The organism is Bacteroidales bacterium (genome assembly GCA_013141385.1).
GTDB lineage: Bacteria > Bacteroidota > Bacteroidia > Bacteroidales > Tenuifilaceae > UBA8529.
This window is the reverse complement of sequence record JABFRB010000034.1, coordinates 1-111,950: the sequence shown is the minus strand read 5'-3', so window position 1 is coordinate 111,950 and position 111,950 is coordinate 1. Positions and strand designations below refer to the sequence as shown.

Sequence of the window (111,950 nt, the reverse complement as noted above, 5' to 3'; positions counted from 1 at the left end):
GTACTCCAAGCACGAAAAGTCGTCTTTAAACCTGCCTGAAAATTCTATTATGTTTTCCCCTGTAAACTTCATGCGTTCTATGGTTAGAATGCAAATCTAATAATAGTATTTAAATAAACACCTCAAAATTTTTATTTAAAACTTAGCAATTATAATTCTTTTAATTGAAATATTAGAACCTTAGAAGATCTTCCATTGTAAAAAAACCCTTCTTACCTACTAAAAACTCAGCGGCCAAAACAGCACCTACGGCAAAACCTTTTCTACTCTTTGCCCTATGTGTAAGTAAAATCTCATCCTGTTCGGAGTTAAAAGTCACCGTATGAGTCCCAGGCACATCTCCCTCCCTTATAGCCTCAATTGGAATCTTTCCATTACTTTTATTGGGGAGCAGAGTCCACCCATTTAACTCGTCAATAGACTCTGCTATTAGTTGGGCAAGCGTGATTGCTGTTCCGCTGGGTGCATCTAGTTTCTGAGTATGATGAGTTTCAGTAATTGATAACGAATACCCTTTCACATTATTGATATAATCTGCTAAAACTTTGTTCAATCTAAAAAATATGTTGACCCCAATGCTATAATTTGATGCATGAAATAGAGCTGTATTACAATTATCTGCAACGAGTTTAGCATCATCAAGTTTATCCAACCAACCAGTTGTACCCACAACAACAGGAATGTTTGATTCAAGGCATTTTCTTACATTTCGATAAGCAGTAGTTGGTGTACTAAACTCAATAGCAACATCTATTTCTTTAAGGTTTTGCGGTGTTAAGTCGTTCTCATTATCTTTATCAATCTTCAAAATAACTTGATGATTTCGATTCAAGGCAACAGTTTCAACCTCATGCCCCATTTTGCCGTATCCTATAAGTGCAATCTTCATATATTGATTTGTTGTTCGATTTAGTCGAAAGTTACAAAACCTTACACTTAATTTCTAAATTTTATTTAACTGAATGATAATTAACTGTTTGAAATAAAAAAAGGGAAGCCAAACTTCCCTTTCTTTATTCTGAATGTTAAATCTATTTTACGGAATCAACAATTTTCTTGAATGCTTCAGGTTCGTTCATTGCTAAATCGGCTAGAGTCTTGCGATTAATAGCAATTCCTTTTTTATTAACTTGACCGATGAATTCTGAGTATGACATACCATAAAGTCTTACGGCAGCATTAATACGTTGAATCCAAAGAGCACGAAATTCTGATTTTTTCTTCTTACGATCGCGGTAAGCGTAGCCTAAACCTTTCTCAAGGGTATTTTTTGCTACTGTGTAAACATTCCTGCGTCCCAGGAAGTTTCCTTTTGTTTGCTCAAGAATTTTTTTTCTTCTTCTTCTTGATGCAACGGCGTTTACTGAACGTGGCATTTTACATTACATGTTTTGAATGGTTAGCGTTCCTCGTAAGGACTCTTCGTGCTAATTCATTCTGGTTAATAACTAAAAGTAACTAAATCAAAAAAAGAACGTTGTTTTACTTAAGTCCAAGCATAATTTTAACACGATTCGCATCGGTTTTGTGAACCAAACCCATATGAGTTAGGTTTCTTTTCTGTTTGGTTTCCTTTTTAGTAAGGATGTGACTTTTGTAAGCATGTTTCCTTTTGATTTTCCCAGTACCGGTTAAAGAAAATCTCTTCTTTGCTCCGGAATTTGTCTTAATTTTCGGCATTCTTACTTTCTATTTTATTTGTAACTATTTCTTCTTAGCAGATTTTGGAGTTATAAAAATTGTCATCCTTTTTCCTTCAAGTTTAGGTAACTGCTCAACCTTCCCAATCTCCTCTAAATCCTGAGCAAATCTCAGTAAAAGAATTTCCCCTTGTTCCTTAAATAAAATTGAACGACCTTTGAAAAACACGTAAGCTTTTACCTTTGATCCATCTTCCAAAAAATTCTGAGCATGTTTTAGCTTAAAATTATAATCATGCTCATCCGTATTGGGACCAAATCGAATTTCTTTAACCACAACCCGTTGGGTGTTTGCTCGAATTTCCTTTTGTTTCTTTTTCTGTTGATAAAGGAATTTCTGAAAATCGATAATCCTACAAATAGGGGGATCAGCCTTATCTGAAATAAGGACTAAATCAAGTTCAAGGTTTTCGGCCATCTTCCTGGCCTCTTCAATAGAAACAACGCCTTGGTTGTCAATATTATCACCTACAATACGGACAAGTTTATATCTGATCTGTTCGTTAATCAGGAACTTGTTGTCCTTATCTTGCCTTTTAATTAAAACAGGTGCAGCTATTGTTTTATCCTCCGTTATTAGTTAATAATTTGTTTATCTATTCTAATTGTTTTTTAATCTCATCATTAATGAAATTGACGAATTCCTCAAGTTTCATCTGCCCTTTATCACCCTCACCTTGAACTCTAACGGCGACAAGACCAGCTTCTTCCTCCTTTTCACCAACAATAATTAAGTAGGGAATTCTCTTTAACTCGTTATCCCTTATCTTTTTACCAATCTTCTCGTTTCTATCGTCAATCAGCGTGCGAATATCGGAATTATTTAGGAAATTCAAAACTTTTTTTGCGTATTCGTTATATTTTTCGCTGATTGGTAATATAACAGCCTGATCGGGGGTTAGCCAAAGAGGGAATTTTCCACCTGTATGCTCGATAAGAACTGCAACGAATCGCTCCATTGATCCGAATGGTGCACGATGGATCATAATTGGGCGATATCGTTTATCGTCTGCACCTATATATTCAAGTTGGAAGCGTTCAGGAAGGTTATAGTCAACCTGAATTGTACCCAGTTGCCATTTACGTCCAATAGCATCCTTAACCATAAAGTCCAGTTTTGGACCATAGAAAGCAGCCTCACCAAGTACGGTAACAGTTTTTAATCCCTTTTCGTTTGCAGCCTCAATAATTGCTTGCTCAGCTTTATTCCAGTTCTCATCTGTTCCAATATACTTCTCGGTGTTGTTTGGATCACGAAGTGATATCTGAGCGGTAAATTCAGTAAAGTTTAATGTTTTAAAAATGTAAAGTACAATATCAATTACCTTTAAAAATTCCTCTTTAACCTGATCTGGACGACAGAAAAGGTGAGCATCATCCTGAGTAAAACCACGAACCCTTGTCAAACCATGTAGTTCGCCACTCTGCTCGTAACGGTAAACTGTACCAAACTCTGCAAAACGAACAGGTAAATCTTTATATGAACGTGGTTTTGATTTATAAATTTCGCAATGGTGAGGGCAGTTCATTGGTTTTAACATGAACTCCTCCCCTTCCTGTGGCGTTGTAATGGGGCGGAAACTATCCTTTCCATACTTAGCCCAGTGACCAGAGGTGATATATAACTCTTTCTGCCCTATATGCGGGGTAATTACCTGCTCATATCCATGTTTCTTTTGAACTTTCTTTAGGAATTGTTCAAGTTTATCGCGCAATGCAGTCCCACGAGGTAACCATAAAGGTAGACCAGCACCAACATTTTGTGAGAAAGTGAAAAGTTCTAATTCCTTTCCTATTTTCCTGTGATCACGCTTTTTTGCCTCCTCCAGTAGTACAAGATATTCATCTAGCTGTTTCTTTTGAGGGAAAGTAATCCCATAGATACGGGTTAGCATCTTGTTTTTCTCATCACCTCTCCAGTAAGCTCCAGCTATGCTTAGTAGTTTAATTGATTTTATAAAACTTGTATCAGGAAGGTGTGGCCCTCTGCACAAATCGGTAAAACCACCTTGAGTGTAAAGTGTAATGGTTCCATCTTCCAAATCTGAAATAAGTTCTACTTTATAGTTATCGCCCTTATCGTTAAATAATTTAAGGGCTTCAGTTTTCGAAATCTCTTTACGAACAATATCCTGTTTCTCACGAACAAACTCCATCATTTTTTCTTCGATCTTAACAAGATCCGCCTCAACAAGAGTTGTTGTTCCAAAATCTACATCATAATAAAAACCATTCTCGATGCTTGGTCCAATACCAAACTTAGTACCAGGGTAAAGACTTTCGATTGCCTCGGCCATTAAATGTGCTGATGAATGCCAAAATGCATGCTTCCCTTGCTCATCGTCCCACTTGTGTAAGCGAAGGGTAGCATTTGTAGTAATTGGACGGGTAAGATCCCAAACCTCACCGCTAACAGTTACTGAAAGAACTTCTTTAGCAAGTCTTTCGGAAATGCTCTTTGCTACATCAAGCCCTGTTACCCCTTGTGGATACTCTCTAACATTTCCATCGGGGAAAGTAATTTTAATCATACCAATAAAAATTTTCGCAAAATTAAGTATTTCTTTGTGAGTACAATATTTTAAAAGCACAGAAGTCCAAGAATCATTTCAAATAAAGCAATTAAATTTGCAAAAGGCGTTTAGTTTTGATTAATATTCAGATTTTTACTAGCTTGTAAAAAATATCTACCAATTAAGCCTTTAGGCTTTAAGTTGATCAAAATAGAAATTTAATATTTTTCGGTATGAAAAAAAGTTGTTTAACAGCAATTACTTTCTGGGTTATTCTTCTTTCTACTATATCTGTATATTCACAAAAAAGAAAGATCTCATTAGATGATCTCTATAAGAAAGGTGTTTTCTACGAAAAGAGCGTGAGTGGCATAACATCAATGAATAATGGTGAAAGTTATACTTTTTTAGAGGATGACAAAAGGGTTGTAGAATATGATTATTCTTCCGGAAAGCAGCTAAGTGTTCTTTTTGATCCATCGAGTTTTCATAACAATGATTTATTGCGCTTTGAGAACTATACTTTAAGTAATAACGAGACTAAAATGTTTGTAATTACTAATGTTTCAACAATTTATCGACATTCATTTAAAGCCACATACTACATCTATGATATAAAACAAAAAACTTCAGAGCCATTAAGCGAGAGCAATCAGGTAATGTTGGCTACCTTTTCTCCTGATGCACAAAAGGTATCGTATGTTAGGGATAACAATATTTTTATCAAGAATTTAACCACAAAAGAGGAAAAGCAAATAACTTTTGATGGGTTATATAATTCCATAATTAATGGTGCCGCAGATTGGGTTTACGAGGAAGAATTTGCCCTAATAACCGGCATGCAATGGTCGCCTGATAGCAAAAAATTGGCGTTTTACCGATTCGATGAGAGCGAGGTTATGCAATTCAACATGACAAAGTTCCAGAATAATTTATACCCCGAAAACTATACTTTTAAATACTCAAAGGCAGGTGAAAAGAATTCAGTTGTATCTATTCATGTGTACAACACAGAATCGGGTAAAACATTCAAAATGGATGTTGGCGGAGAGAACAACCAATACATTGCCCGTATAAAATGGACATACAGTCCAGATCAGCTTTGCATAATTAGGATGAACCGTTTACAAAATAAGATGGATTTCCTCACAGCCGATGCAAATACTGGAGAATCCAAGACATTTTACACCGAGGAGAATAAGTACTATTTACCTGAACCCACCGACAATCTTGTAACATTCACCGAGGATGGCAAAAACTTTATAATAACCAGCGAGAGGAATGGTTATAATCATATCTACCTTTATGGAATGGATGGTAAATTGGTTAAACAACTTACTGATGGAACGAATGAGGTGATTGAAATATACGGTTATGACGATAAAGGGAAGCGGATTTTCTTCAAAGGATTTGATTTAAGCCCTTTAAGAACCACAATCTATAGCGTAAAGATAGAAGATTTAGAATTAGCTAAACTTTCACCAAATTCGGGGAGTAACAATGCTGAGTTTAGTAAAAACTTCAAATATTTTATTCTCTCACAATCAAACTCTGTAAGCCCCACTCTAGTTACCGTTAATAAAGATAAAGGAAAGCAAATCAGAGTATTGGAGGATAATCATACATTAAAGGAAACCCTTGCATACTATGATATTCCAAAAAAGGAATTTTTCTCATTTAAAACTTCGGAAGGGGTTGATCTCAATGCCTATATCATTAAGCCGCTAAATTTTAACCCATCAATCAAATACCCTGTAATGATGACCCAGTATAGTGGCCCCGGTTCAATTTCTGTTAAGGATGAGTGGGATTTGAGTTGGGATCAATATTTAGCCTCTATTGGGTATATTGTAGTTTGTGTAGATGGTAGAGGCACAGGTGGCAAAGGCGAAGCTTTTCAGAAAATGACTTATGGGCAACTTGGTTACTATGAATCAATAGACCAGATTGAAACGGCAAAATATCTTAAAACTCTTGGATACGTTGATTCTTCAAGAATTGGAATATGGGGATGGAGCTACGGTGGGTACATGTCATCACTGTGCTTATTTAAAGGGGCAGATGTATTCAAAATGGCTATTGCAGTTGCACCAGTAACTAATTGGAGATATTACGATTCGGTATATACCGAAAGGTTTATGGGTTTACCACAGGATAATGCCCTTGGGTATGATAAGAATTCGCCAATTAATTATGTTGATAAGCTGAAAGGTAAACTACTTATTGTTCATGGCACTGGTGATGATAATGTACACATGCAGAATTCTATTGAAATGATTGAAAAGCTGATCCAAGCCAATAAACAATTCGATATGATGTTCTACCCCGATAAAAATCATAATATTTATGGAGGCAATACAACCTTGCATCTTTATACGATGATGAGTAAGTATGTGAAGGAGAATCTTTAGGAGGATGTGATGCGGTTTTGCTGTATAATTGTGATGCTGTGTTCTGGCTTCGATTATTATATTTGGATACTGTATAACAATTATGCTACAACGCTGTAAGTCGGAATTCTGTCAACTGTCTTCCGACTACTAACTTCTGTCTTCCAACCTCTCTCCCATTCTTTTTTTATTTTTACTTTTGAAAAAAGGAGATTTTTATTACTTTTGCAAACGCAATTCCAAAAGCCCAGATGGCGGAACCGAGGAACGAGCTCCCGCCATCTATTTGAAAGTGGCATATTGATGATGGAATTACAAAACGTATAGCCATCATATTCAAAATGATGAAGCCCAGATGGCGGAATTGGTAGACGCGCTAGTTTCAGGGACTAGTATAAGCAATTATGTGCAGGTTCGAGTCCTGTTCTGGGCACTGCAAATGCAGAGGCCCAACGTAATGGTTCTCATTTTATTGAAAGTTTATGCCCAGGTGGTGAAATTGGTAGACACGCCAGCTTGAGGGGCTGGTGATCGCAAGGTTGTGCAAGTTCGAGTCTTGTCCTGGGCACAGTAAATCCCCGCAACGTACTATTAAGTAGTACGTTGCGGGGTTAACTATTTTAGGGCTATGACAACTTTGATACACACGCTTAAATATAAAGAGCCTCACCTAAGAGATTACAAAGGTGATGTAACTAAACGATGGGCTGTTTACTGGTACATCTTTGATACAAAAAATGAAAGGTGGATTAGGCAAGTAAAATGGATTTCCATTAATCTAAACCCTAGAGAGAGGTATACTGAAGCAGAAAGATTAATCAGTGAAATAAAAAAGGATTTAAAGCGAGGGTTTACAGGTGATGCTAAAAAAAATATACCGAGAATCGAGGAGGCTATAGACATGGCCATAGCCTTTAAATCAAACTACCTATCCAGTAGAACCTCTCAGAGCTATACCAATATTGCGGCCAAATTTAAAAAGTGGGCAAAAAAGAATTGCCCTGTAATGAAGGTTACCGATTTTACAAAGTATGATGCTAATAGGTTCCTGAATGAGCTATTTATTAAAAAGAAGTTTGCGGCTAAAACAATCAACTGCTATACTCAATATCTGCAAGCAATTTTCAATTATATAGGCGAACTTCATAAGTTGGATGAAAACCCATTCAAGAAAAAGAAACTTAAAGAGGCTGTACCTGAAATAACTGTTTGGGATGATGGGAGCAAAAAGAAATTAGCTGATTATACCAGGGTGAACGAACCAGAATTATTTATTATAATTCTTTTAGTTTACCACTGCTTTATACGGCCAAACGAAATTAGATTACTCAAGATAAAGGATATTGACCTAGATAAAGGAATAGTTAGAATAAATGCGAGTACCAGTAAAACAAACATATTTAAAAGCCCTACACTATCAAACCAGCTAATAGAATTACTACAGCCAATTGCTAGCAGCTATAACAAAAACCTTTATCTATTCTCCGATGAGTTAAGACCAGGGCCAAAACCAATTAGCAGAAATATAATAAGTATGAGATTTAAGCACATTCGGGAAAAACTAGGAATAAGTAAGGAGCTTAAACTATACTCCTTTAAGCATACTGGAAACTCTGAACTAATAGACCTAGGAATAAATATAAGGGAGCTTCAGCTACAGAATGGACATACCTCAATAGCCATGACCGAAAGATATATATACAGGCTAAACAGCGGAGCAAACCTTAATATAAAGATGAACGTTAAGAATCTTTAAAGGGGTTTAAAAAATACTTTACCTCGACCCATGTTAAGTTTTTTAGATATTCTGTCTGGATTGGGTCAGAACCTATAAAAAGTTGAATCGCTATAAGTTTTATAGCCATTAACAATTTCTCCATACTTAGAATTGTATTTTACCCATAGTTCTAATTGGTCAATAATAGCTTTTTGATTTAGCTGATTTTGATAGATTAACTGGTACTTTAATTGTGCGCCAACGCTTTCAATAATATCTGTTTTTAAAGATTTCACAGAGCTATCAATATACCCTTTAACCTCCTTATTCGTATCAGTTTGCTTTGTTATATCAATTTGAATCTTATTGAGAGTGCTATCAATTGCGCTTAATTTTATGGTTAATTCAGTGTAACGATAATAACCAATCACAATTAAAGGGATGGAAAAAATAATAAGAAGAAGCGTTTTTTTATCTGCTTTTTTCAATAGCTCAATTAGCTGTTCAACTAAAAATCTCATTGCTTTTTTTCAAAATATGTTTTTATAACCAAAACTCTCATATCTGCATCAACTCCAGCAAATGAAACCGTAAATTTATCGTTAATGGTATTTTCAGGATCGTTATCAAAAAACTTTGAATAAGTCAAGGGAATGACAGAATCAACAAAAGCACTATCTGTTCCTATGTTTTCAAAATAAATTTTTGAAAAACCATCAGCTTCAATGCTCTCATTAGATGAGATTATCTCTGTCTTGTAATTAACTAAATAACCCATAGCTAGTCTTTTAAAAGTAAATACAATGCAATGCCTCCAATAAGTAAAGTTCCTAGCCCTATCCCGGTAGCTTTAACAATTTTTTTTTTGCCTGTATACTTTTGATAAGGCTTTCTATCTTGCTATAATATAGTGGGTCTGTAGCATAACCCTTTAGTGCAAGTTCTTTGGCAAATCGAAAAGGATCGCTACTATACTGAAATGCTGTTTTGAAATTTTTAGTAAGCATTATAGCGTAATCATTAAAAGATTCTTGAGGAGTTGGATATTTCCTAAAGTAATCCCTAACAGTATATAAGTACTTACCGCTTGGTTGTTTAACTATGCTTATAATCTCTGGGTATTTCACTTTGTCCGTAACGTGATACTCAGTGGTTTTTATCAGCTGTTTATCACCCTTCCAGTTGCTACCCGCCTTAACGCCAAACATCATATTCCCGGGGGCATACTTCCCATAGCCAGTTTCTAAAATTGATTGTGCCAACGCCACTTCAAAAGGAACTCCATGAGTTTTTTGGCTATTCATTGCATAACTAAAAAAAGTTTCTACAAATTGAATAAGATTCATCACTAATTATTTTTATTTAATAATTTATAGCCGACGAAGCCAACTAATCCCAAAATGGCTAAAGTCTTAATGTTTCCAAAGAAACCGCCAAATGCCTGATCTGTCTTACCCTGATTATACGCTTCGTCAACCTGCTGTTCAAGGTTAGCTTTTAAGGCTTTAGCTTCTTCGGGCTGTAAATTGGCAACTGCTTTCTGTAGTAAAGCTGAATCTTTAAGATTAACCACAGAGTCATCATAATCTGGCTTAAAGGAGTAGTAAATAAGGGCAGTTGCACCAACAGCCACTATTGCACCAGCAGCGGCGGCAATGGCTAAAGAAATTGAACCTACCTCTTCTTTTTCCTTTGAAAACTTACTTTTAATCCAGTCCCACTTATTATTAAGCCATTGCTTAACGGAAACTAGTTTAGAGGTTTGTATTTTCTTTTGCCGCTCGTTATACTGATTTGTGATCTTATTAAACTGTTCCTGAAGCGAAGTAGTATTTAAACCCTTTGCTTTGGCTTTTTCCAATAATTCAGCAATAACTAATAGATTCTTATTAAGCGCAATATCATTTTTTACAAGCTTGCCAACCATTTCTGATGCATACTTCTCAGCATTGGCGTTATTTTTTGAATCAACAAGTTTTACTTGCGATTCGATAACAAAACCATACGTATAACTTCCGATAGGTTTAGCCAAAGAAATTTTAATAAATGTTCCTTCTCTATCTCCCGATGTGCGTCCAACGCTATTACTCGATGCTTCAGTTAATAAAACGTTATTAATCCCTTTAACCGTTTTTGCAGATGAAGGATTAGCATAGACTATTAGGGGCGAACTGCCCTTAAAAACATCCTTATTAGCTAATTTAACATCGTGTACCATAGTCTAACCTAATTTACTTACTGCAAAATCATAAAGTTCGGGGCTTTCCTTTTTTAATTTTGCTAACTTTTGCAATTTGCTAACAAAATTGGGGTCACCATCCGCAAGCTGGGTTAATGCCTCTTCAGCTTCTTTTTGTTGTTGCTCAGCATTAACATTAGAATTACTATTCTTTTGCTCCTGCGGATTAACTGAATTACTAACAACCTTTTTAATATTTAAAGCATCCATAATTACAGGTACATAAGGGAGTAACCGCTCAGAAATGCGGTCTAATCCCGTTGGGGTTAATTCTTTGATTTTTCTTTGTAATTCTAAATTATGCCTCCTTAAGTCCTCAATGGCTTGTTCCTGCTTGAACTTATCCATGAAAACTTTAAACTTATCCTCTGCTATTCTCTCTGCCTCCTCTTTTGAAACAGAGCCAATAGGCATAGAACCAATTGAAGCGTTAATGCTCCCTGTATTTCCTGAGTTTGGGTTTAGAAAAAACCTAAACCTAAAACCTCCTTTAGAAGGGCGGGGTGAATCCGAAAACCAAATTTCAAGATTACAACCACTAGGCATTAAATCCTGAATGAACTCGTTTAACTGAGCCGTTGCACTTTCAATAGTAGCATCAGAATAGTTGTAGTTATCCTGGAGCCTATTTTTGTCCGCAATATCATTTGCATAGGCTGCCCAATATCTACAGTTTAATTTTTCTGGTTTCTTTAAAAGGCTAGGTAAATCAGTTAATGCATTCATACAATTTTATTCGTAATAAATTTCTAACATTACTACTGTGTTACTTGGAATTTCAGCGTTAGCATTAGTTAGTAAAAGAGATGGTAATTTGAAATAACTCTTTTCAAAATTAATTTTCATCTTTTCAATGTACATTGGGTTTCCGGTAGCATCCCAGCATGAAGAAACTGGAAGATCTTTAATTTTAATAGTCCCATTAGAATCTTGAATAGTTATAAATGCTTTCTGCATGAATGGAGTGATATTATTGGCATTTACTTTTCCAGTAGGAGAAACCCCGTAGGCATTAAATATTTTAATACCATATATAAATTTATTAGCCAGCTGATTTCTTGAACCCAAATTAAACATAGTACTCTTGGAGTCAATAGTAATTTCTATCAGTTCCATATTCTTAGTTTTGAACTGAGAATTGACATCCAAATGAAAAGTCTGAATAGTTTGTTGTTGAGCACCCATGGTTATATAAATTAAGGTTATGATTAAAATAAGGCCTATGGTTATAACATAGGCCTTACTATGAAAAATATTCATTACTTTTTAATTGGGGAGTTTGAAATTAAAAAACCCCTGAAAATAAATGCTATGTGAGTCTTATGAGTAGCATCACCTACAATTAGGTGACTGCTATCGAATGGTACGTAAATATCAAACGAAGTCTTCTTGTCACCATCCAGAGTTATTTGAGGTTCCATACCAACAAATCCAGAATCCTTGTCCATTGATGACTTATTATCTGCAGCTGTTTGTTGAGTATCCCCAACGTAGCGGAATTCCAACAAATCCCTTCCAGTGATAATCTGCAATTGGTCTACAGTAAAAAACCATTTACCGTTATAAATAGTTTCTAGATGTAATGGGTTAAGAAGATCGACAATAGGAGTAAATGCAGTTGCATTAGGGTAGGTCTGCAAAACTTCATGACCTATAATGAGAGGATCACGCTGTAAAAGAAACATCCCAATAGATGTTATTACAAAGCGGTCATTTCTTGCCAAACGCTTTTCAGTTTTACTGATATTGCCTGCAGATTCTTCAATTGGAAAATTATAGGATTGTTTCCCTTTTTCCAATATCTGTTCGCTTCTTAAACTTGATGGAGCGATTAGCATATTGGGATATTGCTTTTTAAGCCTATCAAATACCTGTCTATCGGTACTATTAGACAAATACATGTGTACTGTTTTTGTAGCTTCCATGTTAAATTATATTAATAATTATCAAATAGTTACGTTAACTAGTTAAAAAGGACGTTCCATTTATCTCTATGGATTCATCGGAAGTGTTTCCAAGGGTCTCTTCAACAGTATTGATAAACTCATTATTAGTACTGTTTACTTTTTCGGTATCAGTAGGATAGAAAGTTTCACCAATACCTGAGAGCATTTCATCATCCGTGCCACTAACCTTGGTAGGTGTAGGCATAGGATAAATGATATTCCTCATGAGGCTTGCCCCCCCAGCACCAGACATGCCAGCACCTACATGATCAAGAATTTTCATTTTAGTGTTAAATTCTGGTATTATGGCTCCAAGTAATATTTCACCAAGAAACATTACGGTAGGGCTTAATTTACCAGGGATAAATTTTTCTACTAAAATTTCAGCTCCAACGGCAAGTGCTCCCCCGGCTGCACCACCGCCTCCACGCATTAGCGCAGTTTGCGCAATTTTTTTGTAATCCATATAAATAATTTTTTAGTTACTACTTCATTTTAGAAAGCTGGCTACGCTTACTCTGAATCTTCTTTTTTAAAGATTCTTTTTCTTGCTTAGCCTTTTGCATTTTCTTTTTCTGCTCAATCTTACGATCGAGCTTCTTTTCGGTACTCCTTAGTTTCCCTAAACCTTTTACAGACATAGTTTTTACGAATTATTAGTTAAACATTAATTGCTACTATCCACAAATTCCAACTACCTTCTTTCCTCCTGAACTAGGAATGCTCTCCCCTGGTTCTACAGCTTCGGGTTTGCTTTTGATTTCTTTGATAATATCTTCCTTTTGCTGAGTGGTTACCACTTGCTGGGGAGCAATCCTTTGCTGAGGGGTTACCTTTTGCTGAGGGGTTACCGTTTGCCGGGAGGTTACCGTTTGCCGGGAGGTTACCGTTTGCTGAGGGGTTACCGTTTTAAAATCTGCTTCATCGGCAACGTCATTCTTATCGAATGCGGGTGCTTTTTTCCCACTTACCTTGCTGATAACCTTAGCAATTTCTTCAATCGCTTTAATGGCATCATCAACAACACCAATTGCGCCAATACCATTAACTACACCCGTATTTTTAATGATTTCAGCAATTTTAGATTCTGGAGACATTTTGTACTTAGCCATGATGCCGTTGCGGACAATTCCCATGAAATGGTTTTGTTTCATGCCCAAAACATCTACGATAAACTTAGCCAGTAACACCTGTTTATTTCTCTTCCTTTGGGCTTCCTTTGGCAACTTATCAATAGTTGCTTTATCGGTTACGAAAATATAGAGAAAGTTAGGAGCTGCTTTGGGTAGAAATTTTTCTAAAATCATTTGTGCAACTAATCTTAAAGGAGCGGTTACTACATTAACAACGGCTTTAACTGTCTTTTTTGCAACGGTTACCGTTTTTTTAACAAACTTTTTTGCTGCACTTTTGAGCGAACCAACATAGGCGTTTAGCTGCTCATCCTGACCATTATTAAGCATACCTATAATAGCGTTAACGCCGTTAATGGTTTCCTGGTAATCGGCAACCTTTTGGCTTCCAATTCCACGGATAGATGCAACGATGTTCTTTTCAATTTCGAGACGTTGGCGGGCAATGGCTAAATCCATATCCGCTTCGCTCATTTGGTCAATAGGTTTGCTCATTACAAAATCAGTGATTTTGCGTGGAGTTCCATCAACAGCGTTAATGCTTTCACCTGTTGAACCTATGCTATATAAACCTTCCATTTTTGTACCCTTTAAATTATTATAGTAAGTAACGTGCCAATTATTGCCCCGCTTGGTGAAAAGCCATTTATGATTATAGGGCTTTTCTTTATTGAAAATTTTATAAACGGCATCAACTACTACAGTTTTGCCGTTGTGATTGATAATGGGGTAAACATGCCTTGCAATAGGCTCATCGCTATATGATGCAAAAGCGTACTGGTAATTGATTCCTAGATTCTTAAGAACAGAAGCTACAAATAGTGAGTACGATTTACAATCACCCTTTCTAGTATGATTAAGAAAAGCAGGAAGCCTAACTACCTGCAAACCGCTTTTATCCTCAACATACTTGACATCTTTCATTAAAAAGTCAAATAGCTGTATACCCAAATCTTCCAAAGAACTATAGCGAATATCCTTACTAAATTCAACCGTATCCTTCCACGCTATCCGATCATCCCGCATAATCTGATTAATAATATCTGAGGTTTTATAATCCCTCTTAATCAGATTAACTTGATTTCTAAACCTTGCGATTTTTCCTGCTATTTCCGCTAGAGCCATTTGGCGAAGTGTCTTTTAAAAGTGATTCATAATAATTATTAGCGGCAAATAGAGTTCTATACTCAGCATCAATGCCCAAAGCTGGTTTTGTAACACGCCATAAAGCATCGCTCACCTGATTAAGGTACACCATCCTATTTCTTGGATCGTAGTACCTTTTCAGCTCAATCGGGTAAGCAGGAAGGCCTGGGGCTCCCATAGGGTTTGATTCTGATTTAATTGGTTCAGTTGGCTTTATAGTATCAATCTCTGGTTCGGTTGGCTTTATAGCATCAACCTCTGGTTCGGTATTTTGAAAATAACTTTTTCGCCTTCCCATAATAATAGAATTGAGTGGACTTTGAATCTGAATTACAATATCAAAGCACAATTATAATTATGGATATTTTGGGGGTTGGCTAAAATTGGCTAGTTTGTCCGTTTTGGGCTAAAATTTCCCTTTTTGTCCTTGCAAAAATTTAATCAACTCGTTTAATTCTATGCCTTCGTAGTTAGCGTATTCAACAATAGTAACGTTTTGATGCTTCTGTTTATTAAGAGAATCTTTAATAATAGATAGGTAGCGGTTAGCTGTTCTAACACTTTTACCTGTTATTAGCGCAATATCATTAGGTGTAATAAAGAGGTGATTCATAGCTATTGCTTAATACGCAGCAATTATAGTAAATAGTAAAATTGTGGTCAATAGGATTTTTGAAGAAAAATTGAATTACAGAATTTTATTTTTTTTCGATGATTTTAATTACACTGTTAATTTACAATATTTTACAAAAAAAGTAACCGTGGAAATATCAAAGAAATATCAAAGGAATATCTAGGCTATATCCTACCCTTTCCTTTAGGTTTTTTACTAGGGGTTTTTATACTATTTAGCCGTAATTAATATTTGATTTACTATTCTTTTTACATATATTTGAAACTGTTTTGATAGAATATTATCTATTAAATCCCTCCCAAAAATTCCCGAAGAGAAAAAAAAGAAAAATAGGTTTTTGCAAAAAACGCTGACTCTCTGACGGGAAACAAAAAAAACCACTACAACTTACTACAAACCAATTAGTTGATTACCGTCAACTTTATTTTTTTTAGTTTGACTGTAGAATAATACGTTTTGACTGGAGGAATTATTAATTCTTTTTTACAGTCAAAAACATTTTTTAGTGACGAAACTTGACAGCAATTTGACGGTGAAATAAAATACTAATAACCAATACTATACTACTACTAAAGTCAACAGTCAACTAATTACTACTAATAATTAGGTTATTTTATATAAATATTCTTTATAGCCGCAACGAGAAAAGCCGATCCATGGGATCGGCTTTTAGCGTTAGTACATAGTATATTAGTTGACGGCTTTAGCTAATTCTTGACATATCCGGGGTAATCTGTAAATTCTTTAACAAAATAACTTCCATTCTCAAACCCAAAAATGGTGTGCTCTAAGTTCCAATCTTCATTCCAGTTTGAAAAAAAAGTTTCATGTTTTACCGTTAAACCAACTCTCAACCTATTGTTGAGTTCGTCAATTTCTAAGACTTCTACTCTACCGGTGAAGCACTGTTCATTCCCAGTAAATGTCATTCCTATTGTTAGTTTCATAATTTTTAATACTATTTAAAGTTTGACATTTTTAACTCTCTTAATCCTACATACCCTTTGTGCAGCTCTAGCACAACGGAAGCAATTCTATTATAATCAAAAGTTTTGCGTGGAAGTATCGTAACCGATTTCAATCCGAATAAGGCTAACTCTTCTTTCCGTTTGTCGCTATCTGTGATAATGGTTATTGGCATTATGGCTATTACATGGTCGCTCATGGCCATGCACTGCTTCAGTATGTAATAGCCAACTTGTAATCCCTTAAGGTCAATATCCTTTGGTGAATTTTGCAGATTAGCGGTTTTGTGAGAAAAAGGCGGGTTCATAACTATGCAATCGAATCTTTGCTTAAAATTCATAGTGAAGAAATCATCGGGTGCGGTTACTGAAACATCTTTGAGTAGCAATTGTCTAACAATATTTCCTTCACCTGGAGTAGGCTCTAATATTGTGAATGCCCATTCTGGCATAAGTGAAATCATGTATTCACATATTGATGGAGGGGTTTGGTAGTTCATAATGTTTTAAATAATTGTTTGCCAATATATTCTGTGTATGCCGGGGGTATAGCCTCAGCTAATTCAGTATCCTTTTTCATCCAGTCGATGCCCATCGCAAAGCTCCATGTTTCCACAACGGATGATTGTTTAAATTTTGGCATAGCATCACCCTGGCTTTTACGGTACGCTCCCTTGCCAAATATGCAAGCGAAATCACCATCCTTAACCGAACCAATTTTTTGAGGTATATAAGGGTTAAGCATAAACCAGCTAATTAGCTCAAAGTGGCGTTTGCGTAAAACTTTTAACCCGAACATATTACCAGTTAGCACTACATCAGGGCGAATAGGTGCAGTTGGCACATTTTCGATAATGCAAGGTTTTTCGGTTTTGTTGAATAGCTCCCTGATAGGATTAATAATATCAGCATAAACCTTTCCCTTTGCCCTGTGCGGTGCAGTTCCTTGAGTATATTTTTGACAAGGCGGGGAGGCATGGTAAATATCGAAGGTGTTAAGGTTTTCTGCTAGATAGTAAATAGCATCGGATTGAATGAATGTAAAGGGGTAGTTCGGTTGATAATCCTTGTCAATTCCTACTATCTCAATATCTAATCCTAATGCTTTTGCAGCCCTGTAGTAACCTACCGAACACCCGCCAGCTTTACAGCATAAATCGAGGAGTTTAATTACCATGACCGATTGTAATTTTTATTTCGGTTTTTAATCTTTCAGCATCAAATCCTTTTAATCCGAATGCTGCATTTTCAATAGAAAGTATCTTTTCAAGCATTGTTTTTAAAGGTTCTGATTTTTGTTTATAATAGTATTCTGCAAAATCCGTTGTTTCTGCACTATCATGGACAGGATAACCTGAATTAGTTGTATGATGCTCCCCACACCATTCTTTGTAATATTCATCAATATATTTCATATAATTAGGTTAATATTTTTGTGCGCCCGCTCTTTAGTACCTTTCATATTATTGTTTATTATTTAACAATTCTTTTTCTAACTCTCTTAAAACCTCCTCATATAGTGCAATTTGTCTTTTTGTTCGATGAGTTAAAATCATTGCAAATTCCCATTCTGTTCCTTGCACATATCCAGCATAGCCTTTTTTTCTAGCTACTTCTATCTTTATTCTAGTTATTCTATCTACTTCTGTCATGGCTAGTTTTGGTTAAATATTTTTGATTTACTACTAATATGGTTGAATGTTAATAGCTTGTTTTCATCATGTTGGTCATCTTTTAGTTTACTAAAAAGATTATTAATTTGCTCTTCACTTACTTCGGGTAATGATGAAATGTTTTCAATGCTTTCTAGTGCCGTATTAAGTTTATCGACAATACTGTTTATCCTAGGCATTAAATCTGAACTTGCATCAACTTGACTTTCAAACTGAAAAATCAATGATGATGCATCAGGATCATCACCTGCTGTTATTTCTAATCCTTTTAGCATCATATATAATATGTCTACCTGATTTTGATTAAGAGTGAATTGGATTGTTTTCATAGTTAGAAAGGAATTTTTTGATTATTAATAACTACTTCATAATCTTTCTTTGGCTGTTCGGGTGTGGTTTTAAAATCATTCGTTCGGTAGTGAAAACAGTAGACATCTTTACCATCCACATGCTTGCGAATATCATTGCGCTGGATTTCCGTTTGCGAACACATTAAATCTTGTGGGTTAAATATGTACCCGCAATATTCAGCGTACAGCTTTAGGCGTTGCTTAAATTTTGTTGCTTTTAAAAATCTTCTATCCTTTTCTGTAAATCTTTCTTTATAATCAGTGAAAGCATTTTCCTTATTAAGGTCGATGTTCAATTTTTCTACAGTAAAATAGTCCCTAGCCCAGTCAATGAACTCATCACCAAGCAACCCCTGTAGGTTTCGTTTCTCTATATCATCCATTGGGGGGTTAACCTTTTCATGAAACTTTAAGTAGAAATTGAGGCACCAGCACATTAGGTTGTAGTACTTGCTCATCTCATCGTTGGTAAAATCTTTGATAAGATTTTTCCCAAACTCTGTGAGCATAGTTCTTTCTTTAGTTCCTGTGCTTCTTTCCTCGGGGTGATAGTAATCGGAAAAGCCTACAAACCACAACCTTCGTTTTAAAGATGGATCCATGTTGCGAACAGGGTGATTGGATGAAATGCCAATCTTCGGAGATTCTTCGTAATCAATTGTATACTTGTTAACAAACTTTGGCTCAACCTCCATTGCCCCGGTAACGGCTGGCATAAAAATATGTAGATCGTGCCTTTCTGCAACATCATCAAAGTAGGCGAATTCTGTATCTCCCTTAATTACCTTGCTGAATAGATGCTTGTCCGTTACCAAATCTGCTTTTTGTCCGCTTTCTTCTACCAATTTGCGAACGTACTTTATTAAAGAAAAGAAAAAACTTTTCCCAGTCCCGCCCCGGTGTGCGCCCAGCATCCCTTGTGATGTTTCCATTGCATAGGTAGCGTAAGCCCTCCCTGCTTCCTTGTACCGATAAAGGCAGTAACCTAATGCGATTACTTTATTAATAAAATGTAGATTATTTTCCTTTATCTCATCAAGAGTAAGGGAAATTCCCTTTTCCTGCTTTTGCCAATGAACGTTGGACGTGTTAATCAGGTAGCGGATTAGCGAATAGCTATTATCTTTAATAATTAATTCAAACCTATCCACATCCCGTACACCGTCAATTTTTGTCCTTATAATTTCTTTTTCTTGTGGCAAATTTGAACGATCTAGGCTTTCAAGCAACTCTCTGTACTCTTGTGTGAATTCAATCGAAAATGGGCTTTCTGACGGTATAAAATGAAAGTCTATTATTTTATCCTTCATTACATACTTACTGGTAGTATTAATAGAGAATTTTTCAATCTTTTGCCCTGTAATTAGGATAGCGCAATTCTTAAAGAAAAGATAATCGAACCCAACGCCGTACGACTTAAAATCGAGCTCAATTCTCTTAAGCTTTGCCAGGGAGGCTAATTTTAGCTGGTTAGTTCGGTGAATTGAGTTAATCAGCTTAATGTTATAGTACTCCAGATGATTTCCTAAATAATCAATCAGGAACTTGTTAATGTGCTCCTGAATCTTCTTTTCAGGGATTTCTTCTACTACATTATCAATTATTCGAATGTAGGAGTACTCGCTTTTAGTTGCCTTGGAATCAATGGTGAAAAAACCACAAGCATTTAAGAAACGATATATATGCTCGTTGCTAATCTCATATTTAAAGTGCTTAATTCCGTTCTTGTCCTCTTCAATAATTACAACCCAGAATTGAAGTGAAAGTGAGGTTTCGACTAGCTTTTTAAAGTAGAAAGCATTATTATAATAAGTGGTATTATGGTAGTACTTAAAGAAATCCCGCACATCCTTACACTGGTTACCCTTCCAATCCTTAAAGCGTTTTAAATCTTCGGGCAGCCAAATAATATGAATATCTAAAAACCTAGTACATATCTCAAGAACCTCCTTAACGCCTGTTTTATCAATGTCTGGCAGCGTATAGATTGTTTTTGCTAGCTTTTTAAGAATTCGATAATCTGAAGCAGTGAAATCTCCTGTTTCTGAATTAAACCAAACAACCCGGTAACCATTCGTATACACCGTTAGCGCATCCGATGGGCCAGTACACATAATAACCTCTTCTAGCTGTTTATCAGAATTCTCATCATCAGTAGATAGGAATTCACCCTTCTTAATCTTATTTAAAAGTTTGGCGGTTCTGTTATCGGAAAAAATATAGTGGTCGGGCTTTTCGCCAACGTACAAAAATCGATACTCCTTTGCAAAAGGTTGGTATATTTTTCCGAATGTACCATAATCGTAGTAGTATATCGGGTACTCATCGGTAGATTTAATCTTATAGCCTTTTTTGGTAATGTAGTAGTCCAAAGCAACTAGGCTAAAATCCTTACAATGCTCCTCCTTGATGCCAACGCCCAAAACCGAAAGTTCAAAGGGTGTAAACCCTTTTTTGGGCTTAACCTGAATTTTATCGTACTCCTTTTTGGTGTTCTCAATTTTTGGTTCTGGGAAGGTGTTATTAAAAATGATAGTGCCGTTACAATAGTTCTCCCAGGCATACTTAAGCGAATTATAATAATCCAAGCCTTTAGCTTCTTGGATTAAAACAATAGCATTCTTAGCCTTAGTATCACCGCCTCCTTTATCCTGAAAAAACCAAAATGTTTTGGTTTTATCCTTAAACACAGAGCAGGAAGCCTTTTTATCATCAGGGCGAATTTTGAAGTTTTTTCTACCATTAAAAGAATCCTTGCTTTGCGGGTAGATATCTTCAATTATTGTCCGTCCACCGTCGGTAATTTTCCAAATTTCATTGATGTCGATTATCATAAAGGCTTACTTTGTTTTGCTTCAATTTCTGTTAGCAATTCATCAAAAAACAGGTCTAGGGCTTCATTGTAGCAATCAGAATCAAGCAATGATTCTACCTTGCTCTTTTCATCGCTGTTATCCATTTCTGAAAAGGTAATTTTCGTTTATGAATTGCTCTATTTCATCCAATTTAAGCTTTGATGAAGCGTATGAGGGGTTATGCTCATTGACCAATACCTCCTTTAATTTATTCATTACCCTAAGAACTTTTGAGCATATAAAAGGGAGGGGTTGGTAGATTAGATTAGAATCGAACTGATTCATCAGGCTAAATGCTTTCTCTGCCTTTGTTTGGCTATATGATATTTTGCTATTACCATGAACCTTCATAGCATGAAAGCAGTAATCGTGAACCATTTTGATAATGGTTGCCTTCTTTTGTCCGTAATCGGTTTTTGGAAGTGGCTCAACCGATTTTCTTCTGGTTGCTGTTTGCATAGCCTTTGATTTGATTGATTATAGATGTTCTGAGCAGCTTAAAGTCATCGATTGACTTAGAATCACTATGAGCATCCTTAACGAAGAATACTGCGATGTTAAGGCTCTCAACGAGTAGATCGACCTCGCTTTGGTACAGGTAGATGATAACGCTATCATCTACCGTTGCGGAGCTATCACGTAGGCTCATCGGGCTGCTCTTTAGGTACAGGAAAATAAAACTCAATGGGTACACCGTACAGCTCAGCGATACGCTCCTGATGCTTGCCTTCGGGTACGCTCCCCCGGCGAAGCCAGGAGTAGAACGTTTTGGGGCTAATCTCGCAAGCCTCGATAACACGCTCACGCATTATCTTCTGAGACCTGCGAGTTTTTAGCTCCTGGTATGTTTCGATAAAAGGTTTCATGCTACTCAATCCTTTCCTTAATTTTTAGTGCTGTTTCTTCGGGTTTTCTGTAACTCTTGATTAAGAAGTCAAAGTCATTAGTATCATCGAGTTTAAAAACTCGTAGTTTTAACTCTATAGCATCCCCTTTAATACTAAAACTTAAAACATTAATAGCTACAATCTCTTTAACTCCAACGCACTCCTTAACAAGGCTTAGCATCTGGCTAAGCCTGTTGAGTATTATTATAAAAGCTCCAATATCCATTATGATCCCATTTTAATAAGTTCATGAACTGAGCACACGTGAAGGGATTCGGCAAAAATTAAGGCGTTAATTTCTGCATCCGATCTAGAATCAAATTGCCCTGGCAAATCAACCTCTTGTGCTTTTTTACAAGTTGGTGTATTGGTTACTAGCTGGCATCTAACACGCCATAAAAATCCATCAAACCAAGCAAAGCAGTATATCCCAAACGCCTCGTAATCGGTTAGGGTTAAGGCGTTGCTTTCCACTTTTTTAGGGGTGTCCGCTTTTTTCTGGTTAACTATTTGGTCTATTATCTCATACTGGCAAGTCTTAAGTTCCTCGATAGAGGCTTCCATTTTGGAATTGGAGACAGTTAAGCTATCAATAAATGTTGTTAGCAATGTTTTAATCGATAGCAGATTGAACGGATTATTTTCGGCCGTAAAGTGTTTGCTTTTAAAGAATAATCTTCGAGCCATTTCGTAACTGTATATAGTTACTACTGATATCATTATTAAAATAATGATTAATAAAAATACGCTAGTTGTGAAAGTAATTGTTAGTGTTTGCATGGTTGTGAAATTTTAAGGGTTAGTAATAATTAAAACCAGCCAAAAATCCATAAATTGGAATTTTCAGTATAAGCTTCGTTTATCGATGAATTTTTAACGTTTGATTTTAATTCGTCGAATTTTTGTTTGAGCTCCTCAGAAGGATTTTCTACAAAAAATACAAGGTTTTCCCAGCCGTTATCTTGTTTTTTGTCAAAGCCATAAACCGTATTCAATTGAGGATTTTCTTTTTCGCTATCACTCCATTCAGCCATATCTTCGGGGAATGAGCCAATTGATAGTTCTGGTAAAACAGTTTTTTTTAACTCATTGAAAACCTTATAGGCTCTTTCAACATTATTAAAACTTAGTGCCATACTCTCAAATTTTAAGGGTTAGTAATTGTAGGTTTTACAAATAGATTCGCCGATGCTTTCTATTTGCGATTCTGCCTCTGAACGGCTATTGAATCTATTATAAATGGGGTTTAGCATAGCGTTACCCCTAATTACCCAATCATCCGTAGTGGGCTTGTTTTTACTTACCAAGCATTCTAATTTCCAACGGTTGGTAATTTTGTAATCGAAAACGATAAACAGGCAAACGCCCCGTTTCTCAAAGTTTCGTAAAACTGCTTCTGTTGTCATAATCTCAAATTTTAAGTTATTAGTAATTAATTATAAAATTTCTCCTTCATTTGAATAGGGTGAATAAAATTTAACTGAAAATCCTCCTTTTTTAGGATATGGCTTATCAGATAGCCTTAATATGAGAATTCTCCCCCTGTAAATAGTTTCCAATAAAAACTTATGTAAACTACTGGTCGCACTGCCAATAGTGGCATCTTTATCATTATAGTTATCTATTAACTTATTGTCCAACGATGTATTACCTAGATAAATAGCCCAATAATTACATAAAAGTGCATTTGGTAGATTCTTTAAAGCGTTTGCCGTAATTACATTCATACTCAAATTTTATTGGTTAGTCATTAAGTGATTTATAGGATTCATTATCTGCATTGGATAAATCATCTATTTTGTATGCAATGTTAACCCACTTATTGCATATTTGCAAATTTTTAACCCATTATTTGCATATTATTTTACACAAATTGCATAATGATTTAATAATTAATTACTTAAAATCACTTTATGAAAAAGATTAATGAACAACTTAAATTTATTAGGGAAGCAAATGGTTTTAGTCAGGAAGATATGGCTGAAAGGATTAATAAGAGTCAATCTGCTTATGCAAGAATTGAATTAGGAAGAACAAAAATCGACTTTGATACTTTGAGCAAGTTCGCGGATGTATTTAAATTATCAGTAATAGATGTAATTACATTTCCTGAAAAGTGGGCACCGATTGGCTCTACAGATAATGATGAAGATAAATCAAGAATAGTTCTTCAGATTGAACTTAAAAAGGAAAAAAAAGACCAGGTTTTAAAATTGGTTTTTGGAGAAAATAACTTAGAAATTTTAAATAAATAAGATATGATAATATTAAGTATAACTGAAGGATCGGCTTTAACAATAATAGCAATAGCAGTTGCAGTAATTGCCATATTAGTAATGATAGGAATAGCAATTCCTATTTACTTTAACTATTCTGAAATTAGAAAAATAAAGGAAGAAAACGAAAAAAATAACAAGGAACTAATTGCGAAATTTAATATTGAAATAATTAAGACTAGGAACGAATCGCTAGGACATTCTAGTTTCATACTTGGAATATTTGCAATGCGAGATAAAAGAATAGAAGACTCAAGAAATCAATTAACTAAGGCATTAGCATATTATAAGCAAACAGGTAATAGCAAAATGATTGATAGTTGTGTAAAGAATTTATTGAAGTTACCAATAAAATGATACAGATTTATACAATTGATACACAGATACACGAACAATAATAGTATAACTAACTGAATAATAGTGCGTAAGATGGGGGTAAAATTTTCTTGTCCTGGGCACAATTAAACAACGAAACCCTTTGTAAACAAAATGTTTGCAAAGGGTTTTGTGTGTTTTTAGGTTAACTAAAATCTACGCTTAATCTCTAAATCTACAACTTTTCTATTCCCCGATCGATGTAAACTTTCTTTCGTATCCTTAGATATGAAAAGAGAATAATCATTTACATACTTTCCTGGACACTCTCCACACTTTTCTGGACACTCTCTCAATATCAATCGACATACGTTCAATGACAGTCGACATGAGTGCAATGACAATTGACATGTGTTCAATGGCAATCGACATGTGTTCAACGACAATCGACATGCGTTCAATGACTATCGACACGTGTTCAACGACAATCGACATGCGTTCAATGACTATCGACATGTGTTCAACGACAATCGACATGCGTGCAATGACAATCGACATAGGTTCAATGACAATCGACATGCGCTGTATTGAATTTTATAGCCGTTCGGAGTTTTTTTATGTTTTATCGGCTTAATATGGCGTGTATGTAGTTCAATTAGAGGGGTGTTCATCCAAATATTGTAGATGGTATTCTATATATGCTTTCTTCGTACTTTTCCCTTGATGGAAAAGTACCAAAAGATCAAGAAGATATGATGCTCCTGCCCACGAGCTTTCTCAGGCTCGCCATATCTTCCGGCCGCCCGCTGACAAAACAATTAGGGTAAAGAGTACCGAGCTCTTTACGAGATTGGAATTCTTTTTTTAATCCCAAAGGGATTGAAGGTGAATAGCCCCGTATGCAATGCGGGGTAATGTATGTGATAAAAAACAACCACGGAGTGGTTGAATGTTATTGGTATTATGAATTCTGCGAAAGCAGGGTTTTTGTTTGTTTGAATATTGTGAAGGTAAAGCCTTCAAGAATAGAAAGGATTGTAGGAATTATTTCTGTACTTTTTTCTTGATAAAAAAGTACCAAAAAATCAAGAACCGAGCGTTTTTTGCGAGTTCGACGAAGTCAACATATGATGGTTATTCGCCTTTGGCTCATGAGGGCTTCGCCGTTCTGCCCACGGGCTTTCTCTGGCTCGCCATATCTTCCGGCCGCCCGCTGACAAAAGAATGATTATAGGTAATGGATTAAGTCAGGTAAAAAGGAGGCAATAGATGGACGGCGGCATAACTTGTCCCGATGTTTTTTATCGGGAGCCAACCGCCCAACCCAATCATTTTTGGTTCTTATAGCCTTCGCTTAACGGAGGTAATAATACTTTTCTATTTCTGAATCTGTTTTTCATAAAATAATTCTAGTAATAAATTTAAATCTTCTGGATTTATAGGGCAAACATTATAATCTTTCCCATACTTCTTATAATCAAATCTATATAACCCACAACCGCCATCGCACACTGGGAATAAAAAGCAATCAATACATTTGGCATCACTGTACTTATCTGTTCCAACTACATACTCTGAAATTAAGGACAAATTTAATTTTGTATCGGCAATATGTCCAATCTCTTTATCCTTTTTACCAAGGTCAACCCAGCACTTATAAAGTTCACCTTTAGGGCCAATTATATATGATTGATTAGTATCGGCAGTACAACCTCCTAATTTTGATGTTGGATATAACTCTACTTCATTTATTCCGTGATTTTTATACAAGTCTACAGAAAATTGCAACTTATTCTTATTCTCCAAACAGGCTACCTGACATTGTCCATGGTTTTGAACGTAGGAAAAATATAAATAGATATTCTTATCAACCCATTTTTCAAGAATCTGCTTACGCAATTCGGGGTACTCTTCTTTATTGCCATCATGAATGTTAACACGCAGATTAATCTTGCATTCTGGGTAAGAATTCAGCAAATGATCAATATTCTTAATAATAGTATCAAAGGTTGGTTTACCCGATTTGTGCTTTCTATTAATGTTGTGTGTTGCCTCTAATCCATCAATAGTAATTTGGACTGAATCTAACCCCACCTCTTTAAAAAATGTGCATTTTTCTTCATCCAATAAGTACCCATTTGTTACTATATGATGTTTGGCTAGGTTGATTTCCTTAGTATTCTTTATTTTCGTGATAAGGCTTTTTATATTATTAAATCTTAGTAATGGTTCACCACCATGCCAGCAGATTTGAACATCCTTTACTTGATGAAATGTTTTAATAAATGATATAATCTGATCTTCTGTTTGTTCTGCCATGTGATAATCGGGCATGTTGTGTTCATAACAGTATGGGCAAGCAAAATTGCAGGTGTAGGTTGGCGCAATAACAAGTCCTAGTGTTCTATAATCATATGATCGTAATCTTTTTAGGTATGTAGTTTGAGTAATGTAATTATTTTCCTCAAATGCAGTGGTTAGGATTTTTGATTGTATAAAACCATCTTTTATTTCATCATCAAGTAATGAAATATTTGATCCGTCTACCTCTATCTTTTTACAAATCTGATAAAGTTCGTCGTTTAACTTTAGAAAGGCGTTTGTTACTGAATTGTATATAAATAAACCATAACGTTCGGATTTGAAAAGGAAATTATACCTAGACCATTTCATAGATTTTAATTGTGTTTGTTAATAAAAAAAGATGAAGCAGTATTACTGCTTCATCCAACCAGAGAATAATGGAATTTATTGAGCGTGTGGTACAAATTTACCTGAAGAGCAAGTTAATTGACCATTATCGCCAATTCTACCAGTAGCACAACTTATATCACCACCTTTAATCTGGTTTAACTCAAACGCTGACATTTCTTTTGCCTCAACGATTGTTTCAAATGATTGTTTTTTACTTTCCTTTTTCATTTTAATAAAATTTAAGTTATTATTGAATTTCGTAAACAAAGTTAATGTTTTAAAAGACAAATCATAATCTGCAACTAATTTTTTTTAAAATATTTTTTTGCTGGATTTAGAGCATTTAACTTTCGTATCCTTTAACTGCAAGAGTAGGTTACAACTTACCTAATTTGCATTGTACGCTATCATCTCCGATGTTATCAACTTCATATTTTACAGGATTGAAAATGAATAGCCCCGCATGCAATGCGGGGTAATGTATGTGATAAAAAACAACCACGGAGTGGTTGAATGTTATTGGTATTATGGATTCTGCGAAAGCAGGGTTTTTTGTTGTTTGAGTATTTGTGCAGGCAAAGCCTAGAAGGATAGATGGACGGCGGCACAACTTGTCCCGATGTTTTTTATCGTGAGCCAACCACCCAACCCAATCATTATTGGTTTTTATAGCTTTCGTTTAACGGCGCAGCCAACCGCCCAACCCAATCATTATTGGTTCTTATAGCCTTCGCTTAACGGGGGGCTTGAGGGATTAATGCAACGACTTGAGAGCAATTACCCCGAATACTACAGGCAGAAGTACAGCAACCAAGTTATAAGCGTTGCTCTGCTACAAAAGCTAATGGAGCTGTTAGGCAAAGTAGTTGTTTGTTTTTTGTTTCAAAATCTCATATTTTTCTTTATTACTACCTTTCATTTCGATACCTTCGCTTGAAATCTTTGAAAAAATATCGGTTTCAATTGATTCTACTGTGTGTAATGTTTTATCCCATTCGTCAGCTTTATTCCCATCAAGTATTAAAAATACTTTATCATAAACAAATTCTTGAATTTCATTACTTACAAGATTCATTGCAATTATGAAATTTTTCACTTTCCAATAGTCAAGGATTAAACCATCTTGATTGTTAATTATGCAACCAAACGCCAAGCCTCCAATAACATACTCTGCATATTTTGTGTTCAGTTTAATTATACTGCCAATCAAATGCTGGCTCTTAAAGTGTCCGTTATTTGCTGATTCTCTTATTAGTCTTCCAAAAGAGAATTGTTTTTGGAAATCTAAACTGTTAATTACTTTAACAGCGTTTTCAGAATATAAATAATCAACCATATTATTTTTTTCTAAATAACTGTGCTTGTTCAATTCATTTACAATTCGCTCATATATTACCTTGTTATTACCATAAAATTCAATAACTGATTCAAATGGTTGATTGCTTAGATATTTATAAAACTTTATTTTGTACTTTTCTTCAAGTATTTCTTTTTCGATAAGTGTTTTAGTTATTAACTTCATAACATTTACGTTATACATATTTTGTTCAACTTCAATGTAAGAAATTAATATTTCTTTAATTCTTTCTGGAATTTTTGACCATATATTGACAGATATAAAACCAATAAAACATTCAAATGGGAAATTTATTGCACGATGTTCTAATCCCCATACAGTATCTTCTAAATCTTTTTCTGCATTTTTAAGAGTTTCAACAATAAACACTCTTAATTTTATTTGTTCAACTCTTTTACTTTCATCATCTTTTATTGTTCCTATTTTATGCAAAAGTGTTTTAAAAAAGAAAGGATATAAATTTTGAGGAGTTCGAAGAACTACTTTTTTTGCATATTCTTCCAATTTTTCTTTTTCTGACGTTATGAAAAATGGCTTACTGACAATATTTTCAGTAATTTCAGATAAGTACGATTTATTAAAGAGTAATTCTTTACCTAAGGAAAGTTTAATAGATTGAAATATGATATGTTTTACATCTTCTATTTCTGGTTGTTTCTTATATGGATGTGCAAAAATACATCTCTGTTCCCACAAGTATTTAAGTGTACTGAAATCAATGCTTTCAACTATTCCACAAAGTTTTGATTCTTCAATTATTATTTTGTCAACAGAATTATTCTGTTCTTCATTTTGTTCAATCTTCTTAATTGCTTCCTCAGCATTTTTATCTCCAAGGCTACTTAGTAGATATATTTTTCTCTTTAATGATTCAATTAAACTAATCCAAGTTATTATATACGAAGAACGAAGAAAATTATTCTCTAAACAGCCTATTGATTCATTGAACAATATCAAGTCATCAACATCTAATATTAGTTTTCTAATTTCCTTTGACCAATCTTGTATCTCGTTCATTTCTTAAACTATTTTGGCTAACGTTTGCTAGTTGGTTGCGTTTGGGAGTTTAAAACCGCTTTCTTATCCCCCGTTAGTAAAGCTACCAAAAAGCGTTAAAACTCCAAATGCGTCATTAGCCCAAATATAATAAATACGCTGTTGGCAACTATCTTTTAATTATTATCTATTTCATTAATATCAAAATATTCATGTAGTTTAACAATTTTATATGCAGCGGGACAATCTTGAATCGTTTGTACTTTTATGTCAACAATATAAGCGGTGTTGAATGGATTTATGTCTCCATGCAGCATGCTTTCTTTTATTTCTTCATTTTCAAATGTAATATTTAATGGTTTCTTATCTAATTCTTCAATAACACCTTTATTTCCAATTTTACTTTTCATGTCATTCCTAGCCTGAAACCATGTCATTAAAACGCTTGTCTTTACATCGTCTAATTGTTCGGGTAGTTTTGATTTCTCAATTTCTTTTTTGAATATATTTTGAAGAGCATTTGTCTCGGTAGAATTAAGATGTAAATGCAATTCAACATTCCCATTAATTGTAGTGCTTAGATTAAATTGAGAGCCAACATCTTTTGCAATTGGGTTAATAATAGTAGCAATTTCTTTAAAATCAGTGGTAGTCAATTCAGGTTTCTCTCCCTCGTTTTTTAAAAAATAGTTTATTGCAGATTTAAAATGTTTAGCAAATTCAATTATTGTGTTTGTATTTTCAATGAATGGAATCATTCCAATTGTTGCAAGTTCAACTAATTCTACAATCACACTTCCGGACTTAATTTCTTTCACGTAGAGTTTTGCCTCTTTGTTTTCTTTGGTGTCAGCATTCTTAGTTACATATGAGTTAAACTGAGTTGCTAAAGAAACAAGTGATTTCGTTAAGTCCAATAATTCAATTGGATTATTATTCTTTAGATTGATTACTAATCTAATGTCTTGTATCTGACTCATTGTAGTAGTATTTTAAGGTTGTTGCCAACTCGTTTATATGTCTAGCAGACCTATACATCCAATGTGAATGTATAGGTCTGGTTTTTGACATCCTTATACAAACTTAATAATTTTAATAAATCATCAAAGATTATCTCAAAACATAATTATAGAACACTCCATTACCTACTCAATAATTCAAATTGAAATAAATTGAATACCAATCTGTGAATTATGCAACATTTTTCAATTGTTATGTAAATCCTATCCCAATAAATATGCTCAATTTTAGCCCCGTTGCTTATTGATAAAACATGAATGCCCGAATTTCAATATTCTTAAATCGGTATAGCTTTAAATCGGTTGCAAGTCCTTAACTTGGCACTTTCAATTCCCTACAAACCACCAACCCACCCTTTAAAGTAAAATGATAAAAAAAGTACTTATTCTCTCTTGGTTCGATAAAAGCACAATTAAGCACTTACGGTTGCCTTTTTCGTTTTTTCTAATGCCTGTATTCCTATTCGCTTTAAGTCAGGCAAGCACAATAAACTGGCAAACAGCTGCAATTGCATTCGTAATACTGCATCTACTTATATTCCCGTCAAGCAACGGTTATAATAGCTATCAGGATAGGGACGAAACCAGCATTGGTGGGCTAAAATATCCTCCAAAGGTTTCCGAGAGTTTATTCTATGCCACGCTTTTAATGGATATTCTGGGTGTTTTGTGCGCTTTAATAGTTTCTGTTAACTTCTCTCTATTGGTTTTGATGTTTGTACTTATTTCGCGCGCCTATAGCTATCGCAAATTGCGATTAAAAAAATATGCATTTATTGGCTTTTTAACAGTTTTCTTTTTCCAAGGAGCATTTGTTTATCTGATGGCTTCTTCGGCAATTGGGGAGTTTTCATTTAGGGCTTTTTTCACGCTTAATAGTATCATCTGCATGAGCATAGCAAGCCTCTTTATTGGAAGCATCTACCCCCTCACACAAATCTATCAGCACGAGGCCGATAAAAAGGATGGAGTAATTAGCATTAGCTATAAACTTGGATACATTGGCACCTTTGTATTTTCGGCAATACAATTCTCAATTGCAACCATAATCCTATACTATTACTTCAGCATAAAACATCAGCAAATAGCCATGGCCCTGTTTCTACTAATGATGCTGCCCGTTATCGTTAAGCTATCCGTATGGTTTAACAAAGTCCGTAAGGATACATCCAATGCAAATTTCGAAAACACAATGGCAATGAACTTACTAACATCAACTTGCATGAATTTGTACTTTCTACTGCTGATATTAAATAACCATTACACCTGGTTTTAGCTATGAGTAGAATAATTTCGATAGGAACAGCCGTTCCAAAACACGGCACAAACCAAGCTGTAATACTAGATTTTATGCAAGCCGCCTATAATGATAATGAGGCCTCGCGTAAGCTAAACCTACTATTCAATCACAGCGGGATAACCACACGATATTCTGCCATCCCCGATTTTGATAGCAGAAAAAAAAATCAATCCCTATTCATTAAAAACAATGGTTTACCAGATGTAAAGGAGAGGTTAAATGTATTTAAAGATCATGCCATATCGCTTGCCATTGAAGCAATTCAGGATTCACTAACAAAATTGAATACAACAATAACCGATTTTGAGATTACGCATCTAATCACCGTTACCTGCACAGGGCTATTTGCCCCAGGAATCGATGCAGCGTTAATTGAGCAGCTAAATCTACCCAACGATATATTTCATACCTCAATCAATTTTATGGGATGCAATGCTGCCTTTTCTGCGTTAAAACTGGGTGATATGATTGCCAAAACCGACGTGAATGCAAAGGTGATGATTGTTTGCGTGGAGCTATGCACCCTTCATTTTCAACCCAAAAACAATAGCAATAATTTACTATCGAATACCATTTTTGGCGATGGAGCCGCTGCTGTTGTTATTGTTCCCGATAGGGAGGCCGAACGAATGAATAGAGGAGGTATGGTGATAAACGGATTCTACTCATTGCTTCTTAACAAAGGGCGTGATTTAATGAGCTGGAATATTACGCCTGTTAATTTCGAGATGATTCTGGATGCTAAAATTCCATATTTTATTGGCGACGAAGTAATTGAAATTGTTTCTAAAGCCGGAAAGAAGTTTAATATTTTACCCGATAAAATTGATAAATGGGCAGTACATCCGGGTGGAAAGAAAATTCTGGATATTATCAAAGATCGATTGAATTTGAATGATATCGATTTACAATACTCATACAAAGTATTGGATGAATATGGAAATATGTCATCGCCAACCATTCTATTTGTACTGAACGAAATCTTTCAAGCCGAACACAAGCCCAACGAAACTACATTATCCATTGGATTTGGTCCAGGATTAAGCATCGAAACTGCCCTGTTTACCTATGTTGAGTAAATTCACATATCGATCCAACCAGAAGGAATTGCTCGATGAACCTACCATCCACAGCGGTTTACTCCACAAAAACCTCCGCGAACTCGATATTCTTAACAGAACAACGGGCGGTCATGCTATATCATTAAAAGGGATAAAACAGCTAATTACCGATCATCATAAAACCTATCACATTGTTGATTTAGGATGCGGTAGCGGCGATACACTGCGGGTTATTGCCGATTGGGCTCGGGCTAATAATTTCCAAGTAAGGTTAACAGGTGTGGATATGAATGCCGATGCCATTGATTATTTGAAAGATCATTGTGCGAATTATCCTGAAATAGATGGCATAGCAACAGATTATCAGGAGTATTTAAATAACGTGCGTTCGATGTAAGGTGTCATTGGCTTCGCCGAACTCGCAAACTCGGTTCTGAGCGAAGCGAAGGATCTAATTACTTATAAAACAGATGCTTCACTCCGTTCAGCATGACAAAGCAACAATCTAATGGTGAACTGAGAATCAATGTATTATGCTTACATCGAACTCATGTTAAAATAGCTATTTCTTAAAATAAAGTTGATATGCTGGACGCACTTCAACAGGGTAATAGGACTGTTTAGCCATGCGAAGTCCTGGTAGATTTATATCTTCTTCTCGATTAATGAATTCATATCCCAATTCTAATATTATCTTGGCTGTTTCGCGATTAATAAGCTGGTAAAGCCCTTTGTAGCTGCGATCAGCCTTTTCGGAATGAACATCAGCGGTATTATGATTCAATTTTTCGTAAATGGAAAATGCTACCGGCTTACCATTTACTTTAATTACTAGCCCTTGCTGATTTAATTCTTTAAAATGCCGGAGTGTATAATCAAGTGCTACTTTTTCATTCATTAAACTCTGATCATTCTCAATTCGATCATCATTGGCAATATGTTCCAAAAGCTTAATACATTCATTTAAACAATCACCAGTTATTGGATTCGCAGTCCAACTATAAGAATTTTCAGTTTGGGAGATAAGATTTCTTTTTTTCGCATATTTTCTCCCCGCAAGCAGCGCCAGATCTTCAGCCTTGTATATATAATTTGCATAACCCAAATTGTTCTTGACTTCGAAATGAGAAGTAAATTCTGGAAAACGTTTAATAAACCAATCATTAACACCAAAGATTATTATTTGATAGTCCAATTTAGCCATTTCGGTCAACAGCATCTCTTGACATTCTTTTGTAAAAGTGCCTAGCGGCTGAAGAATATGTCTATTTTTTCGTTTTGGAGCATTTGCGCTAATAATCAGCGTTCTATCTTGAAATATAGCCCATTCGTAGTTGTAAATCAATTTCCACGAAACTAAACTTGAAAAGGTATAACTTGCCAGAAGTGGTGGTTCTTCTAAAAGTATTGGTTCAACCTGATTTTTATGAGATAATTCAATTGGAGTGAAAGTCAATTTAAATAAGTTGTCCTGCATTTAATTATAAGTTAATAACACCACTTTTTATTTGATAAAACATCCAAAAGCATTCTTTGATTGTAAAACACTACTTCTTAGTTAGTAACATTGGTTTATAGGCAATCATTTCACTAAATCCCAGTTTTGTGTAAAAGCCTTCTGTTCCTGGTTCTGCAATAAGTCCTATCCACGAAAGTCCTTTATTCAGGCAATAATCCCTAAGTTTAATCACCAATAGTTTCCCTATTCCTTTATTTCTGTGCGACTTGTTTACAATCACGTCCTGAATATAGCCATCGCTAACTCCATCAGAGATTACCCTGCCCATTCCAATGATTTTGCCTTCATTGGTCTTGGCAACTATAAAACAAAAACTATTCTTAACTAGAATAGGTAAATTATTCCTTTCAGTAGGGCTTTCTTTCCACCAACCTCCATCTTTGTAGAGATCGATCAATTCTTCTTCATTAGCTATTTTAACAAACTCAAAATTGATATCTTCGTACATACTCTTAATTTATTGAATCAATGCTATTTACTAAAAACGCATATCTTATAAAAATGTTATTAGCGATTTCTAAAGACAATAGTTCGGTAAACTTTTTGGTGTTTTTTGGTGACTTGGTGATTTTGTGGCTATTATAAATTTTTGCTACCAAAACACGGAAACACAAAATATCACAAAAACAATATGTTACAGATCAATAATAATACTTTAACGAACTATTGTAAAGAGAAAATTTAATTTAAGTTCTTAATCTTTCTAGTTAGAGCACCTAAAGATTAACACAAAGAAGACGATTTTTGTTTTTAAAAATAGTGCCCATCGTAAATCGGCTGCGAATTTAGAAAAAAAGATCTAACTATCCGATCTTGCATAATAAACCAACAAAAATGTGAGAATATTACAGCTCTTTCTAAATTCATTGTAGCACTTTTCATACTAAAAGCGCTCAACTTAGCTCGCTCTAATTATTCAATAATATGATGGAAAAAGAAAATCAGCCCGAACAGCAGGCTGATAATAAAGTAAAAAAGGTTGTTAATTTAATATCCTATTTAAAATTGGAACGCAAATTGTTATATCCAATATTCTAATCTATAAGCATAATAAAAGATTACAATCAAAAGAGTATGTTCTGAAAAAAAACCACAAACACATGAAAACTAAAAAACGAATTATTTATCTATTTTTTGCATTTGCAACTCTGATCCTAGCTGGGTGTATAAAAGAAGAAACTCAAGGACCAGCTGGACGGGATGCCACAGTGTATTATTCTGAATGGTTTTCTCCATCGACTTGGTCAGGAAGTCCTGGCGATTGGTATTTTGAAGCCAATGCCCCCGATTTAACCCAAGATGTTGTGGAAAGTGGTGTTGTTCTTGCCTATTGTTGGCTAGCTGGCGATTTATACGATGCTTCAACCGTTCGACCTTTACCAGCCTATGCCGTTGGAGCCAATTGGAGTTTTTTAATATCCAACTATCAATCAATAGAGTTTACTTGCGATATGATTGTTAGACCCAGTGCAACCGCTAATAAATTTAGATTCATTGCAATTCCGGGAACCATTACAGCATTAAAGTCGGGAGCGTTAAATGGCAAAACAATGACAGACCTGAAGAATATGCCATACAAGGATGTTTGCAAACTATTTAACATTCCCGAATAATCACAAAATAAATTCAGAAACAAATAATCTGGATGATAAACAGATCAATTCTTAAGTTTCGATTTTGGTATATAACGTCAGTTCGATTTAAGAGACTAATGAAAGTCTCTTAAATCGAACTGACGTTATTATGTCCTATTTGATTTTATAACCAACAGTAAAACTGAACATTCTATTCTTCAACGATTCAGTTCCATTATTAGCAAAATCAATAAATCCAACCATATAGTTTAGCCGCAAGGCAATCTTTTCAAATTCGAGGCAATAGCCTAAGTTCAAACCAAAATCAAACCTTTTTACTTGGTTGGTATCATTTCCAAAATGTATTTTATTAGTCTTTCCACCCTGAATATATTTCCCATTTATACCTATTGCTAAATATGGTCCAAATTCAAAATTTAAGTTGATATCATCGAGCTCAAATTTGTAAACGATGCTAGCAGGTATATCAATATAGTTGAACCTATACTTTAGATGAACATCAGAGTCGTTAATTTTATAACCCCGTTGGGAAAAGCAGATACTAGTGGACAGATACAGATTATTTGCAAGTTTAAACTCTTTAATTACTCCAGCATTTATTCCGGGTAATCTATTTGTAAAAACTGATGTATCTCCAACAAAATAAAGTGCCTTCGACAGGCTTAATCCCGCCTTAAACTCAATATTTTGAGAATGTGCTCCAAGCAAAAGAGTTGCAAGTAAAAGGCTTAATAATATTTTTTTCATTTCAACTATAATTAGAAAACATAATAAGAATTCTATCCGTAATATATGATATAACTGCTCATAATTCCTGTAAAAGTATTATTTTTTTGAAAAAAAGAGGTTGTCAAATAATATTTGACAACCTCTCCAGTAGTAATATTATACTAATGAATAATTATTGTAAACTTATTCTTTAGTGAACATAAGCAGGATTCTGAACTAAGTTAGTATTTACATCCATTTCTCTTTGTGGTATTGGGAGAACTAACCTTCCATCATCCCATGGGATAGACTGTCCAGCCCAAGGTGAAGTGCTTGGAGCTACTGTACTGCCCTTCCACCTTTTTAAATTAGCTAGTGCATGGCCTTCAAAACACATTTCTTTTACCCATTCTGCTTTAATTTCAGCTAAAGTTGGGTCTGCTGCTAGTGGAGTAGCATTTGCTCTAGCACGAATAACATCAATATCACTCCTTGGGGTATCACCAATTGTAGATGCATTCATAAAGTTGGCCTCAGCCCTTGAAAGATACATTTCAGCTAAGCGAATAACGTTTACATACGCATCAAATTTGGCATATTTAGCGGTCATTCTGCGACCAGAGTTTGTTCCAACACCCCAGTAATACATCTCCTTAATATCAGCAGCCGTTTTAGCATCAGGGTTATCCATTAAACCACCCCTAGTATCAGTAGCCTCATATAAAGCAAGATGACCAGCTCTTACATAAGCATCACCACGACCATATCCCGGTAAACTAGCATAAAAAGTACCAACACCATTATTGCTTGAACCTGCATTACTTGTAAGGTTTTGTCTAATCATGAATACATCCTCAGTTGTATAGCCAGCATTATTATAACAAGCACGTGGAGTAGTGTTGAGAGTTGATGCACCACCAAACTCATCAATAACAGTTGTTGCTTCGGTAGCTGCATTTGCCCAATCACCCATTGACATATATACTCTAGTCAAAAAAGCACTAGCATTGGTAGAAGTAGCTAATCCTCTATTGGAATCTGCTTTACCTGGAGCCAATGAATCTTTGGCGTAGGTTAAATCGCTTATAATTAAAGTATAAACATCGTTAACTGAAGCTCTAGCAGGGTATGTAATTTTTGTTAAATCAAGAACAGGATCTGTTATGATTGGTACACCTAATTGAGTATTACCAACTACAGCACCATAAGGTAAAGCATAAAAACGCACCAACTCAAAATAAAAAACGCCACGAAGGAACTTAGCCTCACCATATACTCTTGTTCTTACATCAGCATCTTTAATCTTATCCAAATTTGCCAAACAGTTATTAAGAACATTAATTGCCTGATAAGCCGAATTCCATTTTGCGGCAATAGTACCTTCGGTTGGATCCAACGCTTTATTATTCATTTGTTTATAACCATTAAATGTTCCAACCCAACCAATTGTTGAATTATTGCTATTTGCTATTAAATCGGAATGGAAAACACTTGTTCCAGCAAAGAAATCTGTACCTCCCAATATTGAATATGTCCCCTCTAACGCACCAACAACTCCATCTTGATTAGTATAAACCTTAATGTCATCAATTGATTGTTGAGGTTCAATATTTAGGTATTTATCGCATGCGGAGAATAGCATAGCCATTGACAGCAACGCGACAACTATTATATTTTTATTTCTTTTCATAATCATATCTGTTTTTTAATTAATAAAATACTAGTTAAAAACCTAGTTGCAAGCCAAATGTAATTGTTCTTGGTTGTGGTGATGTATAAAAATCATACCCTTGCTGTAAATTTTGGGTTTGCGCGGATGCACCTGTACCAGTAAAATTGGTTTCAGGATCCCATCCTGGGTATTTGGTCTTTGTCCAAACATTTAACCCTTTAACAAATACCCTTACACTTGTTAATCCAACTCGGGAGATTAGTTTAGTAGGTACTGAATATCCTAATGTGATATCTTTTAATCTAATATAAGAACCATCAAAAACTAACATTGAAGAAAGTCCATAACCATTGCCCATATCAAATCTTGATTGAGGTTGATTAGTGATTTGCCCAGGAGTTTTCCAACGATTACTATTATATATATCTAATGTTTGGTTATCAAAGTATGATAGCCCGTCTGCCTGCCATTGACGACCACCATTAAATATATCGTTTCCATGAACAAACTGGAATACAAAATTCAAGTCAAAGCCCTTGTATTTAAAATTATTGGTAATACCACCAACAAAATCGGGGTTTGGATCACCAACCACCTGACTCGCTGCTTGCGACAATATGTTTGTTGTTGTAGTTCTAGTTGCATCTGTATAGAAAAGTGCATCGCCATTTGCTGGGTCAACTCCAGCAAATTTCTTAGTATAGAAAACGCCAATTGGATAATTTTCCATTGCTCTCCAAATACCAGTGCTGATTACTTTACCACCAAGGTTTGTAATTTTATTCTTATTGGCTGAAATATTGAAACTTGTATTCCATTGGAATTCGCCAGTTAAGTTGTTAGTATTAATTACAAACTCCCATCCTTTATTTTCCAAGTTTCCAACATTCTTGGTTACAGAAGTATAACCATTGGTAGAAGGTAAAGTAACATTTAATAACAAATCGGAAGTTTTCTTAATATAATAATCAAATTCACCTGTAATGCGATTATCTAAAAATCCAAAATCAATACCAAAATCGGTTTGCTTGGTTGTTTCCCATTTTAAATCAGGACTTGCAATACCGCCAGGAACTAAACCTGAATATCCAGCATAATTACTTGCTTGATATAGACCTCTGGAACTAAAGTTTCCAATCTCAGCATTTCCAGTAACACCCCAACTAGTACGTAGTTTTAGGAAACTAACTATTTTTTGATTTGACATAAATTTCTCTTTAGATACAACCCATGCTACCGAACCAGCAGGGAAGAAACCATAACGAGAGTTTTTACCAAATCGTGAAGAACCATCAATTCTACCGCTAAAAGTAATTAAATACTTGTCGAAAAATTTTAAATTACTTCTTAAGAAATAGGATAAGAAGCTGTAGTTAGTACCATTTGAACCTGCACCAGTTATCTCTGCTGCACTATCAATCCGTTTAAATTGATCGCTTGGGAAATTTTGAGCAGTAACGATAGCAGTATTCCAAACGGCTTCCTGATATGACATACCTCCTACAAGGTTTACGTTGTAATTCTCCTTAAAAGTTTTATCAAAGGTAAAATAGGAGTTTGAAGTTGTATTTAACAATGTAACAGTTCTATCCGTTGCATTTCCAAAAGGACCACCATCATTCGTTAAACGACCCTGATAACCTTTTTCCCTTTGGTTTGTTAAATCCATCCCTGCTTCAGTTCTAAAGGTTAAGGTAGGTAAAAGATTAAACATTGCATAAACATTACCTATATTCCTAAAGATTTCAGCATTAAAACTATTATATTTTAATGGAATCATTCCATTTTCATAAACTGTGTATTTATTCAAAGTAGTAGTTCCTGGAATATATACTGGATCTAGTGGAGGTAATGCTACCATCTGTAATGGTTGAGAGAAGGCATTATCATTAGCAACCCTAAAGTTTCTTGTTCTAACAGGGTTTAGACTTAGACCAAAAGACACTAAATTATTTGCTTTCTGATCAAGGTTTAAACGTGCACTAATCCTATCAAAAGAGTTACCTACAATAACAGCCTCTTGATCAGCCATTGATAGAGAGGTGAAGAATTTAGTTTTTTCATTACCACCAGAAGCAGTTAAATCATATTGACGTAGGGATCCTTTACGCAAAGCTTGGTTCTCCCAATTTGTGTTAGGTCCTTTAGCCAGATTATTTGGATCTACTGGATCTCTCCAGTAAGGGAAAACCCAATCAAGTAAAGTTTGATAATCAGGAGCACCCCAAATATCAGTATCACCAGTATATGCTAATGTATTATTAAAAGCCTCCTCAAATAATTTAAGATATTGATCCCTATTCATAAAACCAACTTTTTTTGCTGGTTCACTGAAACCAATCTGTGTTGAAAAGTTAAAGTTTGTTTTACCCTCTTTACCCCGTTTTGTAGTAATAATTACAACGCCATTTGCTGCTCTAGCACCATATATTGCTGATGCGGAAGCATCTTTCAAAACTTGAATTGATTCAATATCAGCAGGGTTAAAATCAGCCATAGGGTTTGTGGCTTCATTACCAGCATCACCAATATTATCAGTGTTTACTGCTATATTGTCTACTACATATAATGGTTGGTTATTTGCAGAGACTGAAGAAGAACCACGAATCCTCATTTTAATACCTTGTCCAAGTTTACCAGTTCCACTCTGAACATAGACACCTGATGTTTTTCCCTGAATTGCTGACTCAAAACTGGGCTGAGTAACGTTTGCAATATCCTCTGCCTTAACTTGTGATATAGAACCAGTTAAGTCAGATTTCAATCTAGTACCAAATCCCACAACAACAACTTCGTCCAACGAGGCTGTTTCAGGAGCAAGTTCTATATCAATAATTGCTCTTCCATTAATTGGCACTTCTTGAGCTTTCATTCCAATAAAACTGAAAACTAGAGTTGTAGCATCAGCTGATACACTAATCTCATATTTCCCATCAAGATTTGTTGTTGTACCAGTTGTTGTTCCCTTAACAACAATCGAAACTCCTGGAAGAGTTTGTCCATCCTCAGAACTTTTTACTACTCCTGAAATTTTCCTTGTCTGTCCGTTAACAAGGCTTATCCCTAGGAATAATAGTACACAAAGGGTTAATAACAGTTTTTTCATAGATTTTCTAGATTAGGTTAATAAAAATGAAAACGAAAGATAAATTTTTAAACCATTTAATTCAACATTTTTTTATCAAGGTATAAAAATAGAGAAATTATATTTTGCTAATAATTAACAACATACTAAATTCATATGTTTTTTAACATATAATTTATGTTAAAAAAATTGATTTTTCCCCTCAATACATTTAAGATCTCTACACATTAGATTACCCTATTACGAAACACCATTTTAACAATAAATGTATGAAATCTATGTTAATTTCATACATTTGAAGTTGTAAAATATTAACTATGAAAACATTCGCTGTCCTTCTAGCCTTTATAGGTATTTCAGCAATAAATGTAAATGCTCAAAATTCAGATACCATTTCAACTACTAAAGGAAATATAATCATCCATTTTCTTGGACATGGCTCATTAATGTTCGACTTTAATGGAAAATTTATTTACATAGATCCCTTCTCTAAAGTAGCTGACTATTCCACACAGCCAAAAGCTGGCCTGATATTGGTTACACACCATCATGGTGATCATCTTGATTCTACTGCACTAAAAGATGTCTGGAAAGACAATACGGTTCTATACTGGACTCAAGAATGCGAAAAACAGAGCAAATTCAAACCTAAATCAAATGTTGTCAATAATAACGAGCATGTACAATATGATGATATTTCGATTGAAGCAGTCCCCGCTTACAATATTGTTAATGTAAGACAAAATGGAACTCCATACCACATTAAAGGGGAAGGTAATGGCTATATATTAAATATGGGTAACAAAAGAGTATATGTTGCTGGTGATACAGAAAATATCCCTGAAATGACAACATTTCAACCTATTGATATTGCGTTCCTACCAATGAATTTACCATACACTATGACCCCTGAAATGGTAAAAGAGGCAGCATTAATGTTAAATCCAAAGATTTTATACCCTTATCACACAGGTAAAACCGATACTTCTACAATAGTTAATTTACTTAAAGATTTTCCTATAGAGGTCAGAATAAGAAAAATGGAATAGTTTAGGGTTCAATAAGATTTAGGATCTAATCCTCAATCCTAAATATATTAAAAACTAAAAAAGGGTGTCAAAACGACCCCCTTTTTAGTTTTAACTTAAGTTAAGTGCTTACTTTTCAGAGATACCCTTTGATTTCAAAAAGGTCATAAACCATGATACTTGATAATAATCTGATTTATTCTTAGTTAAATCCCCTCCATCATTTGTCTTTTGGTAAGGAACCATAAAATCATCGCCAGGTTTCCAATCGGCTGAAGTTAAAAGTTTATTCTTATACGTTGATTGCAATGCTGCAATAGTTCTTTTAATCTCATCGAAATTTCTTCCAATATTCATAGGATAAAAAAAGATTGCTTGAATTTTATCATCTGGATCAATAATGTAAACACCCCTTACATCTGATGTAGTGCTTTCTTTAGGGTGTAGCATTCCATATTTTTTAGCAATGGACCAGCTTTGATCATCAACAATGGCAAATTTAATTTTAACCTTTTCCCTATTTTTATAGTTAATCTCCTCTAACGTCTTTTTCCATGCAACATGTTGATAAAGGGTATCAGTAGAAACAACAACGAGTTTAACACCCATTTTATCAAAATCATTTTGCAAGTATGCCATTTCTAAAAGTTCCGAAGAACAAACTGGCGTAAAATCACGAGGATGGCTAAATAGAATCTTCCATTTACTTCCATAATCGGCAGGAAATGAAATTTCACCATTTGTAGATTGTGCAGTAAAAGAAGGAGCGCTTTCCCCAATTAGAGGAATCCTAACATTGCTATTATCTTGTGCCCATAATTGGCTCGTAGATAAAAACAATACCATAATTAATAAAATTTTTGTTTTCATTTTTATATTTATTTAGATTAATTTAATATAGCAAAAAAACAATAAAAAGAATAAATTGTTCTATTGAATAATATAATAAGTTGTTATAACTAAAATATTAATTATTTGATATACTGTTTTTTATAAATATTTGAGTATTCACTTTTAACATATTTTAACACCAATACATTATTGAAAGTGGGTTGTTCTAGACATAATTAATCAATTTCAAAAGTCATTGTCAAATTTTTATTGAATACTTACAGAGAAAATATAAATCTTAAAAAAGTCAAAGTGATAATTGAGTATATTTTGTATTTTTATTGATAATTATTTTCAGTTTAATTTAAAACGCTAAAACCTATGAAAGTACTTAAGTGGTTTCTTTACATTGTTCTGGGAGTCGTTACTTTACTCCTTGTAGCTGCGGCCTTTCTTCCCAATAAAAAGGTATTAAAAAACAGTATCGTTGTCAACTCTTACCCGAGGCCAATCTATGGATTAGTAAACAGCTTGAAGAATTGGGAAAAATGGTCACCTTTCAGCGAAGAGGATACCGCAATGGTTTCTGAGTATAGCGGACCTGAGTATGGTGTTGGAGCACATCAGTCATGGAAGAGTAAAAAAAGTGGTAACGGTAGTATGACTATCCTTGGGAGTATTTTTGAAAAGAAGGTAGTATACGACCTTGATCTTGACTATGGTGGAAAAGATTCATCGTTATTTATCCTCGAACGGATACCCGAAGGAACAAAAGTAACTTGGGAAACAAGAATTACTAAAGCAGGCTACCCTATGGGAAGGCTAATGTGGTTTGTTGCTGAGGGTATGATGAATAAAACTTTTAACAAAGGTTTAGAGAATCTGAAAAAAGTTGTCGAAAATTTACCACCAGTATGTAAATCGGGAGATGTTATGGAATCAGCAGAACCAGCTAAAATTTACTTAACAATAACCGATACTCTTACAACAGAATCAATCGCAAATTTCTTTGGAGAAGCCTATGGAAAGATAGGGGGTTTAATGAAAACTTCTCCAGTGGTTAAAATGATTGGCGCTCCTGCAGCCTTTTATAATGGAGATCCTTCAAATCCAACATGGATTGTAACTGCCGCTATTCCAGTTAATATTGAACCAAAGAAACTTTCACAAGGAATTTCAGTGCTAAAAACTCCAGAGCAAAAGGTGGTATCGGTTTTACACTTTGGCGATTATAGCACATCCAGCGATTCATACTACAAACTCGAAGATTATATTAAAAGTAAAGGATATGAAATTATTGGCAATCCATTAGAGGAGTATCTGACCGACCCAATGGTTGTTGGTGATCCGATGAAGATTGAAACTAAGATAAGTTTTCCAGTGAAATAATTTCGTAGAATTGTTAGTTGAGGCTGTAGCATCCGCTTCAGCCTCTTTTTTTATCCTTAAATCTTTTAATTCCGATTATTTTAGCAATATAATCGGGTGGAATAGTTGGCAATGCAACCTTAAAATCAAACCATTGGCTTACATGGTCATCAATTCCAACGCCATGCATATAATTATAGATTGATTTTTCGAGCCCCTTGCCAAGCCTTCCATGCTTGCAATTCACACTTTCAATGAATGGCACTTCATTATTAGCAAAGGGATTTGGCTTTAGTGATACCCTCTTAACTTCATAATTTTGGGGTGATTTTCCAGTAGGACTATGACAGGTCATAGCGTACCTGTGCCAAAATCCTGATTGTATCAACCCATGCTTAAAAAATTGTCGAACAACTTCGAGTGAATCAATTGTTTCTTGTTCTGATTCCGAAGGAAATCCATACATTAGGTATGCATGAACCATTATACCTGCATCCTGAAAGTTTTTGCATGTTGTTGCTGCCTGTTCAACAGTAACTCCCTTGTTCATCAGATTGAGTAATCGATTCGATGCTACCTCTATTCCTCCTGAAACAGCAATGCAACCTGCATCTGACATCAATTTACATAAATCAGGTGTAAAGTTTTTTTCGAATCGAATGTTTGTCCACCATGTAATAATCAAATCTCGCTTTATTATCTCTTCTGATAATTTTCTCAACAACGAAGGAGGTGCAGCCTCATCAACGAAATGGAATCCGGTTTGACTTGTTTGATGGATAATGCTCTGAATATTATCGACTAGTTTTGAAATCTCCGAGGCATCGTAGTTTGAGATGTATGGTAACGATGTATCGCAAAATGCGCACTTTGCCCAGTAACATCCTCGTGCTAGCTGAATTTTATTCCAAAACCCATTACTCCAAAGGCTATGCATTGGGTTTGGCAATTCCATTAGCGAGAGGTATTTATTAACTTCAATTCCAGTATAATCTGGAGGTGGAAGATCTTTAACAAGAACAGTATCAGGTAAATTATTTAGAAGTTTAACCTCACTATTTTCGGCAATAAATGTTCTTAATAATGGAGTTCTTTTATCATTTATATATTGCATTAAGCGTAACAGAGGCAACTCTCCATCATCAAGTATTAAAAAATCAGCATATTGAAAGATTGCTGGATCGCAAAAAGTTCTTAATTCTGTGTTGATGTAACCCCCTCCTAATACAATCTTAATTTCTGGATTTTGCTCTTTTAAATACTTTCCACATCTTAGCGCTGCATAAAGATTACCAGGAAATGGTACAGTAAATCCTACAACTCGGGGATTGTAATGATCTAACTTCTCCTTTAAGAGCGATAACATTAAATTATCAACAGGATTAGGTATCTTCTTTAGTTCATCCTCTATTTTATCAAATTCAGGGAGTGAAATTGAAATTCGTTCAGCGTATTTAGTTACACCAAAAAAGGGGCAGACATTTTCGCGAATAAAATCGGATATATCTAACAGAAAAAGTGTTGCCAAATGACGAGCCATATCATTTTCACCCAAAGAGCCAAACCACCAATCCAAATCCTCGATGTTATTAAATCTAGAACCCTCTGGCAATAATTGTCGTGAGCAAATTCTATGCGATAAAGTGGGGTTCTCGCTTCTAATAAAAGCCTTAACTGGCTCAATTAAATTGATATACGGTTTTTTATTTTCAGATAATATTTCCGAAAGAAATTTCCTGCTGTAAACAGCATCTGCTAAATCAATGCTTAAATCATATTGAACGGCATTTATAGAGTTTGCACGAAGATATGCCAACAGCTGCGTTGTTGCTGGGTAAGGAGAATTCAGCTGAGTTAATGGAGGTGTAATTAAAAGTATATCCGTTTTCAATTTTTCAGGTTTGGTAATGGCAAAGGTATTGAATTTATTGAGGAAAATTAACTACTTCTTCAACCTGAAATCGGATATTTACTAATTGATTTAAAAAAAGAGGTTGTCCGGTACTGTCGGGATCTGGGACTGTGTGGTGGATTCGATGCATGGCTGACAGAAATCATAACCCGGACAACCTGGCTGCTGTTATTCAGCAGAATATATATTAAAGATTCGTGTTTGGGGTGAATCTTACAATGTATTATATAGAGAAAATCTTGCCAAGATTTTAGAAAAAAATATACACGAAGTTATATTGCTGTATTTCTGAATATTACAAATTATCAACCGTCTATCAACACAATAAAACACTGGGTTTTTGGAGGATTTATTCTACAATGTGTGGAATGATAATGTGATAAATTGTTGAATGTGGAATATGTTCATCTACTTAAAACATTTATTTAATCTATTACTTAATCCCAAAAATACCGGGGCAAAAACTATTCCTCCAATAACATCAATTGCATAGTGAGCCTTAATGTATACAGTGGAAAAGCAAATAAGCAATCCAAAAATCATATATACAAATAATAGTTTTTCTGCGTATTTATATGCTAGGTATCCTATAATTGCAACCATTCCAACATGTGATGAGGGAAATGCTGCTGTTGACCCCTCTCCTACCCATTCTGCAAATTTAACTAGTTCACGAAATATACCAGAGTTGGGGATAGTCCTTAATGATTCCTCGAGATAAAACTGTGGCCCTGCAACAGGAAATATGATGAAAAACAGATAGAATAGATAGAACGTTGTAGTGATAGTAAATACAACATATTGAAATGAATCTCTCCTCCTAATAAACAGCCAAAAAGGAAGTAAAATGATAAGAAAATAGTATGAAAAATACCCGAAATTCATTAATTCGCTAAACCACTTCTGCGGAAAATATTTTGAAAATACTATACTCGGATGTAATCCAAAAATCCATAGTTCAACTTTCTCAACGATAGAATCAAGATTGTTGAAAAGAATATTATTCAGGTAATCGGTTTCTGAGTAAAATGCTCCAAAAAGGATAAATGGGTATATACTCCGAAAGAATAGGATGAATCTACTACTAATCTTTGGTGAAAGCCATGCTGACCAACAAATCAAACTAATAACAATAATTCTAAAAAGAATATGTGCAAACTCTCCGTTTAGCCTACCTGACGACAACAAAATATAAACTAAAGTGATTATCAAGTAACCTAAAGTTACAATATCTGTGGAGTTTAGGCTTGAAATGATTCTTTTATAGGTTGATTGATTTTGCATTTTCAATTTTTAAAATGATGTGGGTTGTATGAATCTATTGCGCAAAATACTTGATTATTCTAACAACCTCTCGACTTAACGCAATAGATGCCGAAGTTAAATTTCGTAGATACTCCTCCTCCGTTGGTGTAGAATTATCAACCAAATCGGTAATTGATTTAACAGCAAAGAAGGGGATCTTGTATAAATCAGCAACCCAAGCAATTGATGCTGCCTCCATCTCCTTAACAACGCCTCCGTAAGATTTTATCAGTTCCAAATCCTTATCGGTATAATCCAAAGAACTTCCTGTTGAAATAATACCAGTTTTTAATCCAAGGTTTTCTGCAATCCCCCTTGTATCGAAACAATAGTAAGAACCAATACCATATGCATCAAAACCCGGTATAGGAATCCGTCGATCATGGTAGCAGATCATCGGGTAGCTAAGGTAAACATCCCCAATCCTTGCACCAGCGCTAACAAAACCTCCCGCAGTACCCGGGTTTATAATTAAATCCGGCTGAAGACGACCAATGGCAGTTGCAGCATTAAGAATTGCAGCCTGTGGGCCAACATTATCAACATTGAATCTATCGCATTTCCCACTGGTGATAAGATCGATATTTAATGAATTGTGTCGTCCCTCATAAAACTCCATTGGTAATGGGCTTAAGAGTTTCCCTTTGTGACTTAATCCCAACCCATCAATTATGGGTCTTGCTTCAACTTCTACTGCGATTATCAGAACTATGCGCTTAAAGGACATGGCAATAATATTTAATGGTGAAATTACGAATTGTGATTTATTGTTAGGTACTCATTTAGGGTTTTTTAATTAATTTCTCATTATGCAAATCGTAATAAAATCTCATATCATATATAATATCAATCATTTAACAACAGCAATCAAAGTAATTGAAAAAAGATCAAAAATATTTGGAAAGAATAATCACATAATTTATATTTGCTTATTATTTAATCATTTATTTGATTATATTAAAATCATACGCCTATGTACTTCCACTCAAACCTAAAAACTTTGCGAAAACGAAAAGGGTTAACGCAAGAGGAACTTTCTGCTGAGTTAAAAGTAAAAAGACCTACCCTAAATAATTATGAGAATAAGATTTCGCAACCAACCCTTGATATCCAACTAGCTGTTTCAGAGTATTTTGGAATTTCGGTTGACATTTTACTCAAAATTGATTTAAACACATTTACTGAATTTCAATTTGAGGAAATAGAAAAGGGCTCTGACATCTACACAAAGGGTACCAACCTTAGAGTTCTTACCTCAACCGTTGGTAATGATAACGAAGAGAATATTGAACTTGTAACTGCAAAGGTGAAGGCTGGATATATGTCTGGTTTTGCCGATCCTGAATATGTAAGTTCGCTGCCTGTGTATCGCCTGCCCTTCCTAAAGAACGATCGAAAGTACCGTACTTTCCAGATAAGCGGCGATTCGATGCTACCAATCCCCGATGGTTCATGGGTAACGGGTGAATTTATTCAAGACTGGACATCAATTAAAACGGGTGAAGCATGTATTATCCTTACACGTGAGGATGGATTAGTATTTAAAATTGTGGAAAACCTCCTAATTGAAACTGGGCACTTTGTTCTATCGTCCCTAAATCCTCTATACCACCCATTCGAGGTGAAAGGTCAGGATATTTTTGAGGTTTGGAAGTTTGTGCATTATACAACGGATCATCTACCAGATGGTAATATTAGCATTGAACAGCTAATGATGTCGGTTCAGAAACTTATGCAGGATGTTGAGGAGATCAAGAAAGAGATTAGAAAGAAATGAGAGGTGATTAATGAAAGGTGAAAAACAGGATATGCTATTTTACGTCAGTTCAATGTAAGGTGTCATTGGCTCCGCCGAACTCGCAAGCTCGGTTCTGAGCGAAGCAATGGATCTAATGGTCTATAAAACAGATGCTTCACTTCGTTCAGCATGATAAAGCAATAATCCAACACTATACTTAGGATCAATATGTTATACTTACATCGAACTCGCATTATTTACGCTTTTTCAATTATCACTATTAAATTTTCATTTACGCGATGGAAACTCTCGAAAAGCTAAAAATACTATCAGCAGCAGCCAAGTATGATGTATCTTGCTCATCTAGTGGGAGCAATAGGAAAAACACTCCCGGTGGACTTGGCAATGCTGCTTATGCAGGGATTTGCCATAGTTTTGCCGATGATGGGCGTTGTATTTCACTACTTAAAATTCTTTACACCAATCATTGTATCTATGATTGTGCCTACTGTACAAATCGCAAAAGTAACGATATCCAGCGAACTATCTTTACTGTAGATGAGGTGGTTGATCTTACCATCAACTTTTACCGAAGGAACTATATAGAAGGGTTATTCCTAAGCTCTGGGGTAGTTAAAAGTCCTGACTATACTATGGAACGGTTGGCCAGAGTTGCCAAGGATTTGAGGATCATCCATCATTTTAACGGGTATATTCATCTAAAAAGTATCCCAGGAGCAAGTTCTGAATTAATAAAGATGGCGGGTCTATACGCCGACAGGCTTAGTGTAAATATAGAAATTCCCTCGGAGCAAAATCTAAAATATTTAGCTCCCGAGAAGAACTACCCAAGCATACTTAACCCAATGGGTTACATTCATACCCAAATTGAAGAGAACAAGGAGGAACGTCGTAAATACCGCAAAACACCCATTTTTACTCCCGCAGGTCAAAGCACACAGCTGATTATTGGTGCAACTCCAGATACGGATAACCAAATTCTTCATCTCTCATCAAATCTTTACGGAGTAAATAAACTAAAAAGGGTTTACTACTCCGCTTACAATCCAACCAATGAGTATGATAAGCGATTACCTGCCTTAACTACTCCGCCTCTCCGTAGGGAGCATCGCTTGTATCAAGCAGATTGGCTTCTAAGATTTTACGAATTTAAGGTTGATGAAATAGTTAACGATAAGAATCCCAACCTTGATATTGAACTTGACCCAAAACTTGGCTATGCCCTTCGAAACCCTCATATTTTCCCAGTCGATATCAATCGAGCAGATCTACATTTACTCCTTCGTGTGCCAGGGATTGGGCCAAAATCGGCAAGGTTGATTATGTCTGCACGAAGGTTTAGTAAATTAAATTCATTCCATTTACAAAAAATAGGTGTTGTGATGAAAAGAGCACGGTACTTTATAACCTGCCATGAACTCTCAAGTCCATCAATACAAGAAATAACTCCCTTAAGACTCCGAACTCAACTTATGCAAACGGAACGGAGCAAGCAACTTTCAAATGCGGTTCAACTTTCATTATTTTAAATAACTCTAAAACCACCAAAAGTATAGACCATAAAACTGTTATACCTTAAAGCCAAATCTTGCAATTTCTTCGATATATTTTCCTGATTTATTGGCAGGCATTTAAACATCCTCCTATTTATAGAACTATATAATCTGTTTTGCAGGAAGTGTAAAGAAAAACTTGCTCCCCTTATACAATTCACTTTCAACCCAAATTCGTCCTCCATTCAACTGGATAAAATCACGACAAAGAATTAATCCTAGTCCGGTTCCTTTTTCATTTAATGTTCCTCTTGTAGAGAAAACATGCTTACCAAATAACTTTTCAATAGCCTCACCAGGTATCCCCATTCCATTATCGGCAACACAGGTAGTAATAATACCTTCTTGAGACTTTGAACTAATTACTACAACGTCACCTTCTTTACTGAATTTAATTGCATTGGTAATAAGATTTCTCATAACAACCTCAATCATATCCCTATCTGCTAGAACTTCGGTATTAACATTTACTTTGTTTTCAAGCTTTATACCTTTCTGGGCAGCTGTTTTTTCGTAAAGATTTACTTTATTTCTTACAATATCGTGAATATCAAAGCATACAGAGTTTATAGAACTATCCATCATTTGACTTGATGCCCACTTTAATAAATTCTCTAAAAGTTCGGTATTATATTCAACATTTTTTGACAATTCGCTCAATATTTGATTTTGCTCTTCAATTGAAAAATATCCATCTTTGGCCAAATTCAGCATGCCTATGAGTGAAAAAAGAGGGGACCTTAAATCATGTGAAATTATAGAAAAAATTTTGTCTTTCAATGCATTAAGTTCACGAAGATCTTCTGCTTGTTTTACAATTTCGTCCTTCTGAAAACTGATTTCGATATTTTTTGAATTGAGTAACACATTTGATTTCTTAATTTTTTCATACCCAAAATAGGTCAAGCCTGATATCAATAAAACAGTAATTATTATTCCCAAGTAAACATTTCGCATTAACCTTTGCTGGTGAATTATTGCTTTTTGCAACTCTTTCTCTTTATTGAGTAAATCAATTTGCATTTGTTGTTCTCTCGATATCTGCTCGACTTTATCTAGATTTATCTGTTTTTCATTCAATTCTATCTTTTTCTCTTTAAGTTCTTGCTCAGTTGCATTCTTAATTGACTCTACTTCTAACACTTTTGAGTTTGCCTTATCTACCATAAGTCGGGCTTCATCCTCTTTTTTAGAAACCTCCTCCTGTTGAATTTTCTTAGTAATGGCAGCAAAAAGGTTAAAATATTGGGTCGATTTTTCTCTATCCCCAACCTTATCATATACCCGTGTCATCAATGAGTAGCAATTTCGTAGATATTTTGTATCTCCAATATCCTTCGATAAGGTTTCTGCTTCAACTAAAAAAGGTACGGATTCATTATACTTTTCAATTTCATTGTAGGAGTTAGCAATATTCAATAAGGATGAAATAATTTCAGATTTTCTATTCATTCTTCTTGCCATATCCAAACTTTTTAAAAAATAGGTAAGGGAATTTTCGAAATTCTTAGTCTCGGCATAAAGCAATCCAATTTTTGTACATAAAACAGAAGTGCCATTCAAATTTGATAGGCGCCCTGTCATTTCAAGAGATTTTTTAAGTAGATCTATTGCATTCTCTAGTAGACCATGCGTCCAGCATATATTCCCAGCCTGATGGAAGTAAAATGATGCCTGATTATACTCTTTTATTTTTTCGGATTCGTTACCCTTCTGGATATAATCATCCACCACTTTCTTAATTTCAGCAGGAAGCGGAACTGCCTGTTGAGCAATCACAGAATGATATTGGGTGATAATAAAAAACAGAATGCAAATCCGCATCATATAACTATTTAATCCTGAATAAGTAATGAATGATTTACAAATCGGGGTATAGATGAGCATAAAAAATCTAGTTATAGTATATTTCACACAACTAAGATGCCAAAATAACAATCCTTTTTTTCTGATACAGTAAAATTAATAATTAGTTTTCTTTTTTTGATAAATGAATTCAATTTTACTATAAGTTTCATTTTTATGAATCTATATATCCAATAAACCAACAGAGCTTATTCAAAAAGAATAAACTCTGTTTTAAATTTTAGCATTAAAAACTGCAACTGCTTATAACCTAGTAAATAAGTTTTCTAATCTCCATTGTTTTTATAATAATTTCTACTATTTCACTAATTGATAGTGTCATACTATTAAATGTTATATCGAATCTTGTATAATCTGTATTTACTCCACCAAAGTAAACTCTAAACTCCTCTCTTTTCTTATCAATCTCCAGAATGTAACTTTCGGCTGCTTTCTGTTCAACATCTAACTTCTCAGAGATTCTTAACGCACGCCACTCGAGTGGAGCCTCAAGGTTAATATGTAAAGAACGCGGGATATCTCTAGTTATAGCAACACCACCACGTCCAAGAATAACCACCCTCCCATGACAGGCAATTGAGCGAATTACTTCTTTTACTGTTTTACGAATAATCCTGTCACTTTTATAGTATTTACTTGAAAATGATTGAAGGATGTCATCCATCATAGTTTTTTTCTTAGCCTCAAGGGCATAGCTAATCTCTTCTGGAGGTAAATTTAGTGCATGAGCCGCTGCCTCTTGAATTTCTTCCTTCCCAACCCATTTCCACAGCTCTCCATTTTTATAATCAAATCGTTTATTTAACTCCTTTACAAGTTGTTGAGTAATTTGTGTACCAGAGCATCCCATTTCACGAGAAATAGTAATTACTGGCCCAGGTTCAGGGCAAGGTTTATGAGTCTCTTTATGTCTATCAATCAAATATTTGACTAAATCAATTTTTGCCATATTGTTTTATTTTAGTCAATCGTTTTCAAATAAACTTTTCTGACTTTCTTTAAAAAATCGTTGGCAAAACTATTCTGATGATTAAAGTATAAAATTACCAGAAATAATAGTAAAAATCAATTTAACTATCAAGAATATCAAAGTTATACGCAAATATTTTTGAATAATCATTGCATAACATATAATAGCTGGGTTTAACCGTTCTATTAGTTCAAAATAAATATTACTAGAAACAGAAAAAGGTAAAACAAAATTGTTTTACCTTTTTCTACTTTAAAAACAACAAAAGAGAGTTACTTACTTTTATTATATTCTTTAAAAATGGCTTGGAAAGTCTCTTTAACCGATGTTATTTTTGTGGCTAAATAGGCATTTGTTCCGGCAAAAGCATACCCATGCTCAAAATTCCCTTTGAATGCACTAATAAGGGCGGTAATAATGCAATATGGACTTGAAGATATTTCGCAGGTTTTGATACACTTAAACGGGCATCTTATTGGTTGCTTATACCCTAGCCTTACTTTATCCAAAAAATTATTTCCAATTGCTCTTCCGGGCATACCAACTGGACTTTTTATAATCTGAATATCCTCTTTTTTCGAATCAATATATGATTGTTTAAATCCATCAGAAGCATCGCATTCATCTGTTGTTACAAAACGTGTAGCCATTTGAACTCCAGAAGCTCCTAGATTCATAATATCCCTGATATCCTGTCCTGTGTAAATCCCTCCTGCTGCAATAACAGGAATTAATTGATGGTACTCATCCTCAAACTTCTTAACCTCAGCTACTACTTCGGGTATAAGTTTCTCTAACGAATAGTTTTCATCGTTTATTTGTTCAAGTTTAAATCCTAGATGACCTCCAGCCTTGGGACCTTCAACAACAATAGCATCAGGTAAATAGTTGTATATCTTCTTCCACTTTTCGCAAATCAATTTAGCGGCACGACCTGATGAAACTATGGGAACAAGTTTAGTAGTACTATCGCTTTTTAGAAATCCAGGTAAATCAAGAGGCAAACCAGCTCCTGAAAAAATTATGTCTGCTTTTTCGGCTATTGATGTTTTTACCATATCGGCAAAATTGGACATGGCAACCATTACATTTACACCAATAACACCTTTTGTTTTTTCTCTGGCCTTCCGAAGTTCCTCCTTTAAGCCATGAATGCTAGCCTCAAGGTAATCGGTTGTAAATTCACGATAAAGTAATCCAAGGCCTGCACTTGAGATAACCCCTACCCCCCCTTCATTTGCAACTGCAGAAGCCAACCCAGAAAGAGATATTCCAACGCCCATACCACCCTGCACTATTGGGATTGCAATTGCTAAATCACCAATTCTTAGAGATTTCATCATATCTATTAAATAATTAATCTTCAAAGGTAGTCATTAAATATTGCAATTAAACACCCGTTTAGCTAAATAAAATACTTATTTTTATGAGCGTTTTGCTAAGTAACTAATTTGGAGGTTATGAAAATTCTTTGATTTAATCTTAAACAAAGAAGGTACGAGCACATTTGTAGTATTTATTTTTAACTTTGAAATCAAAATCTTTTTAAAATAAACGCTATGCGTAATTTTCTCATTGTTCTTTTCTCAGTAGCTTTAATAGTACCTACTTCCCTTTTCTCACAAAGCAAAAAAGATACGCTTCCAGCCTTTTTAGGTGTTTCATATATCCCAGCATTAAAATGGAAGGTTTTCAACCTCAACGATGATGATGGAAAGTACTTAAAATACAAATTCGATATAAACTCACAATCATCCTTTGAAGGCAACTTTGCCTTACGCAGAATTGGTTTACGATTTGGACTCTCGGCAAATGTTGAAAATAACTTGGTTGGAAAAGCATACAAGTACGGAGGGTATATTAACCTAAAAAATTATTGGCTCAAACTTCAAAGTTCGGAGGTTTCTGGAGTTTTTACATGGTCTGGACAACTCCCCTCTACTGACGGTTATTTTACCAGTCGTAAATTTAGCAATAAATATTTTACAGTAGAACTTATAAAAACTTCAAACATGTATAAACACATGGCTGGAGGGGCTGTAATGAATAGAATTCTTGGAACATATTGGGGTGTAGGTTATACATCTATGGGATTCCCTATGAAATTCAGCACATTGGTAACACCGGGGGGAAGAGAGCATCAAAAATTTGGTATTCCTGCATATGATACACTATTCACTGCCAAATTTTATTCTGCTTGTTTTGGATTTGATATTCTCCGCCAGCTTTGCCTGACAGGTGGTAAATTGGGTAGTATACCGGGAAGACCAGCAATGCGTTTCGGAATGTATGCTTCAACACAAGATAAAATCGGTTTTGGAACGGGTAAAATTTCTGACTATGGGGTAAATATGGCCGAAGCCCTTAACCCTGGTAAAACATTTGTTAAGAGCAATTCATTCACAGCATTAGTTCATTACTCTCTTTCCGTTGGATTTAGGTATTACAAAAATGCAGGGCCAGTATTCCTGCTATTTGCAGCTGGTTACGACTTAGAAGGTGCTGCTATTATGGGCTTTGGAGGTGCAGCGGATAATAACACGGATTTGGGATATGACTCTAGTTTTTTCTTTATAAATCATGGAGTATCTTTTAAGCTATACATCTCGTGGATGGGAAATAAAAAGTAACTAAATAGCAACAATTCTTAGATCTTTCTAATAAAATAATACGCTAAACACCTATAGGGTACTTTACTAATGGTTATGATATCTTAAAGAGATCGGAAGTTTTAACTACAAAACTTACTCTCCTCTGCCCCACCTTAAAAAAGGAGGAGAATTGCATTGTACAATCAATTTTTGGTGTTGCATCATTTCCTGATGAGGTTGTAATGCAGATTATCATATTTTGCGATAATTGTATCGCATTTTGCGATTAGCCGATAACACCTTAGAGTCAAATTATTTAAACTACCCCATTCATCGTAGATTGCTTTCAGCGAACTCGCAAAACTTGTCCCGATGCTTTTTATCGGGAAAACGCTCGGTTCAGATTGTATCTTTGAAATATTGGTCACAGCAATTGGGATATCAATAGTGTCTCTGGTTGTGTTGTGAATTGCTTTGGCTACGCCGAACTCGCAAAGTACGCTCGGTTCAGATTGTATCTTTGAAATATTGGTCACAGCCCATTTATGACAATATTCATAAGAAGCCATGTTGTGAATTGCTTTGGCTGCGCCGAACTCACAAAGAACGCTCGGTTCAGATTGTATCTTTGAAATATTGGTCACAGCAATTTCCATAAAGATACAACAATTTTCCATGTTGTGAATTGCTTTCAGATTGTATCTTTGAAATATTGGTCACAGCTGTTGCGGCTCAAGAATGTTCTGGTTTGATGTTGTGAATTGCTTTCAGATTGTATCTTTGAAATATTGGTCACAGCGCACTGGAAATAATCCAGCATCAGCTATTTGTTGTGAATTGCTTTCAGATTGTATCTTTGAAATATTGGTCACAGCGAGGTTGGAATTATAGGCGTAGGGGTTGATGTTGTGAATTGCTTTCAGATTGTATCTTTGAAATATTGGTCACAGCACAAGTGAGATTTTTAGCAATTGCCAATGGGTTGTGAATTGCTTTCAGATTGTATCTTTGAAATATTGGTCACAGCTTGTGGCTCGCATTTAGCTTAGTGTCGGTTGTTGTGAATTGCTTTCAGATTGTATCTTTGAAATATTGGTCACAGCACGCTTCTTTAGGCTTAAATAAGGAGGATAGTTGTGAATTGCTTTCAGATTGTATCTTTGAAATATTGGTCACAGCTAATAGCCCTATCATGAACTCCGATTGCAGGTTGTGAATTGCTTTCAGATTGTATCTTTGAAATATTGGTCACAGCTCCAACCCCGATAATACCCACTTCATCACCGTTGTGAATTGCTTTCAGATTGTATCTTTGAAATATTGGTCACAGCTTTTGCTTTTAAAGGGCTTATGTTTGCATCGTTGTGAATTGCTTTCAGATTGTATCTTTGAAATATTGGTCACAGCGTGTCCCATTTCATGCAGATATATATCAGCGTTGTGAATTGCTTTCAGATTGTATCTTTGAAATATTGGTCACAGCTGTAAATGCTGATATTGAATACATTAAAACGTTGTGAATTGCTTTCAGATTGTATCTTTGAAATATTGGTCACAGCAAAACTTTTGACATAAAGAACGGTCAAAAGTTGTGAATTGCTTTCAGATTGTATCTTTGAAATATTGGTCACAGCACCCAACACGGCCCAAGCAACTACACCTCCGTTGTGAATTGCTTTCAGATTGTATCTTTGAAATATTGGTCACAGCCAAATAGTAAATCTCCCGATGACACACCAAGTTGTGAATTGCTTTCAGATTGTATCTTTGAAATATTGGTCACAGCTCATTACTAATTGCTTGCAATGTTTTATCAGTTGTGAATTGCTTTCAGATTGTATCTTTGAAATATTGGTCACAGCAAGAACAGACAGGACAACTCCAGACGGAAGGTTGTGAATTGCTTTCAGATTGTATCTTTGAAATATTGGTCACAGCTGTTTTGTGGTGGCAAACTAATACTAATTCGTTGTGAATTGCTTTCAGATTGTATCTTTGAAATATTGGTCACAGCAATATCATTTGTGTACATATTAGTTGTACTGTTGTGAATTGCTTTCAGATTGTATCTTTGAAATATTGGTCACAGCAATATCATTTGTGTACATATTAGTTGTACTGTTGTGAATTGCTTTCAGATTGTATCTTTGAAATATTGGTCACAGCCATAGCAACTTGACCAACCTCAAGCCCTGAGTTGTGAATTGCTTTCAGATTGTATCTTTGAAATATTGGTCACAGCCTCCACATTTTCCTATCATGAGCCATACTAGTTGTGAATTGCTTTCAGATTGTATCTTTGAAATATTGGTCACAGCGTAAAGTTTTTGTTCCATACTCTCCTATCGGTTGTGAATTGCTTTCAGATTGTATCTTTGAAATATTGGTCACAGCTGTTTGGTGTTAATACCAACGATGGATTATGTTGTGAATTGCTTTCAGATTGTATCTTTGAAATATTGGTCACAGCCGATATGAGCAAAATCTGGTGTTATCCAATGTTGTGAATTGCTTTCAGATTGTATCTTTGAAATATTGGTCACAGCTATACCAGATGACAAGTGTCATCTAGCACTGTTGTGAATTGCTTTCAGATTGTATCTTTGAAATATTGGTCACAGCATGTATTGGTGTGGTTGGTGCATCGGAGATGTTGTGAATTGCTTTCAGATTGTATCTTTGAAATATTGGTCACAGCACATTTTCTGCAAATATCTCTTCACCGGTACGTTGTGAATTGCTTTCAGATTGTATCTTTGAAATATTGGTCACAGCAATTGCATTAGATAGCCTACATACTATCATGTTGTGAATTGCTTTCAGATTGTATCTTTGAAATATTGGTCACAGCGAATTTTCAAATTTTTTAAATAGTTTATTTGTTGTGAATTGCTTTCAGATTGTATCTTTGAAATATTGGTCACAGCTTGTTTTAAAAAATGGTAAAACTAAACCGAGTTGTGAATTGCTTTCAGATTGTATCTTTGAAATATTGGTCACAGCAACGAAGAAATTGTTAGTATAGACGAATTTGTTGTGAATTGCTTTCAGATTGTATCTTTGAAATATTGGTCACAGCTTGGTATCCTAATTTAGTAGTAAAAAGATAGTTGTGAATTGCTTTCAGATTGTATCTTTGAAATATTGGTCACAGCGGGGCTTGGATTAAAAAGCACCCTGTGTACGTTGTGAATTGCTTTCAGATTGTATCTTTGAAATATTGGTCACAGCAAATAATTGATCGGAGCAAGGAGCTTTTTAGTTGTGAATTGCTTTCAGATTGTATCTTTGAAATATTGGTCACAGCGGTACTTTTCAAGTTGTTTTGCGCACCCCAGTTGTGAATTGCTTTCAGATTGTATCTTTGAAATATTGGTCACAGCAATTATTCTTCAAACCCTCAGCGTTTTGTTGTTGTGAATTGCTTTCAGATTGTATCTTTGAAATATTGGTCACAGCATTATTTAATATTTATATTGCAAATATATAGTTGTGAATTGCTTTCAGATTGTATCTTTGAAATATTGGTCACAGCACCTCGACATCGTTGGGTTTGATTATGAGGGTTGTGAATTGCTTTCAGATTGTATCTTTGAAATATTGGTCACAGCATGGGAGGTTGACGAAATTGGGCATATATAGTTGTGAATTGCTTTCAGATTGTATCTTTGAAATATTGGTCACAGCAAACTACTAATGATGGAGATGCGGGCAATAGTTGTGAATTGCTTTCAGATTGTATCTTTGAAATATTGGTCACAGCAGCCTTGATGGGCAGGATCAGACCGAAGCAGTTGTGAATTGCTTTCAGATTGTATCTTTGAAATATTGGTCACAGCAATTTATTCTTTGGTGTTTATGCGGGTTCAGTTGTGAATTGCTTTCAGATTGTATCTTTGAAATATTGGTCACAGCTTCTCTCCCTCTTCCCCCCTCCTCCTTCTCGTTGTGAATTGCTTTCAGATTGTATCTTTGAAATATTGGTCACAGCTCTTTCTTTAATTTAACTTTATCGCCAACAGTTGTGAATTGCTTTCAGATTGTATCTTTGAAATATTGGTCACAGCAATCGTAGCGGAGGTTATTGATCCATGCGCGTTGTGAATTGCTTTCAGATTGTATCTTTGAAATATTGGTCACAGCCGTTAGTATTTTCACGCTCAAATCTACTAAGTTGTGAATTGCTTTCAGATTGTATCTTTGAAATATTGGTCACAGCGATCAGATTGCAACAATCGTAACGCTCTCCGTTGTGAATTGCTTTCAGATTGTATCTTTGAAATATTGGTCACAGCGTTAGTGCAGGGCTATACTTCAACCAGCTGGTTGTGAATTGCTTTCAGATTGTATCTTTGAAATATTGGTCACAGCATTTTATTGGTGATAAACCTCCTTCATCGTGTTGTGAATTGCTTTCAGATTGTATCTTTGAAATATTGGTCACAGCCCAGTAGCTGGGGTACCATCAACTAACGTTGTTGTGAATTGCTTTCAGATTGTATCTTTGAAATATTGGTCACAGCCTTCCTTCTCCCTCCTCCTCCCTTCTTCCGTTGTGAATTGCTTTCAGATTGTATCTTTGAAATATTGGTCACAGCCAAAAGATACATGATGCATTGCATCCATGAGTTGTGAATTGCTTTCAGATTGTATCTTTGAAATATTGGTCACAGCATAGGTAGGTTTTTATAGCTGACCAATAGCTGGTTATACCAATTTTTCGATTAAAAAAAAGTGACCAAAAGGAGATCCACGGGAATCAAAACCCGTGGATTTTTTGTTTCTATTCAAAAAAAGATACCTCAAACTATAAACACTGTCAGGTTCTGCGAACTCTGACAGGTTAAATCACTAAAATAGTTCCAATTGCTGCGGTTCGGGCTGAGCCGCTATGGGTTTGGTGGAGTGAAAAAGTTCCATTGTACCAAACTGCTTATCGGTTATACATAGAATCCCTACATACCCCTGCGGGGGTAACAGCTTTTTTACCCTTTTTATATGCACATCGGCATTCTCACGGCTCGGGCAGCACCGTGTATAAATGGAAAATTGGAACATGGTAAAGCCATCCTTTATCAGCTCCTTACGGAAACGGGAGTAATTCTTACGCTCCTTCTTGGTTTCCGTGGGCAAATCGAAGAGCACTAGAACCCACATAACACGGTATTGATTTAGTCTGTCTACGGTGGTCATTCGATAGTTTTTTTTAACCCAGACAGGGTTCAGAACCCTGTTAGGATTGAAAATCTAAATAAACTCAGGGAGTAAGAGCTTCCGGCTTACCCCCTCAAAGCAATCGTACAGCGATGCGGTGGTTCGCTGTGTAGCCAGCATCAGCGGGCTCTTTTGCCCATCAATCAGCACATCAATTGCGGGTAGCACAAGCAAACGTGCCTTGATTTCCTTTGTTAGTACCGAGCAATCCTTAGTATCGTTCACAATTTCAAGCACCAGCTTATCAACAAACGGGCGGTACGATTCCATCATATCATCGGCTAAGCAAAAGGCGTTATACTTATTATGATGATGTATACCCAGCGTTGGAAGCAAACCCGAGGCAACCAAACTTCGGGCAACAATGGCACGTAACACTGCATAGCCGTAGTTAAGGAGATTATTGGGTTCCTCCTCGTATCGCCCCCTTATAAATGCATCATCCGTTAAACCATCAAAAAGATTTTTCCAGTAGTATGCCGCAGCACGCCCCTCGTAGTTATCGGGATCACCACTCCGAACGTTCGCCTCAAAGTAGCGCATGGGCTCAACATCAATTCCTCTTGCTTGCAGTAGCCACCTTTGGTTAGCAATCTTCGCCTGAACCGTTTGCTGCCATAGCTGCTTTTTAAGCGGAACGCTAGCCTCCATCTGATCCTTGAATCGTTCGCTTTGCAGCGTGTTACCCTCAAGGGGGAGTAGCAGCCCGTAAGGCATGTGCTTCTCGTTGCACGTAATTACGGCGGTATTATTGGCAAGTAAGGAGTTTAGCAGCTGATGTGTTATGGTAATTTGATACGAATCCAAAAGCACCACCCCGATATCTTCTACGGGAGCTGTCATCTGCTTTTTTTCGTTGCCAGTGATATCGGCAACCAGCTGCTGGTCGCGCAGGCTAAGGTATGCTGGGTTTCCAAAAAGGAGGGTACGTTTTATCATAGGGGATTTATATTTGTTTGCATGATAAGTTACAAATTAAAAGGTATATCCTCCAAATAGATGAATCCAAATGATTGGTTAACAACAAATAATACCAAATGCTTTTATAAAACAGTCCAAAGGTCTTGTTATAAAACGGCATTGGTTAATGCCGATCGACAATAAATATAGTCCGCTTCTTGGACTATAATATATTGCGAATCGGTATAAATGATGATCTAACCCTGTTAGGGTTTAAAACCCTAACAGGGTTGTGCTTCAGGTTTACTCCACAATAAGGTGATTGATGTAATCCGTATCAATGGGCTGAATATGGGCATATATAAAATTGTTTCGGTTATCGAACCAATCCAGCACCTCCTTGCGCTTAACCCTTGTGGTTTTTTCTGATATCACCGATCCGTACGATGACCAAGGGTAATCCTTAAAATCATTGGTAAAACCATGGTGTACCGGGTTTTGGTGGATATACATCACTAGGTTTCGGAAGTACCTGTCGGAATTGATGGGGATACGATGAAAGTTCTTCTCAAAAAGACTGCCTGTCCTTCCAATTTTTAGATTAAGGTATTTTGTATAGGAATTAAAAAGATGACCAAACATCCTGTGGGGTATTGGTTTCTTCATACCCATAACTCTTCCAGGTCCTTCGGACTCTGGACGGTTGTGAGAGGTTTTCCATTTTAACCTTCCAGAGTCGCCAGACCTGGAAGAGTTAAAATCAGCAAGAAAACCAATATCCCCCTCCTCCTTTATTCTCACCAGCAAATGAAAATGATTCCCCATCAAGCACCAAGCGTAGGTATCGGCAATGGGTTCGACATATTTCTCGTAAAGACGAAGAAAGTGGTAGTAGTTATCAGGGGTGTGGAATAATGTTGTTCCATTATTCCCACGATTATAAATATGATAGAAACCACCATATTCTAATTCTATCTCCCTCGTTTTTTTCATATTATACTCCTTATAAACCTAACCTTCCAGAGTTCGTAGAACCTGGAAGAGTTTTTAAATCACAACCTTCCAGAGTTCGTAGAACCTGGAAGAGTTTAATCAATTATCCCGTATTAACGCTTCCAGATCCTGCGGATTCTGGAAGGTTATCCTAACCAATTATCAAGAAATCGCCTCGTAGGCAAAACATTTAAACTCCTTATCGTTCCGCTGATCGTAACGGTTCATCTGGCAGAGCAGGTTCTCGTCCCAATCCTCAACCCCATTACTTTTGCACGAAAGGCAAAGCTGCGGTTTAGGGATCAAATTGGGGTTAATCTTATTGCCATTATCATCGTAAAAGCCGTTAATTTCTTCGTTCATGGGTAAAGTATTTTGAAATTATTATTTGGGGGCATAACCCTGACAGGGTTCAAAACCCTGTCAGGGTTATACATTGCCAGATTTTGATCTAGTTTCATTATCTTATTTTAGCATCAAAATGGCACACCCTACATTTTAGGATAAACTGCTTGTGAAATCATTAAGTCACCCTACTGTTTCGGTAGGATTGTTTATCAAAAAGATAGGCTCTCTTGCCATTTCGATAGGATTGCTTATTAAAACGATAGGCTCTCTTGTCATTTTGATGCGATTGCTTACCCAAACGATAAGCGGTCTTGTTAATTCGATAAGCGAACGGGTCAAAAAGATAAGCGGTCTTATCGTTTCGGTAAGGCCGCTTATTAAAATGATAGGATTGCTTGGTATTGAGGTGGAGGGGGGTACTTGCGAAGTACCCCCTCCCACTTTTCAAGTACCCCATCACTCAATCCGTAAAGCACGGTCTAGCTGACTTTTACCTCTTTAGCGGTCTTGGAGTTGGACATGCTTTCGAACGCCGTTTTCAGGTCGTCCAGAATGGCCTTGGTGCCAGGAACGTTCATCTTGGCTGCCTGTTTAACCGAATTGTAAATTGAGAGGGCTGCCACGTAAGCATCGGAACCAGCAGCAATGCGGGTATCGTTAATCATATCGGACAGCCTGTCAACCTCCTTGGCAATATTCTGGAGGTTATTGAACAGCTTGAGATCGCGCTCCAGCTCATCGATATCGGTATAAGGGGGTAGTATTTTAGACTCTTTACGTGCATAGAAGAGGCACTTGTTTACAAATGGAGCACGGGAATCCTCCAGCTTGGGCATGGACTGCTTAACGGCAGGGCTTAGCTTAAGTATAAAAGGCAGTTTGGATTGAATGTCGACCAAATCGGCGGTCACTTTGTCAATTACCTCTTGGGTAATTTCTGCTGAAATGTAGTTACTCATAACATTTACTTTTTTAGATGTTAGTTAATAAAATAATAAAGGCGTAAAACAAAAGCAGAGAAGGCAATAGCCTTTCCTAATACTAAATTAAATAATATTTGGGATACTGACAAAAAAAGGAAGATTTTTTTATAAAAAACCTTGAAGCCTATGGTAGATGAACTTAACCCTTTTGTAGAAAACCCTGACAGAGTTTAAAACTCTGTCAGGGTTGGTTAACCAACGAACCCTCGATAGGGTTCAAAACCCTGTTGGGGTTAGATATTCTTAATAACCGTTGAATTATAAAATTGGTTTCCCGTTGACTTCGGTAATATTGCCAAGGCGGTCGACTTTGAGTTTCCAACAAAATTCTTTTATCATTGTACCCTCAATAGATTTCTCCATTTTATTTAAAGCAGAAAATTCCACTTTGTTAACAATAGAGTTTGCAATATTATTTCTGATAAAAAAACATTGATTTCCAGAGCAACTAACCATTTTATAAACTTTACTTACCTGCTCTTCTTGCAATTTTGAAAAATTTACCAAATGAGGATTCTCTTGCTCCTCTTCATTTGGAACATAGACCAAATCATTGGGAGAAAGATAAAATAATAGTTTATCACCTTTCTCATTCAATTCGGGTACTGGCATAAAACCTTGTTTCTGCAATTCAATAACATGATTTAATTGAATAGATTCATAATTTCGTTTACTTGATTTATCTTGATATACAGCAAAAAACAGGTTTGTCCCTTTAGCAGCTTCAACAAATTTATCTCTTTTATTACCAGTAACACCTACATTAAACTTATTCCCTTTGGGTTCAAATGTTCGAACCTTGAGTATTGGTTGGTGGGATTTATTATTGTTGAGTTTTACAATATTTGCATTCAAATCATCCAAGCCATCAGCAGAAAAAGCCAGTGTTTCAGGCAGTATCGATTTTCCACTCTCATCTAATTGATTTTGATATTTCTCCTGATTCAAGTGATTTAACATTATCTTTTGAATACCTGTATCGGTAATATTACCAATTTTTTCACCATTAAAACTTTCGTCAACTTTCACTCTTGATGCTACATTTCCATTATCCAAGTAGTAGATTTCGACTCTCGAAATGTCCTTATCGTTCCATTTATACTCAATGTCTTTAAAAAATTTGACAATTTTCTTTTTATCATTGTTCTGTACTAATAGCTCTTTTACTTTTGCTCTTAAGGATTTATCAACTATCATTTCTACGCTATCAATTGCAACCGTAAGTTGAACCATTTTTTTAAACCGCAGAGTAACGCTACCTGAAACGGTATCCTTGTGCATAGGTTTTCGAATTGCCCAACTATCTCCTTTGATTTGCTTTTCAAGAACTTTTTTACCGTCAACAAACTTTTGATAATGGTTCACACTTTTATTAATTACCCTTAAGTTTTGTTTGAAACTAACCACAATACCCTCTAGTACAGATTGAGCATCTTGAGTAAATGTTTTCCAGGGCTTGTGAAACTCTTTGGCTACTTTAATTTTCTTTCTGATTTTCTGGCCATTTTCAATCCTATCAACTTCAATTTCCTCAATTCTTCGGAGCATATTGCGTAACTCAAAGCGAGTTTTATCCTCTTTTTGCCTTGCGTGTTCATTGTTCAGATAGTTAATATGATTCCGTGTAGCACAGGCAATAACCAACGCATCCATTGCATGATGTCTATGGTCAATCCTCTTTTTCACAAAACCTTTTTGCAATTCCAATGGCACCTGTGTTTGAAAAACTTGTTTCCCCTCCTTACTGGTCCATTGACCAAAATTATTACTACCAGTAAGTTTATTTAACCGCTCGAAACGAGGTGTTATGACATTATTCCAAACATCATTTAATCCCCAATCCTGTTTTAGTATTGATGTAATATTACCATTGCTTGATAATACATTTTTTGAAGTACTCTCCAGTTCATCTTCTGTTCGAACGATGTTTGACAACAGCCCCTTAACCACCTTGCTGATGTAGCGACTATCATTTAATTGTCGGTTAATAAAAGTTTCAGGAATATCCTCCATTAACAGTTTCTTCATTTTACCCCTACTAGTTGAGAAACTTCGCTTAACATGTTCCTCATAGGCAGCGAGTGTAAAAAGGGTAACCTCTTTACCATAGCTCAATTCAATTTTTTTACCACTATTATTTTTAATGTACTCGTAAGCCAAACTATTGTCTTTATCCTTATTTACTTCAGCCTCGCATATAACCTTATTGCTTAAGGAGTCATCAAAATAGCGGGATTGAGGTATTATATGTTCTATTTGATATGCTGTTGTGAAAAGTTTAGATAAAGGTATCATTTCACCAGTGTATGGGGAACAGTACCTCTGTGCTAACCAGAGTTTATATCGCTCAATTTCGACTTTTGAGGGTTGTGACTTTTTTGATATTTTCAGGATATCTTCAGGAATATCAGTTTCAGCATTCAAAACGCCTTCCTCGTATAATTTGAGTATTTCCTGCTGGTTTGGAGAGTAAGGGCGAACATTTTCAATATTCCCGTCATTAAATAACTCAACAAGCATTGCTTTAATCCTCAAATTTGTATTCTCATTCTCAGACATCTGATTAGTCATTGTTTTGCGCTTATCGGCAGGATTTTTCATTTCACGCCCCAACTCAATATGAATCTCCTTGAAAAAATTCTTCTCACTATTGCCATAATGCTTCCAAATATCCTTTACAACCCTCAACGTTTCGGTTATTACCTGCTCAACAATAGGATTTCGAAGTGAATGCTGCTTAAATTCTTCTCGTAGGTATTGCTCAATATCGGCAGGGGTTTCCCAATTTCTGATTTCACCAGATTCCGAGTGCCTGCCATAAACTGCATAGCAAGCCTGATAGGTATTTAATCCGCTATAATGATTATTACACTTTACAAAACTTTTTAAAATTTGTTTTGGAATATCATCATCGGCTATTGAATCAATCTTACTTTCAATATAATCTACAGATTTCAATCGCTCAACAATTAATTCTATTCTGCTTTTAATTTCAAATGGTATTGATTCTTCATTCCAATACTTTCCCATACGCATTAACGATAACAATTTCTTGATTGCTTTTGAGGAGTATGAGCCATACTCCTTTTCAATCCGAGGGAATTTCTTGAAACCTTCAACAAAATCTTCGTTCAATCCATGCTTTACTGCAAAGGTCTTTAGAGCTTTCTCAATGTCCTTTTTATCTTCCACCGAATAAAGGATATGCCATAGCGACTCTTCAACCTCTTTAGTCAAGAAATCATCAGGAAGGTTTTCAACTTTTGCCAAACGGGAGGCTATTTGAAAATGGGTTTCGTTGCATGGATAACTTTTTTTATTCTCCTTATCATCAATATAATTCCATCGATGTGTTTCAATCTTTAATTTGAAATATTTCAAGAAAGCCTTTTGATCAATTTCTTTTCTACCATTAAGCCAATCAAATAGATTAACCCAATCATCATCGGTTTTTAAAAATTCGTTGGTAATGTTAACATCGGTTTCAATTTTACCATTTACCACTTTTTCTCGGACGTATATTTTCAGATTGTGAATGAACTGCCACAATCTAAATTCTTGAAATAAAGAATGCGACTTGGCAATACATTTTAGGGGTTCTACCTCTTTTTTCCCATCTTTAATAAAAGTTCTCGTCTCATACTGACAATTACTGATTAAAGATTTCTTGGTTTTTAATGGTCGCTGATAGAAAATAATATCATTCAAAAAGAGATGTGTGAAATCTTTACCTCTAATACTATTTTTATGTGCATCGTTAAATTCGTATAGTTCTTCTAAACAAGCAGAATAAAGGGTAGAATCGTTCAATTCTGAATGAAACTCTTTTTGTTTCTCAAGAATTTGCCTTAACTCCTCTTTATAAAACTTGCGTTCAATTGTTCTTACCAATTTCCCTTTTATTTTCTGAGTGGGATTTAAAAGCATTGTTTCATAAATGTATGAGCCAACAGTTTTATGGCTCTTGTCGATGTCCGCTTCAGTTTTTTTCTTGATTAATGTCCAATCGTCCTCCAATGGTGCTCTGAATGAACGTTTCTCTTTCCCTTCTTTATCTGTTTTTACATTTCCATTTTCGTCAATATCGGTTGTTACAATAAAATCTTTAATCTTCCCCTTCCAATCTAGAGGTGTTTTACTTGTTCGTCTATAAATCCATCCATTCTCCAAAACCACATTATACCAAATATCATTGTTTCCTTTTTTATCTCCACTATCAATAACATCAATGACTTTAAGCGAATAAAACTCAACCGTTTTATTTTGCTGTTCTTCTTCATCTTCTCCACGCAACTGATAATACCCTCGCTTTTGATTGAAATTCAAAAGAAGCCAACCCAACTCTTCTTTTTCAATCCTAGAGGTCAAAGCCTTTTTACGTAAATAATATATCGTCCAATCGTAAGGGATCTTTTTGTTTTTCTCTAATAAACGGGGTTGATTCTTTCTAAAATCAGCCATCATTTCATTAAAGGATTCTTGAAAGATAAATTCAACCCTATTGGTTATTGGGTTTATTCGATAAACCAATTTTGGTTCAGAATCATCTATAAATTGCCCTAAATTCTTTTCGAAATCAATAGATTCTGCATAATGCCTAGGAAGAAAGCCCATAATATTCAATACTCTGTGCAATCGTTCACGGCGCAGCAAATGCCTTTCACGTAATCGGCGTACTCCTCTAAAACCTGTCCTTTCTGCTGTTTGTGAAACGGAATTACCCCTATCAAATTCGCCTAGGATATCTTGACTCATAGGTATAATTCTACTACCCATTCCTATAATTTCTTTTTTCGCTTCGTTTTCGCTAATCAACGCCCACCCAATTGAGTTAGTTCCCAGATCAAGTCCTAAAATCTTTTTCATATTATATTGACTTTAAATTTTTATGTCTATATTTGTTCTACAATCTAAAAGCAATTCACAATAAGGATTATTCCGTTGTGAAAACATTTAAGCCGCCCTCGTCTTACAATACGGGGGTATTTTTTTGCTTAAATATTTCATGAATACCATATTAAAACCTATTTAAAGCATGAATAAAACATTTACGGCGGCGCAAGTCGCCTTTTTTTGTTTAAATAATCGTTTATAAAAGTATAAAATATTTTGGCTGACTACCAATGGGTTTCCTAGATTTATTTTCATAGTTACCATTTTAGACTCCGGCAGGTTCTTCGAACGCTGCCGGGTCTTCCGTAATTCGTCAGTTCACAACCTGCCAGAGTTCGGAGAAGCTGGCAGCGTTTATATAAAATTCACCTACAACTTTGCCAAAATCATACAAACTCTAACAGGGTTTTGAACCCTGTCAGTGTTAAACTTAAAAATACGTATTATTTAATTTTAAATTTCATATGCAGTATTATCACAATTTGCAATAATAATATCGCACTTTGCGATTAATTGATAACACCTTGGAGTCAAACCATTAAAATTATCACTCCTACTCTCCTCAAAAAAGAAAAGAAACCACCGTACCACTCTGTTATAGCCACTTTTCAAGGGGCTGGAGTTTATACGCTCCGTCGAATCCGTGCTTCTCTAGCTTAAATTTTATTGCCAATTACTGTATGTATCGCTCTTAACTCTAGCATGGATTAACTTTGCTGAGCGCACTTTGGTTGGTTACAACCGAGTGTACTTTACGAGTTCAGCGTAGCTAAATCTGCGCTAGTGAGATTCACATTATACAATCAATTAATGGTATTGCATCATTTACAGATGCCTTACAATGCAAAATTATCACATCTTGCGATATTTACATCACATCCTGCGATTAGATGGTAACATTCTGGAGTCAAACCACTTAAATTACCCCAGCTGGGCGAAGTCTGCGACTTCGTCTTTTTTAAATAGCGGTCTTTGACCGCACTAATTCAAAATAACAAACACCCTGCTTCACAGAATTCATTATACTAATAATATTCAACCACTTTGTGGTTGTTCTTTCGCTCATACCTCACCCCGCTTGCATACGGGGCTATTCACCTTCAATCCCTTCGGGATTAAATACAAAGAGTTCCAATCTCATAAAGAGATAGGAACTCCCCCGATGGAATTTATATTACCTATTGCTTACGCTAACCAAGTACACACTAATTATCCCGTCCCTCCTTCGATTTTTCGAATATCCTAACGTTCGATGAGCTTTCAAGGGCTTTTATGGCAATATCCTTCACGCTATTCTCGGCGCTGGTAGCCTTTTCTGCAAGCTGCTTAATTAGAAGTTCCTGCTCCTTAATTTTATCCTTAAGGGTTGTAATGGTTTGGTCACGCAACTTCTGTTCGCTCTCCGTTTTCTGGGTAGCAAGGTCACGCTCGTGCTTAAACTGGAACTGGAGGCGTTGTTCAAGGTTAGTTTCTGCTAGTTTTACAGCCGATTCGAGCTCTACAGGGAAATTCTTTGCCCGCTTACGTAGTTCGGTTAGCTCCAATTCTATTTCAGCCTTGCTGGCTTCAAACTCTTTAGCTTTACGCTCAAAAGCCTCACTCTTTTCCTGTAGGTCTTTCTCAGCCTTAAGTTTTTTCTCCTCATAGGCATCGGTCTCCTTCTTTCTAGAAATAGCAAGGTTATAGCGATATTCCTCCTCCTCACGCTTGCGTTCACGCTGGGTCTTATCGCTTTGCTCCTTGAATTCACGCTCAAATTCTACCTTTTTGGTCTCAAACAACCTCTGCAATTCGCTCATCTCCTTCTCAAACTCTACCTTTTTAACCTTTTGTGCTTCAATTAGAGCTGCCAACGAATCAACATTCGCCTTAATGGAGTAAAGTTCGTTTAAGTATTTTTCCTGATTGGTAACAGTTTCATTCAACTGGGTTAGCTGTTTAAACCTTTCGAGCAGCTGACTTTCCAGCTTATCAAGCGAAGTTGTAAGATTTATCTTTTGATCGGCTATGCTTTTAACAATCCCCTCGAACGATACATCAGCTGCCACTTTTTGAGGTTTTTCCCGCTCCTTTGTGGATTGTCCGCTTGGCTGATCGTCCTTTTTGCCGTCTTTTATCTGCTTAAGTAAATCATCGTAAGCTGCTAGAATTTCATTCTTAGTGCTTTTGGGGTTAATGGGGGTTTCCATACAATTATTTTTAGGGTTGATTTAAATGTTGTAGGATATGAAAATGTTCACCACGGAGGCACGGAGATCACAGAGTTTTATCTCAATAATTGTTTCACCAGTCACAGAAAAAATAGCCTTGAAACAACTTGGCAAACTGTTTAATGGCATGCAACACCAATACATTTTTTTGAATAATCATCTCTGTGCCTCTCTATGTTCTCTACGTCTCCGTAGTTTTTATCTTTATTGCGTCTATTGCTGAATAGTTACAATGATATCAATTGTTAGCAAATCTACAACCTTTTATATAGATTCCTTCACATAATCAGTCATAAACATCAGTGAAGTAACTTTACCCGGTGGTGTCGCCTCCTGTGGCAGGTAATCCTCAAATAAAAAATCGTACAATGCCCCAATTCGAACGGGATCGGCTTGGGCTAGCGTATGCAATGAGTACAACTTAATAAAATGATACATCTCAACCCAGAATAACGTTTTTCGGTCATCAAAAAAATCACATAATCTCAATTCTTTTTTTAGTAACTCCTCATCGAAAGGCTTACTCTCCGAAACTTCCAGGTAATTCATTATATCGAAAAGTTTATAATCGGGGAATTTAACCCTATACTCCTCTAATCTCTGCTGATAAGTTTCAAAATCTGAATCGTACAACAAGGACAAATCCAGCGCAGCTACAGCAGGCATGTCGGGATAAGCATTCTTTAAAGAGTTGTATAGTATTAAAAAGTTCTCATCACCTACTTTTGCATAAAAAGCATCAATCATTGTACTCTTAAGCCAATCCATATCTTTGATAGTACTGGTTGAGACTCCAAAGAATTCATCGGGAATATCGTTGTAAGACACCACAACATCTAATGTTTCAGTCATATTACTGTATGCCTCATCAACCTTACTGTCGTCAACCAGATGATAAAACATTCGCCTAGAAACTTCCAGAAAGTTCATAAAATCATTGGGTTTAAACTTATTGATTTTTTTTATCCCTTTTTTAAAGGTCTTCTTATCCACCTCGAACTGCTCCTGAGTGTATTCGGCAACCTCTTCTTCGGGTTCATCCTCATCAAGCCCATCAATATTAATCACATGATAGTTCCCTTTGCCAACCAAATAATCGAGCTTTGCGATAATTTTCGAACATTCCTTACTATTCTCTTCGCCTCTAACTACTGCGGGCATTCCATTGTAACCGCACTCCACCTCAACAAGTTCAACGTTTTCATCATCCTCTTCGAGTAAATACTGTGTAGTTTTCAGGAAATCTTTATGAGGGTCAAACCCTATATTAGTAGCAAAATCAACCCCAGCAAAAATTATATTATGAGCTAGCTTGTAATCTATCTTATCAAACTCCATCTCATAGTCACTGTTTGGAGTTACAAATTTATCTCTATACTCATGAATTGGAATATTAAAAGCATACCATGTATCCTTTACGCCTAAACAAAATAAATCGACCTGATAAAACCCTAGCGTAACATTACCATTAACGTGCAATCTGGCAACTATAACATCCGCCATTTTTGATTCCTCCCAGCCCCTGTTTACCAAACACTCGTAGACTGGAAGCGTTCTGGCTCTTTGCCTTATATAATTCTCCGGAGACAATTTTGCTCCCTGCTGATTTTTGTTAAATATAGCCATTTCAAAATATTTTAGGATGTGAAAGTTATTGCAAGATATTTGATAAGATATAAAACAGATAATGAAATTATCAACATATTATCAGCAACTCCCATAAAAAAACTGATTATGCCTCACTCCTACCTTCTTCCCCGCTTTTTGGCATATCAACTACCTGCTCGTGCGGACGTCCTCGTCCGTGCCCGCATTCAGATAATCTTCGTCCATTATAAAATGGCAATCCATCACCCAAAATCATTGTTTTGTCAGCGGGCGGCCTGAAGATATGGCGAGCCTGAGCTAGCCTGTGGGTCGGAGCATCATATCTTCTTGATTTTTGGGTACATTTTTATCAAGAAAAAAGTACAGAGAAAGTTTTATAAAGAGATCGGCACTCTTAACCATCCATAAAACAACACATCTCCATTTCCCCTCCAGTCGAAAAAAGCCCTTATCAACAAACGCCTTTCATCTCACTATATTTTCAGTCACTAATTGTTATCTCAAATTATATCTTCTCCACACGTTGACATATCAGCAAATCAACTTTACTACTCCCCATAAACTTTTCCTACTTTTGGCTGTTATTCTCAATAATAAACATCTTTTAGTAATGACAAAAGTAATTTACCCTGTAACGGGCATGTCGTGTGCTGGTTGCTCGGGCAGCGTTGAATCAATGCTCAAATCACAAGCAGGAGTTACCGATGCAGGAGTTAACCTAGCAAACCATACCGCCTGGGTTGACTTTAACGAAAAACAGATATCACCTGCCAAGCTACAAGAGGTAATTCGCTCAATAGGTTACGATCTAATTATTGATTCCGTTGATACTAATAAATCGGTTAGCGAAGCACGGGAGAAGAACATCCACTCGCTAAAAACGAAAACAATTCTATCATCCATATTCTCCATACCAGTTGTAGTTCTTGGTATGGTTTTCATGAACTGGCAATACTCACCTTGGATATCGATGGTTCTCTCTATCGTTGTTGTCTTCTGGTTTGGACGGACCTTTTATATCAACGCCATTAAGCAGGCAAAGCATTTTAAGGCAAACATGGATGCGCTTGTTGCGCTAAGCACTTTTATTGCCTTTTCATTTAGCCTATTCAACACAATATGGCCTGAATTCTGGCATAATCGTGGTTTACACCCACATGTTTACTACGAGTCGGCAGCAGTAATCATAACCTTCATACTCCTTGGCAAATACTTAGAGGAGAAAGCAAAGGGAAAAACATCATCATCAATCCGTAAGCTAATGGGTCTTCAGCCCACAACTGTAACGCTATTAAAAAACCATGTACTTGTTGAAGTTCCTATCCACGAGGTAGTAGCAAACGATTTGGTAGTTGTAAAGCCAGGCGATAGAATTCCTGTTGATGGCTCTGTGTCCGATGGCTCATCGTTCGTTGATGAAAGCACCATTACTGGTGAACCACTGCCAGTATTTAAATCAGTAGACAACAAAGTTTTTGCAGGTACAATCAACCAAAAAGGAACGCTAACTATTAAGGCGGAGCAGGTTGGTTCGGAGACTATTTTAAGCCATATAATTAAGATGGTTGAGCAAGCGCAAGGAAGTAAAGCACCCGTTCAGCAACTTGCCGATAGAATTGCGGGAATATTTGTTCCAACCGTAATGGGAATTGCGATACTTAGCATGATTATCTGGATTTTATTTGGTGGCGAAAAAGGGGTTATACAAGGAATACTTGCGCTGGTAACCGTTTTGGCTGTTGCCTGCCCTTGCGCCCTTGGACTTGCCACTCCAACGGCCATAATGGTAGGTGTAGGAAAAGGTGCTGAGAACAACATCCTAATAAAGGACGCTGAGAGCCTTGAGATTGCCCATAAAATCAACACCGTTGTACTCGATAAAACAGGGACAATTACCGAGGGAAAACCCGAAGTAGTTGACAAAATATGGATTGAAGGTCTTTCAGATTTTAAAACATATCAGGAGATATTATATTCCATTGAATCATTATCAGAACACCCCCTTGCTGAAGCGGTAGTTAAATATCTAGGATTAAAAACTAACTCACCCCTAAAAACAGCTCACTTCGAAGCATTAACGGGGTTGGGTATTAAGGCACATATTAATGATGAAATCTTTCTGGTTGGAAGCGAAAAATTGATGCTTGACAATGGGATATCTTTTTCGGACTCCATAAAAAACAAGATATTGCAATGGGAGCAGGATTCAAACACAGTAATCTTCTTCTCAGATCAAAAACAGGTTATTGCTGCAATTGTCATTGCAGATGCAATAAAACTAACATCAAAACAAGCCATTTCTAAGCTTAAGGAAATTGGCATTGATGTAATTATGCTCACAGGCGATAACAAATCAACTGCCGCTTCCGTTGCCAGTAAAGTGGGAATTACCCGATTTGAGGCCAGTATGCTCCCATCCGATAAAGGTGAGTATATCAAGAAACTTCAATCGGAAGGTAGGATTGTTGCTATGATTGGCGATGGCATAAACGATTCTCAAGCACTTGCTCAAGCCGATGTAAGTATAGCTATGGGCAAAGGTTCTGATATTGCCATGGAGATTGCAAAAATTACTATTATCACCTCGGATCTTAATCAAATTGCCAAAGCAATTCAGCTTTCAAAACAAACCATGAAAACGATTAAGCAGAATCTTTTCTGGGCTTTTATCTACAACCTTATTGGAATTCCCCTTGCAGCAGGGATACTCTACCCATTCACAGGATTTCAGTTCGACCCAATGATTGCTGGTGCCGCAATGGCTATGAGCTCTGTTTCGGTGGTTTCAAATAGCCTAAGGCTTAGAAAAATTAAACTGAATTAGTTTTTGTCAATCCAATATTTATGATTTCGTTATAGGTATATCCCTGCAAATCTAGTTTTTAACGATATAATACAAATCACAACCTACAGGTTTTCAACTTGATATTCTTACTCTTATCATTTCCGAACTGAAAAAAACTTGAAAAATAAAAAGATAAGGATATAAATTAGCTATTTTTATGGTGCGATTCATCTTTAGCAACCAACGTATGAATCATCCATTTAACTAATTTATTTTTATAGATATGAAGACCTGTTCATTCATTTTAATGTCGATCCTTTTTATAAGTTGTGTAACCCCAAGCCGTTTGGGAATGAACTACAAAGGTCGGCAAATTGTTAGATCGAGTAGCAAAACCATCGACAACCCAAATATCGATTTAACAATCACAGCACTTACAAATCAAGACAAAGCAGATGATATAACGGGATTGAAAAATAGATTTATCAATGCTATTTATAAGAATGAGACACTCAACAACCTTATCCAGAAATACCCTAACCTAAAAATTGATATTGACATTGTACCCTCCGAAAAGATAAAAAGAACATGGATATTTGATGCTGCCTTCTTTTGGCCGTTTACTGGATGGTTTCCTTACACACCTTGGTGGGGATCAACAGACTTAACAGCAAAGTTGGCTATAAATATTCCCAACACTACGATTAGCGATTTTAAGTTTAATTCTAGCGCACCCTTTAGCATTACCCATTATCCATACTACAAAGCCGGAAGGGTACTATCCGAAACGTATTCCGTAGCATACAACAGTTTATTCGATCAAATCAGCCAATTCAACTTTGATGAGTTATTGAAAAAGAGTAATTCCTCACCATCATTGGCATCCAATTATAATGAAAATGGAAAATACACATTCAAATTCAAATCGGATGTAGATAATGACATTCCAGAACTTAAACATAAAAACCAAAATCGGTTTGCGCTAATTATAGGCAATGAAGATTACGCCTCCCAGCAAACCGATATTACAAATGAGGTAAATGTAGATTTTGCCAGAAACGATGCTAGTGCATTTAAGGAATATGCCATAAAGTCGCTAAATATTCCTACCGAAAACATAACATTCCTCCTTGATGCTACAACAGGCAAAATGAAACAAGCCTTGGATAGAATTAGCTTACTGGCTAAAAACAGTTCGGGTAACGCGGAGCTATTCTTCTTCTACGCAGGACACGGCTTACCCGATGAGGTGAACAAAGAACCCTACCTAATACCTGTTGATGTTAGCGGTAATAACGTTAACGATGGGATTAAACTAATGGATGCCTATAAAAAATTAACCGAGTATCCTTGCAAAAGGGTTACTGTATTTCTTGATGCCTGTTTTAGCGGAGGTGCTCGCAAGCAAGGTTTAATTGCTGCAAGGGGAGTAAAAGTAAAACCTAAGGAAGATATACTTAACGGAAATATTGTGGTTTTCACTGCAAGTAGTGGTGAGCAATCATCGCTTGCATATAAAGATAAAGAACATGGGTTGTTTACATACTATTTGCTTAAAAAAATTAAAGAATCAAAAGGTAATTTCACCTATCAAGAATTGTCGGATTATTTAATGGAGCAAATTGGCCTTAAATCAGTATTGATAAACAATAAAGAACAAAATCCACAAACCAACGTAAGCTCCGACATTCAAGACAAATGGCAAAATTGGAAGTTTAATTAGATGTCAGTCCAAAACAAGGGATTACATTGATAAGTTGAAAATTAAAGATATTAACATTGTTGATTTTGCATAAATGCAAAATCAAAAAACCTCTGTGTTCTCTGCGCTTCTCAATATCAATAAACATCATTTGGGCAAACTTGCATCTTATTAAAACAACCATTTTGTTTATATTCAGAACTTTAGACCTCTGTGTTAAAAATTATATCGAATCACATTAATTCGTTTACAAAAACTACAAAACAAAACCAGGATTCTTTCGGGTTGAAAAAATCCTGGTCACTTTTTACGGACAAGCCGCTGAAGTGTCAGACTACTGTTATTTTGGTTGACGGGACTCTTACCCTTGCGGGCAGGTTTTCTTTCGCCCATATTCGGTTTCAATTCGCCTATTACAGCTACTTTTCCCCTCATATCCGCCCTCTGATTAGTTGAACATTCAGATTAGTCCTCTTTCGATTTCTTTTCTTTAGTTCTCAAACGGCTTATGTTGCTTTTTACAGCAGCGTAGTTTCGCTTTTACTTTTCAGCGGCAAACCTTTTATCGCTTGTCTGATGAAACAAATTTACTTTGGAAATCAAGTGATTGCAATGTTTTTTGTTTGTTTATATGCACTTGTTTTAAACAGTGGTTATCAACAATTGTTAACAACGCTGGGAATCAAGATGTTTACTACTATTTAGAAAGAAATATATAATGCTAACTAGATGATATTAACAACCTTTCAGTTTTTCTTCTATGGAATCGAAATAATTTTCGAGTATATTTTTGAACCAGTAAGTATATTTTTCGGGTTTGTTTTTCACCTCTTCCAATACATAATCTTTTGTACGCCAAGCCCATTCACAAACCTCAGTGGGGTTTGGAATTGGGTTTCCATTAAAAAATCCAATGTAGATATGATCGATCTCGTTCTCTATCATACCATCACCAAAATTGACCTGATAGTGGAATGCTAATGTATGCTTTAATTCACTATCAAAGCCCATCTCCTCCTGTAACCTTTCATGAATAATGGATTCCATCTCAAGCCCTTTAGGTAAATGGCTACAGCATGTGTTTGTCCATAAACCCGGTGAATGGTACTTACTAAGTGCTCTGCGCTGCAATAGCATTTCACCTTTGCTATTGAAAATCAAAATCGAAAATGCTCTATGTAATAATCCTTTCTGATGAACTACTGTTTTATTATCATAACCAATAATCTCATCGTTTGGGTTGACTAAAGCGATTAGCTGCGGCATAAGAATGGTAAACTATTGAATCTGCAAATATGATTATTACCTATGAATTTATAAGCTTATTTTTGATAGATTTTACTACTTCTTTTTTACGGTAAATTTTATATCAATTGAGTTAATTTGAATTAACTACAAACTCTTTTAAAACCCGAATCGCATTATAAATTAATTTGCTATTTTAATAAAATTACCATTATAGAACTCTTCAAAAGCCACTTCAAGTTCTTCATCTGTATTCATAACAATTGGTCCTTTCCATGCAATTCTCTCATTCAAGGGCTTTCCTCCCAATAGCAGCAATCTTGCGCCATCAGCACCTGCTTTCATTTCAATCTGCGTGCCCCTTTCAAATAGCGCCAATTCATGTGAACGCACAAAATATTCACGTCCAGGGAATTGAACCTCTCCATCATACACATACGACATACAATTATACTCCTCGTTTACCTCGTATGAGAAAGTAGAATTGGGCCAAATTTTGATATCAAAATATAGTATTTCGGCAAATAAATCTTGAACAGCTCCATGGGTTTTCTTATATCTTCCAGATATTATTTTTAGCATCGACTCAGGCTTTTCAATAATCGGAATATCATTTGTTTTAATCTCACGATACCTTGGGCTTGTCATTTTGTGAGTTTTTGGTAAATTTACCCATAGCTGAAACCCATACATTAAACCATTATGGGCTTTTGGCATTTCTTGGTGTATAATGCCGCTGCCCGCAGTCATCCACTGTACATCACCGGGGCCAATAGTACCAACATTTCCAAGACTATCGCCATGCTCAACTAATCCATCAATCATATAAGTAACCGTTTCGATACCTCTATGCGGATGCCACGGAAAACCTGCAAGATAATCCTCAGGGTAATTGGAACCAAAATGGTCCAGTAGCAGAAATGGATCAGTCTCAATTCTTGTATCGTAACCGAATACCCTTTTAAGTTTAACTCCAGCACCTTCCAGCGTTTGGTGGGCTCGGAGTAATTTTCTTACCTTACAAACCATAACTATTTTTCTCTACAAGTTACTATAATCTAATCTATTATCAATGAACTAGACGTTATAAATTTCACTGCACAAATAAATAATCTTTCTCTCCATACCAGAGCCCAAATCAATAGGTATTACAATAAATCAACTTATTAACAGTTATGTGTTAATTAAAAGAAGTTAATAATTCAATCTTTTAGGTCAATTCTTAGTACTTTTATCCGAATTTCAAGACACCATAAATATGTTAAATCGTGCAATTAGGTTTGTATTCATTTTCACAATATTAGCACGCACAGGTTCTATTTGTGCTCAGGAGTCAACCTTTTATACAAATTACGATATCTCCTATCGTAAAGGGTTAGAACTTTATGACAAGGGAAAGTATGCTGATGCACAAAAATTATTCGAAAAGGTTGCATCATCAATGAGCCCAGATGCCAGCCAACTTAAATCCGATGCAGAGTTTTACAGGGCAATGTGCGCTATTGAACTTACCAATAACGATGCAGAATATCTTATCGGCACATTTATCAACAGCTACCCCGAAAGTCAAAAGGTAGATTTTGCTTACCTTGAAATGGGAAGATTACGTTATAACGAGAAGGATTACAAAAAGGCCTTATCGTGGTTTCAGAAAATTGACAGAAAGGCTTTTAATGCAGAGCAGAAAGCAGATCTTCAGTTCATGATTGGGTATAGCAATTTCAACCTGAATAATTTAGAGGCTGCAAGCAAAGCTTTTTTCGATATAAAAGATACCGATAACAAATTTGCATCACCAGCAATCTATTACTACTCACATATTGCATACAGCCAAAAAAATTATGCTACAGCTCTAAAAGGATTCGAAAAGCTACGAAAAGATGAAACCTTTGCACCAGTAGCACCATTCTATATCGCCCAGATATATTATCTTCAGAACGAATATCAAAAAGTTGTAGAATTTGCACCGCCACTGTTGGAAACCGCATCAGAAAAACGAGCACCTGAAATTGCAAGGTTAATTGGAGACTCGTACTATAGGCTAAAGCAATTCGATAAAGCAGTGCCATTCTTAGAACAATATCTTCAAAAATCAAAAAATATTACCCGCGAGGATTATTACCTAATGGGTTTCACCTACTATAAAGTCCAAAACTATTCATTGGCTGCTAAAAATCTTGAAAGGGTTTCAACGGAAGAGGATTCGTTGAGTCAAAATGCAAATTACCATCTTGCAGATTGTTACCTTAAACAAAATGATAAAAACAAGGCTCGTCAAGCTTTTGCTATGGCTTCAAAAAACAATTTTGATCCTGTGATAAAAGAGGATGCCCTTTTCAATTTTGCCAAAATCACCTACGAATTACTCTACTCCCCTTTCAATGAAGCCATTGATGCTTTTAAAAAGTATATTGAACTCTACCCAAACACTCCACGAACAGATGAGGCATATAATTACCTAGTTCTGGCCTATTCAAAAACCAGAAATTACAAGGATGCCTTGGAATCACTTGGTAGCATTAAGAATCAGGATGCAAATATAAAACGAGCTTATCAGCGTGTTGCCTTTTTTAGAGGGCTTGAATTATTTCAAAACCTTAACTTTAAAGAAGCTATTCAAAAATTTGAACTATCGCTTAAATACCCAGATTTTAATAGAACAATTCTTGCTCAATCCCTTTACTGGCAAGGTGAATCCTACTTTAAGTTAGATAATTTCCAACAAGCATCCAATATTTATAACCAATTCTTAGTCTCCTCTGGTGCTTTTGAATTACCAGAGTATAAACTAGCCCATTACAACCTTGGCTACACCAGTTTTAAGCAAAAAAAATATGACGATGCTATTGAATGGTTTCGTAAATACACAAACATAAGCCAAAATGAGAAAACGCAGTTCCTTGGCGATGCCTATAACCGAATTGGTGACTCATACTTCATTCAGCGTAAATACTGGACTGCTATTGATTACTACGACAAAGCAATTACCGCTAACACAATAGATGTTGATTACGCCACGTTTCAGCGAGGCTTCTCGTTAGGTCTTGTTGAAAGACCCCAAAAAGAGATAGAAACACTGCTAAAACTTATCAGCAATCACCCTCAATCTAATTACATTGATGATGCAATCTATGAAATTGCTGAGTCCAACCAAAACCTTAAGCAATACGATGAAGCGGTTAAATACTACAAAAAAATAGAAAGTGATTTTTCAGGCAGCAGCTATCACGTGAAAGCCCTTGTTCAACTTGGATTAATCTACTTTAATCAGGATAAGCCCGATAGCTCATCCATCTATTACAAACGAGTTGTTGAGGAATACCCAGGAACTACAGAAGCCAAAAACGCATTGGTTGGCATTAAAAACATTTATGTTGACAAAGGTGATGTTGATGCATATTTTGCTTATGCTGCTCAACTTGGCAATTTTGCTAATGTAAGTTTAGCTGAAAAAGATTCTCTTTCATACATAGCAGCCGAAAAGTTATATATGTCAGGCGATTGTGAGAAATCAAAACCAGCGCTAAGTAAATACATTGAAGATTATTCAAAAGGAAGTTTTATTCTTAATGCAAATTTCTACCTGGGCGATTGCTATTTCCGTACTGACGCACCCGACAAAGCACTAGAGGCCTTTTTACAAGTAGTTCAACGTCAAAAAAACGATTTCACGGAACAGGCATTACTTTCAGTTGCTCAGATATATTTTGGAAAAGGGATGTACGCTGAAGCATACGACACCTACGATAAACTCGAAAATCAAGCAGAAGTAAAAAACAATCTTCTTGTTGCAAGGCTTGGAAAACTCCGTTCAGCATCAAATCTCAATCGTAGTGAAGATGTAATAACGGCAGCAGGCAAAGTACTATTAACCGAGAAACTTCCTTTAGAAACAGAACGATTGACTCGTTTCAAGCTGGCACTTGCTCTTATGCAAAAAGATAAACTGAAAGAAGCCTTTGATGAGTTTTCGAAAGTTGCTAGCGACTTAAAAACTATAGAGGGAGCCGAATCAAAATACCACATGGCTGAAATTCAATTCCTACTGGGCAATCTAGAAAAAGCCGAATCAGAAGTTTTTTCATTCGCTGAGAAGAATACACCTCATAACTACTGGTTAGCTAAAAGCTTTATTATTCTTTCCGACATTTATTCCAAGAAAGATGACTTTTTTCAAGCAAAAGCAACCCTTCAGAGTGTATTAGATGGATATTCTGTACCTGATGATGGAATCATTGACCTTGCTACTTCAAAACTAAATACTCTAATAAAAGCAGAGAAGGGTAAACAAACCATCGAAACTCAGGATACGATAAACATTAAGGTAAATAAATCTCAACACATTACTACTTTTTAGAAATCGATATGAACACTAAAATAATAAGGCTTTCTTTAACATTACTGATCCTAAACCTCTTATTGTTTTCAACCCATTTTCTATACGGGCAAGAGGATAAGCTGAATAAAGAGGTTCAGGTAGTTCGTCCTTACGAACCATCAATATCTGATGCCTTTAAAATTAACCTACTCCCTAAAATCGATGACACATTAAAACTCACGTCAAACCTCACCTACACCATTCTTCAACGACCTATTATTTCAAATTATTCTATCACACCTATCACTCCTGCTCGAATGTTACAGGAACAGCTAAACGACTTAAGCAACTCCTACATTAAACTTGGATTTGGCAATAGCCTATCTCCCATTTTTGAGGCATACTACAATAGCGGGCGCAGCAAGGAATATTCTTATGGTGGATGGGTACAAAACCATTCATCGTTTGGCAAAATAAAGCTAAATAATGGGAAACGAGTTGATAGCGATTTTGGGCGTACAGATATAAACCTCTTTGGAAAGAAAATTCTTAAAAAATCAATAGTAAATGCTGATGCTGGATTTAATAAACATAAAGTAACCTACTATGGGTATGATATTTATGCTCCCACAGGTACTATTTACGATCCAAATGCCGCACCCAAAGAGCAACATTTCAATCAGTTTCATGCAAATATCGGTTACTACTCTAGTAACACAGATTCAACTCAACTCAACTATAGGTTTGAGACAGGTTTCAACCATTTAAGCGATAATTTTGACATGCAGGAGAGTCTTCTTAAACTATCGTTAAAGATGGATAAGTTCATCAAAGAAGAACGTTTTGGGGGCGAATTTTCCATTAATCACTACATGAAGAACTCCAACCTCGATTCAGTAAATAATACAATAATTAGGCTTTCCCCTTGGATAAATCTTTACGGTAAACAATGGAGAGCCCTTGTAGGAACAAATCTTATTATTGACGCCAATGCATCAGGGAAGCAATCAACGTTTTACCCTATGGCATTACTATCCTACGACATCATAAGCCATTATTTGATACCATATGTTGAAATTAACGGTTATCTTGAGGAAAACTCATACGCTAAAGTAACTGCTAAAAATCCGTGGCTAATTCCGGGGAAAAAAGTATTTAACACAAGTCATAAATTCATCCTAAAAGGCGGTATCAAAGGAAACTTAAGTACTAAAGCATCATATAACGTATTTGCAAGCTATTCTCTAATCGATAGCATGTACTTTTTCACCAATGCAAATCTCAAATCATCAAATCCTTTATTTAATAGATTCACTGCCGAAAGTGATAATGTTGAATTAACAAAAATTCTTGGAGAACTTACAATAGCCCCATCATCCAAAATCAACTTCTTTTTTAGGGCTGAGTACGACAACTATAGAATGCATAAATTACTTAAACCATGGCAGATACCAGACTATAGCGCATTAGCGTCCATCCGATATAACATTAAAGATAAAATCATTCTCAACCTTGATGTTTTCTCAATGGGCAAACGCTACGTTAAAACGTCTAGCATTACCAAACCTATTAAATCTCTTGAGGGTGTATCAGACATCAATCTGGGAATTGAATACAGATACAATAAGAAACTATCAGCTTTCTTAAATCTAAACAACCTTACTTCGTCAAAATACGATGTATGGTATCTTTATCCCATGTATCGTTTTAATTTAAAGGTTGGGTTAACATATACTTTCTAATTCTCATGTTGCCGTTCTCAGCTTTATCACTCTTTTGATTCATTCCATATGCTTTAATCGTTTAAATTGAGCATGTTCGTTATACAAAATTTCACCTTTTAAATTATCTGATTTACAATCTTTTATTGTACTTTTCTTGGATATCGAATAATTATCGTATAATGCTGATTATTAATTTTTTACAAAAGCAAAAATCTATCAAAAAAAAATAATATTTCAATAAATTTTACTAACTTTGGATGTTTTATTTTATTTCATTCAATTAACTGAAAATCAATAGTATTTATTCTATTTTATGTAAAGTATAGTTTAATATGCTAATGATTATGGTTTGTGCTTAATGAAAAAGTCGAAAGAATATTATGAGTAACAGTGAAAACGAAAAAGATTTAGCCGAAACAAACGGAAAATCAGATTATTCAGCGGACAGCATTCAAGTTCTTGAGGGATTAGAGGCGGTTAGGCTAAGACCCGCTATGTATATTGGCGATACAGGGGTTAAGGGACTTCACCATTTGGTTTACGAGGTGGTGGATAACTCGATAGATGAAGCCATGGCTGGGCATTGTACCAATATTGACGTTGTAATAAACGAAGATGGTTCAGTAACGGTAACTGATGATGGACGAGGAATACCTGTTGATTATCATGAAAAGGAGAAGAAATCAGCACTCGAAGTGGTATTAACCGTTCTGCACGCAGGTGGTAAATTTGATAAGGATAGCTATAAAGTCTCAGGTGGTTTGCATGGTGTAGGTGTTTCTTGCGTTAACGGATTATCAAAAGTATTAATTGCAGAAGTACATCGTAACGGTAAGTTATACCGTCAGGAATATAGCAGAGGAAAACCATTAGCTAATGTTGAGATTATCGGAGAAACAAATCGAACAGGTACTACAATAACGTTTATGCCTGATGAGCAGATTTTTACTCAAACCACCGAATATAATTTTGAAATACTTTCTTCCCGACTCCGTGAATTGGCATTCCTAAACAAGGGGATATACCTATCCATGACCGATAAACGCGAAATGGAGATAAGCGATGATGGACAAAAGAAATATTTACGAGAAGATTTTCATTCAGAGGAAGGATTAAAGGAATTCGTTTTATTTCTCGATGCGAACAGAGAAAGTCTTATTGAAAAAACAATCACAATCTCAACTGATAAGAATGATGTACCTGTTGAAGTTGCCATGCAGTACAACACCTCTTTTTCGGAAAATGTACACTCCTATGTAAATAATATCAACACCATTGAAGGTGGTACACACTTAACTGGTTTTAGAAGAGCTCTAACTCGAACTCTTAAGAAATATGCTGACGATTCGGGTATGCTCACAAAACTGAAATTTGATATAAATGGTGATGACTTTCGCGAAGGACTCACTGCAATTATATCTGTTAAAGTTAACGAGCCACAATTCGAAGGTCAAACAAAAACCAAACTAGGCAATTCAGAAGTCAGTCTTGCAGTAGATCAGGCTGTTAGTGAGGCTCTTGCCAATTATCTCGAGGAAAACCCAAAGGATGCTAGAACAATAGTTCAAAAAGTAATACTTGCGGCACAAGCTCGTCATGCTGCACGTAAAGCAAGGGAACTGGTTCAACGAAAGACAGTTCTTTCAGGGTCCGGACTCCCTGGAAAACTTTCTGACTGCTCCGAGAAAGATCCTGCACTCACAGAGGTTTATTTTGTGGAGGGAGATTCTGCAGGTGGCACAGCAAAACAAGGGCGCGATAGGAGTTTTCAGGCAATCCTACCTCTTCGAGGAAAAATCCTTAACGTGGAAAAAGCAATGCAGTATAAAATCTTCGAGAACGAAGAGATAAAAAATATCTTTACTGCTTTGGGTGTTCACATTGGAACCGAAGAGGATAGCAAGGCATTAAATCTTAGCGGATTAAGATATCACAAAGTCATTATCATGACTGATGCCGATGTTGATGGTAGTCATATCGCAACCCTTATAATGACATTCTTTTTCAGGTATATGTTCAATTTGATACAAGAAGGACATTTATATATCGCAACACCCCCGCTCTACTTGGTTAAAAAAGGGAAAGAAGAACGATACTGTTGGAACGAAGAGGATAGAGCCAAGGCTATTGAAGAAATTGGTAAAGGCCGAGAGGGTTCAGTTCACATTCAACGTTACAAAGGTTTAGGAGAGATGAATGCTGAGCAGCTCTGGAGTACAACTATGAATCCAGCAACTCGCATACTAAGGCAAATTACAATAGATAGTGCGGCTGAGGCTGATAGAATCTTCTCGATGCTAATGGGCGATGAGGTACCTCCACGTAGAGAGTTTATTGAAAAACATGCTAAATATGCTAAGATAGATATCTAAATAAACCCATTATATTACAAATGGAAATCAAAAGGCCGGAATTTCTTCCGGCCTTTTGATTAATTCACTTTCTCTAATCTCAACTTCCGTTGGAGCGTGCCTATTTCATTATAAAGCCAAACCGATCCTATTTCTTTCCCATTTATATAATGAACTCTACCAGCAACCTTACCATTTGGGTAAAAAGTTGTCCAAATCCCTTGGTTCATGTTTTCAATATATTCTCCCTCAAGTAATAAATTCCCAAAGATATTGAAATACATCCAATGCCCATTCGCTTTGCCGTTCCTGTATAAACCTCTTTGCTTTACTATGCCATTGGGATGATAAATAACCCAAAGCCCTTCAAATAATTCATTTTTAAACTCTCCATTACTATGAACCTTCCCATTAGGGTAAAAACTTTTCCAAAATCCTTCCTTTTTATTGTTCATATATGAACCCTCTTCAGCAATGCACCCATTCTCATGGTATTCTGAAGAAATCCCTTCAAGCCTACCATATTTATAACATGTTACAATCATTTTTTTCCCTGAAGGATAGTAACCAATTACCTTACCCTCAACAAGACCTCCTATATAATATGCCTTACGCTGAAGTTGTCCATTTTTAAAATAGGTATACAAGGAATCCTGATACTTTCCATTAACCTTTCTCCCTTTGTAGTTTAGTTCACCTGTATCATAATAGGTTTGCCATAAACCATTAAGGGTGTCGTTTTTATATTCAGCAACAAGTTTAGGTTTTCCCTCATTATTATATACTTTGGAAATACCATTTAGCATTCCTTTCTGATAGTTCGATTCAGCATCTATCTGCCCATTAGAGAAATAAGTAGTTAACAGTCCATCCAACTTATTCAATTTATATGTTCCCTTTTGGTAAATTGTACCATCGCCATTCCAAAAAATAAATTCGCCTGTTTTAAGACCTGATTGATAGTTGAAAAGACTTTTTCTTGCACCATCAGAGTAATAATTAAGCCATACACTATCGGGTTTGTTATCCTTATAAAAACCTTCCTGCATTAACCGTCCATTATCATAATAAAAACTGTACAATCCCCTCCTAATCGTATCTTTACCAATAATAACCCCCTGATACTTCTCTTTTAACAATCCACTTGAATATTTTTTTTCAATAAAAACGAATCCTTGACCACTAACATTTGAAATGTATAGAAATAGAGTAAATAGTAATATTTTTTTAAGGATTGAAGTAAGCATATTAGATATAATTTTTAGAAAAAAAGCCATCAGGTTAAATCAGATGGCTTAATATTCTCATTTAGGTTTGCTATTTAACTTTCAAAGTATCTGACTTAACAATAATTGTATCAGGTTTAACAATGTTTGTTTGCTCTTTAACCTCTATTATAATCTGAGTGCCCTCCAAGGAATATTTTGTACCATAATCAAGAATTGCAGCAAGTGAATACGATCCAGGTACTAATAAATTAGGCAATCTTAACTCAATTGTTCGAGATAATTTAGGAAAAACTTCAAATTCAGATGGTGGCAATTGTTTTTCCTCAGCAGTTTTCATATTTGATGCAATTAAATATGCTTTACTTTTAGTAATTTTTTCTCCAAGGTTTTCAATAGTTGCAGAAAATACTCTTTCCTTATCTCCAAGTTTTGTAACCTCTACAAGATTGCTAATTTTTAAAGAGTGATTAGTATTTGATTTTGGAGACTGGTAGATTAATAATCCAATTCTACCCGTAACAATCATTCCTGTTCCTAAATTTTTTTCAGCATTCCAAGATGACTGTTCTTGAGCAGACTGTATATATATTACACACCAAGCAGCGCTGTATTGATCATTTGGCACCATCATGCTAATCTGAATTGGGATTTCATCATTGGGATTCAACTCAAAGAAAGAAGGATTAATATTTAACCAGTTGGCACATGATCTTTTTGTTGAATTTGGTGCCAAGTAATTTATTGCACCGGAAGAAGAGGGTAAAAAATCACTCATAACTATTAAAAAGGATTCTTTTTTATTACTATGATTCCTTACTGTAATTGTTTTCGTTTGATTTTCACCAGGTTCAGCATTGAATTCAAGTTTCACAGGAGCAACTTCAAAATCTTGCGCACCTAGGTTCTTGTGTAATAAAACTAAGGTCAAAAAGACTACAAGTATTACATATCTTCGATAATACATAACCGACAATTTATATTTTCGATAAAAATATGAAAAAATCTTTGAATTGAAGCCATTAAATTAACTTAAGTATAAATAATTGATTAATTGAACCTTAATATTTTATTAATATTCCGATTTTAGTGGTTTACCAAAATCAATTTGAAAAATAGCAAACTAGCATATACAAAAGAAAAAAACTCTAAAAAATCCGTAAAATAATCGTTTCTCACATCTTCTATAATATTAAATACTCTTACACAATAGTTTCCTTCTTCCATTTTTTTAAATCTCATTTATCTGTTCTTTTATCTCTAATTTATTGCATAAGTAATCCAAAACAAAGAATTATAGTCTATTTTATAGCAATGTATTTGAATAAAAAGTATATTTGATAAATGATAAAAGGCAGAATAAAACAATAAGGAACAAGTGTTACTATTCTGCTTTATAAAAATTATTTTAGATGCATCAAACACATCATCAAGTGGTTACTAAATTTTTAACATATCTAAAAAATACAAGTCTAGTTATCTTGTTTGTTTTTTTACACCTAATGCCTGTATTCTCGCAAGAAATAATTCAACTCCCAAAAGAGAAACAGGATGAAATAGATAAATACGAAGAGTTAGTATCTCGATATAAACTAGCTAATAATTCTCAGCAGGCGGCATTCTACCTTAATAAAATTGCATTTATTTGTTGGGAGAATGGTATCTCCAAAGTTGCCATTAGTTATTTTCTTGAAACAATTCCATTAAATCAAAAAATAGGTAATTACAGTGACATTAAAGCGGTGTACAGCAATATCGCTTTAATTTACACAGATATGGACAGATTAGATCTTGCCCTTGAATATTTTCAGAAAAGCCTTGAAACTCGCAGAAAACTGAACGATAAATCGGAGGTTTCTGCGGGGCTTATTGATATTGCTTATATCCATACAGTATTAAATCAAACCGAAAAGGCCATTGAACTCCTTGAAGAAGCACTTGAACTTGCTAAATCTATTAACAATCCACGATTAATATTAAATTGCGCTAAGCTTCTAACTACAAATTATGATAAACTTGGCAATATTCAAAAGACCAAGATTTACAATGACATGTATTTGGCCTATGATCAGCAACTATCAACTCAAGATATAACTACCAAGTATGAGAAAGAGGTTAGCAAATCACAGGCCGAGGTCGAAATGGAAAAACGACAACGTGAAATTCAGAAACAGATCATGGAACTCCAACAACTTAGAGCTAAAACGAAACAGGATTCATTGGGGTTGGTAGTGAATGTAAAACAAGACAGTTTGTCGAAGGCTCAGCAAGAAGCCCAGCAACGTCAAATAAGAATTGACCTACTAAATAAGGAGGTGGAGTTAAAAGCAACACAATTCCGCGAACAACAAGCACGAGAACGAATTCAGAAATTTATTATTTACTCCATATTAGGATTCTTAGTTCTTATGCTTATTCTAGCTGTTTTTATATTTAAGAACTACAGGGATAAGAAAAAAGCAAACGAACTACTTAGTCTTCAAAACGAGGAAATCCAAAAGCAACGTGACCACATTCAGCGCCAAAATGAAAATATAAATAAAAGTATTAATTATGCACAGGGTATCCAAAAAGCATTACTCCCCCCTCAAACAAGTTTAACAGCAGTTTTCCCAGAATCATTTATTTTCTTCAGACCTCGTGATGTTGTTAGTGGTGATTACTACTGGTTCAGACCCCTTTCAAATAGCAAAGAGGAATTTAACCCAAGCATGGACAAATTTGCTATAGCAGCAATTGACTGCACTGGGCATGGAGTTCCTGGAGCATTTCTTTCTATGATAGGTTATAATCTTCTGGACGAAATTGTTAGTAAAGGAATATATTCACCTGGCGAAATTCTTAAAGAGTTAAACAAAGGAGTACGCAAAGCATTGCGCCAAGATGAAACGGACAATAGAGATGGTATGGATATGGCTCTTTGTGTTGTTGATATTAAAAACAGAACCCTAGAGTTTGCAGGAGCCAAAAATCCCGTAGTATACATATCTGATTCTGAAGTATATAGAATTAGAGGTGATAAGGAATCCATTGGTGGTGGGTATGGTGTTAATGATACAGATTTTACAACCCATCAAATTAAAATTGAGAAACCTACTTGGTTCTACCTATTCTCAGATGGATTTATAGATCAATTTGGAGGTGCTGATGGACGTAAATTTATGATAAAAGGATTCGTCGATCTTCTTGCTGGTATCTCCATTCTTCCAGCCACTCAACAGCGTGAAATGCTTAAAAATACCTTGAAAGATTGGCTGGGTACTCAGTATCAGCAAGTGGATGATGTGCTTGTTCTTGGATTTATGGTTGAGTAAATAAAGAGTTTATTAATAACTAATATTGACACTTAATAATCACATTTATTTACTTATTATTTTTAATGATTATTATGCATTAGCTATTGTTCACATAATCCATTGTCATTTCAGGCTAGGGCCTGTAATCCATAAAATTATTAGAACTGGATTTATGATTTCGCAAGAACCGAGACGATCTTGCATGTTCGCCTTAAGGCAATCAGTGGAAAAGTTTATTGTAATTGGTTATACATGGAAACTCTTATTACAAATAAGTCAATGATCCAAATCATCACTTATATATCAGATAATTAATTCACTAAATCACAACTAATCTTTGAACAATCAGGTTTTTTCTGTGTTAATCATTAGTAATTTTTGGATTCAAAAATGTCTTATTTGTAAAACATTAGTATACTTTTACAAAAAAAATGTGTTTAATTTATTTGTAGATTAATAATTTGTTATAATTTTACTTTTTGAAATTAAAAACTAAACTAAGATTTTAACCAATAAATAAATAAGACTATGAGAAAATTATTTTTCACTCTTACCATGCTGATTTTTAGTCAGTTTTGCTTCGGGCAAATGGTACAAGATCAGGCTGTTGTTCCTGTATCTGTAACTCTTAACTCTATACTTCGACTTACAGTAACTTCTGGAGGAAACATTGTATTCGTTTTCAATACTATAGCACAGTATACCACTGGTATAGCTGCAACACCTAGAACTACTACAACTTTTCAGGTATCCTCTTCAAGAACTTACAAAGTAACAATGGCTACTGAAAGTGCAACTTTTATTGGACTTGAAACTGGTAGTATTCTCTTCACTAATGATAATGTTGGGTATACAACTACTGCCGCTGGTGGTGGTGCAGTTCTTGATGGAGCTCTACACGGACTAGGTGTTACCCAAGAAATTACTCCAGTGCTAGGTGCACCAGCTGGAGGCTCACACATATATACTGTAGCATGGCAAGTTGGACAAGGAGTTGCTCCTATGAAAGCGACAACTCTTGCAGTACAAAGTTTAGCAACAGATATTTATGTTAATAACATATTTTTGACATTAACACCAATGTAAAGTATATTAAAGTTATAATTAATAGAGCCAAACGATTATCGCTTGGCTCTATTGATTGAATACGGAATAGTTAATGAATCCCAAGGTGAACAAATATGTATATATAGTAGTGCTACTTATTGGAGTAAGTTTATTGGTAGTACCAACTGTTTGCCGCTCACAAACAGGAACAATTAAAGTTTCAGGAGGAACAGTTCAGTTAATTGCATCCTCACTTTCACATTATAATGGAGGTGTAATCTTAACTAATTGGAGTAGAATTAAAATTAATTGTACATCTGGGTATATTGGTCGGATGTGGCAGTTAAGGATTAAATCAAGCGATCCGCTTATTTTATCGGATGATGGAAATCCTGACCTACCATTAAGTTCATTAAGACTCATTCCTGTCAACCTTATTTTTAACCCACTAGAAACTTCATGTATTGCAAATGGAGCCTATTCACTAACAAATGTAGGACAAGTATTTATGTCAGGTACTGGAGTATTAGATAACTTTGATATTACCTTTGGTATTACCTATGAACTAGGAACAGTAACTCCTCTTTTGGATACTAAATCAGGTTATTATTATACTAATTTAGAATATATACTAGAATATTTTTAATTAATTTTACATTTGTATTAATGAATTCTTCCAAAGTAAATGGCAATTAGGATAAGGCATATATTTGTTCTATTACTACTAACGTTTTCGTCGCATTTATGTTTTGCTCAATATTACCTTTATTCAGATACACCAGCAAATATTGAAGCTTCCTTTTTACAGCATTCAATTCAATCCTCGGCAAAACAATCCTTTTTTAATACCCTAACTTTAAAGAATAAAGCTAATCGTTCCGAAACCTTTACACTGAATATTACAGTACCTGATGGTTGGTCTGTTGTTGGTGCAAATAAAATGGAAATAACACTCCAACCTTTAGATTCAATAGTTATTCCAATTAGAATAGCTGTTGCCAGTAAAGTAAGAGGTGATATAGGTTATAGCGTAATCGCCTCACTGACAGATAATAAAGGAAATTCAATCCGAAATGTTTACTGTTTTGTAAAAATCCCAAGAGAAACTATGCTTGTTGTTAAATACAGCAGTAGAATTTTCTTCCTAGACCCAGTATTAAAATCATCCGAATTCTCCGTTCTTGTTCAAAATAAAGGAAACAGGGAAGAATTGGTTAATTTCCTTTTTGATGGTATTAGGTTGCTATGTATTGGAGATCAAAAAGATGCTCTCTTTTCTTCAGATGTATCTATCCCCCCATTTTCAGATAGTCTTTTTACTTTCAGGGTTTCGTTAAAACAAGAAGAGCAGTTTGGTAAAAAAACATTTAGCCTTCAGGCAAAAGTATCTACTATTGACACATCCTACCAAAATACATTATGGTTTAGGATTATAGATTCCTCTACTAAAAATGAGATATCATCAACTGATATGCCACTAAGATTTGAGTTGTATGCTCAAGGCTTAGCGGATATTAATCTTAAACCAAACTACTCACTTCTATTGGAAGGAAAAACTCTATTTAAGGGTAATTCAGAATTATACTACCTATACCGTAACTTTAACTCAAAGAATAATGAAGATTTTTTTGTTAACAATAGGATGCATTTAGGGGGCACTTTTGGACATTGGACATTGGAAGCGGGTGATAGTTATAGGAGTTTGGAGAGTAGCATGTATGGTAGAGGAGGATATGCTGCCTATAATAGTCATAAGGTTAAAGCTGAATTGATGGCTACAAAAAATTTACAATCTAGCGTTTATAATTTTGGTAGTTCATTCACCTATCATTTTTTACCTGACCTATTTATTCAATCAGGTATGGCATACAATTCAAGTCAAAAAGAAAATTACAATTCAAAACTTGGTTTTATTGGAACAGGTTTTACCATTAACAAACAACATAGTTTTCTTATTCTATCTTCGTTTAATCAACTACAGAGAGAATTTGATAACAAGAAAGTACATAATGAGTATGGAGTTCAATTTAATTACAGTTCAACTGTAGGTCCTTTTACTTCATATATAATATCACGATTTGGTAGTAATCATTTGAATAGTCCATATGCTGGTAAATTCGAACTTTTATCAAATATTATATGGAGAATAAACAACTCAAACCAGTTAGTTGCTTTATACAATCAGAATAATATCAAACAGTTGGCTTTTCAAAATACAAGTATTCTTAATTTAGGTGAATTAATTACAAGAGAAGGCAAGTTACAGCTTAGGCACTTCGCATCAAATAATGTAGAGGTTTTCGGTGGACCTATTGTTGAAAACAATGTAGCGATAGGATTAAATGTATTTCCAGAAAATACTCATTTTCAAAGCATTAATACAAAAGCATCACTTGGCGCAAGACTTAAGAATACTGCAAATTCGGTTATAATAACCCCTAGTTTTGAATTTGCAATTGCAAAAATACTAGAAAATCCATTTTTAGAAATAAGTCCAGATAACAATAGCAAATCGTTTTTCTTTCATCATCTTTCTTTATCAATGCGAACCCGTTCATTAATGTTTATGGCATTCTACACATCAGGGCCCCGTTCTTCATTCGATCAAATAAACTATTTACGAACAGGTAGACAAACACGAAAAATACAATTTCTTCCTACTTTCGACAAGTTTGTATATAAAGATATTGTCAAGGTTAATCTTGGGTTGAGTTACTCAAACGACATGATTCTAAAATCCACATATTCAACGCTTAATGGTTTATTAAACGTATATTTACCAAAAAATTGGGAACTTCAATTCCTAGGGGTTTACTCTCTGCAAAAACGAGTAAACGTGCAAGAATTAATTGAGACATACCAATCATTATATTTAGAAGTTGGTATCAAAAAAGATTTTAACATTAACCAACCTAGAGTAAAATACTACGATATTGAGTTTGGCTTTTTCAAAGATTATAATGGTAATTTTATTCAAGAAGAGAATGAGCCAGGTATTAAAAATGTGTTAGTTTATTTTGAAAAAGTAAGTTCTGATGTTAAAGGTGTTATTCCAGGAGATTTTTCAACTGGTGAGTTACTTTCAGATAATTTGGGTAGGGTCAGACTTGACAAAGTTCCGGAAGGCATTTACAAAATCAACTATAATCCAATAGGGAAAGAGGCAGGTAGTTTCACCAAAGCTTCAGAAAGCCTTGAATTATCAATAAATAGATCTGGCAAGTTCTATTTTCCATTTGTTGAGAAGAATAAGGTATTTGGAAAAGTTATTCTTTCTCGTAGTCGTCTTTCTGGTCTTGGTAAGTTGGATGTTTCTAATATAAGAATCACTGCAACTGATAGTAAAGGTAGAACTTATACAACTTTAACAGATAAAAATGGAGAGTTTGTAGTTTTTGCACCTGTAACCGACCAATATATAGTTAACATAAATAATATATTTTACGAGAATTTTGACTTACGGCAAAATAACTTCAAAGTACAGTTCAATGGTTATAAGCAGTTTGAAGTAAATTTTGTATTCGATGAAAAAATCCGAAGGGTTAATTTTAGTCCATCAACCCAGGATGCTCAATTAGCTAATATAATGCAAGTTAGAAGAACAAACCTGAGAGGATCAGTTAAGGATGCTAGTTCACTAACACCTATTAGAGCGAGAGTAAATTTAGTTAATACAAAAAACAATACAGTGATAACCTCAATGTACTCAAGTTCTCAAACAGGGGATTACAGTATCTCGTTTATGGCAGATGATTATTATTTACTTGAAATACTTGCAGATGGCTATTGGTATCATTCTGAAAACCTAAATCTCAATCAGGTAACAACTTTCTTAAATGTAACTAAGGATGTATTACTCAAACCAATTGCAATTGGATCGAAGATTGAACTCAATATTAGATTTGATATAAACAAAACAGATCTTGCCTCTGAATCCGTTGCTGAACTCAACCGATTAATTCGCCTACTAAAGGATAATGGGAATATCAAGATTGAGGTACAAGGGCATTCAGATGACCTTGAGGCGCTGAGTAATCCTCAAATTTCTGAGGAAAGAGCAAAAATTGTTGCACGATTCTTAATTGAAAATGGATTTAGTAACATACAGATAAGAGGTTTTGGCAATACTATACCAATTTCATCCAACGATACGGAACAGGGTAGAGCTCTTAACAGGAGGGTTGAGATTGAAGTGGTAAGTAAGTAAAAGGAAAAAGTGATTAAATACTTTGAATGCCTAAAGTGCTAAAGATTAAATTGGATTATCAAGGTTAACTCCAAAATGAATATCTCTATGAATGAACATCAATTAAATTTAAAATAGCAACAGCCTTAAGTTAATGTTGTCATTCCATTTTAGGCATTTTTAAATTTCCTCATATACGATATTAAATAAAAACTCAATTAACCATGAACTTTCCCTTTTCCAAGTATCACGGAGCAGGTAACGATTTTGTGATTATAGATAACAGATCGTGTTTTTTCACAAAGGAACCTGTCCTAATTAAAAAACTTTGTGATCGACATTTTGGAATCGGTGCTGATGGACTAATGCTTCTTGAAACATTTGCCAACGCAGATTTTTATATGCGTTACTACAATTCCGATGGAAATGAATCAACCATGTGTGGAAATGGAGGTCGGTGTATCACTCTTTTTGCCCATAAGATTGGAATTATTGGCACTAGCACCCATTTCTTAGGTATTGATGGTGAACACACCGCAAATATTGAAGATGAGAGAATGGTTAACCTTAAAATGCAGGATATAAAGGGTATTGAAATTGGTTCAGACTACTATTTCATAAATACAGGATCCCCTCATTACGTTTGCTTTGTAAACGATGTAAGTAAGGTTGACGTGAACAGTGAAGGCAAAAAAATTAGGAATTCCTTTAACCTTATAAATGGGGGGACAAATGTTAATTTCGTTGATCTATCTCAAAATCTCATCAACATTAGAACCTATGAACGAGGTGTGGAATCAGAAACGCTTGCTTGTGGAACAGGTTCAGTAGCTTCTGCAATAGCAGTTAACCACCAAACAAAAGACAATAAATCGGAATATTCTATCAATACTCAAGGTGGTAAATTGACTATAAAGTTCCATAAAGTAAATGATTTTGAGTTCAATGAAATCTGGCTAAAAGGCCCTGCAACACATGTTTTTGATGGGCAAATTACCATTTAATAAAAAGAGATTTTTCTCTAAACTGAATATTCTTATCTTTGCATTCAAATCAGGAGTAGTTTATTTTCTTTAATATCTTTACCAATACAATAAATAGTTATGATTATACCGTTAAGAATTCAAGCCACCAACGAAAGTTTAGAGGTAAATCTTGATAAAGAGATGAGTCGTTTTGAATTTTACGGAAAATCGCTTCCTGAAAACCCAAATGAATTTTTCGAACCCGTACTAAAATGGTTTAGGGAATACGTAAAGGAGCCCAATAAAGAAACTATACTAGTTTTCAAAATGGAGTATTTTAACACTGCTTCATCAAAAAGAATTCTTGATATCCTATCTATTTGTTACGAAATCCACAAGAATAAACAATCAATTTTTGTTAACTGGTTTTATCACTTTAATGATGAGGATATGAAAGAAACAGGAGAATCATTTTCCGAAATAGTTCATCTACCTTTCAAATATATAACCTATTAACTACTCCTTTTCTCTTTTTCAATTAACTGAAAAACTGTCAGTTTCAGCTAATCTTTGTTAAGATTTATCAATCAAATATCACAAGGTATAAGGTTTGAGCGTTATAATATTGTGTTAAACCTAAAATATTAAAAATTATGAGAACGCAGAGAATTATTATTCCTATGGTTTCTGCAATTGTTGGTGGTTTAATTGCAATTGCAGTAAGTAATTATTTTTTTAAAGTAAGATCGGAAACAATTCAACCGCAAAAATCCGAGAAAGTTTACTACACACGAGAACTACAAAGTGACTCGAACACAACTGATTTTACTATTGCTGCCGAGAAAAGTGTTGACGCTGTAGTTCACGTTATGACAGCGTACTCGGATAATAGTTTATACTCATCGGGAAACCCACTTTTCGATTATTTTTTTGGTCTCAGAAACAATCCAAACCCTGAACCGATATTAGGTTCTGGCTCAGGCGTTATCCTCACAAGGGATGGCTTTATTGTAACAAACAATCATGTTATTGATAATGCTCAGGAAATTAAAGTAATCCTTAATGATAAAAGAACTTATGATGCTAAACTAGTTGGTCGCGATCCCAATACAGACATTGCATTACTCAAAATCGATGCTAATGATTTACCCTTTATTGCTTTTGGTAATTCTGATGATCTTAAGGTGGGACAATGGGTTTTAGCAATTGGAAATCCTTTTAATTTAACTTCAACTGTAACAGCAGGTATCATAAGCGCAAAAGCCCGTAATATTCAAATTATCCAGGATAGTTATGCAATAGAATCCTTTATACAAACTGATGCAGCAGTTAATCCTGGAAATAGCGGAGGCGCATTAGTTAATCTTAAAGGGGAACTGGTTGGTATAAATACAGCTATTGCTTCGAGAACCGGATCATATTCTGGCTATTCATTTGCAATACCATCTTCCATTGCTAAAAAAATTGTTACCGATTTAATTGAGTTTGGAGAGGTTCAAAGAGCCATTCTTGGTGTAAAAACAAAAGAATTGGATTCCGAAACCGCAGAGAAATACAAGATAAAGGAGATAAAAGGGGTTTTAGTTGATGGAGTTTATAAAGGGAGTGCAGCTGAACAAGCTGGTTTATCAAAAGGTGACGTTATCCTAGAAATAAATGGGGCACAGGTAAACAGCCCTTCCCAACTTCAAGAGCAGATTAGTAAGTATAGACCTGATCAACAAATTGATATTATTGTTAATCGCAGCAATAATAAGAAACATTTCTCGGCAACATTACGTAACATGAAGGGCGGATTAGGCACATACAAAATCGATGAATCATTAAATTTATTAGGTGCCGATTTTAATGAAATATCAGATCGAATTAAACATGATTTAGGTATTAATTACGGTGTCCAGATTACTGGACTAAGAGATGGAAAGCTAAGGCAGGGTGGAATTAGAGAGGGTTATATTATTACCAAAATTAACCGTACTCCAATAAAAACAGTTGATGATATCAATCGTATTATTGGAATTTCATCTGGAGGAGTACTAATTGAAGGGGTTTATCCAAATGGTGTAGTTGCATACTATGCAATTGGAATTGATTAATTTATTTTGAAATCCTTGATTTTTCGATTAGTAATGATTTGATTATAATACTAAAATGGCATAACTTCGCAAAAATTTTTACAGACCCGAAATGAGACAGTTAAAAATAACAAAATCAATTACTAACAGGGAGAGCGCCTCACTGGATAAGTACTTGCAGGAAATTGGAAAAGAAGAACTTATAACAGTTGAAGAGGAAGTTGAACTTGCCCAGCGAATTAAAAAAGGGGATCAAGAAGCTCTTGAGAAATTAACAAGAGCTAATTTGCGTTTTGTCGTTTCCGTCGCCAAACAATATCAAAATCAAGGACTTAGCCTACCCGATTTAATTAATGAAGGAAATCTTGGTCTCATTAAAGCTGCCGAAAAGTTTGATGAAACTCGTGGTTTTAAATTTATCTCGTATGCTGTATGGTGGATTCGCCAATCGATATTACAGGCATTAGCTGAACAATCTCGTATTGTTCGTTTACCCTTGAATCAGGTTGGTTCCTTAAATAAAATAAATAAAGCTTTCTCAAAATTCGAACAGGAGTTTGAACGTACTCCATCGCCTGAAGAATTAGCTGATTTGCTTGAACTCCCTAAGGAAAAAATAACTGACACCCTAAGGGTTAGTGGACGGCATGTATCTGTTGATGCACCATTTGTAGATGGCGAAGATAATAGCCTACTTGATGTGCTGATCAATAGTGATTCTCCAAACGCCGACAAACTTCTTATTAATGAGTCATTAAGCAAGGAGATTGAGCGTGCCTTAGCAACACTTACCGAACGTGAACGCGATATTATTAAACTTTTCTTTGGCATTGGTTGTCAGGAAATGACCCTTGAGGAGATTGGTGAAAAATTCGGATTAACACGTGAAAGGGTTCGCCAGATTAAGGAAAAAGCCATTCGGAGGTTACGCCATACATCAAGGAGTAAACTGCTAAAAACATATCTAGGATAACAAATAAAAACCCCGGAAAGCCGGGGTTTTTATTTGTTATCTACTTGCAATCTCTACACTCCTCTAAATTTTTATTATAAACAGCCATTGCCCTATTACTCATACCCATACTCGAAAAACCTCCATCATGGAATAGATTCTGCATTGTAATTTTTCGAGTTAAATCGCTAAAAAGGGTAACACAGAAGTTTGCACACTCATATGCATCAGCATTTCCCAATGGGGACATACGATCAGTAAAATCAACTAGTGAATCGAATCCCATAACTCCACTTCCAGCAGTTGTTTCTGTTGGTGATTGTGAAATTGTATTGATTCTAACCCTTCGTTCGCGACCATAGATATAGCCAAAACTTCGAGCAATAGACTCTAATAACGCTTTTGCGTCTGCCATGTCATTATAGCCATAAAGCGTACGTTGCGCCGCAATATATGAAAGTGCAACAACTGAGCCCCATGGGTTAATTACATCAAGCTTCCAACAAACTTGAAGCAATTTATGGAACGATATCGCAGAGATATCTAATGTTTTATGTAAATACTCGTAATCTAAATCATCATAAGTTTTGCCTTTACGAACATTAGGCGACATACCTATTGAATGAAGAACAAAATCAATTTTTCCACCTAGAATTTTCATTGTCTCTTTTACGAGATGTTCAATATCCTCAACTTTTGTTGCATCGGCTGGAATTACAACTGTATTGCACTTTAAAGCTAAGTCGTTAATATTACCCAAACGCATTGCAACAGGGGTATTTGTAAGCACAAATACTGCACCTTCTTCATAAGCACGTTCAGCAACCTGCCATGCAATAGATTTTTCATTCAAGGCTCCAAAAATGAGCCCTTTTTTCCCTTTAAGTAAATTATTAGACATGCTTAAGCTATTTAGTTAGTACCTCAAATAACACCTTAATAGAAAGTTTGTTTAAAATAACAGTAAAGATGAAACAAAATGACAACTTAATATAACGTGAGTTCGACGTAAAAAACAGTGTATCAATCCATATATCAATCAATTTATTTTATTTGAAACAATGGAAAAATGGAATATTGGATAAATGGAAGAAATAAGTAAGAATCTAACCCCTTATTTTGACTTCGTCGAGTTCCGCTTCGCTCCAGTTCCATTGTTCCATCATTCCAACCTTCCATCATCACACAAAATAATTATATGTCTCTGCAAATAAACATATTATTACATTTCTTATATCGAGCTCAGGCTAAAATAATCAATTACCATTCATCGATAGCAGTTCCTTTGCATTTGTTAGTGCCGCTTCTGTGAGTTTTTCGCCACTTAACATTTTTGCAATCTCTATCACACGTTCTTTGCTATCGAGTAGTTTAATCTTTGTTGTTGAATTGGCAGAGTGATTGTCCTTATATACAAGAAAATGGTTTTTCCCTTTAGATGCTATCTGCGGTAAATGAGTAATATTAATCACTTGCATACCGTTAGCCATATCGTGAATGATATTACCAACTTTGTCGGCAATTTCACCAGATACACCAGTATCAATCTCATCAAAAATAATAGTGGGTAACCCTGATGATTTTATCATCATTGATTTCAAACTAAGCATTAATCTTGAAAGTTCTCCACCAGAAGCAACTTTAGATAGTTCTTGTAAAGGAATCTGCTTGTTTGCTGAGAATAAAAACGTTATCCTATCAGCTCCATTGAGTTGGAATGTATCTGTTTTTTGAATATCAACTTTGAAAGCAGCATGTTTAATGCCCAGCTGCACTAATAAATCAATAATGTTTTTCTCAATTATGGGTATTGCTACTTTTCTCTTTTTGGTTAATGTCTGAGACAAAGTATCAAGTTGCTTTTCAATATCTGCAAGCTTTTTCTTTTTCTGCTCAAGGTTAAAATCGAGATTGCTGATAAAATTGACCTTAGAATCAATTTCATCTCTTAACAATATTAGATTGTCAATTGAATTAAGCCTATGCTTCTGAAGAAGTGCATACAAGAGGTCTAACCGAGAGGCTACAAGTTCAAGTTGAGATGGATCCACATCCACCTTATCGTTCTTAACAGCTATTTCATTGGATATATCTTTTAATTCAACCCTACAACCCTCTATCCTTTTCTCCAGTTCAATTGCATCGGGAAAGAAATTTGAGATTTTCCTCAAGTTTGATTCTGCCTCTTTAAGCATATTGATAACAGAAATGGTATCATTAGTCAATGCATCAGCAACAGATTGGAGCGATAGTTTAATTTCATTTGCATGGGTTAGTTGCTGTTGCAAAATCTCCAACTCGTTCAATTCACCTACCTTTAATTTTGCTTGAATTAATTCATTTAACTGAAATTGGAAATAGTCTAAATCTTTGCGAGTATTTGTTGATTCTAATAAAAGTTTTTCGAGTTCGATTTTATTGTTTTGATATAGTTTGAATTGATCCTTATATCTATTTAAATCATCGACCAATGAGGCGAATGAATCGAGCACATTTAGTTGAAATTGCCCATTTCCTAAGAGTAGATTCTCGTGCTGTGAATGGATATCAATGATTAATGATCCTAAATCTTTTAAAACATTAAGATTAACTGGGGTTTCATTAATAAAGGCTCTTGACTTTCCAGATTCATTAATCTGTCTACGAATAATTGTATTATCATAGTAATCAATATCGTTTTCAGCAAAAAAGTCGTTAAGGTTATACCCGGTGAAGTTAAAATGTCCCTCAACAATACAACTACTGCTAGTATCCTTTAAAACCGATGTATCGGCGCGTTGTCCAAGTAAAAGCGAAAGTGCTCCTAAAAGTATGGATTTACCCGCACCGGTTTCACCAGTAATAATATTTAATCCCTGTTGAAACTCAATGTCGAGTCTATCAATTAATGCATAGTTTTGAATGTGCAGATTCTTAAGCATAAGGATCTAAATTATAGAGGTTGTAAGTTAGTTCTTTTGCTCCATAATTGCCTTATACTTCGAGGCATTTGCGTTATCAATTTCGGTAAGAATATTTAGAACACGAGTTTTTTCAGCCGGGTATGATTCTGAAAATAGATTTACTAGTTCGTCGTTCTTGGCATCGAAGAATAGTTGCATATAAAATAGGTATGGATCGGGTTTGTCGCGAAAAACCTTTTGAATAGTAGCCGTGCATTCAACAATTTCAACTCTCCCCTCTATCAACTTTTCATTCATTAAATCTAAACCCAAACGATGATATCGGTAATATACCTCACGAATTGGACGATATTTCTCGTCTAAAATATTTTCAATCATCCAATATCGATTTTTGCGATTACCTTCATAGACCTTCCAACCACTTTCAGGTGCATTTTGCGCATTATTCAAAATTTTCTCTGCCTTTTGAAAATATTCTGTACCCCCCATGTATGAATAAGAATCGTAATCGATTCCGAGAATAATATATGCGTAGAATGCTAATACAGAGGTAAGATTATTTAAATGGGTGTTTTCATTAAATTCCAACTTATTAAATTCCAAATATCTAAAATCGAAATAGTTGTCGAGGAAGTTTAACATCGTTGTATTGTAAGATGTATTGAATACTGGCCTACGAGCCTGAACCTGAATAGTTCCTTTGTACTCATCAGAGCCTATTTGCTCATTAAGGTTAATAACTATATTACATTCTATCCGTTCATCGATATTATATACATGGTTAGTCCATGAAGTATTGTTCATAAATTCATAGATAGCCGTTTGAAGTGTTTGATATACAGTTCGATTAGTTCCTTGAATTTTTTGAGAGTTGATCTGAACATTACACTTTAATTCTTGTGCCGTCAGGAAAGTAGGCACAATGATAAAGAAGAGACCCAATAAGCGTTTCAATTGCATATTTGGTGTTTTTTTAAAGGGAAGATTTTCCACCACGCCGAAGCCAATCAAATTTCTCGGCAATAAAGTCGATTATTTCATTCGCAACTTCGGTTTTTGACTTCAAATCTATTGATAATCTTTTATTCTCTCTATCAATAACTGCTACTTTATTCGTATCACAACCGAATCCAGCACCAGAATCGTTTAATGAATTAAGGACAATAAAATCAAGGTTTTTGGACTTTAATTTTTTATAAGCATTCTCAAACTCATTATCTGTTTCTAAGGCAAAACCCACTAGGAATTGATCTTCCCTTTTAGTTTTACCCAAAGAAGCGGCAATGTCCTTTGTTGGTTTGAGTTTTATTGTTAGTTCATCCCCTTCTCTTTTAATCTTTGAATTACTTACCGAAGTTGGGGTATAATCGGCAACTGCAGCAGCCATAATTGCTCCATTAACTGATGGAAAATTGCTTATTGCTGCACTATACATCTCTTCTGCTGTTTTTACAGATATTACTTCAACATTAGAGTGATTAGGGATAACTTTAGCAGGGCCGGTAATAAATATAACCTTAGCTCCTTGTCGAGCCAAGGATTCGGCCAAGGATGAACCCATTTTACCTGAGGAATGATTTCCTATAAAACGAACAGGATCAATAGGTTCAAAGGTAGGTCCTGAGGTTACTAAAACCTTGATATTCGAAAACCTGTTTTCATTCAAAAAAAAACTGATAACAGAGGTTAGTATATTTTCAGGTTCTTCCATTCTGCCCTTACCTGTAAGTCCACTTGCCAATTCTCCTGTTGCAGCCTCAATCACAATATTGCCAATACTTTGTAAAACTTTAATATTCTTTTGGGTTGCAGGATGATTATACATATCCAAATCCATCGCAGGGGCAACCATTACTGGGCATTTTGCCGAAAGATATGTTGTAAGCAATAGATTATCTGCAACCCCACTAGCCATTTTAGCCATAGTATTTGCTGATGCTGGCGCTATAAGATATAGATCTGCCCATAAACCAAGGTCAACATGGCTATTCCAATCACCATTCTCGGGATTAAAAAAATCAACTAAAATAGGGTTCTTTGAAAGGGTAGCAAGAGTGAGCGGAGTGATAAATTCTTTTGCCAATGGGGTCATAATCACTTTAACCTCAGCCCCCTCTTTAACAAGCAACCTAATAAGTATAGCAGCCTTATATGCTGCTATACTTCCGGTTATACCTAAAATAATATTTTTGCCCTTGAGCCTCATGGGTTAATTACTGTTTCTCCTCGTTGGTAGTGCCTTTTCTATAATATAATTTTCCCTCCAAAAATTCTTGGGTGGCAATGAGCGCTGCTTTTGGTAATCTCTCGTAAAATTTAGAAATTTCTATCTGCTCACGATTTTCAAAAACCTCCTCAAGATTATCAGTATAGTAAGCAAACTCTTCGAGTTTACGATTTAATTCCTGCTTCATTTCCTGACCAATCTTATTGGATCTTTTAGAGATAACTCTGACGCTCTCATATACATTATTGGTTTCGCGATCGAGTTTGTCTAAATCACGAGTTACAGTTGTAGAACTGGCATTGGTTTTTTTGAAATCCATATATCAAGTTTCAATTTAGTTTCCTAAAAATTTCATAGATGCTTCATACATCTTTTTTGCTTCCTTAGCGTATTCACTTTGAGGATACTCACCTATAAATGTATAATACTCATCAATTGCAGATTGGTATCTCTCCTTTTGCTTGGTGCGAACGCTATTATCGGCCAAAGTGTATGCAGATTTTACTATTAGAAAAAGTTGTTCCTCACGATATTTGCTATTCGGAAAATCTCTCAGACTATTCTTAAGAGCAACAATTGCTGCTTTATATTCACTTACATTATAGTATAGTTTAGAACTAAGGTATGACTTTTCAACAAGTTTTTCCTTCAGTTCATTCAGATATTTACTTACATCGTTTTTCTTATCTGAATTAGGATATTTTGATAAAAACTCAGAAAATGCAGCAATTGCAGAAAAGGTATTATCTTGATCAAGATCTGGTCGAGGGGAAGATTCATAAAAACAATAAGCATACATATACTCTGCTTCTTCAGTAAAAACACTTCTCGGATATGTTTTTCTGAAGGTATCAAAATAATGTCCGGCCAAAATGTAATCACCCTGATTATAATTCCCTAATGCATAATAATACTGAACAGTATCTGCTCTTAGGGTTCCAGAATAAATAGGCGCTAGCTGTTCAAAAATAGCAGTATAACGATAATGATCTCCTTTTTTGAAATACTCTAATCCCTTTTTATACTTATAATTATAGTCTTTACTCTTTAGAACTTTTTCAAATCCGCTACAGCTAAGTAATAGTATACTTAGCAATAATAGACAAGACAAAACATTACTTTTTTTCATCATAGTTTTCAATTCAAAGGCAAGATTTATTAATAACCGAAAAGGGCTATTTTATTGTATACGCCACTTTCTAATAAGCAGGCAAAGTTAGAAAGAAATAGTTAAACTGAACATTTTTTTTACCAAAAGTTGATTTTTTATGTTACGTTTAACTAAATTTCACTTTTCAAATCACCTAGGTTAAGGCTAGATATCTAAAAAATTAGTCTAATACATTAGATCTATATAGTCCAAGCTAACTATTGGTTACAATCTGATAAGTCTAATTTACAAGTTTAACAAAGTCTATAGAATTTGGGGATTTCTTAATGGAAGTATGAAAATATTTTTAGTAATATTTTCATCTCTCTAAATATCAATCATATAACCCAATATATTCTATTGAAAAAAACAAATCTTTTGTTAGTAATCAAAAAAATGTACTTTTGTTAGATTTTAATTAATAATTGTACCAACCAAATAATTACAATCGTGGATATATTTGATAAGATCAAAAAAGGGATGGGTCCTATTGGACAGTGGCAGAATCAGGCTCATGGCTATTTTGCCTTTCCAAAACTTGAGGGGGAAATCAAACCAAGAATGAATTTTCGTGGAAAAGAAGTTCTTACATGGAGTTTGAATAACTATTTAGGGTTAGCGAACCACCCCGAGGTTCGTAAAGCTGATGCTGAAGCAGCAGCTCAATTCGGTATGGCGTATCCTATGGGTGCCCGAATGATGAGCGGTCAAACCCGTAAGCATGAGGAGTTGGAGCAAAAACTAGCTGCTTTTGTTGGAAAACCTGCAGCCTACCTTCTAAACTATGGCTATCAGGGTATGGTATCAATAATTGATGCTCTCCTTAGCAGGAATGATGTTGTTGTTTACGATTCAGATGCACATGCCTGTATAATTGATGGTTTAAGGCTATTTCCAGGTAAAAGGTTTGTTTTTCCACATAACGATATTCAAAGTTGCCGTAAACAATTAGAACGTGCAACTAGGTGGGCTGAAAGAACTGGCGGAGGTATTCTAGTTATTACAGAAGGAGTTTTTGGGATGGCCGGTGATTTAGGGAACCTAAAAGGAATTGTTGAACTTAAGAATGAATTTAACTTCCGTTTACTTGTTGATGATGCTCATGGATTTGGAACCATGGGTAAAACAGGTGCAGGTACTGGTGAACATTTTGGAGTTCAGGATAAAATTGATATCTACTTCTCCACATTCGCAAAAAGTATGGCAGGAATTGGTGGTTTTGTAGCTGCTGAGGAGGAGGTTATTTTATATTTAACCTATAATCTTCGTTCGCAGATATATGCAAAATCGCTTCCAATGCCGATGGTTTATGGAGCGCTTAAGCGTTTAGAACTTCTACAGTCCAAACCTGAACTTAAGGAAAAACTTTGGGAAGTGGTTAACGCCCTTCAAAAAGGTCTTAGGGAAATGGGATTTGATATTGGCAAAACTGAATCGCCAGTTACTCCTGTTTACATGGTAGGAGGAGTTCCAGAAGCTGCGAATCTAGTATTTGATCTGAGAGAGAATTATGGCATTTTTTGCTCATTAGTAGTATATCCTGTAATACCTAAAGGTCAAATTCTTTTACGCCTTATACCTACTGCTGTGCACTCATTAGATGATGTGAAGCAAACTATTGCTGCATTCGCTGAATGTCGCGATAAACTTTTAGCAGGAAAGTACGATAAAGTCAAAGTTGCTCAATTCTAAAAGCAATTCAATATCAAAAAAGCCCCGATTGGGGCTTTTTTATTTTGATTAAAACTTTCGTTCTCCAATATACCTTTCGGCATCAATAGCAGCCATGCAACCAGATCCTGCAGCGGTAATTGCCTGACGATAGTGTGGATCCTGAACATCACCACAAGCAAATACTCCCGAGATATTAGTTTTACTAGTACCTGGTATTGTTTTAATATATCCAACCTCATCAGTTTCGATCCAAGGTTTAAAAATATCAGAATTGGGTTGGTGTCCTATTGCTACAAAGAATCCGGTTATATCCTTCTTCGCAAGTTCACCCTTGGATATATTTTCGAGGAGAACACCAGTTACGCCATTAACATCACCTAGAATTTCTTTTGTTGTATGTTCAAAAAGCACTTCAATGTTAGGCGTTTTCATCACTCTCTCCTGCATTGCCTTTGAAGCGCGTAAATATGGTTTGCGAACAATTAGGTATACTTTTTTACAAAGCCCTGAAAGATAGGTAGCTTCTTCTGCTGCAGTATCGCCGCCGCCAACAACAGCTACTTCCTGTCCTTTATAGAAGAAACCATCACAGGTAGCACAGGCAGAAACTCCTTGACCCTTGTATTTTTCCTCCGATTCTAGCCCTAAATATTTTGCAGTTGCTCCAGTAGCAATAATTAATGCTTCCGTTTCAATAATTTTTTCGTCATCAATTGTTATTTTATAAGGTTGCGATGATAAATCAGCAGATGTTGCAATACCAAAACGAATATCAGCACCAAGACGAGTAGCCTGTTTCTTTAAATCTTCCATCATCTCTGGACCAGTAATCCCATTGGGATAACCAGGAAAATTATCAACCTCAGTTGTTGTTGTCAATTGCCCTCCAGGTTGAATACCCTCGTAAAGTACAGGGTTGAGGTTTGCTCTCGAAGCATATATAGCAGCGGTATACCCTGCAGGCCCCGAACCAATAATTAGTACTTTAACTCTTTCAACTGGTAGCTCTTTCTTTGAAGTATTCTTGTTACTATCCATATTATTCAATGGCTTAAATAGTTCCATAGTTATTTGGTTAAAAAACAATTGTCAAAGTTAATGAATGCCGCTTAAACAAACTAACACTGTACAATTAACAAAAAAAGAATCTTTTAGTTTTCTGAAATCAAAAAAAGAATCTATTTTTGCATCCGCTAAAACAATCGGGGTGTGGCGCAGTTGGCTAACGTACCACGCTTAGGCGTGGTGGTCGTTCGCTAACTGGAGTTACAGCCAAAGAAGTTAATCGGGGTGTGGCGCAGTTGGCTAGCGTACTTGCATGGGGTGCAAGTGGTCGTCCGTTCGAGTCGGATCACCCCGACCAGATTAAAGGGGCATTTGCCCCTTTTTTGATATGTTTATGTTTTATACTTATATACTGTATAGCGACAAACTTAGTGTTTACTATACTGGCTCCTCTCAAAATCTTGAGATAAGGCTTCAGGAGCACAACAGGGGTAAAACAACTTTTGCGGCGAAAGGAATGCCTTGGAGGCTTATCTACTATAAACCCTTTAACACTCGAACGGAAGCAATGACCCTTGAACGCAAAATCAAGAAGCGTGGTGCGCAAAGACTTCTTAACGATTTAGAGTCAAAAGTCGGATAGTATACCACGCTAGGGCGTGGTGGTCGTCCATTCGAGTCGGATCACCCCGACAAAAATATGGTATATATGCCAAAAATAGTTGTTAAAAACTCATACACCTCTTGTTCTTACTGAGTTTACTGATACTCTATTGGAGGGTGTTTCAATAGATGATGAAAAAAATTTCTTTATAAACCTCTCCACCCATTTGTGAGAGAGGATTTCTAAAGAAATTTTTATGAGATAAAAACAAAATCACCAACTAATTTTGGCATTATTACCAAAATAGGCTGTCCTGACTTGTGACAATTAGTGCGGTAGCAAATTCCAATTTTTTATTAAAGGAGCAAGAGGACTACTCATAATTTCTGAAGTAGGTGCGATAAACTTAAATATTTCCTTGGTTAGCGTGTCTTGAAT

General features: G+C 35.4%; 96 protein-coding genes, 3 tRNA genes, 1 pseudogene and 1 CRISPR repeat array. Of the genes and pseudogenes, 32 read left to right on the top strand and 68 right to left on the bottom strand.

Annotated features, from left to right (window positions below):
- Positions 1-172: 172 nt before the first annotated feature.
- The 5 genes from dapB to thrS all read right to left on the bottom strand — a co-directional run bounded on the left by dapB (position 173) and on the right by thrS (position 4,231).
- Positions 173-889 (bottom strand): 4-hydroxy-tetrahydrodipicolinate reductase, encoded by a 717-nt coding sequence (gene dapB / locus HOO91_17880; GenBank protein ID NOU19428.1) that lies wholly within the window; start codon positions 887-889, stop codon positions 173-175.
- Between the two features lie 142 nt (positions 890-1,031).
- Positions 1,032-1,376 carry a 50S ribosomal protein L20 gene (gene rplT / locus HOO91_17875; GenBank protein ID NOU19427.1) on the bottom strand — a complete coding sequence of 115 codons (345 nt, stop codon included), beginning with the start codon at positions 1,374-1,376 and terminating at the stop codon, positions 1,032-1,034.
- Between the two features lie 106 nt (positions 1,377-1,482).
- The gene (rpmI, locus tag HOO91_17870; protein NOU19426.1) at positions 1,483-1,680 is read right to left on the bottom strand and encodes a 50S ribosomal protein L35; all 198 of its coding nucleotides are present in this window, start codon (positions 1,678-1,680) and stop codon (positions 1,483-1,485) included.
- 24 nt (positions 1,681-1,704) lie between these two features.
- Positions 1,705-2,241 carry a translation initiation factor IF-3 gene (locus HOO91_17865; GenBank protein NOU19425.1) on the bottom strand — a complete coding sequence of 179 codons (537 nt, stop codon included), beginning with the start codon at positions 2,239-2,241 and terminating at the stop codon, positions 1,705-1,707.
- A gap of 55 nt (positions 2,242-2,296) precedes the next feature.
- A complete protein-coding gene (gene thrS / locus HOO91_17860; protein ID NOU19424.1) occupies positions 2,297-4,231 on the bottom strand; it encodes a threonine--tRNA ligase in 1,935 nt (644 codons plus the stop codon).
- Positions 4,232-4,446: 215 nt separating this feature from the next.
- On the opposite strand from thrS, the gene HOO91_17855 reads away from it, so the two are divergent.
- From HOO91_17855 to HOO91_17840, 4 genes are all read left to right on the top strand, one after another.
- Positions 4,447-6,624 (top strand): S9 family peptidase, encoded by a 2,178-nt coding sequence (locus HOO91_17855; protein ID NOU19423.1) that lies wholly within the window; start codon positions 4,447-4,449, stop codon positions 6,622-6,624.
- Between the two features lie 328 nt (positions 6,625-6,952).
- Positions 6,953-7,036 (top strand) — tRNA-Leu (locus tag HOO91_17850).
- 51 nt (positions 7,037-7,087) lie between these two features.
- Positions 7,088-7,171, top strand: a tRNA-Leu gene (locus tag HOO91_17845).
- Between the two features lie 60 nt (positions 7,172-7,231).
- Entirely contained in the window at positions 7,232-8,359 is a 1,128-nt protein-coding gene (locus tag HOO91_17840) for a site-specific integrase (protein ID NOU19422.1), read from the top strand.
- Positions 8,360-8,424: 65 nt separating this feature from the next.
- On the opposite strand, the gene HOO91_17835 is transcribed toward HOO91_17840, so the two are convergent.
- The 27 genes from HOO91_17835 to HOO91_17705 form a co-directional block, all read right to left on the bottom strand.
- Complete coding sequence (locus HOO91_17835; GenBank protein NOU19421.1) at positions 8,425-8,841, bottom strand: hypothetical protein; 417 nt, start codon at positions 8,839-8,841, stop codon at positions 8,425-8,427.
- Positions 8,838-9,098 carry a hypothetical protein gene (locus tag HOO91_17830; GenBank protein ID NOU19420.1) on the bottom strand — a complete coding sequence of 87 codons (261 nt, stop codon included), beginning with the start codon at positions 9,096-9,098 and terminating at the stop codon, positions 8,838-8,840. The genes HOO91_17835 and HOO91_17830 overlap by 4 nt, the downstream gene beginning before the upstream one ends.
- A 58-nt stretch (positions 9,099-9,156) precedes the next feature.
- The gene (locus HOO91_17825) at positions 9,157-9,666 is read right to left on the bottom strand and encodes a peptidoglycan hydrolase (protein ID NOU19419.1); all 510 of its coding nucleotides are present in this window, start codon (positions 9,664-9,666) and stop codon (positions 9,157-9,159) included.
- 2 nt (positions 9,667-9,668) lie between these two features.
- On the bottom strand, positions 9,669-10,538 hold the full coding sequence (locus tag HOO91_17820; protein ID NOU19418.1) for a hypothetical protein: 870 nt from the start codon (positions 10,536-10,538) through the stop codon (positions 9,669-9,671).
- A gap of 3 nt (positions 10,539-10,541) precedes the next feature.
- A complete protein-coding gene (locus HOO91_17815; protein NOU19417.1) occupies positions 10,542-11,285 on the bottom strand; it encodes a hypothetical protein in 744 nt (247 codons plus the stop codon).
- 6 nt (positions 11,286-11,291) lie between these two features.
- Positions 11,292-11,675 (bottom strand): hypothetical protein, encoded by a 384-nt coding sequence (locus HOO91_17810; GenBank protein ID NOU19416.1) that lies wholly within the window; start codon positions 11,673-11,675, stop codon positions 11,292-11,294.
- Between the two features lie 143 nt (positions 11,676-11,818).
- Positions 11,819-12,484: a hypothetical protein gene (locus HOO91_17805; protein NOU19415.1), complete on the bottom strand. Its 666-nt coding sequence runs from the start codon at positions 12,482-12,484 to the stop codon at positions 11,819-11,821.
- A gap of 34 nt (positions 12,485-12,518) precedes the next feature.
- Positions 12,519-12,971, bottom strand: a complete 453-nt coding sequence (locus HOO91_17800; protein ID NOU19414.1) for a hypothetical protein — start codon at positions 12,969-12,971, stop codon at positions 12,519-12,521.
- A 19-nt stretch (positions 12,972-12,990) separates the two neighbouring features.
- Positions 12,991-13,146, bottom strand: a complete 156-nt coding sequence (locus HOO91_17795) for a hypothetical protein (GenBank protein ID NOU19413.1) — start codon at positions 13,144-13,146, stop codon at positions 12,991-12,993.
- A 36-nt stretch (positions 13,147-13,182) separates the two neighbouring features.
- Positions 13,183-14,763, bottom strand: coding sequence for a hypothetical protein (locus HOO91_17790; protein ID NOU19412.1), 1,581 nt, complete (start codon positions 14,761-14,763; stop codon positions 13,183-13,185).
- Positions 14,723-15,082 (bottom strand): hypothetical protein, encoded by a 360-nt coding sequence (locus HOO91_17785; GenBank protein NOU19411.1) that lies wholly within the window; start codon positions 15,080-15,082, stop codon positions 14,723-14,725. The genes HOO91_17790 and HOO91_17785 overlap by 41 nt, the downstream gene beginning before the upstream one ends.
- 108 nt (positions 15,083-15,190) lie before the next feature.
- Complete coding sequence (locus HOO91_17780) at positions 15,191-15,397, bottom strand: hypothetical protein (protein NOU19410.1); 207 nt, start codon at positions 15,395-15,397, stop codon at positions 15,191-15,193.
- 728 nt (positions 15,398-16,125) lie between these two features.
- Positions 16,126-16,365 (bottom strand): hypothetical protein, encoded by a 240-nt coding sequence (locus HOO91_17775; protein ID NOU19409.1) that lies wholly within the window; start codon positions 16,363-16,365, stop codon positions 16,126-16,128.
- A gap of 11 nt (positions 16,366-16,376) precedes the next feature.
- Positions 16,377-16,883: a hypothetical protein gene (locus HOO91_17770; GenBank protein NOU19408.1), complete on the bottom strand. Its 507-nt coding sequence runs from the start codon at positions 16,881-16,883 to the stop codon at positions 16,377-16,379.
- Entirely contained in the window at positions 16,880-17,560 is a 681-nt protein-coding gene (locus HOO91_17765) for a DNA cytosine methyltransferase (GenBank protein NOU19407.1), read from the bottom strand. Before HOO91_17765 ends, HOO91_17770 begins: the two co-directional genes overlap by 4 nt.
- Positions 17,550-17,798 carry a hypothetical protein gene (locus HOO91_17760; GenBank protein NOU19406.1) on the bottom strand — a complete coding sequence of 83 codons (249 nt, stop codon included), beginning with the start codon at positions 17,796-17,798 and terminating at the stop codon, positions 17,550-17,552. The genes HOO91_17765 and HOO91_17760 overlap by 11 nt, the downstream gene beginning before the upstream one ends.
- 48 nt (positions 17,799-17,846) lie before the next feature.
- Positions 17,847-18,035, bottom strand: coding sequence for a hypothetical protein (locus HOO91_17755; GenBank protein NOU19405.1), 189 nt, complete (start codon positions 18,033-18,035; stop codon positions 17,847-17,849).
- Between the two features lie 2 nt (positions 18,036-18,037).
- Positions 18,038-18,385 (bottom strand): hypothetical protein, encoded by a 348-nt coding sequence (locus tag HOO91_17750; GenBank protein ID NOU19404.1) that lies wholly within the window; start codon positions 18,383-18,385, stop codon positions 18,038-18,040.
- 2 nt (positions 18,386-18,387) lie between these two features.
- Positions 18,388-21,240, bottom strand: a complete 2,853-nt coding sequence (locus tag HOO91_17745) for a toprim domain-containing protein (GenBank protein NOU19403.1) — start codon at positions 21,238-21,240, stop codon at positions 18,388-18,390.
- 117 nt (positions 21,241-21,357) lie between these two features.
- Positions 21,358-21,720: a hypothetical protein gene (locus HOO91_17740; GenBank protein NOU19402.1), complete on the bottom strand. Its 363-nt coding sequence runs from the start codon at positions 21,718-21,720 to the stop codon at positions 21,358-21,360.
- On the bottom strand, positions 21,689-21,910 hold the full coding sequence (locus HOO91_17735; GenBank protein ID NOU19401.1) for a hypothetical protein: 222 nt from the start codon (positions 21,908-21,910) through the stop codon (positions 21,689-21,691). The genes HOO91_17740 and HOO91_17735 overlap by 32 nt, the downstream gene beginning before the upstream one ends.
- A complete protein-coding gene (locus HOO91_17730; protein ID NOU19400.1) occupies positions 21,897-22,136 on the bottom strand; it encodes a hypothetical protein in 240 nt (79 codons plus the stop codon). Before HOO91_17730 ends, HOO91_17735 begins: the two co-directional genes overlap by 14 nt.
- Positions 22,129-22,374, bottom strand: coding sequence for a hypothetical protein (locus tag HOO91_17725; protein ID NOU19399.1), 246 nt, complete (start codon positions 22,372-22,374; stop codon positions 22,129-22,131). Before HOO91_17725 ends, HOO91_17730 begins: the two co-directional genes overlap by 8 nt.
- The gene (locus tag HOO91_17720; GenBank protein NOU19398.1) at positions 22,374-22,928 is read right to left on the bottom strand and encodes a hypothetical protein; all 555 of its coding nucleotides are present in this window, start codon (positions 22,926-22,928) and stop codon (positions 22,374-22,376) included. The genes HOO91_17725 and HOO91_17720 overlap by 1 nt, the downstream gene beginning before the upstream one ends.
- Positions 22,929-22,957: 29 nt before the next feature.
- Complete coding sequence (locus HOO91_17715; GenBank protein ID NOU19397.1) at positions 22,958-23,284, bottom strand: hypothetical protein; 327 nt, start codon at positions 23,282-23,284, stop codon at positions 22,958-22,960.
- Positions 23,285-23,302: 18 nt separating this feature from the next.
- Entirely contained in the window at positions 23,303-23,554 is a 252-nt protein-coding gene (locus tag HOO91_17710) for a hypothetical protein (protein NOU19396.1), read from the bottom strand.
- Positions 23,555-23,584: 30 nt separating this feature from the next.
- On the bottom strand, positions 23,585-23,875 hold the full coding sequence (locus HOO91_17705; GenBank protein ID NOU19395.1) for a hypothetical protein: 291 nt from the start codon (positions 23,873-23,875) through the stop codon (positions 23,585-23,587).
- 186 nt (positions 23,876-24,061) lie between these two features.
- Here HOO91_17705 and HOO91_17700 point away from each other — a divergent pair, with 186 nt between their 5' ends.
- Both HOO91_17700 and HOO91_17695 read left to right on the top strand, forming a co-directional pair.
- Positions 24,062-24,403 carry a helix-turn-helix transcriptional regulator gene (locus tag HOO91_17700; protein ID NOU19394.1) on the top strand — a complete coding sequence of 114 codons (342 nt, stop codon included), beginning with the start codon at positions 24,062-24,064 and terminating at the stop codon, positions 24,401-24,403.
- A 3-nt stretch (positions 24,404-24,406) separates the two neighbouring features.
- Complete coding sequence (locus HOO91_17695) at positions 24,407-24,781, top strand: hypothetical protein (GenBank protein ID NOU19393.1); 375 nt, start codon at positions 24,407-24,409, stop codon at positions 24,779-24,781.
- 1,335 nt (positions 24,782-26,116) lie between these two features.
- On the opposite strand, the gene HOO91_17690 is transcribed toward HOO91_17695, so the two are convergent.
- The 4 genes from HOO91_17690 to HOO91_17675 all read right to left on the bottom strand — a co-directional run bounded on the left by HOO91_17690 (position 26,117) and on the right by HOO91_17675 (position 30,766).
- Positions 26,117-27,412 (bottom strand): radical SAM protein, encoded by a 1,296-nt coding sequence (locus tag HOO91_17690; GenBank protein ID NOU19392.1) that lies wholly within the window; start codon positions 27,410-27,412, stop codon positions 26,117-26,119.
- 75 nt (positions 27,413-27,487) lie between these two features.
- Positions 27,488-27,661, bottom strand: coding sequence for a bacteriocin (locus HOO91_17685; GenBank protein ID NOU19391.1), 174 nt, complete (start codon positions 27,659-27,661; stop codon positions 27,488-27,490).
- Positions 27,662-28,286: 625 nt separating this feature from the next.
- Complete coding sequence (locus HOO91_17680; protein NOU19390.1) at positions 28,287-29,807, bottom strand: hypothetical protein; 1,521 nt, start codon at positions 29,805-29,807, stop codon at positions 28,287-28,289.
- Positions 29,808-29,962: 155 nt separating this feature from the next.
- Positions 29,963-30,766 carry a hypothetical protein gene (locus HOO91_17675; GenBank protein ID NOU19389.1) on the bottom strand — a complete coding sequence of 268 codons (804 nt, stop codon included), beginning with the start codon at positions 30,764-30,766 and terminating at the stop codon, positions 29,963-29,965.
- Positions 30,767-31,172: 406 nt separating this feature from the next.
- On the opposite strand from HOO91_17675, the gene HOO91_17670 reads away from it, so the two are divergent.
- Genes HOO91_17670 through HOO91_17660 form a run of 3 tightly spaced genes read left to right on the top strand, consistent with a single transcriptional unit; the run spans position 31,173 to position 33,563 of the window.
- Positions 31,173-32,081, top strand: coding sequence for a UbiA family prenyltransferase (locus HOO91_17670; GenBank protein ID NOU19388.1), 909 nt, complete (start codon positions 31,173-31,175; stop codon positions 32,079-32,081).
- A 2-nt stretch (positions 32,082-32,083) separates the two neighbouring features.
- Complete coding sequence (locus HOO91_17665) at positions 32,084-33,184, top strand: type III polyketide synthase (protein NOU19387.1); 1,101 nt, start codon at positions 32,084-32,086, stop codon at positions 33,182-33,184.
- Entirely contained in the window at positions 33,174-33,563 is a 390-nt protein-coding gene (locus HOO91_17660; protein NOU19386.1) for a methyltransferase domain-containing protein, read from the top strand. Before HOO91_17665 ends, HOO91_17660 begins: the two co-directional genes overlap by 11 nt.
- 165 nt (positions 33,564-33,728) lie before the next feature.
- Here HOO91_17660 and HOO91_17655 read toward each other — a convergent pair whose 3' ends face one another.
- Together HOO91_17655 and HOO91_17650 are read right to left on the bottom strand one after the other, a co-directional pair.
- Positions 33,729-34,643, bottom strand: coding sequence for a DUF2156 domain-containing protein (locus HOO91_17655; GenBank protein NOU19385.1), 915 nt, complete (start codon positions 34,641-34,643; stop codon positions 33,729-33,731).
- A 70-nt stretch (positions 34,644-34,713) separates the two neighbouring features.
- On the bottom strand, positions 34,714-35,133 hold the full coding sequence (locus HOO91_17650; protein NOU19384.1) for a GNAT family N-acetyltransferase: 420 nt from the start codon (positions 35,131-35,133) through the stop codon (positions 34,714-34,716).
- Positions 35,134-35,785: 652 nt separating this feature from the next.
- Between HOO91_17650 and HOO91_17645 the strand changes: the two genes are divergently transcribed.
- A complete protein-coding gene (locus HOO91_17645; GenBank protein NOU19383.1) occupies positions 35,786-36,298 on the top strand; it encodes a hypothetical protein in 513 nt (170 codons plus the stop codon).
- A 135-nt stretch (positions 36,299-36,433) separates the two neighbouring features.
- On the opposite strand, the gene HOO91_17640 is transcribed toward HOO91_17645, so the two are convergent.
- The 3 genes from HOO91_17640 to HOO91_17630 all read right to left on the bottom strand — a co-directional run bounded on the left by HOO91_17640 (position 36,434) and on the right by HOO91_17630 (position 41,766).
- The gene (locus HOO91_17640; GenBank protein ID NOU19382.1) at positions 36,434-37,027 is read right to left on the bottom strand and encodes a PorT family protein; all 594 of its coding nucleotides are present in this window, start codon (positions 37,025-37,027) and stop codon (positions 36,434-36,436) included.
- Between the two features lie 172 nt (positions 37,028-37,199).
- Complete coding sequence (locus HOO91_17635) at positions 37,200-38,678, bottom strand: RagB/SusD family nutrient uptake outer membrane protein (GenBank protein NOU19381.1); 1,479 nt, start codon at positions 38,676-38,678, stop codon at positions 37,200-37,202.
- A 34-nt stretch (positions 38,679-38,712) separates the two neighbouring features.
- A complete protein-coding gene (locus HOO91_17630; protein ID NOU19380.1) occupies positions 38,713-41,766 on the bottom strand; it encodes a TonB-dependent receptor in 3,054 nt (1,017 codons plus the stop codon).
- A gap of 296 nt (positions 41,767-42,062) precedes the next feature.
- Between HOO91_17630 and HOO91_17625 the strand changes: the two genes are divergently transcribed.
- Positions 42,063-42,794, top strand: a complete 732-nt coding sequence (locus tag HOO91_17625) for an MBL fold metallo-hydrolase (protein NOU19379.1) — start codon at positions 42,063-42,065, stop codon at positions 42,792-42,794.
- Positions 42,795-42,902: 108 nt separating this feature from the next.
- Here the strand turns inward: HOO91_17625 and HOO91_17620 are convergent, their stop codons facing one another.
- The gene (locus HOO91_17620) at positions 42,903-43,643 is read right to left on the bottom strand and encodes a peroxiredoxin (protein ID NOU19378.1); all 741 of its coding nucleotides are present in this window, start codon (positions 43,641-43,643) and stop codon (positions 42,903-42,905) included.
- Positions 43,644-43,985: 342 nt separating this feature from the next.
- Here HOO91_17620 and HOO91_17615 point away from each other — a divergent pair, with 342 nt between their 5' ends.
- Positions 43,986-44,993, top strand: a complete 1,008-nt coding sequence (locus HOO91_17615) for a hypothetical protein (protein ID NOU19377.1) — start codon at positions 43,986-43,988, stop codon at positions 44,991-44,993.
- 37 nt (positions 44,994-45,030) lie between these two features.
- Here the strand turns inward: HOO91_17615 and HOO91_17610 are convergent, their stop codons facing one another.
- From HOO91_17610 to HOO91_17600, 3 genes are all read right to left on the bottom strand, one after another.
- The gene (locus tag HOO91_17610; GenBank protein NOU19376.1) at positions 45,031-46,863 is read right to left on the bottom strand and encodes a radical SAM protein; all 1,833 of its coding nucleotides are present in this window, start codon (positions 46,861-46,863) and stop codon (positions 45,031-45,033) included.
- A 429-nt stretch (positions 46,864-47,292) separates the two neighbouring features.
- The gene (locus HOO91_17605; GenBank protein ID NOU19375.1) at positions 47,293-48,168 is read right to left on the bottom strand and encodes a phosphatase PAP2 family protein; all 876 of its coding nucleotides are present in this window, start codon (positions 48,166-48,168) and stop codon (positions 47,293-47,295) included.
- A 34-nt stretch (positions 48,169-48,202) separates the two neighbouring features.
- On the bottom strand, positions 48,203-48,916 hold the full coding sequence (locus HOO91_17600) for a 5'-methylthioadenosine nucleosidase (protein NOU19374.1): 714 nt from the start codon (positions 48,914-48,916) through the stop codon (positions 48,203-48,205).
- Positions 48,917-49,162: 246 nt separating this feature from the next.
- Between HOO91_17600 and HOO91_17595 the strand changes: the two genes are divergently transcribed.
- Positions 49,163-49,966: a helix-turn-helix domain-containing protein gene (locus HOO91_17595; GenBank protein NOU19373.1), complete on the top strand. Its 804-nt coding sequence runs from the start codon at positions 49,163-49,165 to the stop codon at positions 49,964-49,966.
- Positions 49,967-50,226: 260 nt separating this feature from the next.
- Positions 50,227-51,477, top strand: a complete 1,251-nt coding sequence (locus tag HOO91_17590) for a putative DNA modification/repair radical SAM protein (protein NOU19372.1) — start codon at positions 50,227-50,229, stop codon at positions 51,475-51,477.
- A 126-nt stretch (positions 51,478-51,603) separates the two neighbouring features.
- Here HOO91_17590 and HOO91_17585 read toward each other — a convergent pair whose 3' ends face one another.
- The 3 genes from HOO91_17585 to HOO91_17575 form a co-directional block, all read right to left on the bottom strand.
- Complete coding sequence (locus HOO91_17585; GenBank protein ID NOU19371.1) at positions 51,604-53,388, bottom strand: hypothetical protein; 1,785 nt, start codon at positions 53,386-53,388, stop codon at positions 51,604-51,606.
- Positions 53,389-53,617: 229 nt separating this feature from the next.
- A complete protein-coding gene (locus HOO91_17580) occupies positions 53,618-54,316 on the bottom strand; it encodes a cytidylate kinase-like family protein (GenBank protein NOU19370.1) in 699 nt (232 codons plus the stop codon).
- 293 nt (positions 54,317-54,609) lie between these two features.
- Positions 54,610-55,677, bottom strand: coding sequence for a nitronate monooxygenase (locus HOO91_17575; GenBank protein ID NOU19369.1), 1,068 nt, complete (start codon positions 55,675-55,677; stop codon positions 54,610-54,612).
- 219 nt (positions 55,678-55,896) lie between these two features.
- Here HOO91_17575 and HOO91_17570 point away from each other — a divergent pair, with 219 nt between their 5' ends.
- A complete protein-coding gene (locus HOO91_17570) occupies positions 55,897-56,967 on the top strand; it encodes a hypothetical protein (protein NOU19368.1) in 1,071 nt (356 codons plus the stop codon).
- Between the two features lie 182 nt (positions 56,968-57,149).
- Here HOO91_17570 and HOO91_17565 read toward each other — a convergent pair whose 3' ends face one another.
- From HOO91_17565 to HOO91_17545, 5 genes and pseudogenes are all read right to left on the bottom strand, one after another.
- Positions 57,150-57,497: a hypothetical protein gene (locus HOO91_17565; protein ID NOU19367.1), complete on the bottom strand. Its 348-nt coding sequence runs from the start codon at positions 57,495-57,497 to the stop codon at positions 57,150-57,152.
- Positions 57,498-57,542: 45 nt separating this feature from the next.
- A CRISPR array of direct repeats spans positions 57,543-61,602; the repeat unit is 33 nt; unit sequence TTCAGATTGTATCTTTGAAATATTGGTCACAGC.
- A gap of 177 nt (positions 61,603-61,779) precedes the next feature.
- Positions 61,780-62,121 (bottom strand): CRISPR-associated endonuclease Cas2, encoded by a 342-nt coding sequence (gene cas2 / locus HOO91_17560; protein NOU19366.1) that lies wholly within the window; start codon positions 62,119-62,121, stop codon positions 61,780-61,782.
- A gap of 54 nt (positions 62,122-62,175) precedes the next feature.
- Positions 62,176-63,081, bottom strand: coding sequence for a type II CRISPR-associated endonuclease Cas1 (gene cas1 / locus HOO91_17555; protein NOU19365.1), 906 nt, complete (start codon positions 63,079-63,081; stop codon positions 62,176-62,178).
- Positions 63,082-63,519: 438 nt separating this feature from the next.
- Positions 63,520-64,035 (bottom strand): annotated as a pseudogene (locus HOO91_17550) (hypothetical protein).
- Between the two features lie 162 nt (positions 64,036-64,197).
- On the bottom strand, positions 64,198-64,398 hold the full coding sequence (locus HOO91_17545; protein NOU19364.1) for a hypothetical protein: 201 nt from the start codon (positions 64,396-64,398) through the stop codon (positions 64,198-64,200).
- Positions 64,399-64,549: 151 nt separating this feature from the next.
- Here HOO91_17545 and HOO91_17540 point away from each other — a divergent pair, with 151 nt between their 5' ends.
- On the top strand, positions 64,550-64,870 hold the full coding sequence (locus HOO91_17540) for a hypothetical protein (protein NOU19363.1): 321 nt from the start codon (positions 64,550-64,552) through the stop codon (positions 64,868-64,870).
- On the opposite strand, the gene HOO91_17535 is transcribed toward HOO91_17540, so the two are convergent.
- From HOO91_17535 to HOO91_17520, 4 genes are all read right to left on the bottom strand, one after another.
- Positions 64,863-65,342, bottom strand: a complete 480-nt coding sequence (locus HOO91_17535) for a hypothetical protein (GenBank protein ID NOU19362.1) — start codon at positions 65,340-65,342, stop codon at positions 64,863-64,865. The genes HOO91_17540 and HOO91_17535 overlap by 8 nt on opposite strands.
- A 282-nt stretch (positions 65,343-65,624) precedes the next feature.
- A complete protein-coding gene (locus HOO91_17530; protein ID NOU19361.1) occupies positions 65,625-70,232 on the bottom strand; it encodes a type II CRISPR RNA-guided endonuclease Cas9 in 4,608 nt (1,535 codons plus the stop codon).
- 1,232 nt (positions 70,233-71,464) lie between these two features.
- Positions 71,465-72,448 (bottom strand): hypothetical protein, encoded by a 984-nt coding sequence (locus HOO91_17525; GenBank protein NOU19360.1) that lies wholly within the window; start codon positions 72,446-72,448, stop codon positions 71,465-71,467.
- A 285-nt stretch (positions 72,449-72,733) separates the two neighbouring features.
- Positions 72,734-74,095 carry a hypothetical protein gene (locus HOO91_17520; GenBank protein ID NOU19359.1) on the bottom strand — a complete coding sequence of 454 codons (1,362 nt, stop codon included), beginning with the start codon at positions 74,093-74,095 and terminating at the stop codon, positions 72,734-72,736.
- Between the two features lie 592 nt (positions 74,096-74,687).
- Between HOO91_17520 and HOO91_17515 the strand changes: the two genes are divergently transcribed.
- A complete protein-coding gene (locus HOO91_17515; GenBank protein NOU19358.1) occupies positions 74,688-76,901 on the top strand; it encodes a copper-translocating P-type ATPase in 2,214 nt (737 codons plus the stop codon).
- Positions 76,902-77,214: 313 nt separating this feature from the next.
- Positions 77,215-78,585, top strand: a complete 1,371-nt coding sequence (locus HOO91_17510) for a caspase family protein (GenBank protein NOU19357.1) — start codon at positions 77,215-77,217, stop codon at positions 78,583-78,585.
- Positions 78,586-79,299: 714 nt separating this feature from the next.
- Here HOO91_17510 and idi read toward each other — a convergent pair.
- Together idi and HOO91_17500 are read right to left on the bottom strand one after the other, a co-directional pair.
- Positions 79,300-79,830: an isopentenyl-diphosphate Delta-isomerase gene (gene idi / locus HOO91_17505; protein ID NOU19356.1), complete on the bottom strand. Its 531-nt coding sequence runs from the start codon at positions 79,828-79,830 to the stop codon at positions 79,300-79,302.
- Positions 79,831-79,992: 162 nt separating this feature from the next.
- Positions 79,993-80,838 (bottom strand): pirin family protein, encoded by an 846-nt coding sequence (locus HOO91_17500; protein NOU19355.1) that lies wholly within the window; start codon positions 80,836-80,838, stop codon positions 79,993-79,995.
- A gap of 229 nt (positions 80,839-81,067) precedes the next feature.
- Here HOO91_17500 and HOO91_17495 point away from each other — a divergent pair, with 229 nt between their 5' ends.
- From HOO91_17495 to gyrB, 3 genes are all read left to right on the top strand, one after another.
- Positions 81,068-84,166, top strand: coding sequence for a tetratricopeptide repeat protein (locus tag HOO91_17495; protein ID NOU19354.1), 3,099 nt, complete (start codon positions 81,068-81,070; stop codon positions 84,164-84,166).
- 8 nt (positions 84,167-84,174) lie between these two features.
- Positions 84,175-85,869, top strand: a complete 1,695-nt coding sequence (locus HOO91_17490) for a TonB-dependent receptor (GenBank protein ID NOU19353.1) — start codon at positions 84,175-84,177, stop codon at positions 85,867-85,869.
- A 362-nt stretch (positions 85,870-86,231) separates the two neighbouring features.
- On the top strand, positions 86,232-88,223 hold the full coding sequence (gene gyrB / locus HOO91_17485) for a DNA topoisomerase (ATP-hydrolyzing) subunit B (protein ID NOU19352.1): 1,992 nt from the start codon (positions 86,232-86,234) through the stop codon (positions 88,221-88,223).
- A gap of 59 nt (positions 88,224-88,282) precedes the next feature.
- Here gyrB and HOO91_17480 read toward each other — a convergent pair whose 3' ends face one another.
- Both HOO91_17480 and HOO91_17475 read right to left on the bottom strand, forming a co-directional pair.
- Positions 88,283-89,449 carry a hypothetical protein gene (locus HOO91_17480; protein ID NOU19351.1) on the bottom strand — a complete coding sequence of 389 codons (1,167 nt, stop codon included), beginning with the start codon at positions 89,447-89,449 and terminating at the stop codon, positions 88,283-88,285.
- Between the two features lie 70 nt (positions 89,450-89,519).
- The gene (locus tag HOO91_17475; protein NOU19350.1) at positions 89,520-90,395 is read right to left on the bottom strand and encodes a hypothetical protein; all 876 of its coding nucleotides are present in this window, start codon (positions 90,393-90,395) and stop codon (positions 89,520-89,522) included.
- A gap of 535 nt (positions 90,396-90,930) precedes the next feature.
- Here HOO91_17475 and HOO91_17470 point away from each other — a divergent pair.
- From HOO91_17470 to HOO91_17435, 8 genes are all read left to right on the top strand, one after another.
- The gene (locus HOO91_17470) at positions 90,931-92,742 is read left to right on the top strand and encodes a tetratricopeptide repeat protein (GenBank protein ID NOU19349.1); all 1,812 of its coding nucleotides are present in this window, start codon (positions 90,931-90,933) and stop codon (positions 92,740-92,742) included.
- A 510-nt stretch (positions 92,743-93,252) separates the two neighbouring features.
- The gene (locus HOO91_17465; protein NOU19348.1) at positions 93,253-93,810 is read left to right on the top strand and encodes a hypothetical protein; all 558 of its coding nucleotides are present in this window, start codon (positions 93,253-93,255) and stop codon (positions 93,808-93,810) included.
- Between the two features lie 73 nt (positions 93,811-93,883).
- The gene (locus tag HOO91_17460) at positions 93,884-94,417 is read left to right on the top strand and encodes a hypothetical protein (protein ID NOU19347.1); all 534 of its coding nucleotides are present in this window, start codon (positions 93,884-93,886) and stop codon (positions 94,415-94,417) included.
- Between the two features lie 39 nt (positions 94,418-94,456).
- A complete protein-coding gene (locus HOO91_17455; GenBank protein NOU19346.1) occupies positions 94,457-97,978 on the top strand; it encodes an OmpA family protein in 3,522 nt (1,173 codons plus the stop codon).
- 203 nt (positions 97,979-98,181) lie between these two features.
- The gene (locus HOO91_17450; GenBank protein ID NOU19345.1) at positions 98,182-98,961 is read left to right on the top strand and encodes a diaminopimelate epimerase; all 780 of its coding nucleotides are present in this window, start codon (positions 98,182-98,184) and stop codon (positions 98,959-98,961) included.
- A gap of 102 nt (positions 98,962-99,063) precedes the next feature.
- Complete coding sequence (locus HOO91_17445; GenBank protein ID NOU19344.1) at positions 99,064-99,438, top strand: DUF1987 domain-containing protein; 375 nt, start codon at positions 99,064-99,066, stop codon at positions 99,436-99,438.
- Positions 99,439-99,575: 137 nt separating this feature from the next.
- Positions 99,576-101,018 carry a Do family serine endopeptidase gene (locus tag HOO91_17440; protein NOU19343.1) on the top strand — a complete coding sequence of 481 codons (1,443 nt, stop codon included), beginning with the start codon at positions 99,576-99,578 and terminating at the stop codon, positions 101,016-101,018.
- Positions 101,019-101,109: 91 nt separating this feature from the next.
- Positions 101,110-101,970 (top strand): sigma-70 family RNA polymerase sigma factor, encoded by an 861-nt coding sequence (locus HOO91_17435; GenBank protein NOU19342.1) that lies wholly within the window; start codon positions 101,110-101,112, stop codon positions 101,968-101,970.
- A 40-nt stretch (positions 101,971-102,010) separates the two neighbouring features.
- Here the strand turns inward: HOO91_17435 and HOO91_17430 are convergent, their stop codons facing one another.
- The 6 genes from HOO91_17430 to bamD form a co-directional block, all read right to left on the bottom strand.
- A complete protein-coding gene (locus tag HOO91_17430; protein NOU19341.1) occupies positions 102,011-102,850 on the bottom strand; it encodes an SDR family oxidoreductase in 840 nt (279 codons plus the stop codon).
- A 355-nt stretch (positions 102,851-103,205) separates the two neighbouring features.
- Positions 103,206-104,870: a DNA repair protein RecN gene (gene recN, locus HOO91_17425; GenBank protein NOU19340.1), complete on the bottom strand. Its 1,665-nt coding sequence runs from the start codon at positions 104,868-104,870 to the stop codon at positions 103,206-103,208.
- A 27-nt stretch (positions 104,871-104,897) separates the two neighbouring features.
- Complete coding sequence (locus tag HOO91_17420; GenBank protein ID NOU19339.1) at positions 104,898-105,812, bottom strand: DUF4835 family protein; 915 nt, start codon at positions 105,810-105,812, stop codon at positions 104,898-104,900.
- A gap of 13 nt (positions 105,813-105,825) precedes the next feature.
- Positions 105,826-107,058, bottom strand: a complete 1,233-nt coding sequence (gene coaBC, locus HOO91_17415) for a bifunctional phosphopantothenoylcysteine decarboxylase/phosphopantothenate--cysteine ligase CoaBC (GenBank protein NOU19338.1) — start codon at positions 107,056-107,058, stop codon at positions 105,826-105,828.
- Between the two features lie 7 nt (positions 107,059-107,065).
- A complete protein-coding gene (locus HOO91_17410) occupies positions 107,066-107,398 on the bottom strand; it encodes an RNA polymerase Rpb6 (protein ID NOU19337.1) in 333 nt (110 codons plus the stop codon).
- Positions 107,399-107,413: 15 nt separating this feature from the next.
- On the bottom strand, positions 107,414-108,211 hold the full coding sequence (bamD, locus tag HOO91_17405) for an outer membrane protein assembly factor BamD (protein ID NOU19336.1): 798 nt from the start codon (positions 108,209-108,211) through the stop codon (positions 107,414-107,416).
- A gap of 468 nt (positions 108,212-108,679) precedes the next feature.
- Between bamD and HOO91_17400 the strand changes: the two genes are divergently transcribed.
- Positions 108,680-109,921: an aminotransferase class I/II-fold pyridoxal phosphate-dependent enzyme gene (locus tag HOO91_17400; protein NOU19335.1), complete on the top strand. Its 1,242-nt coding sequence runs from the start codon at positions 108,680-108,682 to the stop codon at positions 109,919-109,921.
- Positions 109,922-109,969: 48 nt separating this feature from the next.
- Here HOO91_17400 and trxB read toward each other — a convergent pair whose 3' ends face one another.
- Positions 109,970-110,968: a thioredoxin-disulfide reductase gene (gene trxB, locus HOO91_17395; GenBank protein ID NOU19334.1), complete on the bottom strand. Its 999-nt coding sequence runs from the start codon at positions 110,966-110,968 to the stop codon at positions 109,970-109,972.
- A 221-nt stretch (positions 110,969-111,189) separates the two neighbouring features.
- Here trxB and HOO91_17390 point away from each other — a divergent pair.
- Positions 111,190-111,266 (top strand) — tRNA-Pro (locus tag HOO91_17390).
- A 36-nt stretch (positions 111,267-111,302) separates the two neighbouring features.
- The gene (locus HOO91_17385) at positions 111,303-111,551 is read left to right on the top strand and encodes a GIY-YIG nuclease family protein (GenBank protein ID NOU19333.1); all 249 of its coding nucleotides are present in this window, start codon (positions 111,303-111,305) and stop codon (positions 111,549-111,551) included.
- Positions 111,552-111,950 lie beyond the last annotated feature (399 nt).

Excerpts from the sequence above, each read along its gene's own strand:
- dapB (NOU19428.1), bottom strand. The coding sequence starts at position 889 with ATGAAGATTGCACTTATAGGATACGGCAAAATGGGGCATGAGGTTGAA.
- rplT (NOU19427.1), bottom strand. The coding sequence starts at position 1,376 with ATGCCACGTTCAGTAAACGCCGTTGCATCAAGAAGAAGAAGAAAAAAA.
- rpmI (NOU19426.1), bottom strand. The coding sequence starts at position 1,680 with ATGCCGAAAATTAAGACAAATTCCGGAGCAAAGAAGAGATTTTCTTTA.
- thrS (NOU19424.1), bottom strand. The coding sequence starts at position 4,231 with ATGATTAAAATTACTTTCCCCGATGGAAATGTTAGAGAGTATCCACAA.
- HOO91_17855 (NOU19423.1), top strand. The coding sequence starts at position 4,447 with ATGAAAAAAAGTTGTTTAACAGCAATTACTTTCTGGGTTATTCTTCTT.
- HOO91_17840 (NOU19422.1), top strand. The coding sequence starts at position 7,232 with ATGACAACTTTGATACACACGCTTAAATATAAAGAGCCTCACCTAAGA.
- HOO91_17835 (NOU19421.1), bottom strand. The coding sequence starts at position 8,841 with ATGAGATTTTTAGTTGAACAGCTAATTGAGCTATTGAAAAAAGCAGAT.
- HOO91_17830 (NOU19420.1), bottom strand. The coding sequence starts at position 9,098 with ATGGGTTATTTAGTTAATTACAAGACAGAGATAATCTCATCTAATGAG.
- HOO91_17825 (NOU19419.1), bottom strand. The coding sequence starts at position 9,666 with ATGAATCTTATTCAATTTGTAGAAACTTTTTTTAGTTATGCAATGAAT.
- HOO91_17820 (NOU19418.1), bottom strand. The coding sequence starts at position 10,538 with ATGGTACACGATGTTAAATTAGCTAATAAGGATGTTTTTAAGGGCAGT.
- HOO91_17815 (NOU19417.1), bottom strand. The coding sequence starts at position 11,285 with ATGAATGCATTAACTGATTTACCTAGCCTTTTAAAGAAACCAGAAAAA.
- HOO91_17810 (NOU19416.1), bottom strand. The coding sequence starts at position 11,675 with ATGGAACTGATAGAAATTACTATTGACTCCAAGAGTACTATGTTTAAT.
- HOO91_17805 (NOU19415.1), bottom strand. The coding sequence starts at position 12,484 with ATGGAAGCTACAAAAACAGTACACATGTATTTGTCTAATAGTACCGAT.
- HOO91_17800 (NOU19414.1), bottom strand. The coding sequence starts at position 12,971 with ATGGATTACAAAAAAATTGCGCAAACTGCGCTAATGCGTGGAGGCGGT.
- HOO91_17795 (NOU19413.1), bottom strand. The coding sequence starts at position 13,146 with ATGTCTGTAAAAGGTTTAGGGAAACTAAGGAGTACCGAAAAGAAGCTC.
- HOO91_17790 (NOU19412.1), bottom strand. The coding sequence starts at position 14,763 with ATGGCTCTAGCGGAAATAGCAGGAAAAATCGCAAGGTTTAGAAATCAA.
- HOO91_17785 (NOU19411.1), bottom strand. The coding sequence starts at position 15,082 with ATGGGAAGGCGAAAAAGTTATTTTCAAAATACCGAACCAGAGGTTGAT.
- HOO91_17780 (NOU19410.1), bottom strand. The coding sequence starts at position 15,397 with ATGAATCACCTCTTTATTACACCTAATGATATTGCGCTAATAACAGGT.
- HOO91_17775 (NOU19409.1), bottom strand. The coding sequence starts at position 16,365 with ATGAAACTAACAATAGGAATGACATTTACTGGGAATGAACAGTGCTTC.
- HOO91_17770 (NOU19408.1), bottom strand. The coding sequence starts at position 16,883 with ATGAACTACCAAACCCCTCCATCAATATGTGAATACATGATTTCACTT.
- HOO91_17765 (NOU19407.1), bottom strand. The coding sequence starts at position 17,560 with ATGGTAATTAAACTCCTCGATTTATGCTGTAAAGCTGGCGGGTGTTCG.
- HOO91_17760 (NOU19406.1), bottom strand. The coding sequence starts at position 17,798 with ATGAAATATATTGATGAATATTACAAAGAATGGTGTGGGGAGCATCAT.
- HOO91_17755 (NOU19405.1), bottom strand. The coding sequence starts at position 18,035 with ATGACAGAAGTAGATAGAATAACTAGAATAAAGATAGAAGTAGCTAGA.
- HOO91_17750 (NOU19404.1), bottom strand. The coding sequence starts at position 18,385 with ATGAAAACAATCCAATTCACTCTTAATCAAAATCAGGTAGACATATTA.
- HOO91_17745 (NOU19403.1), bottom strand. The coding sequence starts at position 21,240 with ATGATAATCGACATCAATGAAATTTGGAAAATTACCGACGGTGGACGG.
- HOO91_17740 (NOU19402.1), bottom strand. The coding sequence starts at position 21,720 with ATGCAAACAGCAACCAGAAGAAAATCGGTTGAGCCACTTCCAAAAACC.
- HOO91_17735 (NOU19401.1), bottom strand. The coding sequence starts at position 21,910 with ATGAGCCTACGTGATAGCTCCGCAACGGTAGATGATAGCGTTATCATC.
- HOO91_17725 (NOU19399.1), bottom strand. The coding sequence starts at position 22,374 with ATGGATATTGGAGCTTTTATAATAATACTCAACAGGCTTAGCCAGATG.
- HOO91_17720 (NOU19398.1), bottom strand. The coding sequence starts at position 22,928 with ATGCAAACACTAACAATTACTTTCACAACTAGCGTATTTTTATTAATC.
- HOO91_17715 (NOU19397.1), bottom strand. The coding sequence starts at position 23,284 with ATGGCACTAAGTTTTAATAATGTTGAAAGAGCCTATAAGGTTTTCAAT.
- HOO91_17710 (NOU19396.1), bottom strand. The coding sequence starts at position 23,554 with ATGACAACAGAAGCAGTTTTACGAAACTTTGAGAAACGGGGCGTTTGC.
- HOO91_17705 (NOU19395.1), bottom strand. The coding sequence starts at position 23,875 with ATGAATGTAATTACGGCAAACGCTTTAAAGAATCTACCAAATGCACTT.
- HOO91_17700 (NOU19394.1), top strand. The coding sequence starts at position 24,062 with ATGAAAAAGATTAATGAACAACTTAAATTTATTAGGGAAGCAAATGGT.
- HOO91_17695 (NOU19393.1), top strand. The coding sequence starts at position 24,407 with ATGATAATATTAAGTATAACTGAAGGATCGGCTTTAACAATAATAGCA.
- HOO91_17690 (NOU19392.1), bottom strand. The coding sequence starts at position 27,412 with ATGAAATGGTCTAGGTATAATTTCCTTTTCAAATCCGAACGTTATGGT.
- HOO91_17685 (NOU19391.1), bottom strand. The coding sequence starts at position 27,661 with ATGAAAAAGGAAAGTAAAAAACAATCATTTGAAACAATCGTTGAGGCA.
- HOO91_17680 (NOU19390.1), bottom strand. The coding sequence starts at position 29,807 with ATGAACGAGATACAAGATTGGTCAAAGGAAATTAGAAAACTAATATTA.
- HOO91_17675 (NOU19389.1), bottom strand. The coding sequence starts at position 30,766 with ATGAGTCAGATACAAGACATTAGATTAGTAATCAATCTAAAGAATAAT.
- HOO91_17670 (NOU19388.1), top strand. The coding sequence starts at position 31,173 with ATGATAAAAAAAGTACTTATTCTCTCTTGGTTCGATAAAAGCACAATT.
- HOO91_17665 (NOU19387.1), top strand. The coding sequence starts at position 32,084 with ATGAGTAGAATAATTTCGATAGGAACAGCCGTTCCAAAACACGGCACA.
- HOO91_17660 (NOU19386.1), top strand. The coding sequence starts at position 33,174 with ATGTTGAGTAAATTCACATATCGATCCAACCAGAAGGAATTGCTCGAT.
- HOO91_17655 (NOU19385.1), bottom strand. The coding sequence starts at position 34,643 with ATGCAGGACAACTTATTTAAATTGACTTTCACTCCAATTGAATTATCT.
- HOO91_17650 (NOU19384.1), bottom strand. The coding sequence starts at position 35,133 with ATGTACGAAGATATCAATTTTGAGTTTGTTAAAATAGCTAATGAAGAA.
- HOO91_17645 (NOU19383.1), top strand. The coding sequence starts at position 35,786 with ATGAAAACTAAAAAACGAATTATTTATCTATTTTTTGCATTTGCAACT.
- HOO91_17640 (NOU19382.1), bottom strand. The coding sequence starts at position 37,027 with ATGAAAAAAATATTATTAAGCCTTTTACTTGCAACTCTTTTGCTTGGA.
- HOO91_17635 (NOU19381.1), bottom strand. The coding sequence starts at position 38,678 with ATGAAAAGAAATAAAAATATAATAGTTGTCGCGTTGCTGTCAATGGCT.
- HOO91_17630 (NOU19380.1), bottom strand. The coding sequence starts at position 41,766 with ATGAAAAAACTGTTATTAACCCTTTGTGTACTATTATTCCTAGGGATA.
- HOO91_17625 (NOU19379.1), top strand. The coding sequence starts at position 42,063 with ATGAAAACATTCGCTGTCCTTCTAGCCTTTATAGGTATTTCAGCAATA.
- HOO91_17620 (NOU19378.1), bottom strand. The coding sequence starts at position 43,643 with ATGAAAACAAAAATTTTATTAATTATGGTATTGTTTTTATCTACGAGC.
- HOO91_17615 (NOU19377.1), top strand. The coding sequence starts at position 43,986 with ATGAAAGTACTTAAGTGGTTTCTTTACATTGTTCTGGGAGTCGTTACT.
- HOO91_17605 (NOU19375.1), bottom strand. The coding sequence starts at position 48,168 with ATGCAAAATCAATCAACCTATAAAAGAATCATTTCAAGCCTAAACTCC.
- HOO91_17600 (NOU19374.1), bottom strand. The coding sequence starts at position 48,916 with ATGTCCTTTAAGCGCATAGTTCTGATAATCGCAGTAGAAGTTGAAGCA.
- HOO91_17595 (NOU19373.1), top strand. The coding sequence starts at position 49,163 with ATGTACTTCCACTCAAACCTAAAAACTTTGCGAAAACGAAAAGGGTTA.
- HOO91_17590 (NOU19372.1), top strand. The coding sequence starts at position 50,227 with ATGGAAACTCTCGAAAAGCTAAAAATACTATCAGCAGCAGCCAAGTAT.
- HOO91_17585 (NOU19371.1), bottom strand. The coding sequence starts at position 53,388 with ATGCTCATCTATACCCCGATTTGTAAATCATTCATTACTTATTCAGGA.
- HOO91_17580 (NOU19370.1), bottom strand. The coding sequence starts at position 54,316 with ATGGCAAAAATTGATTTAGTCAAATATTTGATTGATAGACATAAAGAG.
- HOO91_17575 (NOU19369.1), bottom strand. The coding sequence starts at position 55,677 with ATGAAATCTCTAAGAATTGGTGATTTAGCAATTGCAATCCCAATAGTG.
- HOO91_17570 (NOU19368.1), top strand. The coding sequence starts at position 55,897 with ATGCGTAATTTTCTCATTGTTCTTTTCTCAGTAGCTTTAATAGTACCT.
- HOO91_17565 (NOU19367.1), bottom strand. The coding sequence starts at position 57,497 with ATGGCTTCTTATGAATATTGTCATAAATGGGCTGTGACCAATATTTCA.
- cas2 (NOU19366.1), bottom strand. The coding sequence starts at position 62,121 with ATGACCACCGTAGACAGACTAAATCAATACCGTGTTATGTGGGTTCTA.
- cas1 (NOU19365.1), bottom strand. The coding sequence starts at position 63,081 with ATGATAAAACGTACCCTCCTTTTTGGAAACCCAGCATACCTTAGCCTG.
- HOO91_17545 (NOU19364.1), bottom strand. The coding sequence starts at position 64,398 with ATGAACGAAGAAATTAACGGCTTTTACGATGATAATGGCAATAAGATT.
- HOO91_17535 (NOU19362.1), bottom strand. The coding sequence starts at position 65,342 with ATGAGTAACTACATTTCAGCAGAAATTACCCAAGAGGTAATTGACAAA.
- HOO91_17530 (NOU19361.1), bottom strand. The coding sequence starts at position 70,232 with ATGAAAAAGATTTTAGGACTTGATCTGGGAACTAACTCAATTGGGTGG.
- HOO91_17525 (NOU19360.1), bottom strand. The coding sequence starts at position 72,448 with ATGGAAACCCCCATTAACCCCAAAAGCACTAAGAATGAAATTCTAGCA.
- HOO91_17520 (NOU19359.1), bottom strand. The coding sequence starts at position 74,095 with ATGGCTATATTTAACAAAAATCAGCAGGGAGCAAAATTGTCTCCGGAG.
- HOO91_17515 (NOU19358.1), top strand. The coding sequence starts at position 74,688 with ATGACAAAAGTAATTTACCCTGTAACGGGCATGTCGTGTGCTGGTTGC.
- HOO91_17510 (NOU19357.1), top strand. The coding sequence starts at position 77,215 with ATGAACTACAAAGGTCGGCAAATTGTTAGATCGAGTAGCAAAACCATC.
- idi (NOU19356.1), bottom strand. The coding sequence starts at position 79,830 with ATGCCGCAGCTAATCGCTTTAGTCAACCCAAACGATGAGATTATTGGT.
- HOO91_17500 (NOU19355.1), bottom strand. The coding sequence starts at position 80,838 with ATGGTTTGTAAGGTAAGAAAATTACTCCGAGCCCACCAAACGCTGGAA.
- HOO91_17495 (NOU19354.1), top strand. The coding sequence starts at position 81,068 with ATGTTAAATCGTGCAATTAGGTTTGTATTCATTTTCACAATATTAGCA.
- HOO91_17490 (NOU19353.1), top strand. The coding sequence starts at position 84,175 with ATGAACACTAAAATAATAAGGCTTTCTTTAACATTACTGATCCTAAAC.
- gyrB (NOU19352.1), top strand. The coding sequence starts at position 86,232 with ATGAGTAACAGTGAAAACGAAAAAGATTTAGCCGAAACAAACGGAAAA.
- HOO91_17480 (NOU19351.1), bottom strand. The coding sequence starts at position 89,449 with ATGCTTACTTCAATCCTTAAAAAAATATTACTATTTACTCTATTTCTA.
- HOO91_17475 (NOU19350.1), bottom strand. The coding sequence starts at position 90,395 with ATGTATTATCGAAGATATGTAATACTTGTAGTCTTTTTGACCTTAGTT.
- HOO91_17470 (NOU19349.1), top strand. The coding sequence starts at position 90,931 with ATGCCTGTATTCTCGCAAGAAATAATTCAACTCCCAAAAGAGAAACAG.
- HOO91_17465 (NOU19348.1), top strand. The coding sequence starts at position 93,253 with ATGAGAAAATTATTTTTCACTCTTACCATGCTGATTTTTAGTCAGTTT.
- HOO91_17460 (NOU19347.1), top strand. The coding sequence starts at position 93,884 with ATGAATCCCAAGGTGAACAAATATGTATATATAGTAGTGCTACTTATT.
- HOO91_17455 (NOU19346.1), top strand. The coding sequence starts at position 94,457 with ATGGCAATTAGGATAAGGCATATATTTGTTCTATTACTACTAACGTTT.
- HOO91_17450 (NOU19345.1), top strand. The coding sequence starts at position 98,182 with ATGAACTTTCCCTTTTCCAAGTATCACGGAGCAGGTAACGATTTTGTG.
- HOO91_17440 (NOU19343.1), top strand. The coding sequence starts at position 99,576 with ATGAGAACGCAGAGAATTATTATTCCTATGGTTTCTGCAATTGTTGGT.
- HOO91_17435 (NOU19342.1), top strand. The coding sequence starts at position 101,110 with ATGAGACAGTTAAAAATAACAAAATCAATTACTAACAGGGAGAGCGCC.
- HOO91_17430 (NOU19341.1), bottom strand. The coding sequence starts at position 102,850 with ATGTCTAATAATTTACTTAAAGGGAAAAAAGGGCTCATTTTTGGAGCC.
- recN (NOU19340.1), bottom strand. The coding sequence starts at position 104,870 with ATGCTTAAGAATCTGCACATTCAAAACTATGCATTAATTGATAGACTC.
- HOO91_17420 (NOU19339.1), bottom strand. The coding sequence starts at position 105,812 with ATGCAATTGAAACGCTTATTGGGTCTCTTCTTTATCATTGTGCCTACT.
- coaBC (NOU19338.1), bottom strand. The coding sequence starts at position 107,058 with ATGAGGCTCAAGGGCAAAAATATTATTTTAGGTATAACCGGAAGTATA.
- HOO91_17410 (NOU19337.1), bottom strand. The coding sequence starts at position 107,398 with ATGGATTTCAAAAAAACCAATGCCAGTTCTACAACTGTAACTCGTGAT.
- bamD (NOU19336.1), bottom strand. The coding sequence starts at position 108,211 with ATGATGAAAAAAAGTAATGTTTTGTCTTGTCTATTATTGCTAAGTATA.
- trxB (NOU19334.1), bottom strand. The coding sequence starts at position 110,968 with ATGGAACTATTTAAGCCATTGAATAATATGGATAGTAACAAGAATACT.
- HOO91_17385 (NOU19333.1), top strand. The coding sequence starts at position 111,303 with ATGTTTTATACTTATATACTGTATAGCGACAAACTTAGTGTTTACTAT.